98 protein-coding genes and 1 pseudogene (2 of these 99 cut by a window edge) are annotated in these 115343 nt (G+C 39.3%); 36 read left to right on the top strand and 63 right to left on the bottom strand.

The window, feature by feature from the left end:
* Together ACLKML_RS06120 and ACLKML_RS06115 are read left to right on the top strand one after the other, a co-directional pair.
* Positions 1 to 604, top strand: partial view of an ABC transporter permease gene (locus ACLKML_RS06120; protein WP_413282827.1) — the 3' portion only. Its footprint begins 230 nt before the window's first position; only the last 604 of its 834 coding nucleotides appear in the window; its start codon lies beyond the left edge, outside the window; the stop codon is at positions 602 to 604.
* Positions 604 to 1467, top strand: a complete 864-nt coding sequence (locus tag ACLKML_RS06115) for an ABC transporter permease (protein ID WP_413282826.1) — start codon at positions 604 to 606, stop codon at positions 1465 to 1467. The genes ACLKML_RS06120 and ACLKML_RS06115 overlap by 1 nt, the downstream gene beginning before the upstream one ends.
* A gap of 189 nt (positions 1468 to 1656) precedes the next feature.
* Here ACLKML_RS06115 and ACLKML_RS06110 read toward each other — a convergent pair whose 3' ends face one another.
* From ACLKML_RS06110 to ACLKML_RS06100, 3 genes are all read right to left on the bottom strand, one after another.
* A complete protein-coding gene (locus tag ACLKML_RS06110; protein WP_413282825.1) occupies positions 1657 to 2772 on the bottom strand; it encodes a Gfo/Idh/MocA family protein in 1116 nt (371 codons plus the stop codon).
* 204 nt (positions 2773 to 2976) lie between these two features.
* The gene (locus ACLKML_RS06105) at positions 2977 to 5274 is read right to left on the bottom strand and encodes an FdhF/YdeP family oxidoreductase (protein ID WP_413282824.1); all 2298 of its coding nucleotides are present in this window, start codon (positions 5272 to 5274) and stop codon (positions 2977 to 2979) included.
* A gap of 18 nt (positions 5275 to 5292) precedes the next feature.
* Positions 5293 to 6168 (bottom strand): formate dehydrogenase accessory sulfurtransferase FdhD, encoded by an 876-nt coding sequence (locus ACLKML_RS06100; protein ID WP_413282823.1) that lies wholly within the window; start codon positions 6166 to 6168, stop codon positions 5293 to 5295.
* A gap of 430 nt (positions 6169 to 6598) precedes the next feature.
* Here ACLKML_RS06100 and ACLKML_RS06095 point away from each other — a divergent pair, with 430 nt between their 5' ends.
* Positions 6599 to 7723 (top strand): GGDEF domain-containing protein, encoded by a 1125-nt coding sequence (locus ACLKML_RS06095; RefSeq protein ID WP_413282822.1) that lies wholly within the window; start codon positions 6599 to 6601, stop codon positions 7721 to 7723.
* A gap of 16 nt (positions 7724 to 7739) precedes the next feature.
* Here ACLKML_RS06095 and ACLKML_RS06090 read toward each other — a convergent pair whose 3' ends face one another.
* Entirely contained in the window at positions 7740 to 8366 is a 627-nt protein-coding gene (locus ACLKML_RS06090; RefSeq protein WP_413282821.1) for a lipase family alpha/beta hydrolase, read from the bottom strand.
* 231 nt (positions 8367 to 8597) lie between these two features.
* On the opposite strand from ACLKML_RS06090, the gene ACLKML_RS06085 reads away from it, so the two are divergent.
* The gene (locus ACLKML_RS06085) at positions 8598 to 9860 is read left to right on the top strand and encodes a hydroxymethylglutaryl-CoA reductase (protein ID WP_413282820.1); all 1263 of its coding nucleotides are present in this window, start codon (positions 8598 to 8600) and stop codon (positions 9858 to 9860) included.
* 86 nt (positions 9861 to 9946) lie between these two features.
* Here ACLKML_RS06085 and ACLKML_RS06080 read toward each other — a convergent pair whose 3' ends face one another.
* Genes ACLKML_RS06080 through sbcD form a run of 3 tightly spaced genes read right to left on the bottom strand, consistent with a single transcriptional unit; the run spans position 9947 to position 15567 of the window.
* Complete coding sequence (locus ACLKML_RS06080) at positions 9947 to 10609, bottom strand: HAD family hydrolase (protein WP_413282819.1); 663 nt, start codon at positions 10607 to 10609, stop codon at positions 9947 to 9949.
* An 18-nt stretch (positions 10610 to 10627) separates the two neighbouring features.
* A complete protein-coding gene (locus ACLKML_RS06075) occupies positions 10628 to 14338 on the bottom strand; it encodes an SbcC/MukB-like Walker B domain-containing protein (RefSeq protein WP_413282818.1) in 3711 nt (1236 codons plus the stop codon).
* Positions 14335 to 15567, bottom strand: a complete 1233-nt coding sequence (sbcD, locus tag ACLKML_RS06070) for an exonuclease subunit SbcD (protein WP_413282817.1) — start codon at positions 15565 to 15567, stop codon at positions 14335 to 14337. Before sbcD ends, ACLKML_RS06075 begins: the two co-directional genes overlap by 4 nt.
* Positions 15568 to 15711: 144 nt before the next feature.
* On the opposite strand from sbcD, the gene ACLKML_RS06065 reads away from it, so the two are divergent.
* Both ACLKML_RS06065 and ACLKML_RS06060 read left to right on the top strand, forming a co-directional pair.
* A complete protein-coding gene (locus ACLKML_RS06065) occupies positions 15712 to 16197 on the top strand; it encodes an acyl-CoA thioesterase (RefSeq protein WP_413282816.1) in 486 nt (161 codons plus the stop codon).
* 343 nt (positions 16198 to 16540) lie between these two features.
* On the top strand, positions 16541 to 16795 hold the full coding sequence (locus ACLKML_RS06060; RefSeq protein WP_317718345.1) for a hypothetical protein: 255 nt from the start codon (positions 16541 to 16543) through the stop codon (positions 16793 to 16795).
* Between the two features lie 78 nt (positions 16796 to 16873).
* Here the strand turns inward: ACLKML_RS06060 and malG are convergent, their stop codons facing one another.
* From malG to malE, 3 genes are all read right to left on the bottom strand, one after another.
* Complete coding sequence (gene malG / locus ACLKML_RS06055; RefSeq protein ID WP_413282815.1) at positions 16874 to 17764, bottom strand: maltose ABC transporter permease MalG; 891 nt, start codon at positions 17762 to 17764, stop codon at positions 16874 to 16876.
* Between the two features lie 11 nt (positions 17765 to 17775).
* Positions 17776 to 19380, bottom strand: coding sequence for a maltose ABC transporter permease MalF (malF, locus tag ACLKML_RS06050; protein ID WP_413282814.1), 1605 nt, complete (start codon positions 19378 to 19380; stop codon positions 17776 to 17778).
* Positions 19381 to 19471: 91 nt separating this feature from the next.
* Positions 19472 to 20653, bottom strand: coding sequence for a maltose/maltodextrin ABC transporter substrate-binding protein MalE (malE, locus tag ACLKML_RS06045; protein ID WP_413282813.1), 1182 nt, complete (start codon positions 20651 to 20653; stop codon positions 19472 to 19474).
* A 424-nt stretch (positions 20654 to 21077) separates the two neighbouring features.
* Between malE and malK the strand changes: the two genes are divergently transcribed.
* Positions 21078 to 22196, top strand: a complete 1119-nt coding sequence (gene malK / locus ACLKML_RS06040) for a maltose/maltodextrin ABC transporter ATP-binding protein MalK (RefSeq protein ID WP_413282812.1) — start codon at positions 21078 to 21080, stop codon at positions 22194 to 22196.
* 93 nt (positions 22197 to 22289) lie between these two features.
* Here the strand turns inward: malK and ACLKML_RS06035 are convergent, their stop codons facing one another.
* From ACLKML_RS06035 to ACLKML_RS06025, 3 genes are all read right to left on the bottom strand, one after another.
* Complete coding sequence (locus ACLKML_RS06035) at positions 22290 to 22841, bottom strand: DUF1415 domain-containing protein (RefSeq protein ID WP_413282811.1); 552 nt, start codon at positions 22839 to 22841, stop codon at positions 22290 to 22292.
* On the bottom strand, positions 22838 to 24037 hold the full coding sequence (locus tag ACLKML_RS06030) for an MFS transporter (protein WP_413282810.1): 1200 nt from the start codon (positions 24035 to 24037) through the stop codon (positions 22838 to 22840). The genes ACLKML_RS06035 and ACLKML_RS06030 overlap by 4 nt, the downstream gene beginning before the upstream one ends.
* A gap of 212 nt (positions 24038 to 24249) precedes the next feature.
* Positions 24250 to 25107 (bottom strand): alpha/beta hydrolase, encoded by an 858-nt coding sequence (locus ACLKML_RS06025; RefSeq protein ID WP_413282809.1) that lies wholly within the window; start codon positions 25105 to 25107, stop codon positions 24250 to 24252.
* Between the two features lie 271 nt (positions 25108 to 25378).
* Here ACLKML_RS06025 and ACLKML_RS06020 point away from each other — a divergent pair, with 271 nt between their 5' ends.
* Positions 25379 to 26338 carry an AEC family transporter gene (locus tag ACLKML_RS06020; RefSeq protein WP_413282808.1) on the top strand — a complete coding sequence of 320 codons (960 nt, stop codon included), beginning with the start codon at positions 25379 to 25381 and terminating at the stop codon, positions 26336 to 26338.
* Between the two features lie 168 nt (positions 26339 to 26506).
* Here ACLKML_RS06020 and glgB read toward each other — a convergent pair whose 3' ends face one another.
* The 3 genes from glgB to ACLKML_RS06005 form a co-directional block, all read right to left on the bottom strand.
* Positions 26507 to 28687 (bottom strand): 1,4-alpha-glucan branching protein GlgB, encoded by a 2181-nt coding sequence (gene glgB, locus ACLKML_RS06015; protein ID WP_413282807.1) that lies wholly within the window; start codon positions 28685 to 28687, stop codon positions 26507 to 26509.
* Between the two features lie 343 nt (positions 28688 to 29030).
* Positions 29031 to 31208, bottom strand: a complete 2178-nt coding sequence (gene malQ / locus ACLKML_RS06010; RefSeq protein ID WP_413282806.1) for a 4-alpha-glucanotransferase — start codon at positions 31206 to 31208, stop codon at positions 29031 to 29033.
* Between the two features lie 156 nt (positions 31209 to 31364).
* Positions 31365 to 33818, bottom strand: a complete 2454-nt coding sequence (locus ACLKML_RS06005; RefSeq protein WP_413282805.1) for a glycogen/starch/alpha-glucan phosphorylase — start codon at positions 33816 to 33818, stop codon at positions 31365 to 31367.
* A 622-nt stretch (positions 33819 to 34440) separates the two neighbouring features.
* Here ACLKML_RS06005 and malT point away from each other — a divergent pair.
* Positions 34441 to 37149 (top strand): HTH-type transcriptional regulator MalT, encoded by a 2709-nt coding sequence (gene malT, locus ACLKML_RS06000; RefSeq protein WP_413282804.1) that lies wholly within the window; start codon positions 34441 to 34443, stop codon positions 37147 to 37149.
* A gap of 390 nt (positions 37150 to 37539) precedes the next feature.
* Positions 37540 to 38463, top strand: coding sequence for a DUF368 domain-containing protein (locus tag ACLKML_RS05995; RefSeq protein WP_413282803.1), 924 nt, complete (start codon positions 37540 to 37542; stop codon positions 38461 to 38463).
* Positions 38464 to 38568: 105 nt separating this feature from the next.
* On the opposite strand, the gene ACLKML_RS05990 is transcribed toward ACLKML_RS05995, so the two are convergent.
* Positions 38569 to 39501, bottom strand: coding sequence for a DMT family transporter (locus tag ACLKML_RS05990; protein ID WP_413283731.1), 933 nt, complete (start codon positions 39499 to 39501; stop codon positions 38569 to 38571).
* A 242-nt stretch (positions 39502 to 39743) separates the two neighbouring features.
* Here ACLKML_RS05990 and ACLKML_RS05985 point away from each other — a divergent pair, with 242 nt between their 5' ends.
* From ACLKML_RS05985 to ACLKML_RS05965, 5 genes are all read left to right on the top strand, one after another.
* Positions 39744 to 40109 (top strand): response regulator, encoded by a 366-nt coding sequence (locus tag ACLKML_RS05985; RefSeq protein WP_413282802.1) that lies wholly within the window; start codon positions 39744 to 39746, stop codon positions 40107 to 40109.
* Positions 40106 to 40735: a hypothetical protein gene (locus ACLKML_RS05980; protein WP_413282801.1), complete on the top strand. Its 630-nt coding sequence runs from the start codon at positions 40106 to 40108 to the stop codon at positions 40733 to 40735. Before ACLKML_RS05985 ends, ACLKML_RS05980 begins: the two co-directional genes overlap by 4 nt.
* On the top strand, positions 40725 to 41702 hold the full coding sequence (locus tag ACLKML_RS05975) for a diguanylate cyclase (protein ID WP_413282800.1): 978 nt from the start codon (positions 40725 to 40727) through the stop codon (positions 41700 to 41702). Before ACLKML_RS05980 ends, ACLKML_RS05975 begins: the two co-directional genes overlap by 11 nt.
* Positions 41703 to 42059: 357 nt before the next feature.
* Positions 42060 to 44012: an alkyl/aryl-sulfatase gene (locus tag ACLKML_RS05970; RefSeq protein WP_413282799.1), complete on the top strand. Its 1953-nt coding sequence runs from the start codon at positions 42060 to 42062 to the stop codon at positions 44010 to 44012.
* An 11-nt stretch (positions 44013 to 44023) separates the two neighbouring features.
* The gene (locus tag ACLKML_RS05965) at positions 44024 to 44479 is read left to right on the top strand and encodes a hypothetical protein (RefSeq protein WP_413282798.1); all 456 of its coding nucleotides are present in this window, start codon (positions 44024 to 44026) and stop codon (positions 44477 to 44479) included.
* 186 nt (positions 44480 to 44665) lie between these two features.
* Here the strand turns inward: ACLKML_RS05965 and ACLKML_RS05960 are convergent, their stop codons facing one another.
* From ACLKML_RS05960 to ACLKML_RS05870, 19 genes are all read right to left on the bottom strand, one after another.
* Complete coding sequence (locus ACLKML_RS05960) at positions 44666 to 45100, bottom strand: excinuclease (protein WP_413282797.1); 435 nt, start codon at positions 45098 to 45100, stop codon at positions 44666 to 44668.
* Positions 45101 to 45126: 26 nt separating this feature from the next.
* Positions 45127 to 46071, bottom strand: a complete 945-nt coding sequence (locus tag ACLKML_RS05955; RefSeq protein WP_413282796.1) for an esterase/lipase family protein — start codon at positions 46069 to 46071, stop codon at positions 45127 to 45129.
* Between the two features lie 49 nt (positions 46072 to 46120).
* Entirely contained in the window at positions 46121 to 47347 is a 1227-nt protein-coding gene (locus ACLKML_RS05950; protein ID WP_413282795.1) for a beta-ketoacyl-ACP synthase, read from the bottom strand.
* Positions 47347 to 48072 carry a 3-oxoacyl-ACP reductase FabG gene (gene fabG / locus ACLKML_RS05945; protein WP_413282794.1) on the bottom strand — a complete coding sequence of 242 codons (726 nt, stop codon included), beginning with the start codon at positions 48070 to 48072 and terminating at the stop codon, positions 47347 to 47349. The genes ACLKML_RS05950 and fabG overlap by 1 nt, the downstream gene beginning before the upstream one ends.
* Before the next feature lie 36 nt (positions 48073 to 48108).
* The gene (locus ACLKML_RS05940; RefSeq protein WP_413282793.1) at positions 48109 to 48573 is read right to left on the bottom strand and encodes a 3-hydroxydecanoyl-ACP dehydratase; all 465 of its coding nucleotides are present in this window, start codon (positions 48571 to 48573) and stop codon (positions 48109 to 48111) included.
* Between the two features lie 7 nt (positions 48574 to 48580).
* Complete coding sequence (locus ACLKML_RS05935) at positions 48581 to 49759, bottom strand: beta-ketoacyl-ACP synthase (protein WP_413282792.1); 1179 nt, start codon at positions 49757 to 49759, stop codon at positions 48581 to 48583.
* Positions 49752 to 50345, bottom strand: a complete 594-nt coding sequence (locus ACLKML_RS05930; RefSeq protein ID WP_413282791.1) for a DUF3261 domain-containing protein — start codon at positions 50343 to 50345, stop codon at positions 49752 to 49754. The genes ACLKML_RS05935 and ACLKML_RS05930 overlap by 8 nt, the downstream gene beginning before the upstream one ends.
* Positions 50338 to 52593, bottom strand: a complete 2256-nt coding sequence (locus ACLKML_RS05925; protein WP_413282790.1) for an MMPL family transporter — start codon at positions 52591 to 52593, stop codon at positions 50338 to 50340. Before ACLKML_RS05925 ends, ACLKML_RS05930 begins: the two co-directional genes overlap by 8 nt.
* Positions 52593 to 53252, bottom strand: a complete 660-nt coding sequence (locus ACLKML_RS05920; RefSeq protein WP_413282789.1) for a LolA family protein — start codon at positions 53250 to 53252, stop codon at positions 52593 to 52595. The genes ACLKML_RS05925 and ACLKML_RS05920 overlap by 1 nt, the downstream gene beginning before the upstream one ends.
* Positions 53240 to 53650 (bottom strand): acyl-CoA thioesterase, encoded by a 411-nt coding sequence (locus ACLKML_RS05915; RefSeq protein WP_413282788.1) that lies wholly within the window; start codon positions 53648 to 53650, stop codon positions 53240 to 53242. The genes ACLKML_RS05920 and ACLKML_RS05915 overlap by 13 nt, the downstream gene beginning before the upstream one ends.
* Positions 53643 to 55193: an HAL/PAL/TAL family ammonia-lyase gene (locus ACLKML_RS05910; protein ID WP_413282787.1), complete on the bottom strand. Its 1551-nt coding sequence runs from the start codon at positions 55191 to 55193 to the stop codon at positions 53643 to 53645. The genes ACLKML_RS05915 and ACLKML_RS05910 overlap by 8 nt, the downstream gene beginning before the upstream one ends.
* Positions 55186 to 56823, bottom strand: coding sequence for a glycosyltransferase family 2 protein (locus tag ACLKML_RS05905; protein WP_413282786.1), 1638 nt, complete (start codon positions 56821 to 56823; stop codon positions 55186 to 55188). The genes ACLKML_RS05910 and ACLKML_RS05905 overlap by 8 nt, the downstream gene beginning before the upstream one ends.
* On the bottom strand, positions 56820 to 57164 hold the full coding sequence (locus ACLKML_RS05900; protein ID WP_413282785.1) for a 3-hydroxyacyl-ACP dehydratase: 345 nt from the start codon (positions 57162 to 57164) through the stop codon (positions 56820 to 56822). The genes ACLKML_RS05905 and ACLKML_RS05900 overlap by 4 nt, the downstream gene beginning before the upstream one ends.
* Position 57165: 1 nt before the next feature.
* The gene (locus ACLKML_RS05895) at positions 57166 to 58533 is read right to left on the bottom strand and encodes an AMP-binding protein (RefSeq protein ID WP_413282784.1); all 1368 of its coding nucleotides are present in this window, start codon (positions 58531 to 58533) and stop codon (positions 57166 to 57168) included.
* On the bottom strand, positions 58533 to 58943 hold the full coding sequence (locus ACLKML_RS05890; protein WP_413282783.1) for a hypothetical protein: 411 nt from the start codon (positions 58941 to 58943) through the stop codon (positions 58533 to 58535). Before ACLKML_RS05890 ends, ACLKML_RS05895 begins: the two co-directional genes overlap by 1 nt.
* Positions 58944 to 59081: 138 nt before the next feature.
* Entirely contained in the window at positions 59082 to 59336 is a 255-nt protein-coding gene (locus tag ACLKML_RS05885) for an acyl carrier protein (RefSeq protein ID WP_413282782.1), read from the bottom strand.
* Entirely contained in the window at positions 59329 to 59616 is a 288-nt protein-coding gene (locus ACLKML_RS05880) for a phosphopantetheine-binding protein (protein WP_413282781.1), read from the bottom strand. The genes ACLKML_RS05885 and ACLKML_RS05880 overlap by 8 nt, the downstream gene beginning before the upstream one ends.
* Positions 59597 to 60199: a lysophospholipid acyltransferase family protein gene (locus tag ACLKML_RS05875; protein WP_413282780.1), complete on the bottom strand. Its 603-nt coding sequence runs from the start codon at positions 60197 to 60199 to the stop codon at positions 59597 to 59599. The genes ACLKML_RS05880 and ACLKML_RS05875 overlap by 20 nt, the downstream gene beginning before the upstream one ends.
* A gap of 181 nt (positions 60200 to 60380) precedes the next feature.
* The gene (locus tag ACLKML_RS05870; RefSeq protein WP_413282779.1) at positions 60381 to 61085 is read right to left on the bottom strand and encodes a beta-ketoacyl synthase chain length factor; all 705 of its coding nucleotides are present in this window, start codon (positions 61083 to 61085) and stop codon (positions 60381 to 60383) included.
* Positions 61086 to 61363: 278 nt separating this feature from the next.
* Here ACLKML_RS05870 and ACLKML_RS05865 point away from each other — a divergent pair, with 278 nt between their 5' ends.
* Positions 61364 to 62434: a methyltransferase gene (locus ACLKML_RS05865; protein ID WP_413282778.1), complete on the top strand. Its 1071-nt coding sequence runs from the start codon at positions 61364 to 61366 to the stop codon at positions 62432 to 62434.
* 70 nt (positions 62435 to 62504) lie between these two features.
* On the opposite strand, the gene ACLKML_RS05860 is transcribed toward ACLKML_RS05865, so the two are convergent.
* The 11 genes from ACLKML_RS05860 to ACLKML_RS05810 all read right to left on the bottom strand — a co-directional run bounded on the left by ACLKML_RS05860 (position 62505) and on the right by ACLKML_RS05810 (position 75119).
* Entirely contained in the window at positions 62505 to 64268 is a 1764-nt protein-coding gene (locus ACLKML_RS05860) for an FAD-binding protein (RefSeq protein ID WP_413282777.1), read from the bottom strand.
* Between the two features lie 5 nt (positions 64269 to 64273).
* Entirely contained in the window at positions 64274 to 64489 is a 216-nt protein-coding gene (locus tag ACLKML_RS05855) for a ferredoxin family protein (RefSeq protein WP_317718324.1), read from the bottom strand.
* A 23-nt stretch (positions 64490 to 64512) separates the two neighbouring features.
* Complete coding sequence (locus ACLKML_RS05850; protein ID WP_413282776.1) at positions 64513 to 65901, bottom strand: ferric reductase-like transmembrane domain-containing protein; 1389 nt, start codon at positions 65899 to 65901, stop codon at positions 64513 to 64515.
* 170 nt (positions 65902 to 66071) lie between these two features.
* Positions 66072 to 66449: a hypothetical protein gene (locus ACLKML_RS05845; protein WP_413282775.1), complete on the bottom strand. Its 378-nt coding sequence runs from the start codon at positions 66447 to 66449 to the stop codon at positions 66072 to 66074.
* Between the two features lie 95 nt (positions 66450 to 66544).
* On the bottom strand, positions 66545 to 67624 hold the full coding sequence (wecA, locus tag ACLKML_RS05840; protein ID WP_413282774.1) for a UDP-N-acetylglucosamine--undecaprenyl-phosphate N-acetylglucosaminephosphotransferase: 1080 nt from the start codon (positions 67622 to 67624) through the stop codon (positions 66545 to 66547).
* Between the two features lie 481 nt (positions 67625 to 68105).
* Entirely contained in the window at positions 68106 to 69389 is a 1284-nt protein-coding gene (locus ACLKML_RS05835; RefSeq protein ID WP_413282773.1) for a TRAP transporter large permease, read from the bottom strand.
* A complete protein-coding gene (locus ACLKML_RS05830; RefSeq protein ID WP_413282772.1) occupies positions 69380 to 69868 on the bottom strand; it encodes a TRAP transporter small permease in 489 nt (162 codons plus the stop codon). Before ACLKML_RS05830 ends, ACLKML_RS05835 begins: the two co-directional genes overlap by 10 nt.
* A gap of 46 nt (positions 69869 to 69914) precedes the next feature.
* The gene (locus ACLKML_RS05825; protein ID WP_413282771.1) at positions 69915 to 70898 is read right to left on the bottom strand and encodes a DctP family TRAP transporter solute-binding subunit; all 984 of its coding nucleotides are present in this window, start codon (positions 70896 to 70898) and stop codon (positions 69915 to 69917) included.
* 39 nt (positions 70899 to 70937) lie between these two features.
* A complete protein-coding gene (locus ACLKML_RS05820; RefSeq protein ID WP_413282770.1) occupies positions 70938 to 71843 on the bottom strand; it encodes a dihydrodipicolinate synthase family protein in 906 nt (301 codons plus the stop codon).
* Positions 71840 to 73489 (bottom strand): hypothetical protein, encoded by a 1650-nt coding sequence (locus tag ACLKML_RS05815; RefSeq protein ID WP_413282769.1) that lies wholly within the window; start codon positions 73487 to 73489, stop codon positions 71840 to 71842. The genes ACLKML_RS05820 and ACLKML_RS05815 overlap by 4 nt, the downstream gene beginning before the upstream one ends.
* A gap of 43 nt (positions 73490 to 73532) precedes the next feature.
* Positions 73533 to 75119: an FGGY-family carbohydrate kinase gene (locus ACLKML_RS05810; protein ID WP_413282768.1), complete on the bottom strand. Its 1587-nt coding sequence runs from the start codon at positions 75117 to 75119 to the stop codon at positions 73533 to 73535.
* A gap of 320 nt (positions 75120 to 75439) precedes the next feature.
* On the opposite strand from ACLKML_RS05810, the gene ACLKML_RS05805 reads away from it, so the two are divergent.
* From ACLKML_RS05805 to ACLKML_RS05780, 6 genes are all read left to right on the top strand, one after another.
* Positions 75440 to 76456, top strand: a complete 1017-nt coding sequence (locus ACLKML_RS05805; RefSeq protein ID WP_413282767.1) for a LacI family DNA-binding transcriptional regulator — start codon at positions 75440 to 75442, stop codon at positions 76454 to 76456.
* 600 nt (positions 76457 to 77056) lie between these two features.
* Complete coding sequence (locus tag ACLKML_RS05800) at positions 77057 to 78142, top strand: TRAP transporter substrate-binding protein (RefSeq protein ID WP_413282766.1); 1086 nt, start codon at positions 77057 to 77059, stop codon at positions 78140 to 78142.
* Positions 78143 to 78198: 56 nt separating this feature from the next.
* Positions 78199 to 78711, top strand: coding sequence for a TRAP transporter small permease (locus tag ACLKML_RS05795; RefSeq protein ID WP_413282765.1), 513 nt, complete (start codon positions 78199 to 78201; stop codon positions 78709 to 78711).
* 15 nt (positions 78712 to 78726) lie between these two features.
* On the top strand, positions 78727 to 80004 hold the full coding sequence (locus ACLKML_RS05790; RefSeq protein ID WP_413282764.1) for a TRAP transporter large permease: 1278 nt from the start codon (positions 78727 to 78729) through the stop codon (positions 80002 to 80004).
* A 9-nt stretch (positions 80005 to 80013) separates the two neighbouring features.
* Positions 80014 to 80844: a dihydroorotate dehydrogenase electron transfer subunit gene (locus ACLKML_RS05785; protein ID WP_413282763.1), complete on the top strand. Its 831-nt coding sequence runs from the start codon at positions 80014 to 80016 to the stop codon at positions 80842 to 80844.
* Complete coding sequence (locus ACLKML_RS05780; protein ID WP_413282762.1) at positions 80841 to 81767, top strand: dihydroorotate dehydrogenase; 927 nt, start codon at positions 80841 to 80843, stop codon at positions 81765 to 81767. The genes ACLKML_RS05785 and ACLKML_RS05780 overlap by 4 nt, the downstream gene beginning before the upstream one ends.
* Before the next feature lie 328 nt (positions 81768 to 82095).
* Here ACLKML_RS05780 and ACLKML_RS05775 read toward each other — a convergent pair whose 3' ends face one another.
* Positions 82096 to 83193 carry an NAD(P)-dependent oxidoreductase gene (locus tag ACLKML_RS05775; protein WP_413282761.1) on the bottom strand — a complete coding sequence of 366 codons (1098 nt, stop codon included), beginning with the start codon at positions 83191 to 83193 and terminating at the stop codon, positions 82096 to 82098.
* A gap of 458 nt (positions 83194 to 83651) precedes the next feature.
* Here ACLKML_RS05775 and ACLKML_RS05770 point away from each other — a divergent pair, with 458 nt between their 5' ends.
* Complete coding sequence (locus ACLKML_RS05770) at positions 83652 to 84266, top strand: LysE family translocator (protein ID WP_413282760.1); 615 nt, start codon at positions 83652 to 83654, stop codon at positions 84264 to 84266.
* A 289-nt stretch (positions 84267 to 84555) separates the two neighbouring features.
* Positions 84556 to 85908: a D-serine ammonia-lyase gene (locus ACLKML_RS05765; RefSeq protein WP_413282759.1), complete on the top strand. Its 1353-nt coding sequence runs from the start codon at positions 84556 to 84558 to the stop codon at positions 85906 to 85908.
* 304 nt (positions 85909 to 86212) lie between these two features.
* Here ACLKML_RS05765 and ACLKML_RS05760 read toward each other — a convergent pair whose 3' ends face one another.
* Genes ACLKML_RS05760 through ACLKML_RS05740 form a run of 5 tightly spaced genes read right to left on the bottom strand, consistent with a single transcriptional unit; the run spans position 86213 to position 91171 of the window.
* Entirely contained in the window at positions 86213 to 87241 is a 1029-nt protein-coding gene (locus tag ACLKML_RS05760) for an ABC transporter ATP-binding protein (RefSeq protein WP_413282758.1), read from the bottom strand.
* Between the two features lie 7 nt (positions 87242 to 87248).
* Entirely contained in the window at positions 87249 to 88043 is a 795-nt protein-coding gene (locus ACLKML_RS05755) for an ABC transporter permease (RefSeq protein WP_317718218.1), read from the bottom strand.
* On the bottom strand, positions 88030 to 88860 hold the full coding sequence (locus ACLKML_RS05750; RefSeq protein ID WP_413282757.1) for an ABC transporter permease: 831 nt from the start codon (positions 88858 to 88860) through the stop codon (positions 88030 to 88032). The genes ACLKML_RS05755 and ACLKML_RS05750 overlap by 14 nt, the downstream gene beginning before the upstream one ends.
* A complete protein-coding gene (locus ACLKML_RS05745) occupies positions 88853 to 90178 on the bottom strand; it encodes an amidohydrolase family protein (protein ID WP_413282756.1) in 1326 nt (441 codons plus the stop codon). The genes ACLKML_RS05750 and ACLKML_RS05745 overlap by 8 nt, the downstream gene beginning before the upstream one ends.
* A gap of 3 nt (positions 90179 to 90181) precedes the next feature.
* Complete coding sequence (locus tag ACLKML_RS05740) at positions 90182 to 91171, bottom strand: extracellular solute-binding protein (protein ID WP_413282755.1); 990 nt, start codon at positions 91169 to 91171, stop codon at positions 90182 to 90184.
* Between the two features lie 325 nt (positions 91172 to 91496).
* Here ACLKML_RS05740 and ACLKML_RS05735 point away from each other — a divergent pair, with 325 nt between their 5' ends.
* From ACLKML_RS05735 to ACLKML_RS05720, 4 genes are all read left to right on the top strand, one after another.
* Positions 91497 to 92150, top strand: coding sequence for a hypothetical protein (locus ACLKML_RS05735; protein ID WP_413282754.1), 654 nt, complete (start codon positions 91497 to 91499; stop codon positions 92148 to 92150).
* Between the two features lie 499 nt (positions 92151 to 92649).
* Positions 92650 to 93624 (top strand): DUF1852 domain-containing protein, encoded by a 975-nt coding sequence (locus ACLKML_RS05730; RefSeq protein ID WP_413282753.1) that lies wholly within the window; start codon positions 92650 to 92652, stop codon positions 93622 to 93624.
* Positions 93625 to 93655: 31 nt separating this feature from the next.
* Complete coding sequence (locus tag ACLKML_RS05725) at positions 93656 to 94687, top strand: methionine synthase (protein ID WP_413282752.1); 1032 nt, start codon at positions 93656 to 93658, stop codon at positions 94685 to 94687.
* Positions 94688 to 94874: 187 nt separating this feature from the next.
* Positions 94875 to 95327, top strand: a complete 453-nt coding sequence (locus ACLKML_RS05720) for a DUF302 domain-containing protein (RefSeq protein ID WP_413282751.1) — start codon at positions 94875 to 94877, stop codon at positions 95325 to 95327.
* A gap of 128 nt (positions 95328 to 95455) precedes the next feature.
* Here the strand turns inward: ACLKML_RS05720 and ACLKML_RS05715 are convergent, their stop codons facing one another.
* The 6 genes from ACLKML_RS05715 to ACLKML_RS05690 all read right to left on the bottom strand — a co-directional run bounded on the left by ACLKML_RS05715 (position 95456) and on the right by ACLKML_RS05690 (position 102637).
* Positions 95456 to 97078, bottom strand: coding sequence for a gamma-glutamyltransferase family protein (locus ACLKML_RS05715; protein ID WP_413282750.1), 1623 nt, complete (start codon positions 97076 to 97078; stop codon positions 95456 to 95458).
* Positions 97079 to 97098: 20 nt separating this feature from the next.
* Complete coding sequence (locus ACLKML_RS05710) at positions 97099 to 97977, bottom strand: ABC transporter permease (protein WP_413282749.1); 879 nt, start codon at positions 97975 to 97977, stop codon at positions 97099 to 97101.
* Positions 97977 to 98930: an ABC transporter permease gene (locus tag ACLKML_RS05705; RefSeq protein ID WP_413282748.1), complete on the bottom strand. Its 954-nt coding sequence runs from the start codon at positions 98928 to 98930 to the stop codon at positions 97977 to 97979. The genes ACLKML_RS05710 and ACLKML_RS05705 overlap by 1 nt, the downstream gene beginning before the upstream one ends.
* A 48-nt stretch (positions 98931 to 98978) precedes the next feature.
* A complete protein-coding gene (locus ACLKML_RS05700) occupies positions 98979 to 100475 on the bottom strand; it encodes an ABC transporter substrate-binding protein (protein WP_413282747.1) in 1497 nt (498 codons plus the stop codon).
* A 70-nt stretch (positions 100476 to 100545) separates the two neighbouring features.
* Positions 100546 to 101610: an ABC transporter ATP-binding protein gene (locus tag ACLKML_RS05695; RefSeq protein ID WP_413282746.1), complete on the bottom strand. Its 1065-nt coding sequence runs from the start codon at positions 101608 to 101610 to the stop codon at positions 100546 to 100548.
* Positions 101600 to 102637 (bottom strand): ABC transporter ATP-binding protein, encoded by a 1038-nt coding sequence (locus tag ACLKML_RS05690; RefSeq protein WP_413282745.1) that lies wholly within the window; start codon positions 102635 to 102637, stop codon positions 101600 to 101602. Before ACLKML_RS05690 ends, ACLKML_RS05695 begins: the two co-directional genes overlap by 11 nt.
* A 157-nt stretch (positions 102638 to 102794) precedes the next feature.
* Between ACLKML_RS05690 and ACLKML_RS05685 the strand changes: the two genes are divergently transcribed.
* Genes ACLKML_RS05685 through ACLKML_RS05675 form a run of 3 tightly spaced genes read left to right on the top strand, consistent with a single transcriptional unit; the run spans position 102795 to position 104601 of the window.
* Positions 102795 to 103469 (top strand): GntR family transcriptional regulator, encoded by a 675-nt coding sequence (locus ACLKML_RS05685; RefSeq protein ID WP_413282744.1) that lies wholly within the window; start codon positions 102795 to 102797, stop codon positions 103467 to 103469.
* Positions 103470 to 103516: 47 nt separating this feature from the next.
* On the top strand, positions 103517 to 104059 hold the full coding sequence (locus tag ACLKML_RS05680; protein WP_413282743.1) for a chromate transporter: 543 nt from the start codon (positions 103517 to 103519) through the stop codon (positions 104057 to 104059).
* A 17-nt stretch (positions 104060 to 104076) separates the two neighbouring features.
* A complete protein-coding gene (locus ACLKML_RS05675; RefSeq protein ID WP_317717987.1) occupies positions 104077 to 104601 on the top strand; it encodes a chromate transporter in 525 nt (174 codons plus the stop codon).
* Positions 104602 to 104801: 200 nt separating this feature from the next.
* Here the strand turns inward: ACLKML_RS05675 and ACLKML_RS05670 are convergent, their stop codons facing one another.
* Together ACLKML_RS05670 and ACLKML_RS05665 are read right to left on the bottom strand one after the other, a co-directional pair.
* Positions 104802 to 105203, bottom strand: coding sequence for a GFA family protein (locus ACLKML_RS05670; RefSeq protein ID WP_413282742.1), 402 nt, complete (start codon positions 105201 to 105203; stop codon positions 104802 to 104804).
* Between the two features lie 486 nt (positions 105204 to 105689).
* Positions 105690 to 106286: a hypothetical protein gene (locus ACLKML_RS05665; RefSeq protein ID WP_413282741.1), complete on the bottom strand. Its 597-nt coding sequence runs from the start codon at positions 106284 to 106286 to the stop codon at positions 105690 to 105692.
* 379 nt (positions 106287 to 106665) lie between these two features.
* Between ACLKML_RS05665 and ACLKML_RS05660 the strand changes: the two genes are divergently transcribed.
* Both ACLKML_RS05660 and ACLKML_RS05655 read left to right on the top strand, forming a co-directional pair.
* Positions 106666 to 108309, top strand: coding sequence for a hypothetical protein (locus ACLKML_RS05660; protein WP_413282740.1), 1644 nt, complete (start codon positions 106666 to 106668; stop codon positions 108307 to 108309).
* Position 108310: 1 nt separating this feature from the next.
* Positions 108311 to 108949 carry a hypothetical protein gene (locus tag ACLKML_RS05655; protein WP_413282739.1) on the top strand — a complete coding sequence of 213 codons (639 nt, stop codon included), beginning with the start codon at positions 108311 to 108313 and terminating at the stop codon, positions 108947 to 108949.
* Between the two features lie 425 nt (positions 108950 to 109374).
* On the opposite strand, the gene hflX is transcribed toward ACLKML_RS05655, so the two are convergent.
* Positions 109375 to 110706 (bottom strand): GTPase HflX, encoded by a 1332-nt coding sequence (hflX, locus tag ACLKML_RS05650; RefSeq protein ID WP_413282738.1) that lies wholly within the window; start codon positions 110704 to 110706, stop codon positions 109375 to 109377.
* Positions 110707 to 111154: 448 nt separating this feature from the next.
* Between hflX and ACLKML_RS05645 the strand changes: the two genes are divergently transcribed.
* Positions 111155 to 111637 (top strand): hypothetical protein, encoded by a 483-nt coding sequence (locus ACLKML_RS05645; RefSeq protein WP_413282737.1) that lies wholly within the window; start codon positions 111155 to 111157, stop codon positions 111635 to 111637.
* Positions 111591 to 112064: pseudogene (locus ACLKML_RS05640) on the top strand (Crp/Fnr family transcriptional regulator); the annotation flags it as partial. The gene ACLKML_RS05645 and the pseudogene ACLKML_RS05640, both read left to right, overlap by 47 nt.
* 1047 nt (positions 112065 to 113111) lie before the next feature.
* Here ACLKML_RS05640 and ACLKML_RS05635 read toward each other — a convergent pair.
* The gene (locus ACLKML_RS05635) at positions 113112 to 114188 is read right to left on the bottom strand and encodes a LacI family DNA-binding transcriptional regulator (RefSeq protein ID WP_413282736.1); all 1077 of its coding nucleotides are present in this window, start codon (positions 114186 to 114188) and stop codon (positions 113112 to 113114) included.
* Positions 114189 to 114437: 249 nt separating this feature from the next.
* Here ACLKML_RS05635 and ACLKML_RS05630 point away from each other — a divergent pair, with 249 nt between their 5' ends.
* Positions 114438 to 115343, top strand: partial view of an alpha-galactosidase gene (locus ACLKML_RS05630; protein ID WP_413282735.1) — the 5' end (the start) only. The gene runs 1197 nt beyond the window's last position; 906 of the gene's 2103 nt are visible here — the first part of the coding sequence; the start codon lies at positions 114438 to 114440; its stop codon lies off the right edge, out of view.

Below are 115343 nucleotides of genomic sequence, written 5' to 3'. Positions count from 1 at the left end.
TCTAATTTCAGCTATATTGCGTCTTTCTCCGTTTACTACTGTCGTGAAATTACTCGGTATTCTGTATCGACTGCCCTTGTTCATCCCTCTAATTGTCACGGCCCAGATGATGAGGACCTTTCTAGCTAAAAATGGTTTGATGAACAACGCCTTGATTGAAATTGGACTATTTACTCCGTTGGAAACCATCTCTTTTCTTGGTTGGAGTGGAATAATCATTACGTTTGTATGGAAACAAATTGCTTTTTCCACACTGCTTATTTCTGGTTCCATGTCAGCAGTGGATGAAACTCAGATAAGTGCAGCAAGAAACTTAGGTGGTTCGAGAATCCGCATTCTATTTACAATCATTCTGCCGCAAATTATCCCATCCATTGGCGTTGCCATGGTGCTGTCAGTGGTAACAATGATGTCCGCACTATCTGTACCTCTAATGATTGGTACCGGCACACCAACAATGATGACTGCTGATATGGCATTTCGAATTAATTCTTATGGCGACTATCACACTGCAAACGCACTAGGGCTTATCTCTTATTGTATATGTGCCTTTTTTGCGTGGTTCTATCTTCGTCAAAATCTTAAAGATAAGGCTGGTTTATAATGAATGTTGAACAAACAATGAAACCATTACCTAGCATGAATCGCTTGCCACTTACCAACTGGTTACGTTTAGATGCCTTCCCACAGTTCATTTTTGTACTATGTCTTGGGTTAGTGATGTTTGGTCCGATTATCAATTTACTCATATGGACAGTAACAGAAGTATGGTATTTCCCGCATTCATTGCCTTCTGAATGGGGTTTTAAATACTGGAATCAAGTATTTAGCCCTTACAGCAATATTTCTGGGTCATTAACAACTAGTATCTGGATAGCGCTGACAACCGTTATAGTCTGTCTTGCTGTCTCTATTCCAGCAGGTTATGCGTTGTCCCAACAGAAGATGCCCTTTCGAGTGTTGTGGATGCTGCTATTTCTGATCCCTCAAGCGTTTCCGAACCTGACGGTATATATGAATATCGCACGAATATTTTATGATTTTGGATTAAACGGGTCTTTTCTCGGCGTGGTATTAGTTCACAGTGTACATGGTTTAATGTTTTCCGTTTGGATAAGCGTAGCCGCTTTTTCTGGAATTGACCCTCTCATGGCTAGAGCATCAAGAAACTTAGGCGCAGGTCCAATCTATACTTTTTTCCATGTCACTCTACCCCAAGCAACACCCGGAATAATAGCCAGTGGGATTTTTGTCTTTTTAGAATCGTTGGATGAATTTACCGGAACATTTTTCGTGGGTGCACCAGATATCACAACACTGCCTCTGCTTTTGTACACGGCAAGTATGGAAGGGAACTACCAAATTGCATCGATAACTGCGCTTATTTTATTGATTCCGTCAATATTATTCATATTTATAATCAATAAATTCATTAGTCCAGAAATGCTAGCAAAGATAGGTAAATAACCTTTAATTAGGTGTGTGTCCCTTTATACCTTTAGGTGTGTGTCCTTTTATACATTTATAAGTAATGAAGGATGAGGTGTATGTCCCTTTATTCGTTGCAAACAAAAAAACGGCACCAGTTATTTGGTGCCTGTCCTTTTATTACTGGCTTTTATTACTTGAATTAACTGCTATTACTTGTATTAGCCTTTATGAGTTGGAGCGGTTAATTTGATCTTGCAGCAGGTTTTGATACGCCACTTCATCAAGAGGCATTTCTACTGATGTGTCGGTGAGAAAGGAAAATGTCATGCTATTAGCCAACTCTAAAGACTTAATTCCTTCTTCTGCTGGAGCAATAAGTTGGACGTTTTCATCTAAAATACATCGACAAAAATTGTCTAAAATGGCCTGATGCTCCTGAATTGTCGGTTCACCTAAAGGGATGGTTATATCCTGAGCTTCTGGCTTAGCAAACCCTTGTTCCGCTTCACGACTAAATTCGCTCAAGCTTTGCATATTGCGAGTAAAGAGCAACTGGTGATTTTCAAACACTAGTCGACCTAGTTCACCAGTTATCTCTAAACGATTAGTTCCAGGAGCTTCACCAGTAGAGGCAATAAACACACCTGTCGATCCATTTTCGAATTCACAATACGTTGTTATGTCATCTTCAACTTCGATGTTGTGGTATTTACCAATCTGGCTAAACGATCTAACTTTTGTTGGAAGTCCAAAGAACCACTGAAAAAGATCGAGTTGATGGACGCATTGATTAAGAAGTACGCCTCCTCCCTCTCCTTTCCACGTTCCTCTCCAATCACAAGAGTCATAATATTGTTGCGTTCGGAACCAATCAGTAATGATCCAATTAATTCGACGAATTTCACCCAGTTCACCATCATCAATCAATTGTTTGATTTTTTGGTGAGCGGGTATCGTCCTCTGATTAAACATGGCAGCAAAGCGAAGATCTCTATGTTCGCGATGAGCAGCAATCATCTTCAAACCATCGGCTTTATGTACAGCAATTGGTTTTTCTGTTAATACGTGCAGCCCAGCTGCAAGTGCTTTTATGGCTATGCTTGGATGATCGTAGTGTGGGGTAGCAATAATAATAGCGTCAATATTACCGGAGTTAATCATCTCATCAACATCATAATACGGTTTGGCATCAAATTTGTTAGCAAATTGATCGGCTTTATTTTTCCTCAACCCACAAATCGCAGTAAGATTTGCTTCCGGTATCATCTTGAGGCTAGCAGCATGTTCGCTACCCATCATACCGATACCCACAATACCTATGTTGATCGTTCTATTCTGCATAACCAATGCCTCCATGCTGACTGAATTATTTTTCTATTGAAGCGAATAAATTAAATCAAAAGGGGCAGTTTTCGTTTTGCTTAATGATGCAAATATCAAAACCTACCCCTTTCTTTATTTCTTATCGCTTTTTGTTGCTAATTTAGTGCCTGTCCCGTAAAAATCGTAACATGTGGTGCCTGTCCCTTTAAAGAAACAGCCTTATTACGCCAAACTACTCTGTTCAGTTGGCGTAATAACCACCGCTATTGATTTGGATGTTGGGGTATCACTAAAATCGCCGGTGCTCTCAAGTGGAATAAGCGCATTCGCTTCTGGAAAATATGCGGCCACATTTCCCTTTGGTATCTGGTAAGGGATCACTTTAAACCCATAAATTTTACGCTTATTGTCATCAGTCCACAGTGTTTCAATGTCAACTAAATCTTCCGCTTGTAAACCTAGAGCATCAATATCCGCTTGATTGATAAAAATAACATTCCTTTCACCAAATACTCCTCTATAACGGTCATCATAACCATAAATAGTTGTATTGTATTGGTCGTGAGAACGCATGGTCTGCAATACAAATACAGGCCGTTTGCTTGAACTAGGCGCATCATAAATAAGGATGCTTTCAGGTAGAGCGTGAGCGCAAATTTGAGCCTTACCTTGTGGGGTGTTCCATACTAAATCTCGCGCACTGTTACCTAAATAAAAACCACCCGGCACATCCAAACGTTGATTAAATTGGGAAAAACCTGGAATGGTTTTTTCAATATAATTACGAATATTATCATAGTCATCAATCAATGATTGCCAGTGAACTGGATTATTTTCGCCTAACGTAGCCTTTGCCATACCGGCTAAAACAGCGACTTCTGAGCGCATTTTCTCTGCAGATACATCCATTTTTCCGGACGAAGCATGCACCATAGAAAATGAATCTTCTACGGTGATTTTTTGCTCGCCACTGGATTGAATATCGATATCGGTACGTCCATAGCAGGGTAAAATCAAAGAATCTTTGCCCGGATTAACGTGGCTACGATTAAGTTTGGTAGCAATATTCACAGTTAATTCAGCCTGACGCATTGCGGCCATCACTCTTTCTGTATCAGGTGCAGCCGCGACTAGGTTGCCACCTAAGCCGATAAATACTTTACTTTCACCTTTACTCAACGCTTGCAGTGCGTTAGACACATTATGACCATGTTCATGCGGTGGTTTAAAACCAAATACTTTTTCTAAACTGTCTAGAAAGGCAACCGATGGTTTTTCGTTTATTCCTACCGTACGGTCACCTTGAACGTTTGAATGACCTCGTACTGGGCATAAACCTGCTCCAGGTTTGCCTATTTGGCCAAACAACAGCTGTAAATTGGTTAACTCTTGAATTGTCGCGACAGAATGTTTGTGCTGAGTAACGCCCATAGCCCAAGTAACGATGCGTGTTTTGGCATTATGATAAATATCAGCTGCCTGCACTATTTCATCTTTAGTTAGACCTGATTGTTGTAGAATTTGTTGCCATGGCGTGGTTTCAACAATCGCAAGGTAGTCATCTAACCCTTGCGTTTGTTCAGCAATAAAATCCAAATCAAAGACGCTATCACCTTGCGATACTGCTTGCTTATGTAAATCAAGTAGCACTTTAACGATGCCTCGAACCACTGCCATATCCCCGCCTAATTTAGGCATAAAATAGTGACTAGTGGTTGGAGTCGATCCGTTACTCAGCATTTCTAGCGGATGCTGAGGATTGGTAAATCGTTCTAATCCTCGTTCTTTTAGATTATTGAACGCGACAACCTGAGCACCACGTTTATTAGCAGAAGCTAGGGTTTCAAGCATTCTAGGATGATTGGTTCCCGGGTTTTGACCAAACAAGAAAATCGCATCAGCAACTTCAAAATCGTCCATGGTTACCGTACCTTTACCGATACCAATTGACTCAATAAGAGCATGCCCAGTCGCTTCGTGACACATATTCGAACAGTCTGGAAAATTATTGGTTCCGAAACGGCGAGCAAAGAGTTGATACACAAACGCAGCTTCATTACTAGCACGACCAGAAGTATAGAATTCAGCTTGGTTAGGATTTTTAAGTCGATTTAAATGGCTTGCTACAAGGTCAAAAGCCTCATCCCAACTGATCGGTTCATAATGATCTGTCTCGGAATTATAGCGCATCGGTTCACTTAACCGCCCTTGATACTCTAAATAGTAATCGGTTTGCTTATTAAGCCAAGACACCGAATATTTAGCGAAAAAATCACGATTTACACGACGAGTCGTTGCTTCCCAGTTGACCGCTTTGGCACCATTTTCACAAAAGCGAAAACGTCCCGGAACGCCTTTCTCTCCCCAAGCACACCCAGGACAATCAAAGCCACTATCTTGATTAGTACGAAATAAATTGACGATGTTTTTGGCAACATTTTCACTTTTAAACAGATGTTGTGTGGTCGATTTTAACGCAGCCCAACCACCAGCTGACCCAGAATACTCTTTATAACTCATGCCATTATCTTCTTATTTTTACTCTGGCTTCATTCGCCAGTGTCCATTGTACAAATTAAATTGTTCCGCTTTGGTAAACCCAATCAGCGTGATATCGAACTGACGAGCGATATCCAGTGCAATTTTTGAAGGCGCTCCAACTGAGACGATAGCGGCAATACCGGAAATAACCGCTTTTTGCATTAACTCAAAACTTACTCTACTGGTTAAAACCACCACACCTTGCCGATGCCATATTTGTTGGCGTGATACAAAACCAAGCAGTTTATCTAGTGCATTATGTCGACCAATATCTTCTGCTACCGCGACCAACTCACCATCAACCATATAAGCGGCACCATGAACAGATCCCGTTTGGTGGAATTGAGACTGACTTTGATTGAGTAGAGACGGATAGTTAAGGACATCTTGAGCCGACAACCAATGCTCAGATTGATCTATCTCTCTAGATTGAGAGAATTGCAACGCACGAATTGACGTTGCACCGCAAACTCCACAGCTAGATGTGCTGATAGTACGACGAGTGGATGAAGACAAACGAGGCTCAATTCCCGGCTTTAATATCACCACAATATGGTTCATTGCATTACTCGTGTGAGAGTCAAAACAGCGAATAGCTTCGATATCAAGCCAGCTATTCACAACACTTTGGCCAATAAGTAACCCATACACCAAGTTTTCATCGTCGCCAGGCGTACGCATCGTCATACTCCACAACTCACATTGCGTAGTGCCATCAACTTGCCATTCAATACTAATCTGCAACGGTTCTTCAACCGTAAGAGCATCACGACTAAAATGGTAGCCTTGACCGTTAACATAACGTTTTCGATTAACGTGTTTTAAATAAACTGATTGGTCAGTTTTCAGTTGATTAACTTTATCTGATTGCATCACACCATTCTTGGATATTTTGAGAATAAGTAAAAATCACTCCAAAATATCAAATGGAGTCAGTAGTATCCTGTGAAAGTAAGTACTACAAAACACGACATTTCATGACAGAATTTGGAGGACATTAACGAGAAAATGTGAGTTTCTACGTAAAACTCGTGAGAAAATTACTCCTCACTTTAAAAGACGTCAATAGAAATACGTCTTATATTTACTAATAACAAAAAACACAATTAATAAATATATCGCCATTTAAATTTACAAATAGACCCAATTGACTAACATTTAATACCAATTGGCGACATTTCGTAGCAATTAACAACAATTGATAACAACTAGCAATAAACCGCTAGTCATCAAAGAAAAATATGCTCAAATAGGCTAAAATTGACACTATGGATAAATCCCGTTCTAATTATCGAGAGTGCGAATGATTAATTCGAAAATAAGTCCTAAGCTTTGGGTGGAAAGCTTTGTCATGTGTCGATCTAATCAGACCGAAGAAACTCTTACCCCTGCAGAAAAAATGAAGCTTTCTCACTTTATATGGCTTTGTTTAACCATGATACCTCTCGGTATTATTTTTATAATATTAAATTTACTCGCTGGAAATACGGAAATTGCTTGCACGATTGGGGTATTTTCTAGCTCTATAGCAGTTAATTTATTGATGTTGAAAAAATGCTACAACTTACACGTTATCTATCACTTCTGTAGTTTTCTGTTTTTCATGTTGTTAGTTGTTGTTACCTATTTAGAGCCAAATAGTGAAGGCCGTGTTTTATGGATTTACACTTACCCTTTATTTACTATATTTGTGTTTGGCTATAAATTAGGCATAACGTGGAGTATTGCTTTAATATGCTCAATAGTAGGATGTTTGGAGATTTTACATGCTGACATTCCTCATTACTTAGAAGCATTTAGATTACGTTTTTACTTAACCTATCTTGTTATTGTTTGGATAACGGCATGGTTAGAGTACGGCAGGAGTCGGCACACAAATTCATTACAAGATGAAATTACTAGAAGAATAAAACTAGAAGAGCAACTAACTATTTTGGCCGAAAAAGACGGCTTGACTAATCTTTATAATCGTAGCTCTATGTGGAAACTTGCTAATCAGGAAATCCATAGAACTAAACAACACGACACCGAATTATCATTTGCAGTTATGGATATAGACAACTTCAAGGCCGTCAATGACACTTACGGTCATCCAACTGGTGATGAAGTCATAAAATATGTTTCCCAGCTGCTTACTCAATCACTAAGAAAATCGGACATTGCTTGTCGCTTAGGAGGCGAAGAGTTCGCCGCTTTAATTCCACAGACATCGGCTAAAGAAGCTCATAAAATAATGGATAGATTTAGACAAGAAGTAAGTCAACATATTTTTGATGCGGAAGGTACACATTTTCAAATCACGATCAGTATCGGCATTTATTCAATATCCAAACAAAATGCTTCGTTTAAACAAGCCTATGCCAAAGCTGACAAAGCATTGTATCAAGCTAAAAAAAAGGGTAAAAATACTGTTTGTATTTCACAATAAGACTCAATGTGCAGTATTAGTTTAAATGATGAACAAATTTATCATTTAAAACGAACGCCTTTATTTGCTGCACGGTTTTCGAACTATAAATAATACTTGTATGGCTGCAATTCAGCATTATATGGTCAGTCATTCCTTTTAATTTTGTTTCTCTAAGACTAACCGTACCATCAGACATTTCGTTATCAGCCAATAATACCGGACGCAACCCTAAGGGAAGGTGACCCGCAATTGATCCTATTTTTTGTTCGCCGTTCCACGTTCTGTATTCAGGCTTCAAACCATATAAAAACGAATTACCTAATATCTTGCTGCACTTTAGTTCAACTAATCGCTGAGCGATAGAAGATCCGTTTAGTGGGCTAGCCAGTGTGACCAAATGAGAAACAACATCAATACTCGGTTTTTTACACTCTAAAAATGACAATGCCAACAGCCCCCCTAACGAGTGGCCAACAAGAATATTAGACTTTGATAAATGCAAAGCCTGTTCAATTTTGTCAAAAACTGATTCAATATTTATGTTTCGGCTATTATAACTTATGATTTCAACATCAAAGCCTTCCTTGCGCAACCTATTTGCTAAAGGCTTCATTATCAATCCATGCATAAACAAACCATGTAAGATAATAATTTTATCCATTAAACGCTCTCTTAATTATTCCCTACAAAACAAATACTAGCCAAACGAATAGCGATAACTTGGCTGTTTTACTCATAAAAATGCACACCGCATGTTAAGTGTCTTTTTCGTAAGTATATCTCATACCAAAAATTAGAACATCACACTTTACATGCAAACCTCAAGCAAGCAAACCTTGTGTCCTCTTAATAAATCCGTAGAATCATCCAAAAGTTTTAATACGGTAAAATTATGCCTAACCTCAAACTGCATCGTCGTGACTATGTCTCTATTCTCGGTGACGATATTTCAGCAGAAGAGTTGCAACAAACGTTATCTCCACATTATGAGAAATCCACAACAGCGTTGACTCCGAGCCCATATTTAACTGAAAAAAGTTTACAACGTCGTTGGGACAAATTAGCACGTCCTCAAATTAAAGCCGAACTGTTGGATTCTCATAGCGAACAACAAGCCATGGCTTACCATAGAAATATCGAACATTTTATTGGTACCGTAAAAGTGCCCGTTGGCGTCACTGGCCCTCTGAGAATTAACGGTCTATTTGCCAAAGGTGATTATTTGGTGCCTTTAGCCACTACAGAAGCAGCGTTAGTTGCATCGTATCATCGAGGTTCTAAGCTATTGACGGCGTCTGGTGGCGTCAGTGCAATGCTACTTAATGAAGGTGTCACGCGTACTCCAGGTTTCGCTTTTTACGGTCTAGCACAAGCGGGACAATTTGTTGCTTGGGCGACAACACAATACCAACAATTCAAATCGATTGCTGAAGCGACCACGTCTCATGGCACCCTGACCGATATAAATATTAACATCGAAGGTAATCATGTTTACTTAGTATTTGAATATTTAACTGGCGACGCTTCCGGTCAAAACATGGTGACGATTGCTACCAATGCTGTGTTTGAGTTTATTTTAGACAATACGCCTGTTACTCCCGAATATGCTTTTCTAGATGGCAATTTATCTGGTGACAAAAAAGCCAATAGCCAAACCTTGCGCAGCGTTAGAGGCAAAAAAGTCACCGCAGAAGCGCACATATCGGCTGAATTGATCAAAAAACATCTGCATACGACACCGCAAAAAATGATGCAATTCGGTCAAATGACCACGGTAGGTGGCGCGTTGAGTGGCACAATAGGCATCAATGCCCATTATGCTAACGCTTTGGCGGCACTGTACATCGCTTGCGGCCAAGATGCTGCTTGTGTGGCTGAATCAGCTATCGGTATGACACGGATGGAAATAGATAAGAATGGCGACTTGTATGCCAGTGTCACACTGCCTAATTTGATGGTAGGCACCGTAGGAGGAGGCACTAATTTACCCAGTCAAAAAGCCTGCTTAGAATTAATGGGGTTACATGGAACTGGTAAATCTCAAGCACTTGCTGAAGTTTGTGCAGCACTTTGTTTAGCAGGTGAACTGTCAATTGTCGGTGCTTTTTGTGCGGGGCATTTCGCAAAAGCACATCATAAACTGGCTCGAAAATAGTCAAAATTAATCACTTGCTCAAGTTAGTAAGACTTGGAGATTGTTGGTTAATGAACAGTTAGTTACCAAAATAAATTAACCCGGATTTAATCTCTTTCAAGTAACTTAATCACATCGTCGATTCTACTCACAATAAAATCTGCGGAGCTGAAATCAGCAAGATCAACATTTGCATTACCAGTCTCAGGTATAGCGATGGTGGTTATATTGGCAGCGAGCGCAGATTTTACCCCAGTTAAACTATCTTCTAACGCTAATGCATATTCGGTAGAAATGTTCAACCGAGCACAAACGTTTAAATATACATCTGGGGCCGGTTTGCCTCTTTTTACCGAATCGGCGCTCACTGTTACTGCAAATACATCTTCAAGCTGAAGTTTTTGTAGCACAGCGGTGATAATCTCCTTACTCGACGACGTAGCCAACGCAATAACAAAGCTATGTTGCTGTAAAAATTCAATTAATGAATAAAGACCAGGATTGGCCTTAGCATTTTGTCGAATCAGACCGGCGGTAGTTTTCAGTAATAAAGTGGCAAAATATTCTGGTTCGACATTCAAACAAAATTCATCAATCCAAAAAGTAGCAATATCATCAATTCGCTTACCCATCGTATTTCGAATACAATCTTCGCTTGAAATTCGCACACCAAATTGATCAAGCAAATCAATCTGAGCGGCTCGCCAATAGGGCTCCGAATCGAGTAACACGCCATCCATATCGAAAATAAATAGTCGTTTATTTTTCATTGATACATCCACGTTATATTAAGTAGTAACCCGGTAAACCGAATTCAATTCACTGACTCCCAAGCCACTTTTTTTACTCACTTTTAGCTGAACTGGTATACGTTCTTTCATCGCTTCAACGTGGCTAATCACACCAATCATTTTGCCAGAAGCATTTAAGCTATCCAATGCATCTAAGGCTAGGTCTAAGGTCTCTGCATCTAAAGTGCCAAAACCTTCATCTAAAAACAAAGAATCAATACTGGTTTTATGGCTGACTAAATCAGATAAACCAAGTGCTAACGCCAAACTAACCAAAAAACTTTCTCCACCAGATAAGGTTTTAGTATCCCTTACTACATCACCTTGCCACGTATCGACCACAGACAACTCCAAACCTTCATCTTGCCTACGTTGTAATTGGTAACGACCATGTAAACGGCCTAATTGACGGTTCGCCAAATGAACCAAGTTGTCCAAAGTTAACCCTTGTGCAAATTTGCGGAATTTATCACCTTTTTGCGATCCAATAAGCGAATGTAAATATTGAATATCATCATACTCATTGCGCAGCCTTTGTATTTCGTCCAACAAACCTTGCTGTTGCTCTCGTCTACGTTGATCGGATTGAAGTTCGTTTTGCAACTCCCCTTCTCGCTTAGACGTCTGTGAAATCTGTTCTTTCAGCTGTTGTAATTCTTGCTCAACTGCGCTTTTATCTTGCTGCTGATATTGGCTGGCATATTGGTGACTTAGCAATTCTTCAACTTGTTTGTTAGCGGTATCGGCGACAGCTTGCGCCCGTTCAAAATCAGAGGTTAATCTGGTCTTCAAGTCGATTAAATGCTGCCGTTGTTCATAATCTAACAAAGCACTTTCAAATGATTCTGTCGAACTAAACGGGCTTTGCTCAAGCAATGTAAGCCAATTTTGCTGTTGTTCGTGGCATGTCTGTTGTGCCGTCTCTAAGTTGCTGGTTAATAATGTCAATTCACCTTGGGCTGTTTTCAGATCTTGTTCCGCTTGTTGGCTATGTTTCACTGCTTCCAGCTGTGTTTCATCGGCTTGTGCTAAATCGCGGCGGCTAGTTTGTCGCTCTTGTTCAACCACTTTTGCACCAAATAGTTCGGTTCGACTTTCAACTAATTGATCGCGTTTATTCTGTTGATCGAGCAAACGCTGATGTTCTTGTTCAATAATTTGCTCGATTTCTGCAAGACGGGACAAATGTACTTCCAAATTGGACTGTAATGCGGTTCTTTCCGTATGAAGCTCAGTAAACCGTTGCTCGTTCAGTTGCCAGTTTTGCATATCTTCACGTTTTTGTTCGACCCACAGCGATAGGTCGGTATCTGTAGCTAAATCGTAACCACATTCAGTAATGCTGGCGATCAGTTGGGTTTGCTGCAAAGCCAAAGACGAATTCATATTTTCTAATCGTTGTATTACATCGTGCTTATTTTTTTGTTCATTTTCTCGTTGCTGCTGCTGTAATTTTGTAGCAGATTCTTGCTGAAAATACACTTGTTGAGCCTGTACTACTTGTTCTTTCGCTCGTTGTAATTGCCCATCAATATGACGAAACTTAACCATAAAATCGGCCAAATTGCTGCGTTTTTCTTGTTGCTGCTGAGAAAACTTGCTTAACCAATCGTCAGTAATCCCATGCGAATAAGCGATACTATTCGCCACTTGTTGCCACTGTTCAAGAAGCTTATTTTGTTCCTGTTCAAGCCAATTAATACGCTTGAAGGCTTCTTGTAATTGCCCATCAATTAATTCAATATTGCCCCTACATTCCAAACCACGGCTGCGAGTATCATCAAGCGCTATCTTTGCCGAATCTAATTCAGCTTGTTTTGCTGGTACATCGTATTTTTGGTTATGATCAGCTAGTGGGTGCTCCGTGGAGCCACACAAAGGACAAGGGCTATTTTGTTCTAATTGGCGACGGTAGTTAGCTAAAACTTTTTCTTGCTCTAGCAAGGCTTGTTCTTGTTTTACTTGCTGCTCGAGTGATTTAAACAGATTTTCATGCAACCGATACTGTTCTCTCAAATGAACGCGTGTTGCCTCTTGGGTGTGTTTTTTCTGTTCAAGTTGTTTTATCGTTTTTAATTTTTCTTGCTTTTCTTCATCAAAACCAAGCCACTGGGTTTGTAGATGTTGCAAGGTTTGCAAAACCGTTAACTGACTATTCAGTGAATCTAATTGGCTTTCTACTTCTGGCAAAGAGTCGGCAATATTAAACGTTGCTTGTAACGTCGATTTATCATTTTCTATTTGAATAACGCGTTGTTGACTGTGCTCTAACTGATTGAAACTTTCTGTTTGCTGCTGCTGAGCTAATTTCTCTTGGCCAACTAATTGGTTTATTTGTTGTTCCAGTTCAGCAAGACTCGTTCTTTGTTGTCGGATATCTTCAGATTGACGCTCTATCTGTTTAAGTTGTTCTTGCCATTTGGCCATATGTTGGCTTAGGGAGGCATCCGCTTGGTGTGTTTGTTGAAATTGACTAATGGTGCTAATCGCCTTGTCAACTTGTTGTAAATCTTTTGTTACCCTCTGTTGCAAGGTTTGAAAGCCAGCGTATTGTTGTTGCTGTTCAGTCAACCGCTTTTGTAATGTTTCACATTGACTGTTTTCCAGTTTTATCTGGTTATCCAACGGAATAATTTTCTGATTAATTAAATCTTCCAATTGGTTGTTATTCTGTTTAGCGATTCTTTGTTTTTCGGTTACTTGAATGGTGATTAACTCAAGCTGCTTTACCTTATCATCTAACCCTTGAATGGCTTTTTGCTTATCGCTTAACTGAGCTTCTAATCGTTGTCGATGCTGATTGGCTTGCTGCAAAAGCAAATAAGGCGAGCGAATTTTTTCTGCAGGTTCACTCGCCGCGAGTTTTTCTAATTCTGGTTCGGCTTGCTTTAACTGCTGGCTTGCTTGGCTTAACTGTAGCTCGGCCTGTGCCTTCTGGTGAGAGTATTTGTCTAAGCTGCCAAACCAATTGGCCTTTTCTTCTAACTTGGACAACTCTGCTTTACGATCTTGCTGTTGTTTATTTAGCTGTGTTTGTTGTGAAATCAATTCAGTTTTTACTTCTTGACTAAGAAGTTGCACGCCTTTGGCTTGCGCTTCTAAATTGGCTAGGGTGTTTTTCGCTTCACTATAATGCTGGTGCACTTTCTGGGAGATTTGGCTGTAAATTTCTGTTCCGGTCAGTTCTTCTAATAATTCCGCTCGTTCGGATTCTTTCGCATTTAAGAATGCCGCAAACTGCCCTTGAGAAAGCAACATCGATTTGGTGAATCGTCCAAAGTCCAAACCGGTAATGGATTCTATTAAATCATTTTTGATCGTCGCTTTGTTTGCTAACACTTTGCCTGTTTGTACTTCGGCTAATTCGACCGTGGCAGGTTGAAGATTTCCATCCACTTTTCCTCGCGCTCGCTTCATACTCCAAAATGCACGATACGCTTTGCCCTTTACTTCAAACTCAACTTCAGACAAGCATTCTGTGCACCCTCTGGTCATCAATTCATTGTTTGAATTGGTAATACCGCCCAGTCTTGGCGTCGAATGATAAAGTCCAACACAAATGGCATCTAAAATAGTGGTTTTACCTGCTCCTGTTGGGCCAGTAATCGCAAATAAACCGTATTCAGAAAAAGGAGGTTGAGTAAAATCTATCTTCCATTCACCTTTTAAAGAATTTAAGTTTTGAAACCGTAGACTTAAAATTTTCATTCGCTTTGCTCTCCGCTTTCTACTTCTGCTACGATTTGCTCAAAACGTGTTGTTATTCTAGTTAACCTTGCTGTTTCATCTTCAGATTGCAACGATTCATGCCCGACTCTTTTTTCGAACACATCGATAGGCGTTAACTCAGAGAGTGTTTCTAACTGTTCTTGTTGTAAACTCTGCTTCTGTTGGCTTCGGGCACGACGCAGTTGTAATACTTCCACATTAAGATCTTCGGTTAAAGATTGGATACGCTGCTGTAAATCAGATAGAAAATCTTGCACTTCTACTTCAACAGCCAACCAAACCGGTGATTGTTCGGTAACATCTCGAAAGGTTTGCAGTTGTTTTTCTATTGATGGTAAATCGCCTTTTATTATTGCCATTCTCTGAAAGGTAGGCACCTCAATAATCTGTATCTTAGTACGTGTCTCATGGTCAAATTCAACTAATACGACTTGTTTAGTGGATTTAAGCTCATCAAAGCTTAATGGAATCGGTGACCCGCAATAACGAATATGCTCTGACTTAGCGACTATTTGTGGTCGGTGAATATGTCCAAGTGCAATATAATCCGCCGGAGGAAAGCCATCTGCGGCAAAAGCATCTAGCGAACCTATATATATGTCGCGTTCAGAATCGGCTTTGGTTACTCCCATCGCGGTTAAATGGCCAGTAGTGATAATCGGTACAGCTAAGTTTTTCTGTTCACGTATTGTCTTGGCTTGGTTATATAAAGCAAAATAATGAGCCTTAATCGCATCACCAAGTTGCTGCTGTTTTTGCGTACCAGAAGAACCGGCCATACTGTGCATAACATCTCGTGCACGAACAAAAGGCACGGCACATAGTAGGGCCCCTATCTGTCCATTTGATGATAACTCAATAATTTGACTAGAATAATCATCCGATGTGTTCGCTACAACATGGGTATTTAAACATTCCACTAATGGCTTGGATTCATTAAGCATGGATACTGAATCATGATTCCCTCCGAGCACAACTAAGGTACAGTTTAGAGCATTCATCTGCACTACAAAGCGGTTATATAATTCACGTGCATAGCTTGGCGGTGTGCCAGAATCAAATACATCACCAGCAATAATCACCGCATCAATCTGCTGTTCTTGCACCAAATTAAGCAGCCATTCAATAAAGGCTTGATGTTCATTTTTTCTGCTCTTGGTAAAAAACGACTGTCCAAGATGCCAGTCTGATGTGTGAAGAATTCGCATTGAGGTTTTCTTATGTTGTCATGTAATCTGCTAGTGATTGTCTGATTGTGCCAATTAAGTTACTTTCATACAACGAATAGCCCTTTTATCTCGCTTATTTTTGTTTGATACTGAAAGGGATGTCAAAATAATTAGGAAATGGAAATGGCCAAACGACAAAGGGAAATAACACTTAGATTTTTAGCAGAACCTGGCGATGTGAATTTTGGTGGCAAAGTACACGGCGGGGCCGTGATGAAATGGGTCGATTTAGCCGCTTACGCATGCTCAGCTGGCTGGAGTGGTAAATATTGCATCACCGCTTACGCTGGCGGAATTCGCTTTGTTGCACCGATTCATGTGGGTAATCTCGTCGAAGTCAGTGCCAAAATTATTTATACCGGAACAAGCTCTATGCACGTGGCTATTGATGTGCAAGCCAGCGATCCCAAACAGTTAGACAAAACACTGACCACGCACTGTATTGTTATCATGGTTGCGGTTGATGCCGACGGAAAACCAACCAAAATACCAGAATGGACCCCAGTAACCGAGGAAGACATCAATCTGCGTGATTCAGCAATAAAGCTAATGAATATGCGTAAACAGATTGGTGAAGAAATGGAAATGCATGTCAAAATGCTAAAATAGACTCATATTCAGCACTATAGCCAATCAAGACTCTGCGAAAGTAGGATTGGCTTCTTTCGCAAGGTTAGTAACCAAAACCTTCGGCCACGTTGTGTGTTTAATTCATACCATTTGACGTATTTAACGTTACTCTTCTAGCATACTAAAATAAGTATGAACCGTTATTTTGCATCAATTTGTCATTTTTCTTTAATATGTTTCTGTTTTAATTCCGGTGGCTAGTTTTCGTATAGCGACGTTTTGATATGTCTGTATTTTGATATGGCTATACCATTAAATAAATAGTTTAACCGTCAATCTCAACCGTCACCTTTACTTCAAAATTAAAACAGTAGGCTTTACATTGATAGAAGATCGCACCCTTATTACACTAAGCGATGATACCATCGCTAACCCACGAGCGGTTGAGTATCAATGGGTACGTACCATGTATGTAGAAGGGTATAAAAGCCAAGATATTAACCATTACATTCAAACTTGTTTCGGTGGCGACAACATATTTGCAGATCTATTTCGAAAAGTTGCGCTGCATGAAGAGAGTATCTACGTATTGATGCAGTACGTTGGCTGCGCGCCTTCAAATAAAGAACTAAATTAAATGGCTACTAACAATTTTTCTAAATAAATAAGCGACCATAATCGGTCGCTTATCTTTTATCTTTTATCTTTTATCTTCTTATCCTTTCACACCACCGGCGGTCAAACCTCCGACTAACCAGCGCTGCGCGAGTAAAAATACGACAGTAATGGGTACGGCTGAAAGCACCGCAGCGGCGGCAAAATCACCCCACAGATAATTTTGAGGATAAAGGTACTGTTGCATTCCTACCGCAAGGGTATATTTGTCGACATCGGAGAGTAATAATGAAGCTACTGGTACTTCACCAACAACTGTAATAAACGACAAAATAAACACCACAGCAAGAATTGGCACCGATAAAGGTAAAAGCACCAAACGGAATGCCTGCCATGGTGTTGCACCATCCAGCGCAGCCGCTTCTTCTAGGGAATTATCTATCGTTTCGAAGTAACCTTTAATAGTCCATACATGTAACGCGATACCACCAAGGTAAGAGAAAATCAAACCACCATGGGTATTTAAGCCTAAAAATGGTATGTATTGCCCCAACTTATCAAACAGCGCGTACATTGCGACTAATGCCAGTACCGCAGGAAACATTTGAAAAATCATCATTGCTTTTAGAATTGTGTTTTTACCAGTGAATCTCATTCGAGCAAACGCGTAAGCAGATGTCGTTGATAACGCGACAATAAACACTGATGAAATAGCAGCTATTTTAACCGAATTCCACAGCCAGGATAAAACAGGAAACGGTGGTGGTGTAATCGAACCATCGGCATTGGTTACTGAAAAGCCTAAAGCTAACTTCCAATGTTCTAACGATGGATTGTCAGGGATCAAGCTGCCTGTAGCAAAATTTCCTTCTCGAAAAGATATCGCAATAATCATTAACATAGGGAAAATAATCATCGATAAAAAAGTCCACAAAGCTATATGCGTTGCCCACACTCGGTATTTTAAATTTTTACTTTGTACTATCGCCATAATATTTCGCCTTAATCCTGTGACAGTTTGGTAAATCGTAAGTTTAGTAAAGCTAAACCACCCACGAGTAAAAATATCAGTGTCGCGATAGCACTCGCCAAACCGAAATCTTGACCACCACCGCCTTCGAAAGCAATGCGGTAGGTATAGCTCACTAACAAATCGGTATAACCTGCAGGTTCGGACGTTCCAATCATATTGGGGCCACCGCTGGTAAGTAGGTAAATCATCACAAAGTTATTGAAATTAAAAGCGAAACACGCAATCAGCAAAGGCGTTAGTGGCTTGACCATCATTGGCAAAGTAATCTGGGTGAAATTCTTAAAAGGACCGGCACCGTCAATCGCTGATGCTTCATATAAATCGTCCGGTATTGCTTTAAGCAACCCCATACAAAGGATCATCATATAAGGAAAGCCTAACCATGTATTTACAATGATCACCATGGTTCGCGCCAAAATAGGATCAGAAAACCAGTTTGGACTAATACCAAACATCGCCTCTAGAACCATATTTATCTCTCCGAAACTCTGGTTAAATAGACCTTTAAAAATAAGGATAGAAATAAACGCAGGAACAGCATAAGGAAGAATCAATAACACGCGATAAATAGCTCGGCCTCTAAGATATTCCCATTGAACAATACTGGCTAAAACAAGACCAATAATCAGTGTCAGACCCACCGTTATCGCGGCAAATGCGACCGTCCAAATAAAAATACTAATGAAAGGTTCTTTTATTCCATCGTCTTGCCAAACGCGTTCAAAATTATCGGTACCAATATTAACCACAAACCCTGGAGAGATTGCCGCACCAATAAACTGTCCCGCGTCATCGACTACCTGATAGTACCCATTATCCATATTTGGATATAAATTCTGACCGGTTTTATTATTCGTCATCGACTGACTATCATCAGCCAAGGTATAAAGTGGCATAACAGACGCAAATTTTCTTAACCCACTCATACGAATATCTGCTCCGTTTGGCAAATGCAGATCAACGTTGGCTAAAGCGACTTTATTTTGGATAATGGTCTTTATTTTTTCTTTTTCACCAACAACTTGATCGATAGCCAATAAATCAAGTTCACTTTTGGCAAACCCTTGCAATATAAACGGCTCAGTGGCAAGCAATTGGTCTGCATCTTTAACCACAAGTCGGTGACCGTCAGCTGTTTTATACAGATAAAATGGATAACTCTCTCCACTTTGATAAGTTTGATCCAATAATACGGCCTGAGCCCGCTCTAAAGATAATTGATTACTGGCGCTGTAATTGGTAAAAGCTAAACCAACGGTATAGGCTAATGGAAACAGAATGAACAAGATCATCCCTGCGATACCCGGATAAATATAACGATGAGCATACGTCTTTTTGCTTGCAAAAATATACAAGGCTAACGCAGTTAATATTACCGTAAGCAAAGCAAATGCAACCTCACCACGTACATACATAATAATAGTGGCATAACCATTAACAACACCAATCATTGCCAATAAGGCCCATTTGATAACTATTTTCTGATTCGAAGTTATTTTTTTACTAGAAGACCGTTCCTCACTAGAAGAAAATGAGGAAGATGTGCCCAGATCTTTATTTTTCGTTGACTGCATATGAAAACCCATTGGCAATGAAAGGGAGAAAAATCAGGAGAGAAATCACTCTCCTATAATGCGACCTAAAATTAATTAGGCAATTAACCCATTACTTAACCATCTGTTTTTCAGCATCTTCAAGTGCTTCATCAACGCCTTGACGACCATCGACAATATTAATAATGGCATTTCTAGCCGCAACCCAAAACGCGCCCATTTGTGGGATATTGGGCATAATTTCACCATTCATTGCATTATCCATCGTTGCCGAAATGCGCTTATCACTATTTAGCTCTTTTTGGAAAGAATTCAACGCGACAGCACCAAGTGGCTTGTCATTATTTACCTCGTGTAACGCGTCATTGGTAAGCAAGTAGTTTTCAATAAACTCAACCGCTAGATCTTGGTTCGGTGAGGCCGTACTAATCCCAGCAGTTAACACCCCAACAAATGGTTTAGAAGATTGCCCGTTAAATGTTGGCAAAGTCGCGACGCCATAATTAATCCCTGATTTTTCAATATTTCCCCACGCCCATGGACCATTAATGGTCATTGCTGTGTTGCCTTTGTTAAATTCAGATTCAGAAACCGAATAGTCCATATCAGCGGAAATAATGCCTTTATCTACCAGACTCTTAACAAAATGCATCGCTTCTTTCACTCCATCAGTAGCGATACCTGCATCTTTTACATCATAACCTGAACCTGTGTACTTAAACGCATAGCCGCCATCTGCTGCCATTAAAGGCCAAGTAAAATACGGTTCTTTTAGGTTCCACATGATGGCAGTTTTGCCTTGTTGATTAAGTTTTGCACTTAACGCTTCTATCTCTTGCCAACTCGTAGGTGGGGTTGCAACAAGATCTTTGTTATAAATTAATGATAAAGATTCAACAGCAACAGGATAACCAATTAACTTGCCATTATATTGCACTGCGTCCCATGCAAAATCGACGATAGCGTCTTTGATCTCTTTAGATGGATTGACTTCCGCTAATAGCCCAGCTTCAGCATAACCACCAAATCGGTCATGAGCCCAAAATACAATATCAGGGCCATCGCCAGTTGCCGCCGTCTGAGGAAATTTATCTTGCAGACCATCTGGATGCGCTACTGTTACTGTAATACCGGTATCTTCCTCAAATTTTTTCCCGACTTGCGCAAGACCGTTATAACCTTTATCACCATTAATCCAAATAGTAAGTTGGCCTTCTTCAATTGCAGCGTTCACATTCAATGAACAAAATGCAGTTAACGTACAAATAGCAACTGTGCTTAGGGCGTTTTTCATATTTATATCCTTTTTGAATAAATTAAGGCGATTCAGTAACAACAACGTGCCAAATTTCTCCGCTCATGATGTAAAAATATTGGCTAAGTATCATCATCCTGCATTCTACGCCCTTGTTGAAAAGAACCACTTTCGTGATCCGTATCAGAGTGGCCTACCGATCTAAATCACACAAAGGATATTAAATGTGATTGTAAGCACATTTTGTATCAGCATTTTTTAGAGCCAGATCTAATTTTTTATTTAGCTATCTTTTCAGCCTCATCCCTAATTACTCCCCCCTGATATCGGCTTGTGGTGGAGGATGTAAAACCGTCCAAAACAACACAAACTAGACCGATATTCACACTATTGACTGTCTATTAAAAAATAATCACCAATACATGAATGACTAGCGGTATCAAACCAATCGAGGATAGACCACATGGCAAGTGTCACTTTAAAAAATGTATGTAAAGCGTACGGCGACCTAATGATCTCCAAAAATATTGATTTAGAGATACAAGAAGGGGAATTTGTCGTTTTTGTTGGACCATCTGGTTGTGGTAAATCCACGTTATTACGTTGTATCGCAGGATTAGAAGACATTACATCTGGTGACTTATATATTGATGGTGAACGAATGAATGACGTTGAACCCTCTAAACGTGGGGTTGGAATGGTTTTTCAATCTTATGCACTTTATCCGCACTTAAATCTTTATGACAATATGTCGTTTGGTCTAAAACTCGCTAAAGCAGACAAAGCTGAAATAGATAAACGCGTCTCACACGCGGCTGAGATTTTACAACTGGGTCACCTTCTAGAAAGGCAACCAAAAGCATTGTCAGGTGGTCAACGTCAACGTGTTGCTATTGGGCGCACTCTGGTCTCTCAACCCAATTTATTTTTACTGGATGAACCGCTTTCCAACTTAGATGCAGCGCTTCGAGTCAACATGCGCAGCGAAATAACTAAGCTTCAACGTCAACTCGGCTGTACCATGATCTATGTTACTCATGATCAAGTAGAAGCCATGACCATGGCAGATAAAATTGTAGTTTTGGACGAGGGGTTTGTATCACAAGTGGGTAAACCGTTAGAACTCTATCACTATCCCAAAAATCGTTTTGTCGCTGGGTTTATTGGTTCGCCAAAAATGAATTTTATCAGTGTTCAGATTGAGCAAGTAGAAGAAGAACGCGTTCAAGTTAAACTTTCTAATGGCAATATACTTTGGATCCCAGTTGAAGGATCAAGCGTTACCAAGGGAGAACGCATGTCTTTAGGTATTCGTCCTGAGCATTTATTGAACGCAGAGCAAGCGGATGCAACTATAGAGGGAAATATTCAAATAGTGGAAAAACTGGGTAATGAAACACAAATATATTTACACCTAGACAGTGCTGATGCGAATGTTATTTATCGTGCTCCCGATACCCTACCGGTAGAAGTGGGCGACAAATTTGCTATCGGCTTGGCAGCGCACCGATGTCACTTATTTCATAACGATGGCCGAGCATGTCGTCGACTTTATCAAGAGAATGGTGTCGACTTTAACTAAAAGCAGAGCAACACACAAAAAACCTTGCGTTAATCAGCAAGGTTTTTTTGTGCAATGTTTAGTAGTGGAAAATTATAGATTATCTGGTCTAGATTAACCGCTAAACAAATAAGGATAGAGTTTTTGCTTCTCTTCATTGGTCAAAGATTGAACTCGTTCGATATTTCGTTCTGGTATCAATTCTGGGTCAGGGTAATGTTTTAACACTCGTTCCATGCTCTTTTCACGTATTAGATGCAAAATAGGAAACGGAGAACGATTGGTTAAGTTTTCATCGTCTTCTGGTTCGGTTCCACCAAAACAATAATTAGGATGAAAAGTAGCAACTTGATAAATACCCTGGTAGTTTTCTTGCTTTAAAAGCGCATCCACCCAATCTAGAAAAAAATTATAGTCCATAAAATCTTCGAGCATATTTGGCACAACAACTAATGTGGTCTCAAGCTCTTTAGGCTCGGTGTTATCCAATTCCTTCAACTGTAGAAGAATAAACTCCAGTAACGCTTCTTCTGTCGTAGCATTTGATAGTGCTATTTTAATCTGCTTATTTATATTCGGCTTATGAGCAAAAGGGCACAGATTAAGGCCTATAACCACCTGTTCTAGCCATTGTTGAGTTTGAGCAATTATTTGATTATCGGTCACAAATTTTCCTTTTTTACAGAACCAAGCTCGTGAGTTTTAAGTAAATAACACAGAATAAATATCATTACGCAAAATAGGGTTCCACCAGCCATTACCGCTTCCCATGCACCATTTTGCCAACAATAGATAAGTATAAAGCCGCCTAAACTACCACCAATATAATAATGCACCAAGTATAAAGCCGTCGCCGTTGCTTTGGCTCTGATCGCTTTTTGACTGACCCAACCATAGGCTAAAGCATGCGTAAAAAAAGCACCACTACTAATCAAAAGCAAACCGATTAACATAGTACCAATGTCGTCAAGATAAGCGATAAACATGCCGGTTGCGGTAATCATCGTGCCAAGAACCATACCCGAAATAGAATGGTATTTTTGCGCCCAGCGCCCACTGTATCGAGAGCTTAACGTTCCAGATAAATAACACAAAAAGGTAAGAGAAGTAAGGCTTGATGGTAAGCTATACGGTTCATCTGCTAACCGAAAACCAATAACAGAAAATAGATTAACAAACAGAGCGAAATTAAAACCACCAATCAACATGGCAAACCAGACTTCTTTATTCTTGAGGTGTTGAACTAATTGACGGTTATGGTGAAAAAACACACCACGTTGTGGCTTAAAGTATTTTTGTTGTGGTAAGTTTTTGAAAACCACGGCACCGCCAATAAGCGTTGCTACCGAAATGATAATCGCGGCCACTTGCCAACTAAAGAAATCGGTCACAACCCCACCAACAATTCGTCCCGTAATCCCGCCTAAAGAATTAGCGGCAATATAACCACCAACCGCTTGAGTAAGCGCTGCGGGAGACATTTCCTCGGCCATATAAGCAACGGCTACAGACGCAAAAGCAGCCAAAGAAATGCCCATGCACGCTCTGGCAATGACCATGCTATAAAAACTCGAATCGGCCAGCATAAATAAGTTGATAATCGGAGGGGAAAATAAACCGATTAACATCACCTTTTTCCGACCAAACGATTCAGACACCAATGCCCAAGGAACTAAAAATATCGACAGGGTTAATGTAGTGGAGGCAAAGATCCAATTTACTTGAGTGGCACTAATGGCAAGTTCTTTAGCCAACTGTGGAAGAATAGGTTGAAAAAAATAAAGATTACAAAAAATCAAAAACGAACCTAATGCCATCGTAAAGCTGACTTTTTTATAAGCGGCACTACCATATTCAATCATACAAGGTCATCTATTATTTACGTGAAACATGCGTGAACTAGAAACATCGATAAATGAGAAACGGTAGCAAATAATAAATAATAACTTACGTGCTACATAGTTATTTATAGAACAATTTTCATCGTTATTGTTTGCCTAATATCACAGAGTTGTTAATACCTTACAGCTCATAGAAATCGACCAAAATAATGACCGTTAACACGTTACTCTTATCACAATTGACTGGCTAATCGATCGAAGCTGTCCATTACTTGCTGACATTTCATTACCCTACCATGCCCCTGCCCTTGTGTTGCAACTAAAGACACATTTTCGCTCTGCTTAGCAGCCTGTTGAGAAACCGTAAATTTAGTAAATTTATCATCTTCATCATGCACAATCATGGTTGGTGAAATACGTTGCATTAAATGCTGGTACGGATCGATTACGTGAATCGGGTAATGGTATTGCAACTCAACCTCCCCAACCACTTCTTTGAATAATTTAAGCGAATAGCCTGAACGTTCAATACTATCAAACAGATTATCCAGATAGTCTAAAACAGGCGCAATTAATAGCATCGGACAGTCAGCTATTTTGCTGTGCTTACACTCTAGGGCCGATGCAGTCCCCATACTGTGACCAACAAGACCAACGACCTGTTGTTCGACACTATCTAATATTTGTTCTAAACAAAAAACAAACGCAGGAATGTGTCCATAAGCCCCGCCACTTTTACCATGTGCTGGTTGATCATAAGCAAAAGCGGTAAAACCTTTCGAGGCAATATGTTCCATCAGTGGGTAAAACTGGCTAGATGAACCAGACCAACCATGAGTCAAAATCCATAACGGACCACTACCTAATGAGTAGGTTTTTATGCGTCCTTCCGATGTTTCTATATGGCCATGAAGCAATCCTGCTGGCTCTGTATTAAATGGTTTAGTTCTAACTGGAGTAAGAAGAAGTTGCCTAGCTGTTTTTTTAGCATGCTTTGGCGCAATGGAATGATGTAAACGAGTAACTAAGTTAACCAACTGCTTTTTAAGGCTAAATTTTCCTGCGGTATTAAAATATATTTTCTCGCTCACGATTATCCCATTAAGTATGCTATTTTTAGATTAAATGCACTATATCAGTTCAAATAAAAAGTGGTAGTAACATTGCTGAAACATAACCAACTTTTTGATTAGTTTTCATTTTTAAATTGATGTGACACAATACTCATCAACATGCCCATTTTTGTCGGCATGTTGTCTTCGTTATAAGTTAATTTTTATCCGATTAACGTATTACTTTGTTTACTCACTTACAGTATTAACTTCATTTAGTTTATTTACTCACTGCCAGAAAAGGAACTTCATGGGCAATTTTATCGACCAGTTGCTATTTTCCGCCTCGATTACAGGGCCAATCTGCTTAATGCTGCTATTAGGCGTCATATTAAAACGTATAGGCCTTATCAATGACGAGTTTATTGACGTTGCCTCTAAACTCGTTTTCCAAGTTACCTTACCTGCCCTGCTTTTTTTAAGCATCATTGGTTCTGAACACGACTTTTCCAATAGCACTGCGTTTATTGGCTATGGTATTGCTGCCAATTTAGTGTTCTTTGTTTTTATCACTGTCGTTACCAATCGAATGTTTCCTAACTCTAGTGATAACGGTGTATCGATTCAAGGAAGCTACCGGGCTAATACCGCCATTATCGGCTTAGCATATATTGCCAATGCTTACGGTGACTCCGGTGTGGCATTGGCGGCAATTTACGTCGCACCAATGACTATTTTGTATAATATTTTGGCCGTTATCGCATTAAGTCCGAAACAAGAAAAAGGGAGCGGATTTAAAGCACTTGGAGTAATAGTCAAGACGATTACTAAAAATCCATTAGTTATTTCGATTATGTTGGGTATGATTTTTTATGCTTTAACTATCCCAGTACCAGAAATGGTAACGGATGCCGGTGAGTATTTTGCTCGTATGACATTACCTCTAGCCTTGCTTTGTACAGGCGGTTCGCTGGATATTAAATCGCTCAAGCACGATAAAAATTCAACTTGGTTTGCCACATTTAATAAACTCATTCTAGCGCCAGTTGCTATTACCTTAATCGCAATCAGTCTTGGATTCAGAGGAATTGAATTAGGAATTATCTTTTTCATGAGCGCTGCACCTACAGCAGCCGCAAGCTACGTGATGGCAAGAGCTATAGGAGGTAATGCCACTTTAGCGGCCAACATTATCGCCCTCACCACCGTCGGCTCTTTATTGAGTTGTACGGCAGGTATATTTATTCTCTCTACTTTAGGGCTGATGTAACCAAGTAATATCGGCTAACTATTGTAGTTAATCGAATAATCGCCACTGATTGCCACTCTTTGTTAAGAGTCATTTTGATGATCACTCTTTCAATAACACAAAAATAGGGCCTGTTACTTTACCAGTAACAGGCCCTATTTTTGTTATCTAAACTTAAGTCATCTACATTTAAGTCAATTTATAATACAAGGTCGACAAAGGCGGTAAACTCATTTTCAGAGAATGATCCAACCCTTCACTTGGTACTTTTTCTGTTTTTATTGTCTTAGCGACTTTAAAACCGCTACCTGCATATTTTTCATCATCGGTATTGATCAACAAGGTGTATTTGCCTGGGTTCGGCACGCCTAAACGAAACGCTTCATGAGGAACGGGTGTAAAGTTGGTTATAACCAAGATTCGCTCTCCTGATTCACTAATCCGTTCATGAGCTAAAATACTCGCATCATCGGCATCTTGTAAACGCCACTCAAATCCTTTTGGATCACAATCTTGTTCATGCAGTGCAATTTCATTGCGATAAACCGTATTTAAATCCCGAGTAAGCGCTTGTACTCCTTGATGCCGTTTATATTCAAGTAAATACCACTCTAACTGTTCATCGTGATTCCATTCGCCAGTTTGACCAAACTCCGTCCCCATGAAGTTCAGTTTCTTACCTGGCTGACCGTACATATACCCTAAATAAGCTCTTAAGTTAGCGGTTTGCTGCCACTCATCTCCAGGCATTTTACTGTGAATAGAACGCTTACCATAAACCACTTCATCATGAGACAGTGACAAAACATAATTTTCACTGTGCGCATAGATAAGTGGAAAGGTAATGGTGTTATGGTGATATTTACGATGGACAGGATCTTCTTGTACATAAGATAAACTATCGTGCATCCAGCCCATATTCCATTTAAAGCCGAAGCCTAAGCCTCCCATAAAGGTTGGCGCAGAAACGCCCGGAAAAGCAGTTGATTCTTCTGCAATAGTCATGGCATTAGGGAAATGCTTGTAAACTTCTTCATTTACCCATTTAAACATTGCGATAGCATCATAATTTTCATTACCACCGTCTTGGTTTGGCAACCATTGGTCATGACTACGTGAATAATCTAAATACAACATAGACGCAACCGCATCGACTCGAATACCGTCAATGTGGAACTGCTCAAACCAATAAAGCGCATTAGACACTAAAAAGCGACGAACATGTTCTTTACCTACATCATAAATGTAAGAGTTCCAATCTTGGTGCCAACCTCGACGAGGATCGGGATCATGATATAAAGGCGTACCATCAAAATTAGCCAAGCCATGGCTATCAGCAGGATAATGTGCAGGAACCCAGTCTAATACCACGCCAATTCCGGCTTCATGGCACGCGTCCACGAAGAATTTAAAATCATCTGGAGAACCAAAACGACTAGTTGGAGCAAATAGCCCAACCGGTTGATAGCCCCATGAACCATAAAATGGATATTCTGAAATAGGCATCAGTTCAACGTGGGTGTAGCCAAGATCACTTAAATAAGGTACGAGCTCAGCCGCTAATTCACGGTAAGTTAAAAAGTTACCTTCTTTATCTCTTTTCCATGATCCTACATGTAATTCATAAAAAGATAAGGCTTCCTTACGTTTTTCCGTTACTGCTCTTGCTTGCCATGCTTTATCTTGCCATTGATAACGATCGTGGTTGTACGTTATGGAAGCAAAAGAGGGATGTTGCTCTGCATAAAAACCCCATGGGTCAGCTTTATGTGGCAATCCTTCCCCATGTGGACCTTTAATTTCGTACTTATATTGGGTGCCTTCTGGCAAATCAGGAACAAAAATCCCCCAAATTCCGTAATCTAACTTTTGCATAGGATTACGGCGTCCATCCCATTGGTTAAATCCACCAATCAAACTCACAGCAGAAGCATGTGGCGCATAAACTAGAAAGCGAGTACCACATATCTGTTTACCATCACGTTCCATTTCAACAAAGTGCGCCCCCATATGATGGTACATTTGTATTGGAGTATGTAGTTCTTCAAATTCTTGGTACAAAGCGTGATACTGATATGGATCATCCATGATTTGCTCAGTACCATCCCAGTCGATAGCCAGTTTATAATGTGTGAACCTCAGATCTCTCGCTTGCTTTAGCTCGAAACCATCGCCGTTGATTCGCTCCAATTCGACTCTAGGTTCATTGTCTACCACTAATTCAACTTTTCTGGCACCCGGGAGCCAAACACGTAAGGCTATATCTTCGTCTTGTTGATACGGCCCCAAAAAAGAAAACGGGTCGGAAAATGATGCTTTAGAAAGCAGAGCAAACGTTTGTACTTCTTTAGAAATCTCTGTTTTTTTCAACTGACGTCTCCCTATAAAATTTTTTTAATTTTCACGCTTTAGTTAATCCTACCAGCTTCTATTCCAGTCGCTATTGTCTCAGTCACTAATATCTCAATAACTTATGCATCAATAACTAATGCCTCAATAGCTAATGCCTCAATAGCTAATGCCTCATAGATAAATAGTAGCGTGCAATATCCCCTAAATAAGGAAAACTTAAATAGAGAAAGCGCTAACGACCATAAGCTACGGCTACTTACCAAAAAATACCCGCTAAGAGCGGGTATTAGCTACCTTTCATTCTATCGGACTATTAGCAAATGTGGAGTGACTTATCCGATATTTTGTAATAGAAATTACCCTATCTTTTCGCTTGTTGCCTCACTTCTGTTAGTCTTCTGGCAATCCGGTTCACTTCTTCACGAGAAAAAATGTCATCTAGGCTCATAGAAAGCTTACGTCGCCAGTTGGGATATTCATCCACTGTTCCTGGAATATTGACCGGTTTATCCATTTCTAACCAGTCTTCTAGTTGCACACTAAGTAACGTAGACGATCCGGCGGCGAGATGAAGTTGTAACGCTTCACTCAGATGTTGATCCATAGGAACCATGGTTGCGTCTCGACCCACACATTCTGGCAGGAAACCATGCCAAGCCACACTGTTTAATATTTCTTGTTTGCACTGTAATCTATTATCAAAAAGAATTTTCAACTGCTTTTCATCTGGGTAGAGTCCTAGCTCTTTACCCATTTTCAGATCATCACAGTGCCAAAAGCCACGAAGTGTCGGCATATCATGGGTACATAATGCTGACATCGATTGCTCTGCATAATGTTTTGGTGAATAGTAACCACCGTCTTCTGCCACTTCAAAGAAAAAGACTTTGTAAGAGTGCACTCCTGCATCTGCAAGAACATCAACAATTTCATCAGGTACTGTACCAAGATCTTCACCAATAACAGAACATTGATGGCGATGAGATTCTAATGCCAAAATAGCCAGCATATCTTCTACAGGATAGTAAATGTAAGCGCCTTCCGTCGCGCCTTCACCTTTTGGTATTAACCAAAGACGTAAAAGCCCTAAAATATGATCAATTCGCAAAGAACCACAATGTTTCATGTTGGCACGAAGCAACTTAATAAAGGCATCATAATTGGTCTGTTTTAGAACGAGCGGATTAAGCGGTGGTAAGCCCCAGTTCTGTCCTAATGGACCTAAAATATCTGGCGGCGCACCGATACTCGCGCCATGAACTAATACCTTATCATCTGCCCATGTTTCTGAACCTGAATCTGCCACACCGACAGCGAGATCGCGGTAAAGCCCTATCGCCATGCCTTTTTCTTCTGCTAGAACTTGAGCTTCATTTATCTGATTGTCGGCTACCCATTGTAAATAGAGATAGAGTTGCACTAAATCTTGGTTGTCTTCGATAAATTTTTTGACAGCAGGATTTTGAAAACGACGGTACTGTTCTGGAAAAACTGGCCAGCCCCAAATCGATGAATCTTCTTTATGAAAAGTGGTATGCATAGCGTCAAACGCAGCTTGATGCAATAAACTGTCACCACCTTGTTCAACAAAATCTAAAAACTCAATCGCTCTATCAGTCATGTTCTGCAAGTGGCGAGTTTTAAATTCATCGTAAAGTAATGGCAACACGCTCATTTTAAGTTCAGCGACTTCGGTATAATTTACCCAATGAGCATCACGAACTCTTTGTAATCTGTATTGAAATTCGGAGCTACCGACCTTTTGCTGCGCTTGCGCACTTAACACAAATTCGGGAACCGAACTAACGTCGATATAAAACAAATTTAACCAGCGACGAGAAGATGGGCTATAAGGACTGGCGCCTTCAGGGTTAGCAGGAAACAAAGAGTGGATTGGGTTTAAACCCACAAAATCACCACCACGGGAAGCCACTTCAGCGACCAACTGTTTTAAATCACCAAAATCACCAATACCCCAATTATGTTGAGTACGAAGTGTATAAAGCTGAACACTTGGCCCCCACATTTTTTTACCTTCTTCTATTTTTTCCTGCTTAAAACACGACTTAGGGGTCACTATAAGCATCATTTCATAAGGAGCCTTGCGTCGCTTACGAGTGATAATAAGCTTATGATAGCCCCATGCTAAGTTGGGTAGTTGAAAGACTAAATCCCCGCCCTCAGCTCGATCATCTCTTACTATTTGAGACTGTAGATACCCTTCTAAAATGTCACCTTGCTCGGTTTCCAAACGCCAATTAAACTCACTTTCACGAGCACTAATACCTAAATGCAAACTCACTTCGATAGGTTGTTCATTATCACGGACAACCTGAACAGAATCTAATACTGGTTTTTTATGAATTTTCTCAGCAGATTTGAGCAGCTTATCATCGCTAGATGTGTCATAGCCTAAGGCGGATAATAGACGACGAATCGTTTCATCTTTAACCGTTGCTGGTTCCCCCCAAGCACTAATATAATTATCTGCGATCCTTGCCATCTCGGCCACTTTTTTTAGTGCTGATTGTTGTTGCATTATTTTCTCCGAAACTGCCTGAGCATCTCTATTATCATTTATTGCCATTATCGCTTATTGGCATTGTCATTTATTGACAATAGGTAAGGTAACGTAAATTAAGATAAGCCAAGGCACCTGTCCCTAACTTATCTTTAATCATTACTTACACATAAATTAACGTTTAACCGTTTCTAACTTCCATATGTTGTTCACATAATCCCGAATAGAACGGTCTGAACTGAACTTACCAACTAACGCAGTATTAAGAATGGCTTTGTGCGCCCAACCTTCTTGATCTCGATATTGCGCATCCATATCTTCATGTGCTTTCACGTAAGAAGCAAAATCTGCAAGACATAAATATGGGTCACCACCATCAAGCAAACTATCAAATGTTGCACGCAATTTTCCAGGTTGACCTGGCGTAAACTCATCACTCAATAATAAGTCCATGGATGCTTTAAGCAATGAATCTGAATTGTAGTAGTCAAACGGGTTATACCCACTCGCTCGCAGTGTTTCTACACCGTCAACATCCAGGCCAAATATATAAATATTTTCATCGCCCACTTCTTCACGGATTTCTACATTAGCACCATCCATTGTGCCAATCGTTAATGCACCATTTAACGCTAACTTCATATTACCGGTACCGGACGCTTCTTTACCTGCAGTAGAGATCTGTTCTGACACGTCTGCTGCCGGAATAATTATTTCGGCCATGCTGACACGGTAATCGGGAATAAAGACCACTTTAAGCTTGTTATTAACACGCTCATCGTTATTGATTTTTTCCGCCACTTTATTAGTTGCGTAGATAATCTCTTTTGCCAAGTGGTAACCCGGCGCGGCTTTGGCTGCAAAAAACACCACACGAGGCGCCATATCAAACGAAGGGTCATTAAGTAGACGATAATATAACGACAAGATATGTAACAAGTTTAAATGTTGACGCTTATATTCATGTAAACGTTTGATTTGCACATCAAAAATAGCGTTAGTATCTAACTCAATCGCCATATTGTCTTTAACCCAATCGGCAAGGCGCTGCTTGTTTTCTTTCTTAACCGCCATATATTGTTGTTGAAATTCTTTATCATCGGCAAATTTAGCGATTTGAGTTAATTGATCGAGGTCGGCAGGCCAGTCGGTACCAATTTTGTCCGAAATTAAATCAGAAAGACCAGGGTTACAGAACTTCAACCAACGACGAGGTGTTACGCCATTAGTAACATTTTGCAGTTTGTTTGGATATAACTCATTAAATTCAGGGAATAAGTCGCGTTTCACTAATTCAGAGTGAAGAGCGGCTACACCATTGACCGCGTATGAACCCACTACGCATAAATTGGCCATACGTACCATACGATGGAAACCTTCTTGAATAATAGAAAGCTTACGCTGTTTATCTACATCCCCCGGCCACTTAGCTCGCACTTCAATCAAGAATAAATGGTTAATTTGATAAATTATCTCCATATGACGCGGCAGTAAACGTTGAATCAGAGACTCACTCCACGTTTCTAGCGCTTCTGGTAACAAAGTATGATTAGTATAGGCGAACGTTTTAGAACAAATAGCCCATGCATCTTCCCAAGAAAGGTCACGCTCATCAATAAGGATACGCATTAACTCAGGAATAGAGATCGTTGGATGCGTGTCGTTAAGTTGGATTGCTTCATATTTAGGCAAATCCATAATGTCGTGCCCTGCTGCATCGTGACGACGAAGAATATCAGCGATAGAAGCCGCACTATGAAAATATTGCTGCATTAAACGAAGAGTTTTGCCTTTTTCATGGTTGTCATTTGGGTAAAGTACTTTTGTAATATTGCCTGAATCTATAAGAGCATGTTGTGCTTCAAAGTAGTCCCCATTATTGAAACTTTCTAATGAGAACGGCGCAATAGCTCGACATTCCCATAAGCGTAATGGATAAACTGTATCACTTTCATAACCAACGATAGGTAAATCCCATGGCATACCTTGCACTTGCATTCCTGGAACCCAACGGCGCTTCTCAACTCCATCAATATATTCAGATTCTACATGGCCATAAAAACCAATTTGCTGCGCATATTCCGGACGAGCAACTTCCCATGGGTAGCCTTCTACACCACGCCATGCATCCGGCGCTTCTTTTTGATGACCTTGTTCAAAAGATTGCTTAAATAGACCATATTCATAATGCAGTCCATACCCAATGGTCGGATATTCCTGTGCTGCACAAGAATCCATAAAACAAGCAGCCAAACGGCCTAAACCGCCATTTCCTAATGAAGGATCTCGTTCTTCTTCCAGTAAATCAGAAAGGCTTTGACCTAATTCGTTCATTGCATCTGTAATTTGGCTATACAAACCCATGCTGATTAAATTGTTTCCGGTCAAACGTCCAATTAAAAATTCCAGAGATAGGTAGTTAACACTTTTGGCATTTTTAATGGCTGGATCATTTTCTGTTTCAAGCAAATCAAATGTGGTTAATTCTGCTAAAGCACGTCCCATCGCTAGATACCATGCTCGCGAATCGGCATTCTCTACTGTTGTAGCGTAGGTTGCGGTTAAGTGCTTCTTAACATTAGCCTGAAAAGAGGCTTTATCGAATTTAGCTTGTTGAGTTGGTTTCATAACGATATCTCATAGTTTTCATTCATCTTTTGCTTATCCTGCATCGAATCATTAAGCAGAACATCCTCCCATTCATCAGGAGAAGGAGGAGGAGTATCTAGGGCGTAGAAACTCACCTCCCGCACATTTAAAGATCAAAGTCACATTGTTGCTGCCGATAAGGCAAATTCAAGTGACAAAGATCACGTGTACATCTCTTTACCTCGATTAGTCCTTGAAGACTAAAAGTAACCTACGAACAACTTACTATTAAAAGCAGCTTACTGTGAAAAGCAACATACTGTTAAAAGAATAGGTCTGGTCACAAAATAATTAAAGCTCAGAATTGTTTCAGTGACACTAATATGTACAAGTCAGCCTACTAATTACATCCCCCACCTAAACATTATGTGACGAGTAACTCAATTATGGGGCGTAGATGATCAGTAATATGCGCTGTGTCATACATATTTGAGAATAGGCATGTACGCAAGGGCAATGCTTAACGTAGGATGAGCTTTAAGCCGTTGTGGATCGGTAATTATGATTAACAAATGCTAACGTAATTATTTAGCATACATTGTTATAATGAAATACAACGATAGTTATTCCTCTGTCACACAATCACTTATTGAAACGAATTATGTTAATACCATCGAAATTGACTAGACCGAGTCGATTGCATAACGCAATCTTGAGACCAAGAGTACTCGATTTATTGCAACAAGCCCCCTTTTATAAACTGGTTCTTTTTCGATCGCCCGCCGGTTATGGTAAGACAACCATGGCGACTCAATGGCTTGCCGATAAAAGTGCCGTAGGTTGGTTTAGCATCGATGATAGTGATAATGACTCCTACCGGTTTGCAGACTATTTTATTCATGCAATAAATAAAGCAACCAATGGAAAATGTCTCATTTCAGAAACATTAGCGAAGAGACGACAGTTCTCTTCGCTCATCACATTATTTGAAGAAATATTTGTAGAATTATCCGATTTTTTTGATGAATTTTATGTCGCGCTCGACGACTATCACCTTATAAATTCAGACGAAATCCACGAAGCGATGCGCTTCTTTATAAAAAACATGCCGGATAATATGACTCTGGTGGTTACCAGTAGAAGTTCACCTCCTTTAGGTACCGCCAATCTACGAGTTCGAGATTTGATGATAGAAATTGACAATCAATTGCTAGCATTCGATACAGAAGAAACTACGCGATTTTTTAATCAACGTATCTCCGAAGGTATTGATGATACAACAGCGTGCAATTTACAATCTTATGTAGAAGGTTGGCCTTCAGCATTACAACTAATTGCGTTACAAGCCCAACACCAACAAAAAACCTTAGCACAATCCGCTGAATCGGTAGCAAAATTCAATCATGCTCATCTGTGGGATTACTTGGTTGAAGAAGTGTTTGATTTACTCGATTCAGAAACCAAAAACTTTTTGATGCGCTGCTCCATCTTAGAGACCTTCAATGATACCTTAGTTAACGACCTCACCGATCGAACCGATTCACTGGCTATGATCGAATCTTTAAATCGATTTGGTTTATTTATTTATCACTTAGAAGGAGAACAACACTGGTACCGTTTTCATCATTTATTTGCCGAATTTCTTACCCATCAAAGAAAAACCAATATCGCCAATGAAGAAGCCATATTACACCAAACAGCGGCTAAAACATGGCTAAAGTTGGATGTACCTTATCAAGCTCTCTTTCACGCCCAAAAAGCGCAAGACAGCGCACTTATAGGAAAAATAATTACCGATTCGGGCTGGAAAATGTTCAATCGAGGCGATCTAAAAGTACTCGATAATGCACTAAATACACTTGATAATGATTTACTATACAGCAATATGAAGTTGCCGCTATTGCGAGCGTGGTTGTCCCAGAGTCAACATAGATACGATGAAGTAGAAGATATGTTAACCGAATCGTTAGCTGAAATGAAACAGCAAAAAATATCATTAACCACCTCAGACCAAGGACAAGTCAATGCGTTACTTGCGCAAGTCTCCATCAATAAAAATGACCCTCAGCGAGCACTAGAATTTGCGGAACTAGCATTAAGTCAAATAGATACTACGATATACCGCAGCCGTATTGTGGCAACGTCAATTGTTGGAGAGGTTAACCATGTTTTTGGTCAACTTAATCGAGCTTTACCTCTAATGCAACAAACTGAAAAGTTAGCTCGCCAGCATCAGCTATATCACCAAGCTTTATGGGCCATCTTGCAGCAAAGTGAAATTCTAGTCGCGCAAGGTTTTGTACAGCCAGCATTTGAAATGCTAGATCATGCTTTCAAATTAATTGAAGATCAAAAATTGCAACGACTTCCACTGCATGAATTTGCATTGCGATCGAGAGCCCAAATTTTATGGTGTTGGAATCGATTGGACGAGGCAGAACAGCATGCATATAAAGGCATTGAAGTATTAGGTGCCACTGACCAAAGCAAACATCTACACAGTTATTCAATGTTAGCGCGAATAGCCGTTGGCAGGGGTGAACTAGACAAAGCCGCTAAATTTATTGCAAAAATAGAGCAATTACTGGAACAATCAAGCTATCACCTAGATTGGACAGCAAATGCGTCTCTCTCACTAATTCTTTACTGGCAAGCACGTAATAACAGTGAATCAATAAAACGATGGTTAGCCTCAGCTAGTCGACCTACAAACGCTAACAATCATTTTTTACAGCTGCAATGGCGCAATATAATAAGAGCGCAGATCTATGTCGGCCATTACGATGATGCCGCAACGAGCTTATGCTTTCTTTCCTTACAAGCACAAGAAGCAAACTTAATTGCCGACATTAATCGAAACTTGATTATTGAGGCGATATTGGCCATTAAAAAACAAAATGAAGTACTCGCCAGTGACAAGCTTGAGCAAGCGTTAAAAATGACCAACCAAACCGGGATAATTGGCGATTTTCTCATTGATGGCGCACTGATTGATCATTTATTACAAACGTTGGTTAACAAAGCGATGCTAGGTGAATTAGAAAAACACCGGGCGCAACAACTTATAAAAGATATCGCCATTAAACAGCGTAATCGATCGGTACATTTTGATGAAGAGTTTATAAACAAATTAGTCCATCACCCCGATATTCCCGAGCTAGTCAGAACCAGCCCTTTAACCCAAAGAGAGTGGCAAGTACTTGGTTTAATTTATTCTGGTTTTAGCAATGAACAAATTGCGCAAGAGCTCGACGTAGCAGGAACCACAATAAAAACACACATTCGAAATCTCTATCAGAAACTGAATATAACTAACCGAAAAAATGCAATTGAAACTGCAGAAAAATTACTTAACTTGATGAATTATTGAAAATAATGTGAATCAAAATAAGCCAAGCTATATGACCATATTGAAAGAGATTTTAATCAAAAAAAAACCAACCGCAAACAATGCGATTGGTTAATAGATAGTGTGAACAATGCTTATTCACTAACAACGTCAGTTGGCTAGGTGACCCTCGGCTTTAAGAAGGGTCATTTATAGTAATGCAGCATACATGCCAACTTATATAATTCGATTTCTTCGTCTATACGGCTATTATTTAGCCATATTTACTTTTTTATTGCATTATGCAAATTGCAAATTGCAAATTAGACGCAATTTGCTATGCTAACAGTTGCATTATTTATTAATTTGAGTCTTTTCTATGCTGACCAATTTCTTGTATACTCAGCGCTTAACTAATCAAACCGTTTCTCAATGAATTACTTAATCACTTTTATTAAAGGCCTCGCAATGGGGGCTGCAGATGTTGTACCTGGTGTATCGGGCGGAACCATTGCTTTTATCACTGGCATATATGACACGCTTTTACAAAGCATCCAACGAATCAATCCAACCCTAATTACTTTGTGGAAAGAGAAAGGCTTTAAAGCCGTGTTTACTCATGTAAACGGCTTATTTTTAATCAGTCTTTTTAGCGGCATTATTACCAGTATACTGACTTTAGCAAAAGTAATTTCATGGTTATTAATTACTCATCCTATCCCTCTTTGGTCATTTTTCTTTGGTCTGATTCTTGTTTCTGTTGTTCATATTGGTAAACAGATTAAGCATAGAGATTTCGTTAGAGGACTTTGCCTGCTTGTTGGGATTGCCGTAGCCTATGTTATTACGGTATTACAGCCTCTGGAAATGGAGCCGACCACGCTCAATTTTGTTATCGCAGGAGCAATTGCAATCTGCGCTATGATTTTACCGGGCATTTCAGGAAGCTTTATTCTTTTATTATTAGGCATGTATGCGCCAATATTAACCGCCGCCAAGTCAATACAAATCGATGTACTTTTGCTATTTGCAGGTGGCTGTGGCTTGGGTTTGCTTACTTTCTCTCATTTACTTTCTTGGTTACTAAAATCATTTAGAGATTCAACCTTAATGTTTTTAACCGGGTTAATGATTGGTACTTTGCCAAAAATCTGGCCTTGGAAAGAGACCATCAGTTGGAGAATGAACTCTCACGGTGAACAAGTACCACTGATCCAACACAATTTAACGCCCTTTCAGTATGAAACACTAACGTCAGAGCCACATCAGTTGGCGCTATCTATCGCCATGGTACTCATTGCCATAGGTGGAGTATTGCTACTGGAGAAGTATTCCAATCAAACTAAAGTTCAATAATACCGACGTTAAATAGTGCACTGATTAACACGATAACGGACATTTTAGAACGACAAGAAAATTCCACTTTTCTAACCTGAAAGGTACTTTTCTTGTCGCTATCATTTACTTACTGTCAATTTTTACTGCTTGCTTATCGACATTTGCGTCTTCTACGTATTCTTTTTCTGCTAGACGATTGGCAACATCTTGATGTTGTATCAAAAAATACCCCCCACTCAACACAATAAGCATACTTCCTATAATGGTCATTAAATCGGGTGTCTCGCCAAAAACCGTCATTCCAATGATGATAGCAAACACGAGCCGTGTGTAGCGAAAGGGCGACACAACTGAAACATCTCCAGTTCTCATGGCGATTGTCAATGAATAGTAAGCGATCACTCCAATTACTGTAGCACTAGCGATTTGCATACCAGCTGAAAAGTTAATGGTAAAATGATCGTCTTGATATAGCATTATACTAAGTCCTGCAGGTATCAATACAAAAAAACCATAAACACCTAACTGTAAGTTAGATAGCACCATAGGAGCAGCTCGTGTGGCAAGATCTCTGCCAGCAAAGCCGAGTGTTGCGATAACCGCAAATATCGACAAAACATCAAATCCATCAACACTGGGTCGAATAATAAATAAGACCCCGACAAAACCGACAATAATCGCCATCCAACGCTTTATACCAACGTGTTCTTTAAAAAACAGCGCCGCTCCAACCGCCACCACTAATGGTGTGGCTTGTAATATAGCTGAAGCACTTGATAATGCAGTTAAGGTAATCGCTAAAGCAAAAGTAAGCCGACCAACAATTTCACAGCTAGCGCGAATCAAGATTGGACGAGAAAGTATGGCAGGATGAAACACTTTTTGCTTATTTTTCCACGTGAGTAAAACAAATAATATCGTTCCACCGACACCAAAAAAAACCAGTACGACCCCAATAGGAACAGTTTTAGCCGCGGCTTTTATAAACATGTCTTCAATAGCAAAAGCCACCATCGAAAACATCATAAACAGGCTCCCTTTCAGATTATTAGACATCATGTCCTCAATTATTATATCGGTACCAAAAAGAATGTATGGCGACCAAAAAACAAAATGTACCTTATTTCAGCCTAAATTCCTTACTTAATAGTCGGAAAACAAACCAGATTAGGTCAAATTTGTACCAGATACAAAAAAAAACAGTTCCCTATAGACTAATCATGTGACTAATCATAATTTAGAATGTATTCTGTCACTAACATATTGTAATGTCATGAAATGACTATTGAAGGATTTAAATGACGGTTTCAGTTCTAATTTGTGATGATTCAAATATTGCGAGAAAGCAATTAAAAAAAGCCTTGCCTGATTCATGGCAAAGTGATGTCACTTTGGTGACGAATGGAGAAGAAGCTCTCGATGCTCTCAAAGCAGGTAGTTTCGACGTATTATTTTTAGATTTGACCATGCCAGTATTAGATGGCTTTGAAGTATTAATACGCATGCAATCTGAAGGAATACAAGTTAAAACATTTGTCGTATCTGCCGATCTTCAAGCAGAAGCAAAACGAAGAGTTGAAGCCAATGGTGCTCTCGACTTTATTACAAAACCGGCTTCGGCAACAACAATACTCGACGTTCTGAACAAACATAACTTATTATGATTAGTAGTTTACATTTCACGGAAGACCAACGCGATTATTTACAAGAAATTTGTAATATTGGCATGGGCCAAGCTGGAAAGTCACTTTCGGTACTTTTTGAGCAGTACGTAACCTTATCAATACCTGCGATTGAAGTGATTCATTCGAATGATTTAGCATCCGCTTTGCGTAAATTAATCCCAGAAAGTGAGATATCGGCGGTTAGACAAGGTTTTTTCACCCATGCAACAACATCCAAATTTAGTGGTGAATCACTAACCATTTTTAGTAATACAAGCTTTAGTGATTTGGCACAACTGTTGGCTTTTGACGAAGAAATCACCCCTTCTTTTGAACAAGAAACACTGTTAGAAATTTCAAATATCATTAACGGTGCATGTTTGAATGGCATTGCAGAACAGCTGTCTGAACACTTTTTTCATACGCCTCCCTCGCTGATTGGGCAATCTATTCCTGTCGACAGCTTACTAAATAAACAAGAAATTTCTTGGGATCACGCACTCTCCATCAAAATTGAATATCGTGTAGAAAAATATTCGTTTCAATGTGATCTACTATTGCTGCTACCTGATAGTTCCATAAAACATCTGCAAATTATCTTAAATAAGCTTCTTGATGAACTCTAACGTTATGCCAAGCGAACAATTTTCGTATACCGATAATGTATTAGGCTGCCTAGATAGCGGTGTTTTTGTTGTGGATAAAAACTTGACTGTTCAATTATGGAATCAGTTTATGGAAATTCACAGTAACTTTGCCGCAAGCGAGATTATTGGTTCGAGTATCTTAGATTATTTTAGTGAATTATCGAGTACCTGGTTTAAACGAAAAATTAACAGCGTTTTTTTACTCAACCATCAATCTTATACTTCATGGGAACAGCGGCCATATTTGTTCAAATTTTCTAATGGTCGTTCTGTGACTAGTGGTTTGGACCATATGTACCAAAATTGTTGCTTTACTCCTATTTGTGATGAAAACAATAAAGTGAAATATGTTTGCATAACCATTAAGGATGTCACCGACAACGCTATATCGACTATGCGCCTCAAAAGAGCGTATGCCGAATTAGAACGAGTTAGCAGCATTGATGGGCTCACGCAACTTTTAAGCCGTACTCATTGGGAACAACGTTTTGTTAATGAAGTTGAACGAATTGACAGATATGGTGGAACCGTTTCTGTCATCATGTTCGACATTGATCATTTTAAACAAATCAATGACCAAAATGGGCATTTATGCGGAGACGAAATACTGAGACAAGTCTCTAAACGGTGTGTCGACGCCCTACGCTCGGTAGATGTTATTGGTCGTTATGGCGGAGAAGAGTTTACGATTTTTTTGCCCGAAACCAATATTGAACAAACCAAGTTAGTGGCGGAAAAACTGAGAAAAAAAATCTGTGACCAACCATTTTATTACGATTCTGCAGAACTATTTATTTCAATCAGTGCTGGATTAAGTTGCTCATCTAGTGATCAAAAAAATCATTACGAAAAACTACTAAATGAAGCCGATATGGCTCTATATGAAGCAAAAGTTAACGGTCGTAACCAATGCATCAGTTACCGTAACGATCCACTTAATAAATAGCTCACGTAGTTTGTAAATAACCATTCACTACATTTAGTGTCACTACATTATATTAGTAGCAATATCAACGATTACACAGCGACTCGCCCCTGAATACACGATTACAAATATAATTTTCTCATCTGCGTTCAACAACACTTTGTCAACATGATCCGTCTTATAAATGCGACATCATCAAATACCCGTACTAGTTGCATATAAAACCATCAATATGTTGCTACTATGTAAACGTTCAGCACAATTTTGAGTTGCTAACCAATGACCAAATTGACTGAGTATGCATAGAGCACAGCATAAATTAATGGATACCCACCACTGGTTGACCAATTGACCGTCATTTCATTCAAGGATCTGGATATGAGAAAAGGTATTGCCTTCCTGATAACAATAGCCACTTCAGCTAACGCTATGGCCATTGATGCGAAACCCGCTACACAAGCAACGATAGATGCCAATAAAGAAGTATTCGCCTCACTGCCTTTTAATGATAAAAAAGATTTTGAGGATGCTCAACGTGGTCTTATCGCGTCACAAGATACGGTAACAATTAAAAATGCCAATGGTGATGTCATTTGGGATTTAGAGTCTTACAAGCAATACATCTCGTTAGATAAAGAATCGCCAGATAGCGTCAACCCAAGTCTTTGGCGAAATGCACAACTAAATATGATCAACGGTTTGTTTAAAGTAACCGATGGAATTTACCAAGTACGTGGATATGATTTATCCAATATAACCTTCATAGAAGGTAAAACAGGTTGGATAGTTTTCGACCCACTTATAACTAAAGAAGTCGCGAGCGCCGCGTTAAAATTTGTTAATCAAGAGCTCGGTGAACGTCCTGTCAAAGCGGTAATCTATAGCCATAGTCACATAGATCACTTCGGTGGTGTTCGAGGACTTATCGACGAAAAAGATGTTCTTTCTGGTGACGTACAAATTATTGCATCTAATGGCTTCGTTGAACATGCTGTATCTGAAAATGTCATTGCTGGTAATGCAATGGGTCGTCGAGCAATCTACATGTACGGCGCAATGTTGCCAAGAAATGAATTTGGTGGGATTAATGGAGGACTAGGCCAAACAACATCAACTGGTGAGCCAACGCTAATTGCTCCAACAGATACCATAACCAAAACTGGAGATGAGCGAACAGTAGACGGAATTAAAATGATATTCCAATATACCCCAGGAACTGAAGCACCAACGGAAATGAACACGTGGTTCCCAGACAAAAAAGCATTGTGGATGGCAGAAAACACCACTAACACCATGCATAACATTCTAACCCTTCGCGGTGCCCAAGTCCGAGATGCATTAAAATGGTCGACTTATTTGAATGAAACAATAGAAATGTGGGGGGACGATGTAGAAGTTAAATTTCAAAGTCACCACTGGCCACTTTGGGGTCAACAAGACATCATAACTTATTTTAAAAAACAACGTGATATTTACAAGTTTACTCACGACCAATCAGTACGTCTAATGAACCAAGGATATACAGGTGAAGAGATTTCTGAAATTATCACACTCCCTCCTGAATTAGAAAACAACTGGGCAACTCGAGGCTACTACGGTACTTTACGTCACAATAGCCGAGCGGTATATCAACGTTATATGGGATGGTACACAGGTAACCCTTCTGATCTAAATAATCTACCCCCCACCAATGCTGCGATTAAATACGTAGAGTATATGGGCGGTGAAAAAGCCGTGTTAGACCGAGCAAGAGAAGATTTCGCTCAAGGTCACTACCGTTGGGTTGCTGAAGTATTAAAACATGTGGTATTTGCAAACCCTAATACCAAAGGTAAAGAATTGTTAGCGGATGCATACGAGCAATTAGGTTATCAAGCCGAATCAGGGCCTTGGCGTTCTGTCTACTTACAAGGCGCATTTGAACTTCGTAACGGTGTTGCTGCGTCAGGTGGACTCGCTACCGCCTCAGCAGATATTATTAAAAATATGCCTCCTGAAATGTTGTTCGACTATCTATCAGTAAAAATCCTGCCAGAAAAAGCGGCTGGAATGGCGTTTTCAATGAATATTGATTTCACCGATTTAGATGAGCAATACACACTCTACATTGAAAACTCGGTATTAAATTACTCTAAAGTTCTAACAGATGAACCAAGTGTCAGCCTTAAGATGTCTAAAGCAACGCTGGACGATATTCAAATTGGTACCAATACGCTAGAAAAAGCTATTGCCAATGGCGACATAATCATTGATGGCGATGCGAGTAAATTTAAAGACTTTATCGGCATGTTAGATACGTTCGAGTTCTGGTTCAACATTGTCACGCCTTAAAGGAAATTAACATGAAGATATTAAAATCGACGTTAGTTGCATTTTTGATTATCGGAGCAAACCCTAGCTGGGCTTGCTCTTATGAAGGGCAAGTTGTTAATCCATTTATGGAAAGTTATCCCGGCTCTCTTGATGTCGTAATTGCCACGCAAAAAGCCGTGTTAAATCAACATATAAATAAACCTGAAGTACTAGAAGGCCCGCAAGGGCTTCAACGTGCAGTTTGGTGGCTAAAATTATTCGTCAAACAAAATAAACAATACTTACCACAGGATGGTTATATTTATTTGGCAGATAGTCATTTATGGAGCAGCTTCTCTGAGTCTGGAGAATTAAAGGTACACTCTCTTATGCCTGAGAATAATGAACGGGTATTGGTAACGTCTGAGTTTGCATTAAGCAACGTAATTTCAGAGAAAATCTCATACCAACAATCTCAACAGTTAGGCATGATATTGGTCCAGTAGCCTTCAAACACTCAGTGCTTATATGGTTTCTTTAACGTTACTTTGCAATAAATTTTCGCTCTAGAGTATACACGTTGCTAGTTAACGATAATGCATTAAAAATTTTTGTTTAACTAGCAACTGAGCGTCATTATAGTATGTCCAACGTCAGTAGGTTTAGTCGCCACATTACTAGAACACAAAATACTACAGGCGAACAACTTTACCTGTTAATGCTACTCCAGCGACAAACGTCCCTGCACCGCATTTAAAAGTTGTTTCGCTTGAACTCAGGTTATTTTTGTAGTTAGATTTAATATTAACTACGGCATTTCCACCTTCTTTTACTGCTCGCTCTTTTAACGTTTTCATAGCCGATAAAAATACCCATGCACACGCTTCTTCATCCGACTTATTCAATGCATTAGTTTTCTTGTTAGTTTTAAATTCGCCAAAATCATTCACTATTTTTGAGTGAGCTTGCTCACCAAAATAGAACTGAATGCTATCCCCTAAAACAGATTTACCATCAGCACTAGCTAAAACTTCAGCAACGTTATAATCACTTACATCATCACGAGCTAACGCAGATGTTGAAAAAACACTTGCTAATAGAATTGAAACTATCAGTTTTTTTGACATAACTATTTCCCTTTAAGTTTGTATATTTAATTATGATAAATTTTATTTACCACTTGAGTAAACCGTTCAAGTTCAGCATCATCAGGGTTCATCATCAATCCATGCTCTTGAAGAATATTAATAAGCTTCCATGGTGTAGTCATTTCGTTTCCAACTATTTCAACATGACCCGCCTTAACAATAATAGGTTCACTAATTCCAACTAAATTTTGTTTTTGTTCATCAAGAGAAAAAACATAATCTTCCTTTAAACATTCTCCTGAGGCTTCATATTGTCGACAAGTATCCACCTCATCAGTTTTAATAACCAAGTGCGATTGGACTTGCTTAGCTAATTTGCCAGGTAATTCAATAAATTCTGCCTGCGGAGGGATCTCAAGATATTTGGAGCCGGTCACTAAATAACAAATAGTATCAACTAGACCAAGAGACGCAATCCGCAACCAATCTATTCCGCAATGAGAAGAAGCATTAATCCCATTAAAAGGGGCAGAAATGGTTACTAAGTCAATATTCTTGTGCGTTAGAGATTTATTATCCGAACGTCGTTGAGTATGAGCTCGTCGAGCAATCAAGCCTCCTTGGCTATGACCTAGTACCACTATTCGTTCTTCACCAATAATTGGGCTTAATGCATTGATTGCATCAACTAACTCCCCTGATACTGTCTCTAAACTAACTCGGTCATCATATTCAAAACAGGCGGTCTGTTCTCCAAGGTGATTGTATACCTCAGATAATGCCTTGAATTGCCCCGCAGAGGAGCGACAACCATGAACCACCAATACTAAAGGTTGATCTGGATATAAATATAGTGGCCCAGTATCGCTAGAACATCGTTTCACTTGATGGTGGTTAAATAGCGAAGTTACGTCGACCATCTCACCATTCGCTGCTACTGGGCTACTCTTGATAATTAACGTTATGAGCAATACAACAAAGCGTAGACTCAACCTTGTACGAATAAACATATTTTTCCTTCCTTGGTTTAAACGTTAATATGCATCCAACACTAGACAACTAATATCGTTTGAAAATCATTGAAGTATTGATCCCACCAAATGCAAAATTATTGGTCATGACATACTCACAAGACAGCGGTCGTCCTTCAGAATGGATATAGTCAAGATCGCCACAACGGTCGTCAATATTTTCTAAATTTAAAGTTGGCGCAAACCACTCTTGATTCATCATATTGATAGTCAACCACGCTTCAATCCCACCACATGCACCCAAGGTATGACCAAAATAACTTTTCAAACTAGAGATAGGCATACGACTACCAAAGACATTATAAGTCGCTTGGGTTTCTGCGATATCACCTAGTTCAGTAGCTGTTCCATGACCATTAACATAACCTATCTGTTCTGGACGTAAATTCGCCTCTTTCAACGCTAATTCCATACAGCGTTGCATCGTTTCGATACGAGGTTGAGTAACATGGGCTGCATCGCAGTTTGTGGCAAAACCAACCATTTCAGCTACCGGTTTTACACCTCGAGCTAGTGCATGGTCGTGATCCTCTAGAATGAGCGTCCCTGCACCTTCACCAATAACTAAACCATCACGATCACAATCATATGGTCTTGGACTTAAATGAGGCTTATCATTAAATTGACTAGTAGCAAAAAGTGTATCAAATACTGCCGCTTCTGTCGGACAAAGTTCTTCAGCCCCACCAGCAACCATTATTTTTTGCATACCGTATTTAATCGCTTCATACGAATAGCCAATAGCTTGGGAGCCAGAAGTACATGCCGATGACGTCGGAATAACGCGCCCACGCAAGCCAAAAAATAATCCCGTATTAACTGCTGTTGTATGTGGCATCATGGCTACGTATGTATTGGCATTAATATTTCGCGTACTATGATCTAACAACATAGTCGCAAAAGCTGATACTGGCCCAGTGCTTCCAGTTGAAGAACCGTAGGCAATACCTGCCGAACCATCGGTTAATGAACGGTCATCTAACAAGCCTGTTTGCTCAAGTGCTATTTCTGTTGCTCGCGTGGACAACAGGGAAACTCGCCCCATAGAACGGATACGCTTTCGTGTATAGTACTTTGGCAGTTCAAAATTCTGAATAGGAGCAGCTAAACGAGTTTGAAGGCCATCATATTTATCCCACTCATCCATTGTGACCACACCATTATTAAACTTGTGCAGTTGCTGCCACACACTCTCTAGGTTTTCACCCAAAGACGTTATACCAGCCATTCCTGTTACTACAACTCGATTGCTCATTAGTACAAACCTCCATTAATACCAATAACTTGACGGTTTATATAGCTCGCTTTGTCTGACATTAAAAAGGCGGCTAAATCAGCAACTTCTTCCGGCAAACCCATTCGTTGAACTGGTATTTGCGGCATTACTCGTTCAAGCACGTGGGGTTCAACCATTCCAGTATCGATCAAACCAGGAGCAATACAGTTTGCTGTAATTTGACGGCGCTTGTTACTCAACTCTAATGCAAGTGCCTTCGTCGCCCCAATAATTCCAGCTTTAGCTGCTGAATAATTAACCTGTCCACGATTACCTATTTGGCCACTGACTGATGATAAAGTGATAACACGTCCTTTTTTAAGAGCGATCATTGGCATGATCAATGGATGAATAACATTATAAAAGGCATCTAAGTTAGTGTGTACTACGCCTTGCCAGTCTTCATTTGTCATGGAAGGAAATGCACTATCGTTGGTCACTCCAGCATTATTCACGACTCCATAGTAACCACCATGTTGTTCAATTTGTTCTTCAATCACAGCCTTACATTGGGCTTGATCACGAATATCAAACTGGACAATTCTACAATGCCCGTTATTTTTTGAAATTTGTTGTGCTGTGGCTTCGGCGCCAGCTTTATCTTGCCCGTAGTGAATCGTCACAACATAATCATCTTCTGCTAGACGTACAGCAATAGCACGACCAATTCCTTTACTTGCACCTGTTACCAATACATTTCTCATATTTTTCGACTTAGTGTTAATTTATTCAACTTAATGCTAATCATTATTTGTCATCGCTTTTAACATAGTATCGGAAGCAATCACTGTGTTTACTTGACCAAGCGCAATAATCGATTGATCTTCCCCAATTATTTCACATTGATAAACCGCCATATTGTCATCCCTCACTAACTCTTTGGCTTGAATTTGATAAGTCTGCCCATTGGCAAAACACCCACCTATATGTTGATACCGTCGTGTACCAAGTAAAAAACCAATCGGCGGTTTTTCACCGACATTAGCCGCTTCCAACCCACCTAGAGTAGCAATGGTTTGCGCCATATATTCCAAACCAACTTGTGCTGGAACACCGTTTATTTCTGACTCGAATAAGAAACTTTCAGGCGTTACATCAAGTTCACACACAATAAAACTAGCGTCATGCGTTATGACACGATTAAGTAGAATCATCGGTTGACGGTGAGGTAATAATGTCTCTATCTCAGGATAAATTTGTTTCATTCAGATATTAGTTCTTCTTAAAAATCAGTACAGCGTTATTACCACCAAACGCGAAAGAATTTGACATGATCACTTCTGGCCTAGTTATTTTTTCTGTTACAACAAGCTGGATAGGTGCCAATGCAGGATCATTTGTTCGCGATTCTGGCCATTGTCGAGGTAATGGTTGCGTTGGATCGCGCAATAATAGACAACAAATCGCAGCTTCTATCGCACCAGATGCTCCTAGACAATGTCCCGTCAATGCTTTTGTCGAACTGACCGCTACTGCCGACGAAAAAAGATTCGAAATAGCTTGGCTTTCCATTGCATCGTTTTGCTGAGTAGAGGTTCCATGCGCATTAATATAATCAATTTTTTCTATCTCAATATCCGACATAGCTAGAGCGCTTTGCATCGCTTTATGCGCCCCTGAACCACACGGCATTGGACTGGACAAATGATAAGCGTCAGAAGATTCTCCATAACCAACAAGCTCTGTATCACTAGCTTGTCCAGTTACTAACATTAACGCACCACCTTCAGCAACGTTAATTCCATTACGATGTAGATCAAAAGGTCGACAAGGCTGATCCGACACTTGCTCAAGAGAATCGAACCCATTAATCGTTAAATTACAAAGCGTATCCACTCCACCACAAATTACAGCATCACAAATACCTGCTTTGATAAGTTTTGAGGCACTCATTAAAGCTCGAGATGACGAAGTACACGCTGTCGACACTGTATATGCGACGCCTTGAGCATTGGCGACCTTTGCCACAATTTGAGCAACATTACCCATATCTTGATGCTGATAACTATAATCATCAGCAAAGTCACCATGAGCTACTTTATAAGCAATATGTTTTTCCGTTGTCTCTATGCCCGACGTACTCGAACCTATCACAACACCAATTCGTTCCGGTCGATATCGTTGATGCAATCGAGCAAGACTTGAAGACAACTGCTGGCATAAAAATTTTGCTAAACGATTATTGCGATTATCTGGAATGCCTAGATCATCTATGTTCTCTAAGGAATGTGTTAGACATCCAACATAAGCATCACGCCCTGAAAACAACGTCTGCTGCCAACGCCCCATACCTGGAGATTTCCCTAAACGGAGATTTTCCAAGATTTCAGCACTGCTATTACCTAACGTGCAACTTACAGCGATATCTTCAATATATATTTTTTTACTCATCAGCTGTATCCCATTGCAACGTTTTTAATCGATAACCCATATCAACATCCTCATAATGGACACGAATTTCACCATTAGCCTGGCGATGATTGGTATAAGTAATTGTCATCATAATAGATTGATTAACGTCAGTAAAATATCGGTTCTGTTCCTCTACATGTAAGATCCAACCTTTCTGAGAAAGTAATGGTTGTAACGAAGATTTAGGCCACAAAGCTAACATGATATCTTCCATAACTTGCTGAGCATTAATAATCCCAGCATCATTCGGTATATTAGATTGGCTCTGCAGCTGTACTCCGTCCCATGACACTCTAAATACGGGTACAGATAAACTGGTCAGTCCAACTAGAGTCACCTTTTGAGGAGTGATGTCCAAAATCATGCGCAACCGATGCTGTTGTTGTTGATACTCCACGCTCATCAATTGCTGAGCTACAAGTTTGCCGCCATAAGAGCTAGGTTGGAGTAAATGCACAGTAGAAGAAACCGGACCTACCTCTACCTTCGGAGAAACACTAACACAACCAACTAAACCAAGAGAAACAATGATAAAAAACCAACGGATAATCAACACTCTACTCATCTATTTTCCCACTAAGTAATATCATTGGCGCAAACAACCAACTAGATAAAACACCAATACCGACGGTCATCCCGAAACTAGCAATCGCATAATTAGTAGACAACGCCATTAAACCGAAAGACAACAATGAACTAATACCCGCCACGAATACGGCTAAGATAGTATGTCGCGCCTGCCCATGACAAAGAAGAAACACACTATAATCAATTCCAATACCAAAGATTAGAAACAAACCTAGAACATGAAATAGAGTAATTGGTAAACCTAGGGCAGCAGGCAGCGCGGCGGCGATTAATACAGCAAGTATAGGTGCTGTCATCAATCGCAACATATTCCTCCACCCGAAATACACAGCCATAAGAATAATCACCGAACCAATCGCCAAAAACAACAATTTAGTAACATGTTGACGGTAACCTCCGAGCATTCCACCAATATCATCAACGTAGTTCAAATAATATTGATACTCTCCAAGCAAACTTGTATCCCAATCACCATCCCAACCGTTTAGAAGCAACAATGCAAAGTGACGACCATCCTTTAGCTGTCCTGTTAACTGCGGAATACCTTGATAAGAACCTAAAGAATCAAATGATTCAAATGGTAAACTTACGGGTAATCCTTCCATACCTGCAGCATTCGCAATCCGTTTACTTTCTTGATCCATTAACCTTTGATATGAGTGCCAATTCTGCTTTTGCTTACGTTGCGATGGAACCCAGCGAGTGGAAGCAGTGTAATTATTAAGTTGGTGTTGAATAACTAATTTATCTAGTTGTTCAGTCAAAGCTTCTTCTCGCACTGCAACCTGCTCAGCACTCTCACCTAATGTAATCACCCAATCTGAGCCACCGTTATTATCAAGCAATTGCTTAATATAGTTCTCTTGTTGAACAAGTTGTGCATCAGGAGATTGTAAAATACGTACATCATCGTCAGTATGACCAACTAATATCGCTAAAATCACAACCAATAAATAAGTGGACACTACCCAGAACATAACTTGAGGCTTAAACCATCGGCGAATAAATTCACTCAAGAAATCAGCAACAACCAAGGTACGATTGGTATTCGGTGCAATATTCATACTCGGATAGCAAAGCAGCACTGTCGCAAGAGCCCCTATTAATCCAAAAACTGAAAATAATGCCATTTGATTAAGTATGGGTAAATTAGCCAAAAACAAACAGCTATAAGCGAGCACGGAACTAAGCATTCCCATCATCAATGCTGGACGTAAGTGAGCAGAAATGGCCCGCTCATTAAGATCACCAGTAGTACACAAACGATAACTCAAATAATGGAACGCATAATCAAATGACAAACCTATCAAACTACTGCCCATTACCAGCGCTAAAACATGTACTTCACCAAACCAGAAAAGAGTTGCCGCAAGTCCAAACAACACTCCACTACATAATGAAAATATTGTCATTAACAAAGGCTTAGGGTGGGCAAAAAGCCACAAAACGATCACAACAATTAACGACAAAGCCCCGCCGCCAATTATTGACACTTCATTTTTTGCTAACTGCATCGCATCGGCCGAATAAAATCCAGCACCCGTACGATAGAGCTGAATCTGTTCTTCGACTTCAAACTGTTTTAGTACCTCATTTAATTGGTCAATACCTTCAATTGTGTTGCTATTAAAAGCACTTTCAGTCAAATAGAGTTGTAGTAAAATTTGAGTACGGCCGTTTTGATTCGCTACTAACAAACCATCTTGATATTGAAAATTGTTGCTACCAATTAAGCTCAACACATAATGTTCAAAAGTTTGCCAAGGATCGTTAATGAAACTTTTTCCATTCAAACCAGCAGGAGAGTATAAACGCCGCAACGAAGATTGGGTCAACTGTGCCGTATCACCATTATCGATTGATAAACGATCTTGCTCAGTTAAAAGCTGCTGTCTATGTTGGAACAATTCAGACACAAATGCTAATCGCTGCTGGCTATCTATAAAACTAATGTGAGGTAACCTACTTATTTTTAACACTAATTTCTTTGCTACATCAATCGCAGCACTATTTGATTCACTTTCAACCACCACTACTAAGTCGTGCTCAAAAACGCCTGATGCGTACTTCAATGCAATATCCAATGCTTCTGTTTGAGTATTTGAAGGAAACATGGCAAATAGACTGGTTTGAATACTATTTCCATTTATCAATTTTGTAGATATAAAAGCACAGGACAACAGTAACAAAATCACCCAGCTTCGACGAAGCGTGGTTTCAAACATTAGTCTTGACTCCCTGACCAAGATAGATCTAACCAATGCTTAATTGTCGACGATTGATTTTCACTCGAAGATGTCAATTCAATTTTAGTACTGTCTCCTGATAGTTCGATCAATCCTATCTGCTTAAGAGATGAACCTTTCCCAACGAGATCAATATGATCAAAAATAGAATCAAGTGGAGAAAATTTAGGCCTCAAAACCACAGACCAATCATGAGTTGGATTGATACCAGCCTGTTCTTTTACAACATTTAATTCAAACTGACGTTGTAATGTTGACGGGTCACCAGTCATCAAACCAGAAAAAATATCTGTCATTAATGCCACTACATTGGACGGCACCTCTTGAGCAACCAATTCCATACCGACTTGACTGTAAAGTTTATTCTCTTTAACCACCAATAAATCTTCGAACGGAAGTATTTGTTGCCAAACAATCCCCATATCAGCTTGGATATAATATTGCCCTGATGATGTTAAAACTTGACTCAAACCGGAAATTGTTCGCTCTTGAGTAAACTGACCAGCTTGAACTTTATTTTGGCTCATCAAGTTAACCACTTCCGCCAACGGTCCTACTGGTAATTCAGCTTCAGCAGAAAGAGCTATATGGTTACTAGTGGAAAAAATCAACGCAAATACGAGAATTAATCGGCCCATGCTGCAACCTTATCCAATAGGCATTGTGGTGATGCAAACAGCATATCATTAGTGTGGAGGTCAACTGCACATTGTATAGTATGTGCTTTAACACAAATTTTATTTGTTGAATGATTAAACACAATGAAATCCATTTTCAGTCGATTTTCCCATTCTGTTAATGTCACTGATATTTCAAGTCTATTAGCATGTTGAGCAGGAGAAACAAACTTCATTCTTGTATCCACTACAGGAAAGGCTAAACCTTGCTCTGCCATCTCTTGGTAAGGAAATTTCAACTTATCCAGTAAGGCACGACGTGCCTCTTCTAAATAACGATAATAATTACCATGCCAAACAACCTGCATTGGGTCGCAATCCTGAAAAGCAACGGTAACAAACGCATTCGCACTAATCATCAATATATCCTGTAAACTGACGTTGACCAATCATATCAACACACTGGCGCAATTCTCGTTCAAGTGGCCGATCTTCACGTAAAAATGGTGACACTTCACGTATTTCTTCCATCGTTTTTAACACGCTCTCACTCATCGATGCACGCTCTAATTGACCTGTATTAAGACGAATTTCCACGCCCTGAACACTGGCAAACAAGCAGGCGGCCGTTACTTGCTCGGTGAGTTCTATCACACGACGACAATCTCGTGATGCAATCGTACCCATACTAACCTTGTCCTGATTGTGGCTTTCCGTTGATCTAGAAAAAACCGATGCTGGCATAGTATTTTTAAGCGCTTCGGCCGTCCATGATGAAACTCCAATTTGCACCGCCTTAAAGCCATGGTTAATCGGTAGAATATCTTCACTTGCACCCGTTAAATTATAAGGTAATCCGTTGTTAAACTTATAATCGCATAACTGGGCTAGTTGACGATCTAAAAGATCAGCCACGTTAGCAACTGCGGTCTTCAACGTGTCCATCGCCATCGCAATGTGTCCACCATAAAAATGTCCACCATGGAGCACCAATTCTGCTTCACCATCTATAATAGGGTTATCATTAGCCGAATTAAGTTCAGTTTCAATAAGCTGTCGCGTCCACGTAAGTGTATCTTCTAAAACACCAATAACATGCGGAGCACAACGCAACGAGTACCTGTCTTGTAACCGATCAGAATTACGAGGAGGACATTCTGTGGCAAGATCGTTACGCAAACGACGTGCACATCTCACTTGGCCTTGATGTGGTTTAACTGCATGCAGTCTTTCATCATAATGAAACGCGTTACCTTTCATTGCCAGGGTTACCATGGCAGTAATGCGCGTCGCAAGTTCAGCTAGATAATTGGCGCGTTGCCAATTTAAACAGGCTACAGCCGTCATAACCGCTGTTCCGTTCATTAGAGCTAAACCTTCTTTAGGGCGTAAAGTGATTGGTTGTAGCCCTGTCATTTCTAATGCTTGCTTTGCGATCATTCGTTGACCTTGATAGCTCACTTCTCGCTCACCAATCAATGCAGCAGCAACGTAAGAAAGTGGTGTAAGATCACCAGATGCCCCTACAGAACCTTCTTCAGGGATTTGCGGCATAATATCGTATTCGAGTAGATGAATTAAACCAGTAAGCAGCTCACTTGAGACGCCTGACTTACCAATAGATAAAGAAGCAAGACGTGCTGCCACAATCGCTCGAGATTCTTGATGCGAAAAATATTGGCCCAAACCACAACCATGAAAACGCGTCAGTTGAAGCGGTAACGCTTCAACCAGATGGCTAGGAATTTTTACAGTACAACTATCGCCATACCCTGTTGTCACTCCATAAATATCGCCATCTTCTTTGAGTAAACGTTCTAGAAAAGCAACGGAATTATCGATCAAATCAACATAAGCAAGATCATCATTTAGACTTGCTTTAGCTTTATAGTGAGCAATAGCACTAATATCTTCAATCGTGATCGGTTTCTGTCCAAATATAATTGTTTTTAAACTAGTCATTATCTAATTTCCAAAAGTCGTAAAAGTTAAACCAATGCAATGGATGACGAAGTGCATAATATTCAAGACGCGACACATATAATGCAACATTGTGTTGCAAATCTGCTTCTCGCTGTTTTCGGTTTAACGTTTTAAGAGGTAGAGCTTCTAAATACACGTCAATTCTATTTTTTTCACAAAAACCAAACATGACATAAGTAGGATGCTTCAATATAGAAGCGAGGATAAATGGTCCGAGAGGAAATGGGGCTTTCTCCCCCAAAAATTCACTCCAAGCAACTCTCTGATTCTGAGATACAGGTGTTCTATCACCAACAATAACTACCCATTCTCCAGCGGCTAATTTTTGCTCTAGTATAATAGCGGTATCTGGCCCCAGTTCCGTCACTTGAATAAGATTAAGTGCACTATCATTATTAACTGACTGCATAACTTGATTAAATTTTTCAGCATGCTTAGTGAAAACAATCGCGTTCATTTTTAGTCCGGTAAAACGTTTACTCAACGCTCTGCAGGCTTCAAGGTTACCAAGATGACTGCCAATAATTAAGCAACCACGTTTTTGTTCTGTTGCCTCTTGGAGTAATTGTGGATCATTAATAGAAACTTGGTCTATTGAATACTCCCCCATCCATGCCGCAAGTTTATCGAGCATTGATTCAGCGAAGCAATACAAGTGACGATAACTACTTTTAGCTGGTTGTTGATTCACTTCTGCAACGGCCGATTGGAACTGTTTCGACGCCTTTCTAGATTTATGATCAACAAGGTAATAGTACAAAATGACTGGATATAACAACCACCGAAATAGAGAACGGCCGAAAAACTTGTAGCTCCATAAAAGCAATTTCATACCAAACACCGATCCATTCTCTTTACGAGTTGACCAATGAATATGGCGATTCCAATTACGCTTAAGCAAATAAGGAAGTCGAGGTAGCATCCCTATGATTAATCGAGTATGTAACCAGCTAATACGAAGATTATCCTTCACACCAGAGAAATGACTGAGGCCATCTTCCGGATACGTAACTTGTACCGGAATATACTCAACCTCTACTCCTTTCCAATACAAGCGCACTAAAACTTCAATATCAAAATCCATGCGTGTCCCTAATTGATATTGGGAAAACAACTCACAACATTTAGTTACTGGGTAAACACGAAACCCGATCATTGAGTCTTTTATTTGTAGAGAAAGCGTTTCAACCCATACAGAAACATGAGTTGCATATCGACCATAAAGTCGAGCTTTAGGTACAGAGTCACTATATACTGGTTCACCAGAAACAAGTTTATGTGGTGTTTGACGCGCTGCACTAAGTAATTTGGGAATTGCCGTCAAATCATGCTGACCGTCAGCATCTACTTGTAAGGCATGAGAATAACCTTGTTTGTAAAGTAGTTTTAACCCAGCTATTACCGCTCCGCCTTTGCCGGAATTAACGGTGAGATGTAATTGACTTACCGCTGCATATCTATGCTCTAGCTGGTCAATTGTATCGCTGGTAATTTTGTCACTGCCATCATTAACGATCAATATCGGTAACTGAATAGATTGCAGAAAATCAATCACATCAACCAGAGCCGAACCGTGATTATAACAAGGGATCAAAATAGCGCATTTCATCGCAATTTCACCTTACCTTGAGAATAGATATTGTGGAGATCAAGATATTTAAATTGCAGCTTATTAATGTCTTGCAACCACTCGATTTCCAGTTTCACTTCACTTTCTGGTGTTATAGGCTGTTGATACTTTACTAATTCCATCCCTGCCAGTTCAAAACGAGAATTGAAATACATTGACGCGAAATGCAGCGCCCAATCAAGTTGAACTACTCCGGGCAAAATTGGAAAATGCTCAAAATGTCCTTTGAAATACTCAAGCTCTGATTGGACAAACAGAGTTAAAACAACCTTATTATTAGAGATCTGCACATCTTGTATGCGGGGTAATTGCCTAACCATATTAACGAAATAACTCCTGAAGCTGATGCATATCAACCTTTCCTTGTGAATTACGAGGAATAGCCGTTAAAATACGAACCTTTCTGGGTAAAGCTACAGACTCCGTCCCTTTCGCAAGATGTCGTCGAACTTTCTTCCACCAGTCAGTCTCCGATAATTGACTATTTTTCTGTCCTGCATCAGATAATGTCAGTGCTAAATTAATCACTTTACGTGTACTGTTGTCAGTCACCACTGCTATCGCGGTTTCTATTTCATCTAAATCAATGAGTGCATGTTCAATTGCAGTTAGAGAAATTCGTTTCTCTGCTAATTTGACCACCCTATCCCTACGCCCTAGCAGCTGAAAATGCCGCTCATCCAACGGTTTAATCAAATCATCTGTGTAGTACTCGCCTATCTCATCGATAAATAAAGAAGTAATGACTAACTGATCGTTAACCGCACGATAACTCACACCATCGAAAAGCTGCCACGCGCTATCGGGTTGCTGTTGGCGTCGCCACGCAATCCCTCCAGTTTCTGAACTACCAAACACTTCTACAGCGTATTGCCCTAATAATTGTTTAATAACATTAGCGGTGTCGAAATTGAGGGGACCACCAGAACTAAAGACTTGGCCTAATCTTAACGATTGTCCGTACGTTGCTAAATGTTCTAACATCACAGGACTTGCAATCAAGGCCGTATCTTGTGCATCAATCTCCGCGATAAAATCGATATCCACAGCCAGACGACGATCAAAACATCGACCAAACATTGCAGGCCAAACGATGCGAAATAAAAAGCCATAAATATGAAAATGCGCAACACTCCCGATAATATTTCGAATCGAATCCATCGATTCAAATTGTTGTTGCAACATACGGGCTTCACGCTCAAAAACGGCTAACGACTTAACAATTAACTTAGGTTCAGCGGTAGACCCTGAGGTAAACAGTTCAATTTTACAATTAAGTGCATCGATCTCGGTCGGTTTAAACGACATAATTAACTGGTTGAGCTCACTCGATACCATCAAGTCACCTAAAAGTGGCGTTTCAATCAGTATTTCAGGAGAGATATCCGCATCATCAGAAATAAGTGCGGCATTGTCGCGATAATGAACAAGCGTTGCAGGTGCTTGATTATGTGGAAAAACCACTGTCTTACCTAATTGCTGAGCAGTTAGTAGAGCAACCAAATGAAACCATGGATCACTACACGAAATAACCCAACGTGGCTCACTAGCTAAAGCACGCTGATGGTAAATAAACGCAACTTCTTGTTTCAGATCGGCAATGGTTTTTACTCCATTATTATCATAAGCAATGACTAATTCATCTTGATCTGATAATAAAAGCTGATGAAGAGTTGAAATAACGTTCACTAACCCAGTTTCCTTTTTCTGTATAACCACTCACTTCCTGCGAGCAAACCAATCATAATGTAGCTAATTACGCCATTGTAAACAGTCCAAATGTGGAGACTTAGCTGAGTAGTAATCAACGCAGCAATACCATTAATCACAAAAAACACTGCCCATACGACAGTAAGTTGACGAGTATAATGTAGTCCATCATCGTCTAGTTCCGTGGTCAATTGAGCCATACGAGTAATTATCGGTTGTCCATAAAAAAGAGATAAGACAAAAGTTAATAGCAAAGTGATGTTAACTAATACCGGATAATACAAAAACCCGCGTACATCTTGATAAACCATCGCAACAACTATAGCTCCAACACCAATAATTGTTACAAGTACCTCACTAAAACCTGCTGATTTTTTATATAGTTGCATTGCTAACCTAAATAAAAATAAGGTCACCATTAACAAACCAACACCAAACAAATTCCCCGAACTTAAACCCCAGTAGACAAAAAAAGGGTAGCAAACAGAAAAAATGACTACTAACAGTTTTATAATACGAAACAAAAATTAGACTTCCGTTGTTTCAACTAAACGTAAGACTACGTTGACTACATCCTTCACATGACGCACAGATTTAAATTCCTCTGGTTTAATTTTTATGTTCGTTTGACGTTGCAAGTACACAATCAGATCAACAGCATCAATACTGTCCAGTTCAAGATCATCTACAATATGTGCATTCATTGTTATATCATTTGGGTTCAGCTCAAAAAGCTCTACCATTGCTTCTTTAATAATTTCAAATACTTGTGACTCATTCATGATTTAGTTCCCCCGTTGCCACATTCTGTTGCTCAATCAAGCGACTTAATGTGTTTACCGAATGGAAGTACTCGCGAGCCTGAGGGTCATCACCATTAATCACTACACCAAACTCCTGCTTAATCGCAAGACCAAGCTCTAGAGCATCTATTGAATCAAGGTTAAGGCCTCCTTCGTCACCAAATAATGGTTCATCAGAATCAATATCTGCTACAGAAAAGTCTTCAAGATTTAATGCATTAATAATTAATTGTTTAATTTTAATTTCTAAAGGTTCCAACTGAAAATTCCTCAATATTTAATGGTTCAAAAACATTACTTGGCTCAAGCGCTGATTCAAGATAAGTTGTCAATTTTCTTGCAGCAATAGGTGTAGACCGAGATCCTTCAATTAAAGAGGACACAGATTCACAAGCCATAATTTTAACTTCAATAATAGGTTTACGCTTCGGCACGCTGTACCATGGCACACCCTTATATAGAATAGGTGGATTACTTGTTATCAGAATTCGTTGAATATCTGCTTTACAACGAATAGCCAATTGAGCAGCACCTCGTTGACACTTGATTTTTTTACCTGGTTGAGTTCGAGTACCTTCAGGAAAAACTAATAACTTTCTCCCCGACGATAACTTTTCCTGACAAATATCTAATATTTTCGGTGACTCATTAGGTATATATCCGGCCATCTGAATAACATGACGAATAAAGGGATTACGCCACAACTCCGATTTAACAATACAGTCACACTGGCGTAACTGGGAAATAATGATAACAACATCAATTAGAGTTGGATGATTAGCAACAACCACTACCCCTTGATTTATATTCAATTGATATTTATCAACAATCTTAACCGGCACGATTTGAAGTCCAGATAACATCCTGATAAAAAGTTCGAAACAATATGAGATCCAAAATTGGCAAATATCTTGCCTTTTAGATTTATCTCTAAAGCACAAAAAGATAATAGGAAAGATGATATATGACAACATCAACCCACCCAGGCCGAATATTATAAACGATATTCCAAATCCTATTTGCCTAAGACGTCTTGATATCATTACTACTTAGCTTCCATTTTAAGTTCAATGATGATGAGATTAAGTTAAATTCTGACAACGTAGATACACTTTCTAACATTTGTCTTACGTTTCTTTTGTTCTGTAAGCGTTCTGCTACATCCTTAACCTCATTTTTACTAATTTCAACAGTATATGGTCCATCACAACGAAGTTTTACAGCGAGTGAATATTGATCAGTATCGTCAATACCATCAATCAAGTCATCCGGCACTTTATCGTCAGCAAAAATCACGCACACTTCTGATTGATGATTATTACGTAAATGCGCGATAGCTTCTATCATTGCCATACAGAATGTTTCGTCGCCCGCACAAATAGTTGTAAAAGGTACTTGTTTCTCATTCGCTATCGTCAAAAGACCTGGAGCCGTACTGTGTACTGACTGTGCAAATTGGGTTGGCGACAACTCCGTCTGTTCTGCGACAGAATAGAGAAGTTTCAACGTTCTCTGCAACTCCCCATGTTGTGTAGCAAAAACCAGATAACCTGGATCAGTAGCAAAAATAAAATCAGAAAATGACAATACTTGCTTAGTTAAATTACTGCTTCTGCGTAAAATCGATTTAAAGGCCCCTTTCGCCAAATTTCCGGCTACAATTCTATCGTTTACTGAGTATTTACTAAAAAGCTCATCAGTAATGCAAATCTCAATATTTAAATACATATAAAAATTATATACCTTTCAAAAAAACGAGCCAATCCTATAACAGTGCATTTGAGTGAGTAAAGACAAATATGCACCTAACTTCACTATTTTGACATATCAACATCAAAATACTCGTTTAATCATAAAAATTAGCCCGCTAGTATTAATAAATAACAAAATAAAAACACAACCGAATACATATATGCAACATCATACATTTTACTTATTTCTAGCTTGCACTTATATTCGATTTTGCATAGGCTAATAAATTATTATTAAAGACAAATTAGCCGTAAATGGACTTTTATTTAAACGACAATCTTTCTGCTGTACAAGCAAAAGAAGAAGCACAACGACTTGCTTTCGCACCTATCGCCTTTCAAGCATCTAAATCATTACGTGATCTTGGTATCCTTGATACGCTCTCCAAGTTTAAGACTCAAGGAGCTACTATTGATCAATTGGCCGATCAACTCAATAGTATTGACAGTTATGGCATTAAGGTCTTATTAGATATGGGATTATCGATTGGTCTTGTTACTTGGAATGGCGAAATTTACAAAATTACAAAGTTGGGCCACTTTGTCAACCATGACGAAATGACCAAAGTCAATATGGATTTTGTGTCTGATATTTGCTATCAAGGAATGGCACATTTAACACAATCAATACTTGAGAATCGACCTGCAGGTTTAACATCTCTTGGTGAATGGCCCACAATTTATGAAGGTTTATCTCAACTAACAGACAAAGAGAAAGCAAGCTGGTTTAATTTTGACCATTACTATTCTGATAGAAGCTTCCCTACTATTTTAAATACAGTATTTAACGGACAAGGTAAATCTATCTGTGATATTGGCGCCAATACTGGTAAATGGACTGTCAAATGTTGTGAATTTAACCCCGATATCACAGTAACTATGGTCGACTTACCACAACAATTAGCTGTCGCCCAAAAGAACGTAGCATCCAACGGGTATTCTTCTCGCGTCACTACCCACCCTTGCAACTTACTGGATATCAAAACCAAACTGCCTCAAAAACACGATATATATTGGATGAGTCAATTCCTAGATTGTTTCAGTCAAGCAGAGATAGTGAGTATATTAACTCGTGTCGTCGATGCGATGAATGATGACTCTGATGTCTACATTTTAGAGCTATTCCCTGACCGTCAACAATACGAATCAGCCAGTTATACTTTAAATGGCACAAGCTTGTATTTTACAGCAATGGCCAATGGCAATAGCCGATTCTACATGAGTTACGACTTCCTACCTTTGATTGAACTAGCAGGATTAAAAATACTCTCTGTTCAAGATAACATCGGATTAGGGCATTCTTTAATACACTGTAATAAAGCTTAATAAGTTTAGCTACGCTTCTTCTTTTACATTGAAAAAAGAAGAAGCGAAGACACTTAACAATTTCTAACAACTAAGCCAGTTCTGGCCATTTATCAAATTGTTGTTTGCTAAACACCATTTCACCGTTATCGCCTTTCTGAATATTGATCCAAGCTTGCCAATTTTCATAGTCTACTTCTGGGTAATCTAAACGATAGTGGCTGCATCGGCTCTCAGTTCTCATCATGGAAGCCTTAAGTTTCATCTCAGCAGTAATGATCATATTTTTCGTTTCATGCGCTAAGCGCAACTGATGACGATCTTCTGCTAGCAGCATTTCTGCATGGTGTTCTTTTAACTCTTCCACATAAGCTAAAGCACCTTGCATCATGCGATCTTTCTTAATATAAAGTACAAAATTAGGGATCATGACACCTTGCAGAACCTGAGTAACCCACGCAGGACTATAACCATGAGTTCGCTTCAATGGAGCTAATATCTCTTGTTGAATCTGTTCCTGTGTAGACGTGTTAACCTGTATCATCGCTACCAATTTACTGGCTTTCGCTGCAGCTTCTCCAGCAAATGCGCCTTGAACACAAGAGCCCGCAGCTGAACCACCGATCTGAGTATAAATGCCACCCGACATATATGAACCTAAAGCATCACCCGCTGCATACAAGCCAGGTATAGAACTTAGGCCTGTTTCATCAATTGGAACAATACCTTCTGATTTATGAATAGCCATTCCCGCAGTTGAACCACCAACCTGCTCTCCTCCCATACCAGGAGGACCTGAATGGCCTTTGCTACTAAAGAGAGAAAATATACCTTTGTCTTGATCAGGTTTTGGTGGCATATCAGTTTGCCTAAATGCTTCGGGTACATAAGGTCCTCCCGATGTGTTTTTCTCACTGCCCTCCTTACTCTGACCGGGACCCGGTGGAGGGCCCATGGTGATAGGTCCGCCTTGAGTATAAGCTTTATAGTTTAAGTCGACACCAAGGTGATGATTAACCATGATGCCATTAACCGATGGCTTTTCTTCGATTTGCCCATGCCAGTTATCATAGCAAGAGCCTGAGTTTACTGCAGAGCCTGGATGCCCATCATTCCATTCTTTACCGGTCACAACCGCACCAATATCATAGGCCATGATAGTCCCGTCATGAGTTACGTCACACATTGGAAAACCATTAGGTTTGAAACCGCCAGAGCCCGTGCAAAGCACAACGGTTTTGGCGTTAAAAAACACAACTTTATTTTCATTAAGACTAAAACCAGCCGCTCCGACGACACGGCCATCTTCTTTCATTAAATGCGTCACCATTACTCGCTCATGCAATGGAATATTACGTTGTTCCATCGGACGCATAAAAGATTTATTACACAAAGGCGAATCAAAAAAACCCCAAGATTTGAGCTCTTCGACTCGATCATAGGAATGTTCTGCAAGTTGACGAGTAAATACTGGGTTATTGGTTCCGATAGCCGATTCTGATACCTTTGCTACGAACTCATCGATGCTCATTGATGCATTGTTTTTATCGTAACTAAAAACACCCTTAGCAAATGGCGTCAATCCTGAACTGCCTAAGCGTCCTTTCGACACCATCGTCACTTTAGCACCAGCATCATGCGCTTTTACCGCAGCAAACAAACCAGCAAATCCTGATCCAATAACCAGCACATCGGTCTCGTGAGACTCTTGAGTGAATTCATCTGCATCAATTTTCGGCTTATTCTCTATTGGAGCTTCAGCACCAAAAGCGGCAGAAGCGAACATAGATGCACCAATTACTCCTCCCGCGACACCAATGAATTGACGTCTAGATAGATCTATTTTCTTACTCATAATGACTACCTCCAAGAAACCATAACAGGTAATGTTTTTTCAGGCGTAATGGTTATCGCCCCAACAGGGCAGTAAAGCCGACATAAATGGCAGATCTGACAATCCTCTGGATAAGTAATCACCGCTTTCTGTTTTTTTTCATCAAACTGAATCACATCGGTCGGACAACTCTCAATACAAGCTTTACAGCCTATACAACCGGATATTTGACTTATTGGCATACGTTTACCTCTAAAACTTGTCGTTAAAATGAAATTTGTTCGTAATGGATATCTGATGAAGCAATATTGAGTGAATTGAGACTGGTTTTTACCGAAGAAATCATCCCTTGGGGGCCACATAGATAAACATTGCAATGACTCGCATTCATATGCTGCAAGACATTCTCAATACAATTTTTGTCGATAACGCCTTGTCGAACGTCAGCTTCATTACTTGGATTTATACAAACCAATTGCTGACGAAAATCCGGCATATCCTTTTCTAATTGCGTAATTTCCGTTTGCAACACCATCTGTTGGTAATCACCATTGCCATAAATTAATCGCACCGGACGCTTATCATTTTGTACAGCTAATTCTCTCAATAGACTCAGCATTGGACCAATACCAGCACCACCGGCAATAAGAACAACCGATTCAGCATTTTTACTACTGTCTAAACTCATACTTCCATATGGCCCATCAACAAATACCTTCTGACCAATTGAAAGTTTATCGAGTTGTGAGGTGTAATCGCCTAGTTCTCGAATCAACAGCGAGAAACGTGGAAGATCATTGGTGCAAGAAGCGATAGAGAATGGATGCTCGTTCATACTAAATACGGATTTATCCGTATTTAGCCACACAAACTGGCCGGCTTTAAAAACAAAATCATCTTGGCTATTTTTCTCTAACGTTACCTGCCAATCTCGGCTACTCACTTTTTTTACCTCTACTAAAGTAAATGGCTTAGCTTTCATAACCCATTTCTTAGCTAGATAATTGTAAGCAACCATCAGAACAGAGGCAGTACAAAGCGCCCACCATCCTGTATTGAACTCAGCTTCAAACTGACCGTGGCTTCCCACGCTAGTAATATGTAGAGTGGCTAATATCGCTATAATGACAAACCCAACGACATGAGTCAGACGCCACATCTCGTAGCTAAGTTTGAGTCTATTCTTAAACACCGCCATTAAGGTCCAAACAATCATCGCTACCCAAGCAATTAAACCTGTCAACATTTGTGGGGCGGTAATGACATTAATTACACTTCGAATACCATCATCGAATGATTGGATAAATTTTGGCGCTAGAATAAAAACCGGATGGAGCAAAAAAAAGAAACCAATCCACTGGCCTATTTTCTTATGTTTGGAAATACTCCAGTCAATATTGGCAAATAGCGGAACTTGTTTTACGCGGCTGCCAAGTGGAAATTGAACAAAAAATGCCATCATAGCAACGACATTAAAAATACTTAACAAGCTAAAATAAAGCCCTTTGTTATCCATATCTAACGTTTGTGCCGCTATAAACGGTAAGCTTAATAAAACCGCATAACCGGCCAAAAGCTTACCATTCCTAATATGCCATTTAGAACGCCGTAAGTTTTTTGTATTCTGAACCAAAGACATTGTTTCAGTATTCATAGTTAGCTTCCAATTAATAATTGTTAATAAAATTCTTGGTGAGATAATCAAAATCTCAATAGCAAAAATTCATCTTTGCTCTGATAAAGCAAATGATACTAACCAGGTGGTTAAGGAAGGGTTAAGGAATACAAAAAAAGAAATAGCTTATGGAAAAGAAAATAAAGAACTTACTTTTGAACTAACGTTCCACTACGACTACAGATGAAGCTAATATACTCGCCATTCACAACAAGATTGATAACTAACTGATTCGCTTGAATATCAATATGCTTCACCCAACATTCACCACCTAATAATGGCCACTGTTTAACTGGCACATTTGGCGTGCTAACTGTTAAGTCTTCATTGATACCGTGACTAAAACTTCGCCACTGCTCGTTTATATAGCTAAGGGTTAACGTCTGCCATATTTTTACTGATGACCCCTGTTTCTCTATTGGAGAAATATCAAATTGCCATGAATTATCAGACGAGAAGACAGCGACTAAAAGCCATGTCTGTTGAGAAAGAGTACGGTTAAACAGATTGAGTTCTTCAAGATACATTTTAGTTACCAAATTATCGTTATCAATATGCCTCACCATACACTTCATTGTTACACAGAGTTATGTAATCGGCACCGTTCTAAATCCTGTCATTGTCATAAACGGTTGGTTTCAAATGGAGTTTTACGTAACTTGCGTAAAAAATGGGTGATCCTCCAAACATAACTTAGTGAAACAGCATAGATAATAAAACAGATCATAAATAGCATAAACATAACCGACTCATCGATAGCCATGATCTCGCCATAAATACCAAAACAAACATAAAGACTTGATATAAAGCATATTATAAATAATGTTCCTCTTGAGGAAAATCCCAAACGTTGGAAGATATGATGAAGGTGTTCCCTATCGGGTTTAAATGGCGACACACCACGACGGATCCTACGAATCATAATCGCTGCCATATCCATTAGTGGTACAGCAATCAGCCATAAGGCCGTAATTGGGCGCATAATAGGACCTCGGTCTTGATGCGAACTTTGACTGGCTTCAAGTAACAACCAAATAACGGTAAAACCAATCACCATGCTACCGGCATCGCCCATAAAAACTTTTCGCTGTCGTCCTAGTACACCGAGGTTCATACAAACATATGGGACCATCGCAACAATAACCGCCATTGCAAGGTAAGCTAAACCCCCCTGTCCACCCTGATAAAGTAAAAAAGATAAACCCATAAATACGGTGATCGATAACCCACCAAGCAAGCCATCAATACCATCGACCATATTGAACGCATTAATTGCACCGATAACGGCTGCAATAGTGGCAATCGGCGCTATTAGCCCTAAATGTATGTTCCCATCTCCAACTATATTACCAACGTCTAACAATTCGATATCGGCTAAGCTAAACATTAGAATCGCAAGAACAGTTTGGACCAACAATCGAATCTTTACACTGAGATCAAACTTATCATCAAACGCACCTAAAATAGCTAGCAAAATAATACAGCTCAAAAAGAGATCGCTATGAGGAATAAGTTCAGGTTTAAATACCAAAAACTGCGTTATCGAGATGCATATAGAAAGCCCTCCTACCAGAGGAACTGCGCCTTGATGGTGTTTTCGTGGGCCTGGTTTATCAACAAGCCCTACCTTTTTAGCGGCTTTACGTAAAATGAACAGCAACAAAAACGAATAAATAAACACAAAAAATAGTTCTATAAACATAATAATTAATATCTAACGGTGCGTAATAGTGTTGTAGTTATAATCACTTAGGCACAATACGTGCTCGGTGTCGCATATCATAACGTAGAATGCTGATATTTTATATTAAAAAATATATCTATTAATAATATTATTCCTTCAACGCTTATCGATCGGAGTGCAAGATTGAGTAACTAGGCTTAATATTTAACAATCGTTGGAATTTATAACAGAAGGGTACATTAACCATAGAATTATTGTAAAATTACTAAGCGTTAATATTTGTAATTATTTAATATCGATAACAATTAAAATGGTAATGGTTGTTATTTTTACAAGTCAACTCATGAAGTTTAAATTAATTTAAATAAACTAGACTTCTGATGAATTATAACGGTGGACAATATAAAAAACCATTACCATTTATAGTTCCTATTAAGGGTGAAACCATAAATGGTAAATTTTAATTAATAGTAGAAACCTTTTCTATCGATAATGACATTTATCCGATTAAATTAGGTAGCCAAAGTGTTAAACTCGGAAAAAAAGTAATGAGTAGTAAAACCACTAACATTGCTACAAACATAGGAGCAATTTCTTTTATAACACTTTGCAACTTGGTCCCTGAAATACCTGATACAATAAAAAGCAGTATTCCAAATGGAGGAGTAGATAACCCTATCATCATATTCATAACGACGACGACACCAAAGTGAACCAGATCAATGCCTAATTCTCCAACAACGGGAAGAACCATAGGTATAAATACTAATAAGATTACTGTTGTATCTAAAAACATACCTAATATTAAGAAAATCAAGTTAATTATTAACAATAAAACAAGTGGATTATCTGTAATTCCTAATAATTGATTACCTATCATTTCTGGTATGTTTTCTATAGATACAATAAATGAAAATGCATAAGCTGAAGCAACAATACTGGTCAATACTCCGGTCGTTTTTGCTGTTTCTTTAATTATGTTTAATAGGTCAGAAAAGCTTAAACATCTATAAACAAAAAATGAAATAACCAGTGCATAAAGTGCTGCTAATGCAGCCGCTTCGGTTGGTGTAACAATACCGCTATAAATTCCACCTAATAATACTACCATTGTAAATAAAGCAGGAATGGCACTCCAGGACATAGATAGGAATTGTTTCAGTGTGTATGACTGTCCGCGAGGATAATTACGTTTCGTAGAAATATACGAAATGTACATCATTAATGCTCCTCCAAGCATTAAACCGGGTAGCATTCCACCTATAAATAGTTTACCTATGGATGCACCCGATAACATCGCATACAAAATCATTGGTATGCTAGGTGGAAAAATAGGGCCTATTGTTGACGAAGCGGCAGTTATTGCACAGCTGAAGCCATCATCGAAACCTGCTTTTCTCATCGCCTTAATTTCCATTGCGCCAAGTCCAGAAGCATCTGCTACTGCTGAACCTGTCATCCCAGAAAAAATGATACTTGCTAACACATTTACATGACCCATTCCACCTCTGCGTCTGCCGATACATGCAGAAGCAAATGAGAATATTTTATCCGTCACTACTCCGGAATTCATGACATTTGCAGTGAAGACAAACAACGGTACTGCAATCAGTAAATATTGAGACATGAGGTTTGATAAAATTTGATCAGCGACCATGGTTACATCCATACCTGCCGCAATCATATAATATGTAGAAGCAGCGATCATTCCCAGCGCTATTGGCAAGCGGATCACAAAGATAAGGACAAAACAAATTAAAAATGAAATCAATCCTATTGACATTTTTCGTCTCTCTTATAAGTCATTTTAAAATCTTTAAACGTTGATATTAATAATCTAGTAATTACAATTATTGAAAATATGATGTAAGACGAATAAATAAGTGAAAAATTAATTTTCAATGCAGTTGTTTTTTGGAAAGACATGAAATCTATAAATTCCACATTAGGTAACAATGCATACCCTAATGCAAATATAATCAGTATATTTCCGGTCACTCTGCAGAGAAATTGAATTTTAGCGGGATACAAATCATAAAGTGCTGTGAATTCGACATGAGATTTTTCACGCAAGGCATAACAGGCACCAATAAGTGTGGTCCATAGGAACATAATTAATGATACTTCCATCGTCCAAATGGTTGGTAGATTAAAAAAATACCTTGAGACGATTTGAATCACAAAACAGATAAACATTAAAAAGAAGGTTAATGAAGGTAAATAAACTTCTATAATATCGATAATGTTTTTTATTATTTTCATATTAAAGATCCTTAAAAGGGCAAGATAAACTTGCCCTCAGAGAATATTACTGGTTGTTCGTTATTTTATTATATAAATCCATATCCCAATCTTTCGATATATCTGAAGATTTGTAATAAGAACGAGCATGTTCGATGAATGCATCTTTGTTAGGTTTATAAACATCTAAACCTTCAGAAACAAAGAAATCTACTAACTCACCTTCTTGCTGTAATACATATTGGTCGACATATTCTCTAGCTTTTTCTAATGCAGCGAGTATCGTATCTCTTTCATTTTCTGACATTGCTTGCCAATTATCATCGTTTACTGAAAGAAAAACAGGGTTAATATAATGATCTGTTAATACGATGGTTTTCGTTACTTCATAAAATTTAGCGTTTTTATCAGTTGGCAGAGGGTTATCTTGTCCATCAATTGCACCTGTTTTTAATGCCATATAGACTTCTGGGAATGCTAATGGTGTAGGGTTTCCTCCTAATGATCTGGCCATTTCCATCCAAGTTGTAGCATTAGGCATTCGAAGTGTTACGCCTTCTAGATCTTTTGGTTCTTTGATTATTTTTGAGTTATCACGCAGGTTTAATTGACGCGTACCTAAATACAAAGCGCTTAACGGTCTAATACCTGTCTTCTCGGCAATATCATCAAACATATCTTTTCCGATAGGGCCATTTAAAGTATCGGTCATAGATTGATAATCAGAGAATAAGTAAGACGATGCAAACATAGACATGTATGGTACGTATTCTGCTATCCAGTTTGGCCCAGTGTAAACAAAATCAACCGATCGTCCTCGCTTGATAGAAGCCAAGCTTGATATTTTGTTCATTAACTGAGCTGAGTGATAAACCTTCACATCACTTTCACCATTGGTAAGTTTTGACAGTTCCTCAGAGAATACTTCCATCCCTTTAATGTGAGGATCACTCGGTACTCCTTCATCAGAAAATACAAATGTTTTTGCTGATGCAGTAAAGCTTAAAGTGGTAGCAATAATCGCCGTAGAAAGTGCTGTTCTAATTTTCATAGTGTTTCCTTTATTCACGTTGGTAGTCATTATTTATAATTATTTGTTTTTTATTAAGCTAATAGTCTGGTCAACAACCAGTTTATTTGCATCTTTGAAAAACTCTTGTTCATCTAAGACACGAGATTTAGTAGTGGTGAAATTCCCCATTTTTTTCTGGGCGTATTTTGCCGATACAGGATAGCTGACAAACTCAATTAAAGAGGCTGTTGCTAACGCATTACTGACGGTTTCTGCTTCTGGTGTGTCGTAATTTTTACACAACCATACATAAGGTTCACAAAAATAATTTGCCATAATTCCACTGTATCCTGCCGCACCATGTTGTAATGAAAACAGCAAAGTCGGACCATTGGCATTATAAATTTTGAAGTCTGTTCCTTTTGTTATTTCTAGCCGTGTTTCGAGTATGTCTTCTGCACAGCATGTATCTTTTAAAAAGCCAAATTTTCCACTATCTACGCACCATTGAATCACTTTATCAGTAAGTAATCGCTTCCATGGCGTTGGACATTCATATAATCCAAGTAATGTATCTTCAGGTAAATTATTTGCTAGATGAGTAATATTATTGATTACGTCTTCGTCAGATGCGTTTTTATCACCTAATCGATTAGTAATTAGTACAATACCATCAGCACCAGCATCGACCATTCCTTGTAATTGTTTTATTTGTTCGTCTGTAGAATCGGCAGTGTGGCCAGATGCTAATACCGGAACTCGTCCATTGGTTTTTTGAACAATGAACTTAACTAGGTTTTGAATTTCATTGTCATCCAAGTACATGATTTCACTTGATTGACAAGCTGCAAAAAGTGCAACCGCTCCATTAGAAAGATACCATTCAATAAGTTTTTCTAAGCTTGGATAGTCAATGCTTAAATCTTCATTAAATGGGGTAAGCATGACGGGAATCACGCCATTTGGTATATTTTTAATATTCACAGCTTAAATTCCTTATTTGCAATAGATACATTAATGTTTTGAACAATAGATTGAGCCACAAATGCTTCGAAAACGGTATTTAAGTGCGCTTTGTCAACATAAGCGATAGTTATGTGGTTACTTTGATGTCCTGCCATTAAATCATTTTTGGAGACACCATCTAATGTGCAATTCATCAGTGGCCATTCTTTTGTTGTACTGTTTAGTCTACGTTGAAATTCTTGTTCAGGAAGTTCCACTGCTTCTCCTGTTCCTATGTGCATATAAACTGTGTTTTCTTCATAGTGAGCTCTTGCCCATATAAAACTTCCAGCTTTACACTGCCCAGATATAGTAGAGCCACCTTTAGGGAAAAACATTGCTGGTTGACGATTACCTTGGGCACCAGAGATACCTCCGCGTAGGTGCTCGAATGGCACCGAACCAGAAATTTCAAAATCCCAGTAAAAGACTCCTTCAAATTCACTTCCCCAGCGAATATCATGCAATGTTGTCTCGGATGGCAAGCCTAATGAGTCAAGAAGGCGAAACAACATCGTTTGTGGGATAGCGGTTCCCATATCGACTTCATTTATACAAGGGATTGGTTTGTTCGGACGAATAATCTGCCCGTTTTCATCTGGAATTGGAAAACGTAAGCTGGAGCCTATTGCTCCTTCGGCAAAATCGGATGCTGCGCAGCTATCTTTCAAGCCTTGTTGATACTGCACACCAATACTTGCTAAACCAAATCTTTCGGCGAATCTTGCCATGGCAATCATCATGGCACACTGCTCTAAAACTTGGTTACGAGTGAGTTCGGTTTCTTCATTTTGACCAAATTGGAAGGTCATTCCTTTCTCTTCATACCAAGATAAGCAAGCTTCTCTAAGATCTTGTGGTACTAAGCTCATTTCATGAAGCAATGCCGATTGAGATAAACTCTCCATTGGCATACCTATATCCACCAGACATTTTTGAGGAAAAACGCCATTCATCATTCCCATACAAAAACTATCAAAAAGCCCCATAATGTCTTTATGTTCTAGAATATATTGTCCAACTTTCTTACCTAATTGTGCCGCAGGCGTTGTCAATAGATCATTATCTGGCTGTACTTTTTTTAGGTAAGACGTGTCATGTGAAATGGTTTTATTAGCTAACCAATGTTTCATATTAGTTAGAAAGAATTCATCATCTAAATGCTCTGACCACAATCGAGAATATTCACGTCCAAGGCTTGTCAGTGTCCCTTCTAAACAAAGTGCTCCGACCAAACCAGGCCATGTCCCATCAAAATTAGCTAGTACTAATATAGGGCCTTTATGTGTCATTAAAGCAGGTGCTAAGTGATGAGAATATTGCCATGCAGTGAGTAATACAACAACAGGAGCGTTTTCATCTATCCCTTCAAAAACATCGCAACCTTCTCTTTGGCTAGCAATGAATCCGTGACCTCTAGTTTTATCAAATGAGTGGCCTCGGATAACGTTATAATCGAAGGTGTGCTTCATGACATTTGAAAATTTTTGCTCAAATTCATCTTGTACAGGCCAACATTTTTGGTTTGCACTATCTCGTAAATCTCCGCTGGTCACTAAAACAAGTTCATTTTTCCCAGCTACCAACTTGGTACAAGATTCGGGTAATTCCAGGGTGAGTTCCATCCTGTTTTCCTCTTTATTTATTTTTAAGTATTTGCCAAGATGATTATTGGCTCATTATGTTTCTATATTTTATTTGGTCGTGATACATCTCTATGAACACTTCGTATTTGGCGTCATGAAATGGCTTTCTAGTTGAATTAGGTAAAATACGACTGCCCTCGTTGGTCATATTTTTGATCGCATCGTCTATTGATTGGTAGGTTCCACTTGCTGCTGCACCTAAGATAGCAGCGCCCAAAATAACTGCTTCTGGTTCTTTAGATAAAACAACATCACAACCAGTAATGTCGGCATGTTCTCGAAGCCAAATTGGGTTTTTGGTTCCTCCACCACACATATTGATTTGTTTTATATGATGTCCGTTATTACCCATTTCTTGAATAATATGCCTTGTGCCATAAGCGATGGATTGGATTGCGGCTAAATAGTGTACTGCTAACTCATCTAGGTTCTCGTTGAGAGTAAGTCCAGTGACCATTCCTGTTAATGTTGGGTCTGCTCTAGGTGATCTATTTCCATGGTGATAACCCAACATATGAAAATCCCTCATGAAGCTTGGATCTTCAGCTTCCAGCTCTAAAATTCTTTCATTCAAAATTTCGTATATCGTACGCTGTTCAACCTCCGCTCTTTGCCTTAAAACATGATATTCAGAAGAACTCCGAATGACATGATCAATCAAGGCTCCAGAAGCACTTTGTCCTCCTTCTAATAACCAATAATCCGGAAGCATTGCTCCCCAATAAGGCCCCCATATGCCATTGATAAATGTTTTCGTATTTGTAATTGCCATATGACAAGATGAGGTCCCGCCAATAATAGCTAATGTGGTTTCTGGCTCATTGCCTATTATTGCTAATCCACCTGCATGGGCATCAATAATACCTGTAGAAACAACTGTATTGACCGATAGACCTAATTCCAGAGCAGATTGTTCTGTCAATTGGCCTGCAGAGGTACCTAAATCATAAATAGGTCCTGAAACTCTGCCACTTTCAATCAAGTCAGTTAATCCAATTTTCATAAGTAAGGAATTAGCCCACTGTGCTTCATGTGCCAAATAGTTCCACTTGCAGCTTTTCGTACAGACACTTCTTACTGGCTGCCCAGTAGCTTGAAAAACAAGAAAATCCGCAAGATCAAATAGTAGATTTATTTTTTTGTATTGATTCGGGAGATGTTTTTTAAGCCAAAGTATTTTAGGCAGTTCCATCTCAGGGCTAACTTCCCCCCCCACATATTTTAATGACTGATCTTCGGTCCTGTTAATCTCAATAGATTCATCTATTGCTCTGTGATCCATCCACATAATAATGTTCTGATCATCACGACCACTGACTGAAACCGATACGGGTTGTTGATCTTTATCAACAGCAACGAGTGAGCAAGTTGCATCAAAACCAATACCTTTAATATTTTCTATATCGATTTCGCTATCTGATACAGCTGTTTTTACTACGCTGCAGACTTGTAACCAGATATCAGAGGAAGATTGTTCTACATGATTAGCTTTGGGTCGAAACTGTTTTATTGGACTGATAGCCATCGCTATTTTTTGTCCACGGCTATTGAAAACAGCTGCTCTTGCACTTCCTGAGCCTACATCAACGCCTACGAAATATTCATTCATTACTCACCTCTAATCCTATCTCAGTATGTATAAGGACTTGCTAACTCGTATTAGCTAGGTGTAGCATCGTTGATTAATGAGTTCAATAAACTAATATCATAATGTGACGAAGTATTAACTTTGTTGTTTAATATGTGATCTGTGAATGTTTTTTAACCGTTTATCTATACATATAAGTACAAACTTATTATTTGACTTATTTGTCATTTTTAACGCCATTATTAGCAAGGTTTTTAGCGATATATCACCGACAATATGGTTTTGTTTAGATACAATAGTTATGACTAAAGTAGCTAGGGCTAAAATAGTAAATTATTATTATGAATGAAAAAAAAATCGGCAAAACGATCAGTGAAATTGCAAATGAGATGGGAGTTTCGACTACCACTGTGAAACTAGTCGTAAACGGGCAAGCGACTCGATATCGCATTGCAAAAAGAACACAAGATAAAATTAAAAAATATATAGATGAATATGGAATAATCATTAATCATACAGCTCGTAGCCTTAAGTTGAAGAAAACCAACACATTAGGTCTTGTTGTTCCTAGACTCACTAATATTTTCTTCTCTTTGATGACTGAATGGCTTGAATACCAATGTGTACAAAAAGGTTATCAACTTATAACCGTCTGTACAGATAGTGATCCAGTTAGAGAACAGAAAGTGATCAAAAAATTAGTAGAAAGAGGAGTTGACGGTCTATTTATTGTCTCTAGTACAAAAGAACAACAGCGTGTCACAGCACGTAATATCGTGGATAAGCCTATTTTATTTTTAGACCGAGATTTCAAAATTGACGGACAATCAACTGTTGTTAGCGATAATTATTTTGGTTTTTTTGAGCTATCAAGAACTATTTTAAAAAAGTCTGTTCACGAAATATATATGATTTGTGGTGATACAGAGTTGCCTAGTATTAAAGATAGGCTACAAGGTTTTGTTGATGGCCACCATAAATTACAACAACCACTAACTTCTAATTGGTTGCATGCCGTGCCTCATAATCGCTTTCAAGATGGTTATGAGGGAATGAGCCAGTTAATTAATGAATTAAATCGGCTTCCTGAATCTATAGTATTCTCTTCATTACCTATTTTAGAAGGTGGCCTTCATTTTATAAAACAGCGGTACGGTGTTATTCCACATAATCTTGTGATTGGAACCTTTGATGATCATACCATGTTAGAATTTTTACCTAATACCGTTATTTCCGTTCAACAAGATGCTAAATCGATTGCCGAGCATGCAAGCTCTATAATGAATTCAGCTATTGAAACTAAAATAATGGTTGGAAGAAATATTGTGGTAGCCCCTCAAATTATTATTCGTAACTAATAGAATCAACAATATACTCTAATAAAAGTTAAGATTAGGCTAATTTTTCCTGATAGTAAGATAAAGCTATCCGCTTGCGTTTTTGGCACCATTTTTGTGCAGTGGCACGAAAATGGTGCATTACAAGTGAGGATTACTGATTGAACATGCTCAGATAAAGAATGTTGTCGATAAATTTAACTTAATAAAATGACATATCATCATATTATTCTCATACTATACCAACCATCTTTTAAACCAAAAATATTCTTTATAATCAAACACTAATAAAAAACAAAAATAAAAAAAAACATTACATCCTGTCTTATTTCTCGATTTTTAGTTAACAAGTTAACCTTTTTCGTCTATTTTATGATACAAATATCATTTTATATACTTCATGGCACTTATATTGCTTTAAGCAATGTAAGCGATGATTGAAATCTGATATACACAAAATAATCATTCTTTATTGTCTTAATTTTCGCTAGTGAACCTAAAGACAAACAATAAACCTTATTTTGTTATATGACGATGAAATTGAGCTTTAACATTTTGTATGTGCGCACCTATTTCTACCAATAATAGTGTGTTTTAAATTAAAATATAAGGTGATCAACAATGAACAAAAATGTACGTAAGGATAATGTACGTAAAGCCTGTGTATGTAAAACCAGTGTAGGTAAAACAAGTGTACGTAAGGTGTTTGAAAAAAGTTCAGTACTAGCGACATTAGGTTTAGCTTTGCTTTCATCTCAAGTTTTCTCAGCGCAATTTGAAGCTCGTATAGGACATTTGGAATCCGCTCAACAACCACGCCATCAAGCGCTACTAAAAGTGGCATCATTAGTTGATGAACGAACCTCTGGTGAAGTAAGTTTGCAGTTTTTCCCTTCTGCTCAGTTGGGAAATCAAAGACAAATGACGGAAAGTACTCAGTTTGGTGTGATTCAAGGAACGGTGTCACCTGCTGCCTTTTTGGGTGGTTTCAATAAAGTAGTTTCTGTATTAGATATACCTTATTTATATCCAACAGATAGAGAACTATCAACAAAGATTCGTAGCAGTGAATTTGGCACGGCTATTTTGGATAGCTTTACAGGGTTAGGTGTTAAAGCGATTGCACTATGGCCTAATGGGCGCAAAAACTTCACTTCAAATAAGTCTCTAGACAACATAACCGACTTTGATGGACAAAAGTTCCGCGTGATGAACTCTAAGGTTTTAATTTCTCAATTTAATGCGCTTGGTGCATCCGCGTTACCCCTGCCTTTCGGTGAACTTTATACATCACTGCAAACTGGTGTTGTCGACGGAGAAGAAAACCCTCTCGATACGATTTATAGAATGAAGTTCTATCAAGTTCAAGACAACTTGGTGATATCGGAACATGGTGCGATGGAAGACATCGTATTATTCAATGAAGCATGGTGGAATTCGCTACCAAAGAACTACCAACAAATCATTGTTACTGCTTTTAACGAAGCAATTCCTGCTCTAGAAATCAGTAAGGATGAAGCAATTGAACATGCGCTAGCTGAAATCAAAAAATCTGATATCGCGATCAAAGTATTAAGTGAAGAAGAACGCAGCCAAATACGTGATGTTATGTATCCTGCTGCTAAAAAAGCGTACCTTTCGTTCTCTGGCGAAAAAGGTAAAGAAATACTGTCGTTATATGAAAAAACCTACAACGAATTAAAATAAACCGTTAGGTGGTTTGGTTTTATTAAGCCAAACCATCTGTTATTTCGAGATGGATTATGAAGAGCAATATAAAAAAAACGTTCAAAAATATAAAACAAATAGAACGGCTGATTATTTCAATCATATTTTTACTTATGGTTTCAATCTTCTTTTTTGGCATTGTAGTGCGTGAACTTCCAAGTGAATTATCAAATAAATTTTCTTGGATAGAAGAAGTTGTAGGAATAATGAATATCTTTCTTGTTTTTATGACTCTCGGCTTAGCCTTAGAGAAAGGTAAACACGTAAGAATCCCTTTGATTTTAGAAAAACTTGGTGAAAAAAACGGATTAATCTTAATGAAAATAATTGATACTGTTGGCCTTGTTTTTTCAGCATATTTATTTTTCATTAGCGTTCAGCTGATGATTATGGTTTTTAATAGTGGGCAAATGAGTTCAACATTGAACATTTCTATGGCCATTATCTATTTAGCACCAGCTGTTGGCTTTCTCTCTCTTTCCTGTAGATACCTATTTAGTTTGATGGGGTTCATTAATCGGTTTCCAACTAATAATCAGCCATCATAATTCTAAGGTTTACATATGATTTTTTTAATTATCCTAGTCGCGTTAGTCCTATTAATATTTGGTTTCGAAATGTTTTTAGTGCTTGGTATTCCTACCTTTTTGACTAAAGAAGCCTATTTTAGTGGCATCCCCGATATTTCACTAATACAAAAACTTGTTGCGGGCATTGACCATACAACCTTATTAGCCATTCCTTTTTTTGTATTTGCTGCTCACATTATGTCATCTGGCGAAATTGCCAAAAAACTAATGTCATTAATCAAACTATCGGTTGGTCATAAAACTGGTGGTGTCGGTCTTACGGCTATTGGTAGCTCAATGGCATTTGGTTCGGTTTCTGGATCAGCACCAGCTACTGTCGCAGCACTTGGTAAGCTTATCTATCCTGAGCTATTACGAACAGGCTATCGTAAATCATTTAGTTTAGGTTTAATCGTATCTAGTGCCGAAACCGCACTATTAATCCCACCGAGCATTACGCTAATTGTCTATGGTTGGATGACTGGCACCTCAATTACCGAGTTATTTGTTGGCGGAATATCAGTTGGTTTCACTTTAGGTTTTGCGTTTTTCTTATTGGTCTTATTAGAAGCAAAAATAGCCAACGTAACCAAACAAAACAAACCACCTAAACATGAATTAATTACTGAATTTAAAAATTCATTTTGGGCGCTAGGAATGCCAGTACTTATATTAGGCGGTATTTATTCTGGATTATTTACTGCAACCGAATCGGCAGCAGTGAGTGTTATTTATGCTATTTTTGTTGAAAGTGTAATTTATAAAAATCTGAGTTTAAAAAAATTACTCAAAATCACTGAAATGAGCGCAATCTCCACCGCGGTCATTTTTATTCTTCTCGCCTTTGGCGGTATGTTGTCGTTCTTTGTCACACTAGCGCAAATCCCGACTAGCATTAGTCTTTGGGTTGAAAGCATTGGTGCAAGTGCCATTTTGTTCTTATTTATTGTCAATATTGTCTTCCTAATTGCAGGTATGTTTATTGACCCTAATTCGGCTTTATTAATTTTGGTTCCACCACTCTATCCTGTTGCCATGAGCCTGGGAATTGACCCAGTTCATTTTGGCTTAATTGTTACTTTAAACATTTGTATCGGCATGATTACTCCACCCTTTGGTTTAGATATCTTTGTTACGTCTTCTACCTTAGAAGTGCCTGTTGTAGAAATAATTAAAGGGTTGTGGCCGTTTATTTTAATTAACTTACTAGTACTTGCGTTAGTTACATATATTCCAGGTTTTTCAACCTTTTTACCCCAATTAATGTTGTAGTGAAATATTATGAATATTCCAATTAGAGAAGAAATCGAAAATAAGTTCCATATTCACCAAGCATCTTGCAAGGTAAAACAAAATCTATCGGTTAATAGCGATTATCGACATTTGATACTAGATGCTCCTAAAGAAATTTTAGATATACAACCCGGGCAATTTTTCCAAATTCTATGTCCAACGATTGGTACTCTACAACCTTATTTAAGACGCCCAATGAGCATTTATGCTGCCAACAAACACAATGGCGAATTGCACTTTCTCTACAAAGTTCAAGGAGAAGGAACCAATGCAATGTCTGAGTTAAACCAAGGCCAAGAGATCAGTGTCGTTGGTCCACTCGGGCGTGGGTTTGATATTTTACCAACGTATCGGCACATCGTTTTGGTTGCCAGAGGAGTCGGCTTAGCCACGCTGGCGCCGTTAGCTGATTTAGCACAACAAAAGGGCTGCAAAGTCACCGCTATTTGTAGTGCACGTTCACCAGAACTTCTAATGTCTATCGATTATTTTCGATCAAAAGGCGTCAATGTGATCACATTGACTGACAGCGAAGGCACGTCAGATATGGATAATATGCAATCGGTCATACAACAAGTGATTGAAAACGAACAAGTCGACTGCTTTTATACTTGTGGCTCAAAACGAATTCAGCATTTACTTCAAAAACTCTCACAAATTTTTACGATTCCAGGGCAAGTTGCGCTAGAACAACAAATGGCTTGTGGCATTGGTATGTGTTTTTGTTGCGTAAAACCGTTTAAACAAGGTAATGAAATTGTATCCAAGCGTGTATGTAAAGAAGGGCCAGTATTCGATTTACAAGGAGTTATTTTATGATCGATTTATCTGTAAACATCGGCAAACTTAAGCTTAAAAGCCCTATAATGCCTGCATCTGGCACTTTTTCAGAAGATCTTGCCGACCTATTTAATATTGATGAATTGGGAGCCCATGTCACCAAAACCATTACACGAGAAGTTCGTGGTGGCAATCCTACTCCAAGAGTATGCGAAGTCCGTGGCAGTATGTTGAACTCTATCGGAATTCCAAGTAAAGGCGTGAACGAATTCAAGAAAAACGTCATTCCTTTTTATCAACAGTATGAAACCCCCTTGGTCGTGAGCGTTTCAGCCGGAACGGTAGATGAATTTGCACGTATATGCGAAGAAATAACGGTTCCTGGTGTGGCGGCGATTGAGGTTAACATTTCTTGCCCAAATATCGAAGCCGATGGCAAAGCTTTTGCCATGCGAGCCTCTTCAACGGCTGCAGTAATGGCAAAAATGCGCGCAGCGACAGACTTACCGTTGTGGGCAAAACTCACGCCAAATACTGGTGAAATAGTTGAAGTAGCATTAGCCGCACAAGCATCTGGAGCCGATGCTTTAGTCGTTTCGAACACGTTGCTGGCAATGGCTATCGACATAAAAACAGGCAAACCGAAACTAGGCAACCTTATGGGAGGGTTATCTGGTCCCAGCCTAAAGCCAATTAGTTTAAGAATGGCTTATCAATGTGCTAATGTCGTCGATATTCCCGTTATTGGTTGCGGTGGAATCAGTAATGTTGAAGATGTTATTGAATATTTAATAGCTGGCGCATCTGCAGTTCAAATAGGATCCGAAACCTTTATTAATCCTTTAGCTATGCTTAAAATTACTCAACAACTCGAATTATATATGCAGCAAAATCAACTATCTTCCCTTGATGGATTAGTAGGAAGTATTGACGATACGCACCCTATAAACCTCGCATATTAATCATTGTGATAATTGGCTACCCCGTAAAGACTCAATGACGCTGCGAACAACGGCTCAGCGTTATTGATTACAACGTTCCACAATATAAATCCGGCATGTCATCGGCTGTGCTGTGTTTTAGTCGCCCAATCGCTAGGCTGGTCATGCCATATTTCAATAAGCTTGATTATAAACACCATGAAATCATTCTCTATTTTAGAAACTGACGGACATTTATAATGTAAGGAGAGAATCGGTATTTTTAAAGATTACTATAAAAAGTACTGCCAAAGCATCACGTAACCTGGCAGTACCATAAACAGACCAACTTGTTCTGCTTTTAAGTCTATTATAGAACTGGTTTCCAAGCTTTCTCTGGCAGCATATGAATACCATTTGTAAAATCATCACTATGTTCGAACATGTGTTTAACACCAGCGCCCATCAATGCTAAAGAAACATCAAAAGCATTCAAACTGTCACCATAGCCAGCGGTTAAATTAAACATTGCACCATTCGATAACGCATAGAAATAATGCTCGCCATAACGATATTCATAAATTTCGGGCATGATTTCTTCAACTTGGTATTGCGTTAAAGTATCGAGCCTAATCTCGTGGTTCACGTGTCCAACATTCATTAAAAACGTACCAGGTTTCAACTGCTTTAACATCGCTTCATTCAATACCCCAGATACTCCGGTTGCAGTGACTATCACATCAGCTTGATCAATCACGTCACTCAGTGCTGCAGTATGCCATCCGTCATAGGCGGCTAAAAGAGAACGAGATGGATCATTTTCTGCCACAATTACCTGTCCACCAAAAGATTTTGCCGACGCAGCACACCCTTGGCCAACTAAGCCATAACCTATTATTACGACTTTTTTCTCGTGAAGTGACAAATGAGTACGTTCCATAAAGGCTTGCCATGCACTCAATCCAACCATATGACGATTATGTAACCCCTCTTTTGCATCAAGATCATCCCAGTTAAACACAGGATGTTCTAATTGTAGCTTATTTAGTGCTGATACTCCTGACCCTGTCCCTTCTAAGCTAGCCAGAACACCGTTATATTGTGAATTACCGTGATAAATAGCACCGAGTTGAGCACCAAATTCACATAAGTGCGTTGGTTGCCATTCCAGAGCCATATGCAAAGAAGCTTGCCAGTCTTTTTCACTCATGTTTTTCCAGGCGCTAGCCTCTGCTCCTATCGAAACGAGATACTCTACAACTTCATCTCGAACAGTAGTTGGGTTGCAGGTTGTGATAAATAGTTGACCACCCTGCTTTAAATATCCTTCATAAAACGACACCATTTTGATATCCAAGTGCGTACTAACGGCTAACTTTTTGTTTGCACAATTTTGCAGCTGTGAGACGACATTTTCAGTGCGTAGCATATGACGTTGGTTCCATGCCAAATCTTGATTAAAATTCATGTTTAGTCCTAATAGTGTTAACGCACTTAGTAAGTATCTGCGTCAATTGGTATAAAAGAAAGATCGACGTCTATCTTAATGTATGAATTATTTTTTATTAACAAATTGATTATACGATGTTTTTAGAGGAGCTACTAACGCTATCCTAAGCTATATAAAGCGATATAAAGCGATATAAAGCGATATAAAGCGATATAAAGCGATATAAAGCGATATAAAATAAAACCATCACTTAGTAATCACAGCCAAAGCTTATTTCACCATCCAATATTCTCTATCTTAGTTGGCTACTAGCTGTCACCATGATATAAAATCGAATGCTATTTTCTTATCATTACATTGAGATCAGTTACCTTGATATACACTCAATATCGTGACTTTTGGCTTTATCAATACATTCAGTTAATCGTATAAATGAATACACAACATCAAATAACGGCTATCTAGAGGAACTAAAATTGGAATATATCTTGTCCGTGGCACTATTTGCCATTTCTTGTTCGGTAACTCCTGGTCCGAACAATATAATGGTCATGACATCCGGACTTAATTTTGGCGTACGTAAAAGTCTACCTTTACTAGCAGGTATTTGTGTCGGCTTTACTATCATGTTGTTATTAGTAGGACTCGGATTTGGTCATCTATTTAATGTGTTTCCTAAACTCAACTTGCTCATAAAGATAACCGGTACCGCCTATTTACTGTATTTAGCTTTACTTATTGCAACAAGTCGCAATATTGACCAAGAGAGCCAACGAATCAAACCTCTGGGTTTCTTGAAAGGTGCTTTATTTCAGTGGGTAAATGCCAAGGCTTGGGTGGTTGCTATTGGCGCTATTACCGCATTTACCAGCGTTGGAGAACACTATGCGTTTCAAAATATCACGATTGCGATTACCTTTTTTGTCATTTCATTTCCATGCGTAGGTATTTGGTTAATGTTTGGCTCATTGCTTCGCCAACACCTCCAAAATGCTCAGTATTTACGTTGGTTTAATCTCTCAATGTCGTTGTTATTAGTTGTGTCTGTCCTACCTGTGATTAGCGATATTTGGCAGCAATTTACACATTGATCCATCTATTCTTAATAACTAAAGAAGGTACGGTAACCACTTGTTAATTAGAATATGGATTAATGTATCGCACCATTGACATAACAGCGGATTGAGTTGATCATTTTCTATTCAACCGGAAGATATCGCCGATATCATCTTTTGAATTGATAACCAAGTTACATCAACCTTAACAAGCATTGAAATTATGCCGACCAGCTAGGCTTGAGATAGCATTACGGTTGTGAAGCAACCTTCTCTTTCTTAAATGAAAGAAACCATAATACGTTGAATAAAATGGAGCTGATTAGTGAGTGTTAACACACCTGAAGGTTTAAAAAACGCAAAAGTTTTTGCCAATCAAGAGAGCGTCGTGGCAGGGAAAGAATGTTTTTGGCTGAATTCAGAAAAAATATCGTTTGAAGAAGCGCGCCAGTTAATCGATTTAACCGCAGCAGAAGAAATAGACGCCGCACAAAGGCTCGATCGCTTTGCGCCTTATATTGCAACTGTTTTTCCTGAAACTAAAGCTGCTCACGGTAGGATTGAATCCGCCGTAGTTGATGCTCCTGATATGCAAGCAGCCATCGAGTCGTTGTTCGGTTTCCCAGCGGTTGGCCGTTTAATGATAAAATTAGATTGTGATTTGCCTATCTCCGGTTCTATTAAAGCTCGTGGCGGTATTTATGAAGTGTTAAAGCACGCTGAAACACTGGCTATAGAGAACGGCTTATTGTCTGATGACGACGATTATTCCATATTTGCCTCAGAGAAATATCGTCAATTTTTCCGTCACTATTCTCTGGTTGTGGGGTCGACTGGCAACTTGGGAATGAGTATTGGGATCATGGGCGCGTGCTTGGGTTTGAATGTTTCCGTCCATATGTCGGCGGATGCACGTCAATGGAAAAAAGATCTGCTACGTTCAAAAGGCGTTACTGTAATAGAGCATTCAGATGACTACGGTTGTGCCGTTATTGAGGGCCGTAATGAAGCCTCGAACAACCCAAACTGCCACTTCGTTGACGACGAAGACTCTATTGATCTGTTTTTAGGTTATTCCGTTGCAGCTCGTCGTTTGAAACAGCAACTCGCTGAACAAAATGTGCAAATTGATTCTGACCATCCACTGTTTGTTTATCTTCCTTGTGGAGTTGGCGGAGGGCCTGGCGGTGTGTCATTTGGGTTAAAACTGGTTTTTGGCGATGCTGTTCGTTGTATCTTTGTTGAACCAACACAAGCACCAGCGGTGCTGGTTGGACTCGGATCTGGTATGGATGAACATGTCAGTGCAAAAGATTATGGTTTAGAGGGCAAAACCATCGCCGATGGCCTTGCAGTTAGTCGGCCGTCTGGTCTTGTTTGTAGATTAATGCGACCACTTATTGATGGTGTGGTTACAGTCGATGATGCAAGGCTTCATCCTTATCTTGCTCTCGCTTGGGATACTGAAAACATTAAGTTAGAACCTTCTGCCACCGCTGGTTTTTTTGGTTATTGTAAAGCGACGCAGTCTTCCGACTATTTAACAAGTGAAAAGCTTGCCAAAGTAATGAAAAATTCTACTCATATCGTATGGGCTACGGGAGGAAGAATGGTGCCAAAGCAAGAATGGGAGCGTTATTATGATAATGGCAAAAAACATCTATCGGTTAACCGTTAAACTAAAATATCAAAGCGCTTTGGGTAAACCCTAGTTTTGAATTTTAATTTTGCTGTTCTATTACTATTTTAGCTAAATACGTACTTCTGTGGATTTATCGGAGCTTGCACATCGATTATTACTGTATTCGCTGTTGGCATCAATTCATTATGCAATAATCTCTTTGTGAATAATATGAAAACGATGCGGTTTATCTGTCACGAGTAACCAAGGTCGAACACCGTGATTACTCGTGACCCATGTTTTAGAATACGTTTTGCCACATGTCCATATCAATCTCTCGATCCAAACGTAAGTACTGTTATTAACTTGCTAATACACAAATACTATCCTTAGGAAAATGCAGTTTGATTATATCTCCAGTATTGAAAGCGGCCTCCTTGTCAGCGTTCACTACAATCTCTCCCAAATCCGTCGCGACCTCATATTGATAGTCTTCACCTAAATACGTTCGCACTGTTACGGCTCCTTCGAAGAAAGATCCGCTCCCCTGACCTATTGCAATATTTTGAGGTCTGATAGCAATTTTCTTGGCATTTTGAACATCTTCGGCCTCTATCTCTTGGCCATTGCTCAGTTTATATACGCCATCACCAACTTTAGTGACATCGAAAAGATTCTTAAAGCCGACAAAATCTGCAACGAAAATAGACTTGGGATTACTGTAAATATTTTCTGGTGAATCGTACTGCTCTATCTTGCCATTATTCATAATGGCAACTTTATCTGAGATAGAAAAACATTCTTCCTGATCATGGGTAATCAGGATGGTTGTTATTTTGAACTTCTGCTGCATTCTTTTGATTTGAGATCTCATCTCAATTCGCAACTTAGCATCCAAATTAGAAAGCGGTTCATCTAATAGCAACAAGTTAGGAGAAATAACCAATGCTCTAGCAAGAGCCACCCTTTGCCTTTGTCCACCACTCAAGTTTTCAGGCTTTCGATCCTTTAATGACAGTAATTCTACTGTCTCAAGGATATCAAGAACCATTTTCTTCGCTTCATCTTTCGGAACTTTCCTTAATCTTAGCCCATAAGATACGTTTTCAAATACTGTCATATTTGGAAACAAAGCGTAAGATTGAAAAACTATACCGAAATTTCTCTTGTTTACAGGTACTTTGGAGTAATCTTCATTATCAATAAGAATCTCTCCACCAGCCGCCTCTAAAAATCCAGCAACAGCTTTTAGGGTAGTCGTTTTACCACAACCAGAAGGGCCTAAAATAGAAACTAATTTTCCATCTTCTATTTCAAGGTTATAGTCTTCCAATATATTAACTTTACCGTCGTAAGATACCTTTAAATCATTAAGTACCAATCTTGCCATTACTTTTCTACCTTCCGTAGTTATTTAGACCCAAAGTCTTTTCAATTAGGTATGTTATTCCAATTGTTATGATCAGTAGGATCACTGACACTGCTGCAACAGTGGGATCACCATATTTTTCAACATCTTGCATCATAATAATAGGGAGTGGTGTCGAGCCTCTTCCATACAAGAAAATGGATATAGGGATATCGTTAAATGATGTAATAAAAGACAGGACTGATGCCGATATTATGGCCGGAGTAATACTTGGCACTAATATATGCAGAATAAAATCTTTCTTTGTTGCACCCAAGCTCTCAGCTGCATCTTCGATAGTAAAATCAAACTTGTCAAAGGCACCACCAATAACCCTAATGGTATAAGGAAACAAGACTATAATGTGAGCCGACATCAGAACCAGTAATTTAGGTAGCTTGATATCAAACTCTTTCGCAATAAAAACCCAACCTAAAAAGAGGGAATAACTCAGCACAATACCTGGTATGAGTACTGGAGAGAAAAAAACATTTTTTATCGACTTGGTAAATCGGTCCTTAAATTTTGCTAATCCATAAGCGACAGGCACACCAAAACATAATGAAATGATTGTTGCTACAATCCCAACTTGGAAACTAATGGCAAAGCCCGATATATAGCTGCTATTAAAGGCATTTTCATACCACTTTAATGAAAAGCCTTCGATAGGATATGTCAGTATATCTTCACTATTGAAGGACGCGACAACCGTGATAAACAAAGGAAAAAGCAGATAAAAGAATACAAGGCAGACAAACGCTGTGAGTAGTTTACTTTTCTTCATTTTTGCCTCCAACCAAACTCGCTGATTTATTAACCAGGGTTATAACCACAACGGTTAAAGCAAACAGAAAAATAGAAATTGAAGACACCAATTCCCAACGACCAAGGGTTGTTCCATACTGTTGAACCAAAGTAGCAAGAACCACTGTTCTTGTTCCGCCGAGTATATTAGGGGTTGTATATGCAGTCAGAGTTGCAGTGAACACCAAAACAATACCGACAATAATGCCAGCGACGGAATTTGGAATAATCACATTAAAAAAGGTCTGAAGCCTAGATGCTCCTAGACTTATTGAAGCATCTTCTATCTCTTCTGAGATGTTATCCATCACGCCTATTAGAGAGACAATCATGAGCGGAAGAAATATATAAGTCGAACCAATAATAACGGCGAGCTTTGAGTACATAAAACTAATAGGTTCACTTATAAAGCCTAAGTCATGTATCAGCCTACTTAAAATGCCATCGTATCCGAGAATAATCATCCATGAAATACTTCTTACAACCGCATTGGTTAAAAGAGGAAAAAGCGTTAAAAGAAGCAGAATATTTTTTAACCTACCCTGCGTCCTAGAAATGAAATATGCCGTTGGTAAACCGATTAAAAGAGTGGCAAAGACAACAAAGAAAGAGATAGAAAAGGTGTTTCTCAAAGCTTTTTTGAATGTTGAATCTTCGAATAACTCTAGATAATTCGCAAGGCCAATTGTACCGTCAACCGATAAGGATTTTTGAGTAAGCATCAACAAAGGAATAAAAACTAACACAGCAATCAAGCATAAACTCGGTATGAAAATTATCAATTTTTCTTTATTCATTTTGAGCTGCCTTTTTCAATAACTCACGGCTTTCTGTCTCTACAATGTCAAAGGCAGACATAAACTTCTGAATAACTTTATCTTCATTTGTTTTAACGAGTTTTGAATCTTTAACCTTCAGTTCTCCATTAACAAACACATGTTGTATATTTTGTGGCTGCATAGCATAAACGATGGCGGCATAGTAATCGTAGAGAGGAAGCATGTTTATGGTTTGAGGGTTGATCACCATAAAATCAGCTTTCTTGCCAACCTCGATACTACCGACGAGATGATCTATATTCAGTGCCTTGGCTCCGTTAATCGTTGCCATTTTCAAGATCTCTTTAGCAGGACATAACTCCCTGTTTAGATATTTCACTTTCTGCATTTTTGGCGCACAATTCATGACACTCATCATATCCATATGATTCCCACTCATAGGACCATCTGTTGCTAAGGTTATGTTCACGCCTTGTTCAAGGTATTCACGAACTGGAGCAATAGGTCTGCCACTCTTGCTGTTACCTGCTGGACAGTGTGAAATAGAAGCCCCTGCATTGGCTAGAACCTTCATATCTTCATCATCGACAAGTATGCCGTGAGCACCAATAAATCGCTTGTTGATTGCACCAATGTTATCAAGATACTTAATAACTGATCCATGCTCTGCTAGATAAGGGTCTGCTTCCCACGGCTGTTCTGCCAAGTGAATCAGAAAAGGTACTTCATACTTATCCGACAGCTCTCTACATTTTATCAATAGCGGCTCAGAGGTCATGTAAACAGAGTGAGGTGCTAGAGCACCATTTATAAGGGGATTATCGCGATGATTTTCGATAAATTTTTCAAATAACTCAAAGCCGTGATCAGCGTTAAGCTGTTCCCCTGATCGCTCGTCTGTGATCCCTTGTCCAATAAAGGCTCTTAACCCTAATTCATTTGATGCTTTTGCTGTTGCCTCAGTAAAAGTATACATATCAGCGAAACATGTCGTTCCACTCAGTAACATCTCAGAGAGACTTAAAAGTGATGAGGCATATACAATGTCGTCATTCAGGCATGCATTTTCTAAAGGAAATAGCAGCTTGGTAAGACGATCTTTCATATCGTCCCCGAGCCCTCTAAATACAGTCATGGGAACATGCGTGTGAGTATTGATAAAACCGGGGAGCAGCAGTTTATCCGTTCCATCGATAACTTGATCATAATCGTCAGATATTTCATCAAAAAAAATGCGAGATATTTCATCATTTACGATGGAGATATTCGCATTCTTTAAAATATCAAGACTATCATTCATTGTAATAATGGTTATATTCTTGATTAGTATTTTCATGGTTTATTCTGTAAACAGCTCATTCCATTTAGCAACCCAAGTTGCTCTATTTTCATTAACTAGGCCAATATCAGTGATCACCGCATTGGGGAAAGAAGCAAGGTTGGTTTTAACATTTTCCTGACTTTCTTCAAATTTAACATTTTTATTTACAGGAGAATCGATTCCACGATCCAACGACTCTTTCTGTACTTGTTCAGAAAGTAAGAAGTCGATAAATTCCATCGCAAGGTCACTATTCTTACTTCCTTTCACTATGTTAACCGTATTGCTATTAAGCATAACTTTATCCAGATCACCCCAGTTTAAGTCAGGCGTGTATCCAAAGTCAGCCAGCAAAGCGTAATCAAATTCGCCATTGATAACCGCTTTTCTAGTACTGAAAGTACTAACATAAGCGTGAACCTTTCCGCTAGATACCCAACTTTCAATTGCAGCAATATTTTCTGAAGCATCACCAGAAACCTCGCCAGCTCCGTAAAGAACCATCGGGCCGAAGGTTGATGTCATATGAGGGATAGCAACCTTGCTATCGTGGTCTGCAAGGATTTCTGCCCAAGTTGAAGGAATGTTGTCTGAATTGCCCGCTACTCTGAGTCTATTTACGGTATAAGAAGGGCCATAAGTCTCACCGTTGGGGTTTTTAGTCAGTTCAAACAAACTGTCATAATTTTTCAAGTCAGCCTTATTCATACTAGCAAAAAGACCATCCTCTATACCCTTCTGCGCTGTCGCTTGGGTAGCAAGAAATACATCAATATCGGTAATATCAATCTCATTCTTCAGCTTGGTGTATCGATCTCCATCGCGACCTAGATCGAGTTCTATCGTCACATTGTGTTCTTCTTCAAAAGGAGTAAAGACGAATTCTTGCAGAGCCTCAATATCGTAGTCCCACGTAGACACAACCAAAGTTCTATGCTCGTCCGATCCACTAGCATAAGTAGGTAGAACTATCATCGTCAGTGCTAAAAGCGATCCGATTTTTTTCATTTGCTTTCCTTATTAGGTTACATTTCGACAATCCATTACATGTCAGTATTTCACAAATATGAAAATAGATCACTGATTTATAATGTATTTTATCAGTACTGTCAAACTTAACCAGACTTAATACGGTTTACCAGTAAGCCGTTTTCTAACCAAGCGCTAAGGCCTTGCTCACTTAGGTAAATTGAATTAGTTGGTAGTTTGCTTGTGGAACATCTTTCTATAAGCATAATATTGCATATATGAAAAGTATGATTTCAAAAAAATTCATTCATATGATGTATCATGCCGCCGTCAATTGGCGATAAAATTTATTAAGGAATAAATAATGAACAAATTTAACAAGATAGCATCTATTTTAGCTGTAGCTGCTCTTGTAGGTTGTGCAACACCTGGTCAAGTTGATATGCCTTATGTTAAAGCTCATGATGTTCAGGCTATGAATGAAAAAAAGATTGCATATGAACTTACTTACCAAGCACCTGAATATGGCGTTTTTTTTGATGGTGAAATGCTACCGTCTATGCCAATTTCAGAAGCTCGTCTAAATGGTTCAACTCGCACGGTAGTAAATAATTTCAATCAAATTCTTGCAAGCCAGTTACCTAGCAATGCTTTAATTGTAAATTCAGACCAAGGTGACTATAAAGTAGTCGCTCATATCAAAGCATTTGATGGCGAAGGTCCTGTTACTATCCATGATTTATTCGGCGAAACACTTCTAAAAGAAACACTAACTCTTGGCTTCGCTTCAAATGAGCAAGAGATCGTTGCCGATTTTGAGATTACTTATACAGTAGTTGATTCTCAAGGTTCTGAATTACTCTCCAAAACATACAAAGTGAACGATAGTATCGAGCATGAAAAATCAGATTATGAAATTGCTAACATCAATGGTTTGCGCTTAACCGGTGAGTTGTTTAAAAAACACGTTACATTGACACTTAATGAGTTTGTTGAAGAGATTTCAAACCTGAAGTAACAGATTTACATAAACAGGCGACTGGGTACACTCTACTTAACTAAATTAACTAGCAGTTTTCCAGTAAATTACTTATTTACTAACGGTAATATTACGCTACGCAACAAAGGCACCAGTGTAGATTTTTATAAAATTCCACACTGGTGCCTTTGTACATTGAAGATACTATAAACAACCAAAACGTCACTTTCCAGATCTACCATTCACTTAGGGGTAGAGGCGCTCACTACCAATATTAATATAACCTCGTCCATCAACCACGCAGCATGAAAAAACAGCATTTCAATCAAAAATACCATGGCAAATAAACTTACTATCAGAAAATCTATCACCTTTAGTAATTGATGCTTTTTCATTTAACTATTCTGATCATGAATTCATTTCATAATATGCATTAAGTAATACCATTGTTAATCATGTAGTGCGCCAGTTATAAATTAGTTATGAATTTAACAATAGATGGTTTTAATTCATCTATCGCAAACTGAGTAGCACACCTATGACTCAAAATTTTACGTTTACAATTAAAAAGACTTGTCTCGATGAAAATTATCACCCATCAGACAACACCCGTATCACAACTAATTTTGCAAATTTAGCACGTGGCCAGCACCGTAAGCAGAACTTACGTAATGCATTAAATATGATTAACAACCGTTTTAATGAATTAGCTTGTTGGGATAACCCAACAGGCGATCGTTACGCGGTAGAGCTTGAAATCGTTTCGGCAGACATCAAAATCAACGAAGCGAGTGAAGCGATTCCATCAATTGAAATACTAAAGACTTGGGTCATTGATCATCAAACAAATCAACGTATTGAAGGTATCGTAGGTAACAACTTCTCTTCGTACGTGCGTGATTACGACTTTAGCGTGCGCTTACTGACTCACAATACAGGCAAGCCGACTTTCTCGGTACCGGAAAACTTTGGCATTTTACATGGCAACATATTCAAGTCTTTCATCAACTCAGAAGCTTACAAGCAAAATTTCACTAAATCGCCTGTCATTTGTTTAAGCGTTTCAGACAGCAAAGTGTACCACCGCACCCAAAACCAGCACCCTATTCTTGGTTTTGAATACACACCGAATGAATCATCGTTAACGGAGCAGTACTTTCAAAAAATGGGCTTGCAAGTTCGTTACTTTATGCCCAAAAATAGCGTCGCACCCTTTGCCTTTTTCTTTTTTGGTGATCTACTAAACGATTACTCCAATTTGGAGCTGATCAGCACCATTAGCACAATGGAAACATTCCAAAAAATCTACCGTCCTGAGATCTATTTTGCCAACACAATCGCAGGCGAACGTTATCAAGCAAACTTGAACAGTGATTCCCATTCTCTAACTGATATTGTTTATGACCGTGAAGAGCGCGCTCGACTGGCCATAGAACAAGGTAAGTTTGTTGAACAAGTTTTCATCAAGCCTTATCAATCAATTCTTGAACAATGGTCCACTCAGAACGTTTAATCCTTCACGAGATAATACAAAGACTTAAATTATGAAAAAAATATTCCCTACTTCGACCGCTGGCAGCTTACCTAAACCAACTTGGCTAGCTCAACCAGAGGTGCTTTGGTCTCCTTGGAAGTTACAAGGACAAGAACTTATTGATGGAAAGCATGACGCGCTTCGCGTTGCACTACAGGAGCAATTGCTCGCAGGAACAGACATCGTGAGTGACGGAGAGCAGACACGTCAACACTTTGTCACCACTTTTATTGAGCACTTAAATGGCGTGGATTTTGAAAATCGCAAAACAGTAACAATTCGCAACCGATACGAAGCCAGTGTACCAAGCGTTGTCGGACCGGTATCTCGACAAAAAGCCGTATTTGTTGAAGATGCAAAATTCCTACGCTCACAAACAGACAAGCAAATTAAGTGGGCATTGCCTGGGCCTATGACCATGGTTGATACTCTGTATGATGCGCATTATAAATGCCGTAAACAATTAGCATTCGAGTTCGCTAAAATTCTAAATCAAGAGGCGAAAGAGCTTGAGGCCGCGGGCGTGGATATTATTCAATTTGATGAGCCAGCGTTCAACGTATTTTTTGATGACGTTAATGATTGGGGTATCGCTGCACTTGAGCGAGCAATCGAGGGTCTAAAATGCGAAACTGCTGTCCACATTTGTTACGGCTATGGGATTAAAGCTAATACTGATTGGAAAAAGACACTAGGGAATGAATGGCGTCAATACGAACAAGTGTTTCCTAAACTACAACAATCGAATATCGACATCATCTCTCTGGAATGCCATAACTCGCGCGTACCAATGAATATACTGGAACTATTACGCGGCAAAAAAGTAATGGTCGGCGCAATTGATGTCGCTACCCACACTATCGAAACACCAGAAGCCGTAGCAGAAACACTACGTGAAGCGCTTAAATATATAGATGCTGACAAAATCTACCCATGTACAAACTGTGGAATGGCTCCTCTCCCTCGTGATATCGCACGCGCGAAACTGCACGCACTAACAGCCGGAACTGACATTGTGAGACGCGAGTTATTAGCACAGTAACAAGGTATATTTTTGATATTTACAGTGATGCTTATATTACGGAAATTAAAAATATCACACGCACTGCAAAACAGAACGACAATGGTTGGCTACACTGTACTTTATAGCCGACTATTTTAGTCCACTTAGTACCTACGGCTTTAGGCGAAACATATATTCAAATACGTTAACTAGTAAAGGTATAGACATGAAAAAATTAGTATCATTAAGTATCATCCTATCTTTCGCATCATTTTCAGTGGCGGCTTCTGACGGTTTAGTCAAATATGAAAGTGATTATTCGGTAAAAGAAACGGCTGACCGTTTTGAAAATATTGCGAAAAGCAAAGGGTTAACTGTATTTACAAGAATTGATCATCAACAAAATGCCAGCAACGTAGATCTAAAGTTACGCCCAACAGAAGTTATCATTTTTGGTAATCCAAATGTTGGAACGCCGTTAATGCAATGTGCTCAAAATGTCGCTATTGATTTACCACAAAAGGTAATGGTAAATGAAGATGAAAACAATAAGGTGTGGCTTACCTACAATAATCCTAATTACTTGATGAAGCGCCATGATATAAAGGGTTGTGATGAAGTCATTGGCAAAATATCGGGAGTGTTAAGCAAGTTATCAGAGGCCACTGTTTCCAAATAATTTATGAACTTATGTTTATAGCAAAACGATGAATCCATTAGGTGGCTATAATCTCCCCTTTTACATATAAAAAAATAGCCCTTTAACGCATAACATTAAAGGGCTATTTTTTATATTAACAAGACAGTTTAGTAACCGATTACGGCTCCATCGGTACGACTCTCAGTTCCGCCGACGAAAACAGAGCGGTTATTATCACGCACAATGACCTGACCACGACCAAAACTCCCTCTATCTGGAGCGACGGTAATTTCATGCCCAAGTTCTTGAAGTGTTTGAATAATATGCTGAGGCATTTCTTTTTCAACAACAACCTCATTGCCTTTCAGCCACTGCCAACGTGGTGCGTCTAACGCTACTTGGGGGTTGAATTCAAAGTCGATTAAATTCATTGCAACTTGCAAATGTCCTTGAGGCTGCATAAACCCACCCATTACGCCAAATGGTCCTACTGCTTGATCATCTTTAGTAATAAAACCAGGAATTATCGTATGGAACGTTCTCTTACTCGGTTGCAGGTAGTTCACATGCGTCTTATCTAAAGAAAAAGTGTGGCCACGGTTTTGTAGTCCAATACCCGTGCCAGGCACAACTACTCCGGAACCAAAACCCATATAGTTACTTTGTATAAATGAAACCATATTGCCGTCTTTGTCTGCGGTAGAAAGATAAATGGTTCCGCTTGCTTTTGGCTCTCCTGGACAATGTTTTTGAGCATATGATTTTATAAGCTCAGCTCTTTCAATAGCGTACTCGTCAGATAGTAATGACTGTGTAGATACTTTCATATCACGTTCATCAGTAATGTAATGCAAACCATCAGCAAAAGAGAGCTTCATTGCTTCAATCTGCTTATGTATATTCAGAGCATCATTATTCTTTACAGGTTCAAAGGTTTTCATAATGTTCAACGCCATTAGAGCAATCATACCTTGGCCATTTGGTGGAATTTCCCACACATCGTAGCCACGATAATTGGCTTTTACCGGTTCAACCCATTCCGCTTTATGTGATGCCAAATCATCAAATGAAATATAACCACCCGCTTTTTGAGACGCATCAGATATTTTCTTCGCCAGCTCTCCACGGTAGAAAGATTCTGCGTTGGTTTCGCCAATAGAACGTAACGTATCTGCATGGTCTTGAGAACGCCAAACCTGCCCCAACTCTGGAGCCTTACCATCAATGGTAAATATTTTTAGCCATTCATCAAATACCGCCCCATACTCACCTTCTTCTTTCAATTTTGAAAATTTGGTCGCCGCTTGCGCCCAGTATTTGGACAAAGTAGGACTTAGCGGATAACCTTGTTCTGCGTATTCAATTGCGGGAGTTAAACACTCCAATAATGACAATTCACCCCAACGTTCGTTCAGTGCTACCCATGCAGAAGGCGCTCCTGGTACAGTTACTGGCGTCCAACCATAAGTTGGCATTTCCTCTAGACCTTGCTCTCGAACTTTTTCCTCACTAATGCTTTTGGGTGATAAACCACTCGCGTTCAAACCGTATAACTTGTCTTTCATCCAAACTAGAGCGTAAGCATCTCCACCAATACCGTTCGATGTTGGCTCAATAACGGTCAGCGCAGCAGCCATAGCAATAGCAGCATCAACTGCATTACCACCTTTTTGTAATATACGTAAACCAACTTGAGCCGCTAAAGGTTGAGATGTCGCTACCATGCCATTAGCGCTGTATACGGCGTTACGCTGTGATGTGAATGGGTATGAGGTAGAATGAATATTCATAAATTATCCTTTGTATTATATTACTTTGGGTCAAATGCATCACGAAGTGCGTCGCCAAACAGATTAAATGCCATAACAATTAAGAAAATAGCTATACCCGGCCAAATAGCCATCCAGGGAGCTTGAGTAAGAAACCCTTTTGCGGCATTTAACATACTTCCCCAACTAGCTGCGGGTGGCTGTTGCCCTAATCCTAGAAATGACAAGCTAGATTCAGCGATAATGGCACTCGCTAATGAAAGTGTTACTTGTATGAAAAGAGGTGGCAGAATATTCGGAAAAATATATTTCGTAAGGATCCCAAAATGAGAAACTCCCACTGAATTAGCGGCTTCGACATATTCGGTGTACTTAACAGATAGAACCTGACCACGAGTAAGACGAACAAAAATTGGTACGTTTGCAATACCTATCGCGATCATCGCATTGGTCAAACTTGCACCAAGAGCAGCGGCTAATGCAATAGCCAGAATCAACGATGGAATAGCCATAATAGCTTCGGTACAACGAGATATAATCAGCTCAAAATATCCGCCAAAATAGCCCGCTATCATGCCTAGCGGTACACCAATAATGAAAGCAATAAATACAGAGAAAAACCCCGCCATCAGAGAAGCTCTGGCACCATAAAGAAGACGGCTGTATATATCGCGTCCGATCTCATCAGTGCCTAGCCAGTACTGAATTGATGGTGGCTTTCTCACTGCCAACCAATCAGTTTTCGTCGGATCATAATGTGCTAATAAAGGTGCAAACAAAGCTAACAAAACAAAAATCACAATCAAACTAAGACCGATCCAACCGATTGGGTTAGAACGAAATTTCTTCCAGGCTCGATTTTCTGACCATTTTGCCCACCAACTTAGATCGGCAGGCTTTGAATAAATAGCAGTAGCCATTAATGCACCTCTCTGTGGCGTAATTTTGGATCGAGAAGATAATAAGTAACGTCTGCCAAAATATTGCTCAAAATGAACATCAGTGCAGAAAACATTACGACGCCCTGAACAACCGGAAAATCACGGTTATAAACGGAATCAACAATTAACTTGCCTAAACCAGGGATAGTAAATACTTGCTCGGTTAACACCGCACCACCAAGTAATTCACCGAATTGGATTGTTGCCATCGTGACAACAGGAATCAAAGCATTACGCAGAGCATGTTTTAAATAGATCACTTTTCTCGACACACCTTTGGCGCGCGCAGTTCGAATAAAATCTTGAGCTAATACTTCGAGCATCGAGCCTCGGGAGTGACGGAACAAAGTTGCGGCAAGCCCAGTGCCCAGAACAAAAGCTGGCATCACCATTGTTTGTAAATTTTGAATCAAACTTTCTGTCGGGCCTACATAACCAGAAGCAGGCAGAAGCCCCCAACGAACAGACACCAACAAAATCATCATAAAACCAAGCCAAAAATTAGGAATAGACTGGCCTGCTAGTGCAATTAGACTTGAAGTAAAATCCCAACCAGAATTCTTTCTGGTCGCAGCGAGCACACTCATTGGAATACTGATAACAATAGCAAACAGCATCGCTAAAATACTAAGCTCTAACGTCACCGGTAATTTTGATAACAGTAGCGACATTACTGGTTCATCACTTCTGATTGATGTTCCTAAATCACCACGTAAAGCATCACCCAACCAGTACAAATATTGATTTATCAACGGCTCATTAAGATGATACATATCCCTGATGTAAGCGATGGCTTCTGGGCTACGATCTTCACCTGCTAAAATTAACGCAGGGTCACCTGGGATCAGTTTTTGTAATCCAAAAATAAATAACGAAATCAGAAACAGAGTTGGAATTGCCGTATAGATTCGTTTTCGAATAAATTTGAGCATAAGATATCCTTATCAAAGAGGGAGTGAACTCCCTCTTATTTGACGCAGTTACTTAACGTCACGCAGACGTGGCATACCATCGCCGTACGGTTTGAATCCTTCGATATTTGTTGAAATACCCCACTGCCACTTAGGATGATATAGGTAGAGCTGAGGACGAATATCCAAAACTTTGCTCATTGCGCTAGCATAAAATTGTTTCCGTTTTTCTATATCCGCTTCACCACGAGCTTGAACCAGTAGACTCTGAACTTCTTCATCAGCGAAACCATTTTCGTTTAGCGCCCCATCTTTTCCATAGAATGTGTATATGTTGCCATCAGGGTCAACACGTCCACTCCAGCCAACAATGTATGCTTCATATTCGCCTTTACTCTGTGCTTGTAATGACGTTGCGAAGTCCATTGTTTTAAGCTTCACATTGATACCAGCTTCGCCTGTCATCGCTTGAATCACCTGACCGATTTGTGTTGCTTCAGTCGTGTTTGCAATCATTAACTCAATATCAACAGAGTCGTAACCTGCTTGTTTCAGTAACGATTTTGCTTTTTCGACATCTCTTGTAGGAGTCGGTAAATCAGGGGCGTGGAAAGGGCTAGTATCACTTACCCATTGATTATCGACCAAATACTGGTCTGCAAATACCACTTGATTGATAACCTGACGGTCAATAGCGTATTCAAATGCTTCACGAACCAATGGGTTCTTAACCGCCATAGTTTTATCTTTGTTTGCACCGAATCCAAGGTTAAACGTAATACCGTTATAGCCGATGCCTGTTGCTTCAGCCAAAACCAGGTCAGAGTCAGATACAACAGTCGCAACATCACTTGGAGAAAGGCGTTCAGCAATATCCAGTTGACCAGATTGCAAATTTGCAAGTCGAATAGTGGCATCTGGAAGCGGTAAGTAAGTTACCTTATCAAAGTGGTAATGGTCTGTTTCCCAATAATCTGAATATTTGTTCAGCACAATACGATCTTGTGCCACTCGGCTATCAAATTTAAACGGGCCACTACCTACAGGATTACGACTGAACTCTTTACCATCACTAGATGCAGCCTTTGGTGAAACCATCATTCCAGAACGGTCTGCTAATGCAGCCAGAAGCGGAATAAAAGGTTGTTTGAGAGAAATTTTAACTGTGTATTCATCAATAGCTTCCACACTAGACACCATGTTAAGTTCACCTTTACGACGAGAACCTTCCAGAGTCATTGATCGATTTAAATTGAATTTCACAGCTTCGGCATTAAACGCCGCGCCATCATGGAAAGTGACACCTTCACGTAGCTTCATAACAAGCGCTTTGTTGTCATCAACCCATTCCCAGCTCGTTGCAAGCATAGGTTTTAGATTCATTTGCTGATCAATATCGATAAGCTTATCAAACAAAGAAGTAAAAACTTCACGGCCTACCATAGTCCGACTTAAATCTGGATCCAGTGCATCAGGATCCGAATTCAACCCGATAGTGAGATCTTTGGCATTGACTAACGGAGCTAATATAGCCATTAGTAATAGCGTTGCCTTTTTCATTTTCATATCTATATCCTTATATCAATGGTATTTATAACCTTCGCAGTGATGCCATATCACTTTGGAAGGCGTTATTTTATGAATAGTGTTGGTAAAGACGTCGTCGAATCTGATAACTCTCAGATTCCGATTCATCTAATTGGACAGGAATAAATTCAGGAATTTGCTTGTGTTGAAAGCAAGCCACTTTATGGCTTAGCATTTCGTCGCCTTGTTGTACTGTTTTCACTGTCGGGTGTTCCTGTTCACAACGCACCCCCGCATATTGACAACGAGAACGGAAGTAACATCCTTCTGGCAACCTTTTGGGATTGGGTATCTCTCCCTGTAATATTTTTAATTGATTTGCCCCGGGTACAGGCTGTGGTATTGAACTTAATAAAGCTTGAGTGTACGGGTGCCTTGGATTGTTAAAGATTTCATCCGTAGTCCCCATTTCAAGAACTTGGCCTAGGTACATAACAATCACTCTATCAGCCATATGTTCGATAACGGATAGATCATGCGATATGAGTACTAACGTCAGTCCAAATTTTTCTTTCAATTCATTAAGTAAATTGATCACCTGAGCCTGCACGGAAACGTCAAGAGCAGACACCGGTTCATCGCCTACGATTAAAGACGGTTTACTAGCAAGTGCTCTGGCAATCGCGATACGCTGACGTTGGCCACCACTAAACTCTTGCGGGTAACTATTAGCATGAGATCTTGCCAAACCGACCAGTTCCAAAAGTTCATCAACAGCGCTGTCTAAAGCCTTACCACTGAGATTCTGATGAATTTTCAGAGGCTCAGCCAAAGTTTTATAAACTGTCATTCTAGGGTTAAGAGACGCAAATGGGTCCTGAAAAATCATTTGTAGCTCTTTACGACAAGCTCGCATCTGCTTATTACTTAGCTGCAATAAGCTTTCATTTTTATAAACCACATCACCAGAAGTAGGTTCATGAAGGCGCAACAACATGCGTCCGAGGGTTGATTTGCCACACCCCGACTCACCAACAATCGCCAATGTTTCACCTTCAATGACATCAAAGCTGACATCATTAACTGCGTTAACTACCTCGTCACCACTTTTGAACTGTTTTACAAGACGTTTAGCCGATAAAATCACAGACGAAGTACTACTATTAACCGACATGGCGAACGTCCTCACAGTCTGCAGGTAATGATATATGTTGCTCTAAAGGGGTAAACCAACAGTGACTAACATGCCCTTTATCGTGATTGGCAAGGGGAGGAATTTGCTCGCATTGAGACGTGGTAAATGGGCAGCGAGTTCGAAAGCGGCAACCACTGGGCATAGCTGTCACCGCTGGCACCATACCTTTAACGGTTTGCAAGGTCGCTCTCTTCTCACCGATTCTAGGAATCGAATTCAATAAACCAATTAGGTAAGGATGCTGAGGATCACGGAATACTTCTTCAACAGGACCGCTTTCAACGACTCGACCACCGTACATCACGATCACATCATCGGCAATCTCGGCAACCACACCAAGGTCATGAGTAATAAACAAAATTGAAGCCTGATGGGAATCCTGAAGATCTTTCATCAGTTTTAGAATTTGTGCCTGAACCGTTACGTCCAGTGCTGTAGTTGGCTCGTCAGCTATTAACAATTTAGGATCATTAATCAAAGCCATCGCAATCATAATTCGTTGACGTAAACCACCTGAAAGCTGAAACGGGTACTCGTCTAAGCGGCCTTCGCCTGAAATATTTACCTTTTCTAGAGTATTAAGAATTTTAGCTGTAACTTGTTGTGTTGATAGTTCTGGATGATGCGTACGTACCGCTTCAGAAAGTTGCTCTCCAATGGTTAGAACCGGATTCAATGATGTCATTGGCTCCTGAAAGACCATGGCTAGCTGATGGCCTCGCTTCGCTTCCATTTGTTTGTCGTTTAACTCTAGCAAGTTTTCACCTTGAAAAAGGATCTCACCACTTGCCTGTAATGCGCTTTTGCTCGTCGATGACAAAGGATGTTGTAACCCCATGATGGTCAGTGACGTAACACTTTTACCGCAGCCACTCTCACCGACTAAACAAGTTACTTTACCTTCTCGCAGCTGAAAGCTAACGCCATCTAAAATACTGGCCTGCCCTTGATGGGTCTTCACTCCCAAACATAAATCGCGCACTTCTAAAAGTGGTTCTTGGTCCATGTCGTCTCCTCGCTATATCCTTGCTAAATGATGACATAACCAAAATATCGATATTTTTACAAATAGTCAACATTTTAAATTTTTATATATATTTTTTATTTTATGATATATTAACCATACGTATTGTTGGTGTATTCTTTTATAAATAGGTAAACCTATGACGAATAGTTCAGAACCTTTGACCACATCAGAAATGATCTACCAGGCTCTTAAACAAGATATTATCCGCGGAGTTTACCCAAGTGGGGAAAAAATCAAGCTGGAAAGTATTAAGGATCGCTACAACGTAAGTTATAGCCCTTTAAGAGAGGCTTTATCTCGCCTAGCTGAAAGTCAATTACTCATCAACTCAGGTCAGCGTGGATTTAGAGTACCCGAGATGTCGAGTAAACAGTTTGAAGATATAACTGAAACTCGGATTAATCTTGAATGTATGGCTTTAAAGATGGCCATCGAAAAAGGTGATATGGAATGGGAAAGCCGAGTTGTTGCCGCTTACCATATGTTGAGCCAACAAGAAAAAACCGTACACGAAGACCGTGATATTTCACAGGAAAGCCGGGATAAACTCGATTTGGTCCACGATAAGTTCCATCAAGCGCTATTGTCTGGCTCTGAGTCTGAGTGGTTGCTTTTTTTCGTCAAAAGCTTGAACGCTCAGTTTGACCGTTATCGTCGATATAGTGTGAGCTTTCAATTTTCACGAAACACCAGTGTTGAATATCATCTAAAACTGAAGAACTTAGTGCTAGAACGTGATATTCCAGCTGCACTAAAAACACTTGAGGAACATATACGTCACTCTGCAAAAGCAATTTCAGTTAATGATTAAATAACTTAACTCGTAAGCTTGAAGACAAACTTAATGGTCAAAACTCAATGACAACTTTTATCAATATTTTTAATGCTTTTTTTCGCATCGGCTTGTTTGGTTTTGGTGGTGGTCCAACAATGATCCCGTTAGTCCATAATGAAGTCGTCAAACGTTATAACTGGATGAGTGATGATGAGTTTTCTAACGTCTTAGCGATAGGAAACACATTACCTGGCCCCATAGCAACCAAAATGGCTGGCTATATCGGATACAAAATTTCAGGTTATACTGGTATGTTTCTGGCGGTTATTGCGATAACAATCCCAATAGTAATTGTTATGATATTGGGCCTCTCATTGCTAAATCAATACCGCGATATGCCCTGGGTTACAGGCATGGCAAATGGTGTTATACCTGTTGTCAGTTGGATGTTAACCAAATTAACGCTGGATTTCTTCAATAAAGGCTATAAATGTCTTGGGCTCGCTACAGCCTCTACGATGAGTATTATAGCTTTAGTTCTGATTTACTTCGTAAATATACATCCAGGCATCATTATCTTTAGCCTTCTAATTGCTGCAATATTTAAACCTGAAAAAGCGGTTTAACAAATGGGGTTCTAATCGTGATTTACTTAACTATTTTTCTCGCCTTTTTTATCCCAAACATCATCGGATATGGTGGTGGGCCAGCAATTATTCCTTTAATAGAAGAACAGGTTGTTGGTAATTATCAATGGATGACAACTACCCAGTTTTCTGAAATTTTAGCATTAGGCAACGCGCTACCAAGTCCGATAGCAACTAAAATGGCCGGATATATAGGTTATCAGGTTGGTGGAATTCTAGGTGCTATTATTGCCCTTTTCGCTACTATTGCGCCAACACTTATCATCATGTTAGTTGCTCTAAGGTTACTTTATCAATTCCGCGACTCACCAAAAGTTAAAGCAATGAGTCAATGGGTATTGCCTGTCGTAACTACTCTAATGGCTATGTTAACTTTTAAGCTTTTAGCTCATGGCGTAACTGAATTTCCACTTCACTTCATCGCTTTGTTTATATTCGCAGCCATTACCTTGGAAAAATTAAAATGGCACCCAACACTGGTCATCATATTTGGCTTAGGTTATGGATCTATTTTTCTTTAAAGTTAGGTAGATTAGCGTAATTCTGCCCAAATCACTGACCATACCGTTTGGCTCGTGATGTAACCGTAATTTTACAAGCGGCTGTTTAAATTGTTAAACCTTAGACTCAACATCAATCAAACAACCACCTTATCTCTCGGCAGGACAACCAAATGGTCTGCCGGATGACATCAGGAGGAAATCTGTCTCTTAATGGCAAATCATTCCGGCAATCCCTCAAATTGCACCACGCGGTCTAACTCACCAGCCCAAGAAGCTTTGCAAGACGAAAAAATCTGCGCAGTTGGCAACATGGAAATATCAGTGTCCAGACATCCGGCAGGGACAACGAGCAACCCTTCATTCTGAGTATTTGGCAGTGCTGAACCACAGAACTTGCAAAAACTTTTACTATGACGAGTATCAGGAAGCGTAAAGGACGTTACAGCATCAAAACCTGACTGCCAAACCAATTGAGCAGACTGTGAAAATAGATTTGCCGCGTGTGCCGATCCCGTATCCTTTTGGCAATAATGACAGTGGCACAAGTAAAAACTATCAAACTCTCCTTTTATCGCAAAGCTCACAGCACCACACAAACAAGAACCTAAATAATCAGTCATAAAAGTCCCTCCATTAATTACTTACAATTTACAGACACCATTCCTTTAAAGATCTTAGTTCTAGGTATTCGTATATTCAAGCGTAGCTCAGCATCCGTTCTTAAATTTCCTTGAAGAATTTTGGCTACTATTATTAGCTTCCCTAGAGCCTTATGTTTAGAACGCTTTTCTGCCAATGTTGCACCGTTTAATGCTTGCTCTTTAAGTAGTTTTTGATAACTATGCAAGCTTCTTTCCGTCAGTTCACCAGATTTTAGTGCTCGTTGAACAGCACAAGCCCGGCTCACTTCATGCAACAATCAGAGAAACGACAGAATAGTATATTTTCAGTTTGATCTCGCACTTCAAAAGCTATTGAAAGCGCTTTGCCTATTGATTTATAAGGTAATCATATCACCTCTAGTTGGCTGAAATAACGGTTACACTACACTTATTCAACACCCCGGTAAGGTGTCGGCTAGGCGATATCTATCCTTATTTGTACTATTAGCGAACACCCTGCTTTTTAATGCCCAACAGAATTGTACATTTTGAACGACCAGAAGAATGAAAACTAGAACACAGAAAACCATTGTCGGAGAAATAATTCAATAACTCTTTGTTCGTCGCTTCGTACTCTTCTAATTCAGTATATCCATGAGCAAGATACACGCCACCAATTACATCGCCTAACCCTTGATCTTTCATGAAGTCTAAAGCTAACTGTTTATCATTAAAAGCAAACATGTAATCCGAAGACTGGTTGATATTTCTAATATCAGCAAGATCGATATTGTTCGGCATTTCACTTGAAAACAACTTATCGGTAATATTGATGACAACATCATGGATTGCTGCCAAGTTATTCAATGGGTTTTCAAAAATAACAAGTTCCACTCCGATTTCCATGCATAATTCGGATAGGTTTCTGCTTTGATCGGGCAGAATACCTGATACAAATAAAGCATCAAAATCCGAGCGTTGTAATGATGATTTATTCAAATTATCTAACGATATGAAGCAGCTATGAGATACTGCATCTAACTCTGGAAGTGAGACCGCTATTTTCAACTCATCCTCTTCTGTTTCTAATGGTTCAAACATCACCTATCCTTTTTTGATACGAGTTTTATAGTATTTTAGTATCGAACGAGCACACATTACTACCAACTCAAAGCACGCTAGCAATCTAGATTTATCATTTGCTTTTTAATATATGCCATATGGGAATACCACCAAATAGCTATGCAGTTACAAAACCAATTCCTGTTTCTTCAACAAATAAGGAAAAATTAAGTTAGTGCTTTGTGCCGATGAAATAATCAATAAGTTATATAAATATAATTATCAGCTCACATTCTTACTAGTTTTCATTTCTTACCTAGTTTACTTTAAGTAACTTACTGTATATTGTCCTTTAAAAACGGGTATTGCTATCACGTGAGCCACGTTATCTATTTATTAAGAAATTTACGGGTGTGTGATGAAGTACTTATCGCTTATTCTATTGGTGGGAATGTTGTTCTCGCTGATTGGCTTTACTAAAAAACGATTAAAGTTACGAAACTTCGGACTAAACGTTGTCGCGTTTGTATTTATTTATATTGCGACACTAGCATTTGGGCCAGCTAAATATTCTGTTGATTTAGAACAGTCCCCTATAAAAATAAACAATAAATCCTATCTTTTAGTCTGGTCAATCAATCGTGCATTACCTTTCGAAAGTTTAGCCTATCCCCGTGTGATCAGAACCTCTAGCACGCACTCGGGAGAGAACGCAGTTTATGCAATACCTGATGAGATTAAAGCAACCTTAAAAGATAACTATCAAAGTGAAGGCGTTGTAACGCAATACTTGGTTTATTATCTCCTTTTCGCTTGGTTTTTTATATACAGACGATACTTCAAACGTAAGAAATCGTCATCCAACACCTTGGATACTAAGCAAGAACCATCTCCAGATAAAGAATCAAACTCAACAAAGCGTGGAAAACCGACTATAAACGATGTTCTAACATGCCCATCCTTAGTTCGCTTAGAACAATATAAAGACCAAATAGAAAGTGTGAGATTTTATCGTTTTCTCTACAAAAAGAAGGCATTAGCAGCGTATGACCTGCGAAAAACATCACTAATTCCTGAGTTAACTTCTGCATTTTATGCGCTTGCCAAAAATAGGTTTAACCGTGCAAACTCACCTGAAGCGAAAAGACCAAGCGCCTTCCTGCCACTTTGGGTCGCAAGCATGATGCGTCATGGTGTATTTGATTTCGCTATTGATGTCAGTGTGCATGCAGCAGGAGATTATCCAAAACTTAATAATAAAATTAAGAACTTGAAAGCGATAAATTTTGCAAAAGATTACTGGATTGACAGTGCGACTTCGACATCGAGAAGCAACCTATTAGAAGCTAAAATCCGCGATAGTATCGAGAAATCATTGCTTGCGATTATCCCTACAGGCCTTGTGACTTTTTCCCAACAAAGTAAAACGCGCCTTAAATTCTACATCAATGCGGTTGATTTTGAATATCAAGAAGATGATGTATCAAATCAATACGCTTTCAACAACAAAGATGGTGTAAAAGCCATTATCAGTCCTGCATATAGAGCAAGTATGAGCGTTGAAGGTGCCGCCATTAACCCCTCGCTAAAAAATGCGCCATTAAGCTATCCTCAGCTCAACGAAATGATTGAACAATTTCTAGCCAAAAACGGTGAAATTTCAGGTCGAGCAACCATAGATGGTAAGCCAGCATACGTGCACGAATTTATGAAGGCAAAAGTCGTAACATCGTTAGTAAACATGGTAATGGGTGCTCCTGTATCTGCACAAAAACAAACCCAGATTACACAGGCAACCGAAATAAAAGATACCGACGATTTCTACGCTAAATTGGCAGACGAAATTAAGGATGCAGTCCAAGGCGAAGCAACAGACGAAGCGTTGGGGCTCGCAGTAGACTATCTATTAAGTGAACATGCCGACACCGTGGCAACCTTAACGGACAACATTCTAAGCTCGGTTGCAGAACTCGATATTCAAAACGAAATCTTAAACGAACTTGTAGTCGGAGCTCTCGAGCAAATTGCCATGGCAGCAGCCAATTCTGTATCGGAGTCATAATATGAACATAAAATGGATCATCAGTAGTTGTCTCTTGATTAGCTTACCAACTTCCGCGCGCATTGGTGACAGCGTATTATCGATGATTAAAGATGAAACCTTAAGTGCGGTAACATCTGAATCAATGGGTATGTTTAAATCGCTAGAGAGCATCATTGATCGCAATGAAGTTAGGATAATGAAAGCCCCTAATAGCGTTAGAGTCTCTTTAACCGAGCCAGGCGAATACAAACTTGGGCTTTTCGTGATGGATTCAGGAGGTGTGTATCTCACTAATGACAATGATCTCTGGTTACCTCCCGGACTCATTGCTCTAACATTTCTAGATAATGAGGGAAATGATTACCCCTATCGTTACAGTTATATTCCAAAAACCGATGAAACTGTCATGATTTCGGGTACACCTTCCGTCACCGCCAACCAACGAGACAAACATCAAGTACCCTTGACGGTTAAAACGTATCCTTCCGATGCCACGGTAAAAATAATGAACATCGTACCAAAATACCAAGATGGTATGGTGTTAAGAGAGAGTCGGTACGATATTTTAGTACAACGACAAGGTTATTATTCGTTTAGAACGAAGCACGACTTAAAATGGGATATGCCCACACTTCATATTGTGTTACGCAAAATGTAGTCATAGTCACCTCCTTTGAGCTATACCTTGGTCATAGCTCTCCAACTTTTGTAAAAATTAGCATTGGTCACTTCTTTGTCATGACCCACTAATATTGGAGAGTTCTTAAGCCACTTTTTTCATCTGAACATATTGTTCGCACAAAGCAATACGTTCTTATACTCACATCCAATATAAGCCTTCGTCATAATGCGCCGCATAATACTTCGCAAATTGCGAATAAATCCACGCGAACGCATACATTGAAACGATCCACTTAAAATGTTGCCAACAAATAAGCTAAGTTCCTAATTAACATCAGCTGCTAATTAACAATAGGCCATTCTTCAGAGTGCGGTAATTTAATTTCAAATAGCGACAATGAAAAACCCCGATGAGTGAATAGCATCACTTCATCGGGGTTTTATTTATACAACGAGTAACCGCTACTGCATGCGTTTTTTTAACCTTGCTAGATCGATTGCACTTGAGCGTACAGTTAATGTCACATGTTCATAGCCATACTCTTCTTTTACAACACTCATGCTAGAACGAATATCACCGATCACTCCGTTTGCCGTGTATGGCACCATAATCTCGTCTTCGATCATTCCTTGTTCCGCTAGATTAACAATGTACGCGTGCAGTTTTTTGATATCGAGAGGGTTATGAGTTGATGTGAGCATCGCATCTGGGAACTCTTCCAGCAACGCTTGCTGTTGTTCTGGACTTAGACGGTCGGACTTGTTCAATACTAAGAGTTTTTCGCTATCTTCTACGCCGACTTGTCCCAAAACATCGTGAACAACATCGAGCTGCGCACGAAAAGAAGGATCGGATGCATCCACTACATACAGCAGCAATGATGCATCATGCGCTTCTGCTAAGGTTGAATGAAATGACGCTACTAAATCGTGCGGGAGCTTTTTAATAAAACCCACCGTATCTGAAACTAAGATTCGAGGTTGCGTAATCGGCTGTAACACACGAACGGTGGTATCAAGAGTGGCGAAAAGCTTATCTTCACCAACCACTTCAGTGGCAGTCATTGCGCGCATCATCGATGATTTGCCAGCATTGGTATAGCCAACTAGAGCCACGCAAAATAGCTCTGAACGCTGTGTACGGCGATTTTTTAATTCATTTTGCACACTGACTAATTCACGCCTTAGATCGGCTAATTGATCACGTACTTTGCGGCGATCAAGCTCGAGTGAAGTTTCACCAGAACCTTGTCCCATTTGGCGTTCTTTATCACCACTGGCAGATTCACGAAGCCGTGGAACCAAGTAATTAAGACGCGCAATTTCGACTTGTAAGCGTGCGGTTCGAGTACGAGCATGGCGACTGAATATTTCAATAATAATACCGGTGCGATCAAATACTTCTACACCTAAATGGCTTTCGACATTTCGAAGCTGAGATGGACTTAAATCGCAATCAAATACCACTACATCTGCCGATGCATAAGGCAAATCTTCTGTGGGAAGATCTGAAAAATCAGTTTCATCAAAAAGATCGTCATATTCGGCCTCTTCAATTGAGCCTTGATAACCAGTCAGATGCGCAATTTCCGCCAGTTTTCCTATCCCGAGTGCGTTAAGATTTTGGGTCGAACTTTGCTTTTGCGATTGCGTTCCAACCACTTTAAACCCTAGGGTTGTGACTAAACGAGCAAGTTCAGCAAGAGATTCTTTTGCTTCTTCGCCTTTGAATTCAGGCGTGGTAATCGAAATAAGTAGCGCGTTATTCTGTGATGGTTTTGCTGTTAGTTTCATTTGTTAATCTGTTCGTGCACCGAAGTGCAAACCTAGTCATAAGTTTAAAGTCGTTTGATCCTACGCTGTTATAAGCTCGCTTTATAGAGTAATAGAATATTAAATGTAAATATTATTACTATCAGCGATAAAACAAGTCTGACAATCCATTATCATGATAGACCATTTGTGACATAGACACAGAGACTCGTTAAAAAATCTCGATGAAACATCCGTTCTGCGATTTTTGTTAAATTCAACACGACACAAATTGTTGCCACTACAATAATGACATTTTTCATTCCTCTCTAATTAGAAATTTATCAACCAAATAACACCCTTGATTATTATCAAGGGTAGTATTTGTCAACTACAACTAAAATGAGAATGATTATTATTTACTTTAAGCAGTGGTATGTCTCTAAGCAAATAATAAATTTCCTCATAAAGTGTAGTTAAAGGGACGAAAATGAAAAATAAAAATGGGTGTATCTTTTCCATCAGAGAGGCATCGAGGAGTAAGGTATCGTTAGCGATATCCGGAGTGTTATTACTTGTCGTCAATCCGACACAGGCAGACGAATTTATCCCCCAGCTTAAGGCACATGGCAAGCCTTCACCATTTGAAGTTATGCCGTTATATGACCTCAACCAGCCAGGTGGTGAGTTACCCTATGTTCAACCACAGGCAGAACCAATACAAGGGGCAATAGATACGGTTGTGCATTCAAGTTCCAGAACAGCCGTTGTGGGCACATCGTATAACAGTGCGACAGGTGGACACGAAACTTTTGCTGATGTGCGAAAGAAAGGCAGTAAGTTCTACGGCCGCGCGATTATTGTTGAAGATAACAAAAACCCAATAGCGATAGGTACTGGCTACAACAATGGTACTTTAAAAGTTGCAGAAGGCTATGTTTATGAATCCAAGGAAGTACCCGATGAGTGCTAGAGTAGATCAAGCCACTAATCTGTCGGTTTTTGGGTACAAAGATATTTAAAATCTGTTTTCTGGCTCACCAGATCTTTCTGTTAGGGTAATGGCATTTATGAGTAACAAGGTATGCCATCTTATGAATAATCTAAATATTCTTACTCAGGTAAATGCTAATCAAAGATTGGTGATGAAACTCGCCGAGATTTACCGCAGTCAAGTAGCAAAAGAGGGAATGATCGCCATCCCTGTTACAAAGAAATTGTTGGCAACACAGCTAGGCATGACCCCTGAAACTCTGTCTAGGGCAATCAAAAAACTCAAAACCGATGGCCATATTCTAGAGTCTGGAAACCATATAACCCTTGTAGATATAACGGCGTTGTGTCATTCCGTTGATCTCACACCTGAAATTTTCGAAAGGTTAACACATAGCAAAAAATGAACTTAATCGATAAGCGCATTTCTTGAGAGACTTGCAGTTACAGAGATCAGTGCACTTGCTACGTGTATGAATTCATAATAAATTTCTAAATTTAAGTCAAAAGAACACAACTCCATAACATGCATTAATGCGCAAGTATGTATTTATTTGGCTATTAGTGTATACTCAGCACAACGGCAAAGAGAAAGAGAAACAGAGTGAGTGTAGATGTAGTCATTTCAAACATATACAGTTTAATCGGCACACTATTGTTAACTAGTAGCCAGTCTGCCTTCTCAATCCAACAACTCGATAAGGTCTATGGTTACCTTTTAGCAATCTTAGGGTCTATATTCATGTTGGTGGCGTTTTATCGCCTAAACTCTATGACTTTTTTCATTTTCAATGTTTTTTGGCTTTTGATCTCTTTGTATGGATTAATGCGATTACTCGACAATAAAAAAAGCCTTTTAAATCAAAATTTAAAAGATAATAGCTCCCTCACAGCGCTCTATTTAATTTTGATATTATTGGTATTAGGAGCAATCGTAGCCAACATTTTAGGGGATGGTAATTGCGCATCAATCGCAGCCGTATCAATCTTCATTATCAGCTATATATCTTGTTCTTTTGGGCTTTTGACGCAAAGAAAATACATCTGCTTAAACGTTTTTGCTAACTTAGCGTCACTTCAACATTTAATCGCAATTCAGAACTATGTCGCTTCGATTCAAGTCGTCATTGTTGTACTAATTGCATATTACGGGCTGTTCACTACTATACGGTCAAACCAAGCAATCTGAACAGATCCTACTCTCGTAATGGTACTGTCAACTTAACTAACTTCAATTAACTGGCTGTTTCTCAATCGAATACCTCTTTAACTAGTTGTAATATTTCGTCATGTAGTAAAGACATCCATTCTACGACTTTTGTAAAAATCGGCACTGCATAAATATGAATTTAACATATTGTAAAACAATGAAAAAATACATAGAAAACACGACGCGTGTACGCTACTTTTGAATTTTCGCATTTGCTGTTCTGTTACTCTTGGTCACTCAATCATTAATCATCCAGCAGCGCTTCTACTTTTCTTAATAGCATTTTGATTTTATGTTGGTTGTTTTGTTTGGCACATTTACTGCCACTGCTGTGGCGGACGATAAGTTCAACCGGTATGTTGATCTGTGTTAATGCTTGATGCTCGGCTGAGTTGTGATCTTTTAATTTAATTGCTTCTATGACGGTCTGTTTTCCAATCGCAGTAAAGTCTTGTTTTACCGTTGTTAGTGGAGGCGTAAAGTAAGCACTATCCGCAATGCCATCAAATCCCACTACAGCGACTTGTTCAGGCACACTTATTTGTAATTCATCTAAGGCTCGTAATGCACCTAGAGCCATTTGGTCACTCGCAACAATAACCGCGTCAAATTTAATTTGTCGACCAACAGCCTCACGCACCGCTAAATATCCACTACTTGCAAGCCAATCACCTTGATATTGATAGCTAATAGTCTTACCTGCGTTATGAATTTCATCTACCCAAGTTTCAAGGCGAATGGCCGATGCGCTCGATTCTTTAGGGCCAGAAATGAGTAAAAATGTTTCACGTCCACCTCGAATTAAGTGGTTTACCACATCCTGTGAACCCTGTGCATGCTCACCGTGAACATAGTGAACGGGAGTGCCTTCTGGCACATCAACGAATATCAGATGCAAACTTGGAAATTGTTCGTCCAAAGATACCGCATCACTGGAGGTGAGGGGAACATTAAGAATAATGCAATCAACCTGTTGGGCGATCAGCTCGCGCACAGAAGCTTGAACGTACTCTAGTCCTGGCTGATTAACGACAGAGAAAGCGGTACCGAAATTTAACTCATTCGCTTTGTCTCTCACCCCATTGGCAATGAGTGCCGCACCATGCAATGCCATATCAAGTGTGATTAGTCCAATATTGGTCGACTTAGCGCGACTCAACATTTGTGCGCCTTTGTTGGGTATGTAACCAAGCTGTTTAATCGCTTGGTTTACTTTTATTCGAGTTTTTTCGGCGACATTATCTGAACCGTTTGTTACACGAGAAACGGTTTGGGTCGATACGCCTGCAAGCTTGGCAACATCTTTAAACGTGACACTCACAAGTTAGTCCATAAATTAATGATAGATTGAAATCATTATAATGAACTTATCAGTTAAGCGTTGTGTTTTTGTTCAAAATTGTCATAAAAAACATTAAATATTGTTTTCGAAAACAATAGATCTTGCTCATATTTTATTAAACTTAAATACGTTTTTGATCACATAATTTCGTTATATCACTACAGATAAAATAAATTCAGAGCAAGATATTAACCATTAAATGTTTACGAAAACAATACTGGATCTGCTATGAGTAATTTTGTTCATCTACACAGTAAAAATCACAGTTTAATTATTAAAACCGATAAAGTTCCTGAGATCCTTCATTGGGGATCGAAGATTTCGCACATCGACGATGACCTTTTATTGTCTACCGAGCGACCTATTTCTCAAGCTCGCTTAGACGTAGATGTACCTTTATCTTTATGCCCTGAACTTGGCAGCGGTCATTTTAATGCACCAGGGATAGAAGGCCATCGTGATGGTTACGATTGGGCGCCCGTGTTTACATTAATTTCTTCTCAATCTGATGATAATCAAGCGACCTTTTTGCTGGTGGATGACATTGCAAAACTTGAGCTCAAGGTTGAGTTAAAAATGAATTACGCGACAGATGTTGTTCAAAAGCGGGTGAGTGTTAAAAATATCGGCGCGAGTCAATACTATTTGGGCAAACTCTCTTCAACGTTACCGCTACCAAATCATGCCAATGAACTCATGACGTTCCACGGTCGTTGGTGCCATGAATTTCAAACTCAGCGCCAATGCTTTAAACATGGTGGTTTTATGCAAGAAAATCGCCGTGGTCGTACATCTCATGAAAACTTCCCTGGATTATTTGTCGGAACGGATGGTTTCAGTGAGCAGCTTGGTCAAGTTTGGGGGTTTCATCTTGGTTGGAGTGGAAATCACCAAATTCGAGCAGATGTACGTAGCGATGGTCGCCGGTTCGTGCAAGCCGGGGAACTTCTATTGGCAGGAGAAATCATTCTTGATGTTGGTAAAGAGTATCAAACCCCTTGGTTATATGGATGCTATAGCCATGCTGGTTTAAATGGTATCTCGCAACGTTTTCAACAATTTGTGCGCGATAACATTGTCACGTTCCCTGTCAATAAGCCTCGCCCAGTCCACTTGAATACTTGGGAGGGGATC

This window comes from Vibrio sp. MA40-2 (assembly GCF_047302445.1).
Taxonomy (GTDB): Bacteria; Pseudomonadota; Gammaproteobacteria; order Enterobacterales; family Vibrionaceae; genus Vibrio.
This window is presented reverse-complemented; position numbering and strand designations above follow the sequence as displayed.

Bases quoted from the DNA above. Each gene is read 5' to 3' on its own strand.
- ACLKML_RS05885 (WP_413282782.1), bottom strand. From the start codon at position 59,336: ATGAATGAGTCACAAGTATTTGAAATTATTAAAGAAGCAATGGTAGAG.
- ACLKML_RS05970 (WP_413282799.1), top strand. From the start codon at position 42,060: ATGAGAAAAGGTATTGCCTTCCTGATAACAATAGCCACTTCAGCTAAC.
- ACLKML_RS05965 (WP_413282798.1), top strand. From the start codon at position 44,024: ATGAAGATATTAAAATCGACGTTAGTTGCATTTTTGATTATCGGAGCA.
- ACLKML_RS05845 (WP_413282775.1), bottom strand. From the start codon at position 66,449: ATGTATCTTGAAGAACTCAATCTGTTTAACCGTACTCTTTCTCAACAG.
- ACLKML_RS05930 (WP_413282791.1), bottom strand. From the start codon at position 50,345: ATGAGTAGAGTGTTGATTATCCGTTGGTTTTTTATCATTGTTTCTCTT.
- ACLKML_RS05780 (WP_413282762.1), top strand. From the start codon at position 80,841: ATGATCGATTTATCTGTAAACATCGGCAAACTTAAGCTTAAAAGCCCT.
- fabG (WP_413282794.1), bottom strand. From the start codon at position 48,072: ATGAGAAATGTATTGGTAACAGGTGCAAGTAAAGGAATTGGTCGTGCT.
- ACLKML_RS06020 (WP_413282808.1), top strand. From the start codon at position 25,379: ATGGGCAATTTTATCGACCAGTTGCTATTTTCCGCCTCGATTACAGGG.
- ACLKML_RS05850 (WP_413282776.1), bottom strand. From the start codon at position 65,901: ATGAATACTGAAACAATGTCTTTGGTTCAGAATACAAAAAACTTACGG.
- ACLKML_RS05810 (WP_413282768.1), bottom strand. From the start codon at position 75,119: ATGAATGAATATTTCGTAGGCGTTGATGTAGGCTCAGGAAGTGCAAGA.
- ACLKML_RS05955 (WP_413282796.1), bottom strand. From the start codon at position 46,071: ATGTTTATTCGTACAAGGTTGAGTCTACGCTTTGTTGTATTGCTCATA.
- ACLKML_RS05865 (WP_413282778.1), top strand. From the start codon at position 61,364: ATGGACTTTTATTTAAACGACAATCTTTCTGCTGTACAAGCAAAAGAA.
- ACLKML_RS05800 (WP_413282766.1), top strand. From the start codon at position 77,057: ATGAACAAAAATGTACGTAAGGATAATGTACGTAAAGCCTGTGTATGT.
- ACLKML_RS06115 (WP_413282826.1), top strand. From the start codon at position 604: ATGAATGTTGAACAAACAATGAAACCATTACCTAGCATGAATCGCTTG.
- ACLKML_RS05795 (WP_413282765.1), top strand. From the start codon at position 78,199: ATGAAGAGCAATATAAAAAAAACGTTCAAAAATATAAAACAAATAGAA.
- ACLKML_RS05655 (WP_413282739.1), top strand. From the start codon at position 108,311: ATGAACATAAAATGGATCATCAGTAGTTGTCTCTTGATTAGCTTACCA.
- ACLKML_RS05940 (WP_413282793.1), bottom strand. From the start codon at position 48,573: ATGAAACAAATTTATCCTGAGATAGAGACATTATTACCTCACCGTCAA.
- ACLKML_RS05645 (WP_413282737.1), top strand. From the start codon at position 111,155: ATGAAAAATAAAAATGGGTGTATCTTTTCCATCAGAGAGGCATCGAGG.
- ACLKML_RS06005 (WP_413282805.1), bottom strand. From the start codon at position 33,818: ATGAAACCAACTCAACAAGCTAAATTCGATAAAGCCTCTTTTCAGGCT.
- ACLKML_RS05700 (WP_413282747.1), bottom strand. From the start codon at position 100,475: ATGAAAATGAAAAAGGCAACGCTATTACTAATGGCTATATTAGCTCCG.
- ACLKML_RS05975 (WP_413282800.1), top strand. From the start codon at position 40,725: ATGAACTCTAACGTTATGCCAAGCGAACAATTTTCGTATACCGATAAT.
- ACLKML_RS05905 (WP_413282786.1), bottom strand. From the start codon at position 56,823: ATGAAATGCGCTATTTTGATCCCTTGTTATAATCACGGTTCGGCTCTG.
- ACLKML_RS05915 (WP_413282788.1), bottom strand. From the start codon at position 53,650: ATGATTAGTGCGAATGCGTTTGTTACCGTTGCTTTTCAGGATTGCGAC.
- ACLKML_RS06065 (WP_413282816.1), top strand. From the start codon at position 15,712: ATGGCCAAACGACAAAGGGAAATAACACTTAGATTTTTAGCAGAACCT.
- malK (WP_413282812.1), top strand. From the start codon at position 21,078: ATGGCAAGTGTCACTTTAAAAAATGTATGTAAAGCGTACGGCGACCTA.
- ACLKML_RS05870 (WP_413282779.1), bottom strand. From the start codon at position 61,085: ATGTATTTAAATATTGAGATTTGCATTACTGATGAGCTTTTTAGTAAA.
- sbcD (WP_413282817.1), bottom strand. From the start codon at position 15,567: ATGCGAATTCTTCACACATCAGACTGGCATCTTGGACAGTCGTTTTTT.
- ACLKML_RS05685 (WP_413282744.1), top strand. From the start codon at position 102,795: ATGACGAATAGTTCAGAACCTTTGACCACATCAGAAATGATCTACCAG.
- ACLKML_RS05760 (WP_413282758.1), bottom strand. From the start codon at position 87,241: ATGGCAAGATTGGTACTTAATGATTTAAAGGTATCTTACGACGGTAAA.
- ACLKML_RS05950 (WP_413282795.1), bottom strand. From the start codon at position 47,347: ATGAGCAATCGAGTTGTAGTAACAGGAATGGCTGGTATAACGTCTTTG.
- ACLKML_RS05860 (WP_413282777.1), bottom strand. From the start codon at position 64,268: ATGAGTAAGAAAATAGATCTATCTAGACGTCAATTCATTGGTGTCGCG.
- ACLKML_RS06090 (WP_413282821.1), bottom strand. From the start codon at position 8,366: ATGGATAAAATTATTATCTTACATGGTTTGTTTATGCATGGATTGATA.
- ACLKML_RS05910 (WP_413282787.1), bottom strand. From the start codon at position 55,193: ATGACTAGTTTAAAAACAATTATATTTGGACAGAAACCGATCACGATT.
- ACLKML_RS05680 (WP_413282743.1), top strand. From the start codon at position 103,517: ATGACAACTTTTATCAATATTTTTAATGCTTTTTTTCGCATCGGCTTG.
- ACLKML_RS06085 (WP_413282820.1), top strand. From the start codon at position 8,598: ATGCCTAACCTCAAACTGCATCGTCGTGACTATGTCTCTATTCTCGGT.
- ACLKML_RS06105 (WP_413282824.1), bottom strand. From the start codon at position 5,274: ATGAGTTATAAAGAGTATTCTGGGTCAGCTGGTGGTTGGGCTGCGTTA.
- ACLKML_RS05990 (WP_413283731.1), bottom strand. From the start codon at position 39,501: ATGTCTAATAATCTGAAAGGGAGCCTGTTTATGATGTTTTCGATGGTG.
- ACLKML_RS05935 (WP_413282792.1), bottom strand. From the start codon at position 49,759: ATGAGTAAAAAAATATATATTGAAGATATCGCTGTAAGTTGCACGTTA.
- ACLKML_RS06110 (WP_413282825.1), bottom strand. From the start codon at position 2,772: ATGCAGAATAGAACGATCAACATAGGTATTGTGGGTATCGGTATGATG.
- ACLKML_RS05830 (WP_413282772.1), bottom strand. From the start codon at position 69,868: ATGAAAATAATAAAAAACATTATCGATATTATAGAAGTTTATTTACCT.
- ACLKML_RS05920 (WP_413282789.1), bottom strand. From the start codon at position 53,252: ATGGGCCGATTAATTCTCGTATTTGCGTTGATTTTTTCCACTAGTAAC.
- ACLKML_RS05855 (WP_317718324.1), bottom strand. From the start codon at position 64,489: ATGCCAATAAGTCAAATATCCGGTTGTATAGGCTGTAAAGCTTGTATT.
- ACLKML_RS05775 (WP_413282761.1), bottom strand. From the start codon at position 83,193: ATGAATTTTAATCAAGATTTGGCATGGAACCAACGTCATATGCTACGC.
- ACLKML_RS05735 (WP_413282754.1), top strand. From the start codon at position 91,497: ATGAACAAATTTAACAAGATAGCATCTATTTTAGCTGTAGCTGCTCTT.
- hflX (WP_413282738.1), bottom strand. From the start codon at position 110,706: ATGAAACTAACAGCAAAACCATCACAGAATAACGCGCTACTTATTTCG.
- ACLKML_RS05890 (WP_413282783.1), bottom strand. From the start codon at position 58,943: ATGCAACTATATAAAAAATCAGCAGGTTTTAGTGAGGTACTTGTAACA.
- ACLKML_RS05710 (WP_413282749.1), bottom strand. From the start codon at position 97,977: ATGGCTACTGCTATTTATTCAAAGCCTGCCGATCTAAGTTGGTGGGCA.
- ACLKML_RS05995 (WP_413282803.1), top strand. From the start codon at position 37,540: ATGAATTACTTAATCACTTTTATTAAAGGCCTCGCAATGGGGGCTGCA.
- wecA (WP_413282774.1), bottom strand. From the start codon at position 67,624: ATGTTTATAGAACTATTTTTTGTGTTTATTTATTCGTTTTTGTTGCTG.
- ACLKML_RS05725 (WP_413282752.1), top strand. From the start codon at position 93,656: ATGAAAAAAATATTCCCTACTTCGACCGCTGGCAGCTTACCTAAACCA.
- ACLKML_RS05985 (WP_413282802.1), top strand. From the start codon at position 39,744: ATGACGGTTTCAGTTCTAATTTGTGATGATTCAAATATTGCGAGAAAG.
- ACLKML_RS05740 (WP_413282755.1), bottom strand. From the start codon at position 91,171: ATGAAAAAAATCGGATCGCTTTTAGCACTGACGATGATAGTTCTACCT.
- malQ (WP_413282806.1), bottom strand. From the start codon at position 31,208: ATGCAACAACAATCAGCACTAAAAAAAGTGGCCGAGATGGCAAGGATC.
- malG (WP_413282815.1), bottom strand. From the start codon at position 17,764: ATGGCGATAGTACAAAGTAAAAATTTAAAATACCGAGTGTGGGCAACG.
- ACLKML_RS05690 (WP_413282745.1), bottom strand. From the start codon at position 102,637: ATGGACCAAGAACCACTTTTAGAAGTGCGCGATTTATGTTTGGGAGTG.
- ACLKML_RS06100 (WP_413282823.1), bottom strand. From the start codon at position 6,168: ATGCAATCAGATAAAGTTAATCAACTGAAAACTGACCAATCAGTTTAT.
- ACLKML_RS05720 (WP_413282751.1), top strand. From the start codon at position 94,875: ATGAAAAAATTAGTATCATTAAGTATCATCCTATCTTTCGCATCATTT.
- ACLKML_RS05835 (WP_413282773.1), bottom strand. From the start codon at position 69,389: ATGTCAATAGGATTGATTTCATTTTTAATTTGTTTTGTCCTTATCTTT.
- ACLKML_RS05815 (WP_413282769.1), bottom strand. From the start codon at position 73,489: ATGGAACTCACCCTGGAATTACCCGAATCTTGTACCAAGTTGGTAGCT.
- ACLKML_RS05665 (WP_413282741.1), bottom strand. From the start codon at position 106,286: ATGTTTGAACCATTAGAAACAGAAGAGGATGAGTTGAAAATAGCGGTC.
- ACLKML_RS05730 (WP_413282753.1), top strand. From the start codon at position 92,650: ATGACTCAAAATTTTACGTTTACAATTAAAAAGACTTGTCTCGATGAA.
- ACLKML_RS05980 (WP_413282801.1), top strand. From the start codon at position 40,106: ATGATTAGTAGTTTACATTTCACGGAAGACCAACGCGATTATTTACAA.
- malF (WP_413282814.1), bottom strand. From the start codon at position 19,380: ATGCAGTCAACGAAAAATAAAGATCTGGGCACATCTTCCTCATTTTCT.
- ACLKML_RS05750 (WP_413282757.1), bottom strand. From the start codon at position 88,860: ATGAATAAAGAAAAATTGATAATTTTCATACCGAGTTTATGCTTGATT.
- ACLKML_RS05670 (WP_413282742.1), bottom strand. From the start codon at position 105,203: ATGACTGATTATTTAGGTTCTTGTTTGTGTGGTGCTGTGAGCTTTGCG.
- ACLKML_RS06075 (WP_413282818.1), bottom strand. From the start codon at position 14,338: ATGAAAATTTTAAGTCTACGGTTTCAAAACTTAAATTCTTTAAAAGGT.
- ACLKML_RS05745 (WP_413282756.1), bottom strand. From the start codon at position 90,178: ATGAAAATACTAATCAAGAATATAACCATTATTACAATGAATGATAGT.
- ACLKML_RS06095 (WP_413282822.1), top strand. From the start codon at position 6,599: ATGATTAATTCGAAAATAAGTCCTAAGCTTTGGGTGGAAAGCTTTGTC.
- malT (WP_413282804.1), top strand. From the start codon at position 34,441: ATGTTAATACCATCGAAATTGACTAGACCGAGTCGATTGCATAACGCA.
- ACLKML_RS05785 (WP_413282763.1), top strand. From the start codon at position 80,014: ATGAATATTCCAATTAGAGAAGAAATCGAAAATAAGTTCCATATTCAC.
- ACLKML_RS05660 (WP_413282740.1), top strand. From the start codon at position 106,666: ATGAAGTACTTATCGCTTATTCTATTGGTGGGAATGTTGTTCTCGCTG.
- ACLKML_RS05925 (WP_413282790.1), bottom strand. From the start codon at position 52,593: ATGTTTGAAACCACGCTTCGTCGAAGCTGGGTGATTTTGTTACTGTTG.
- malE (WP_413282813.1), bottom strand. From the start codon at position 20,653: ATGAAAAACGCCCTAAGCACAGTTGCTATTTGTACGTTAACTGCATTT.
- ACLKML_RS05755 (WP_317718218.1), bottom strand. From the start codon at position 88,043: ATGAAGAAAAGTAAACTACTCACAGCGTTTGTCTGCCTTGTATTCTTT.
- ACLKML_RS05790 (WP_413282764.1), top strand. From the start codon at position 78,727: ATGATTTTTTTAATTATCCTAGTCGCGTTAGTCCTATTAATATTTGGT.
- ACLKML_RS05715 (WP_413282750.1), bottom strand. From the start codon at position 97,078: ATGAATATTCATTCTACCTCATACCCATTCACATCACAGCGTAACGCC.
- ACLKML_RS05960 (WP_413282797.1), bottom strand. From the start codon at position 45,100: ATGTCAAAAAAACTGATAGTTTCAATTCTATTAGCAAGTGTTTTTTCA.
- ACLKML_RS05900 (WP_413282785.1), bottom strand. From the start codon at position 57,164: ATGGTTAGGCAATTACCCCGCATACAAGATGTGCAGATCTCTAATAAT.
- ACLKML_RS05695 (WP_413282746.1), bottom strand. From the start codon at position 101,610: ATGTCGGTTAATAGTAGTACTTCGTCTGTGATTTTATCGGCTAAACGT.
- ACLKML_RS05825 (WP_413282771.1), bottom strand. From the start codon at position 70,898: ATGAAAATTAGAACAGCACTTTCTACGGCGATTATTGCTACCACTTTA.
- ACLKML_RS05705 (WP_413282748.1), bottom strand. From the start codon at position 98,930: ATGCTCAAATTTATTCGAAAACGAATCTATACGGCAATTCCAACTCTG.
- ACLKML_RS06030 (WP_413282810.1), bottom strand. From the start codon at position 24,037: ATGATTGAATATGGTAGTGCCGCTTATAAAAAAGTCAGCTTTACGATG.
- ACLKML_RS05805 (WP_413282767.1), top strand. From the start codon at position 75,440: ATGAATGAAAAAAAAATCGGCAAAACGATCAGTGAAATTGCAAATGAG.
- ACLKML_RS06080 (WP_413282819.1), bottom strand. From the start codon at position 10,609: ATGAAAAATAAACGACTATTTATTTTCGATATGGATGGCGTGTTACTC.